The 113299-nt window shown below is 70.8% G+C and carries 101 protein-coding genes and 3 pseudogenes (1 of these 104 cut by a window edge); 52 read left to right on the top strand and 52 right to left on the bottom strand.

Annotated elements, in window-relative coordinates; genetic code table 11:
• The 3 genes in view from ACFWWR_RS09670 to ACFWWR_RS09660 are tightly spaced (at most 54 nt apart) and all read left to right on the top strand, a layout consistent with a single transcriptional unit that may run on beyond the window.
• A protein-coding gene (locus ACFWWR_RS09670; protein ID WP_383871457.1) for a cytidylyltransferase domain-containing protein crosses the window boundary here: on the top strand, nucleotides 1–190 show its end. It extends 1055 nt beyond the left edge of the window; 190 of the gene's 1245 nt are visible here — the last part of the coding sequence; its start codon lies beyond the left edge, outside the window; it ends in the stop codon at nucleotides 188–190.
• Between the two features lie 14 nt (nucleotides 191–204).
• Nucleotides 205–1143 carry an N-acetylneuraminate synthase family protein gene (locus ACFWWR_RS09665; protein ID WP_383871460.1) on the top strand — a complete coding sequence of 313 codons (939 nt, stop codon included), beginning with the start codon at nucleotides 205–207 and terminating at the stop codon, nucleotides 1141–1143.
• 54 nt (nucleotides 1144–1197) lie between these two features.
• Nucleotides 1198–2262 carry a hypothetical protein gene (locus ACFWWR_RS09660; protein WP_383871463.1) on the top strand — a complete coding sequence of 355 codons (1065 nt, stop codon included), beginning with the start codon at nucleotides 1198–1200 and terminating at the stop codon, nucleotides 2260–2262.
• Between the two features lie 52 nt (nucleotides 2263–2314).
• On the opposite strand, the gene ACFWWR_RS09655 is transcribed toward ACFWWR_RS09660, so the two are convergent.
• Nucleotides 2315–2974, bottom strand: coding sequence for a class I SAM-dependent DNA methyltransferase (locus ACFWWR_RS09655; protein ID WP_384302688.1), 660 nt, complete (start codon nucleotides 2972–2974; stop codon nucleotides 2315–2317).
• A 266-nt stretch (nucleotides 2975–3240) separates the two neighbouring features.
• Here ACFWWR_RS09655 and ACFWWR_RS09650 point away from each other — a divergent pair, with 266 nt between their 5' ends.
• The 9 genes and pseudogenes from ACFWWR_RS09650 (at nucleotide 3241) to ACFWWR_RS09610 (ending at nucleotide 13900) form a co-directional block, all read left to right on the top strand.
• The gene (locus tag ACFWWR_RS09650; RefSeq protein WP_383871469.1) at nucleotides 3241–4473 is read left to right on the top strand and encodes an amidohydrolase; all 1233 of its coding nucleotides are present in this window, start codon (nucleotides 3241–3243) and stop codon (nucleotides 4471–4473) included.
• 305 nt (nucleotides 4474–4778) lie between these two features.
• Nucleotides 4779–5831 (top strand): BMP family protein, encoded by a 1053-nt coding sequence (locus tag ACFWWR_RS09645; protein ID WP_384302686.1) that lies wholly within the window; start codon nucleotides 4779–4781, stop codon nucleotides 5829–5831.
• Between the two features lie 371 nt (nucleotides 5832–6202).
• Complete coding sequence (locus ACFWWR_RS09640) at nucleotides 6203–7252, top strand: BMP family protein (RefSeq protein WP_383871475.1); 1050 nt, start codon at nucleotides 6203–6205, stop codon at nucleotides 7250–7252.
• Between the two features lie 211 nt (nucleotides 7253–7463).
• Nucleotides 7464–9059 (top strand): ABC transporter ATP-binding protein, encoded by a 1596-nt coding sequence (locus ACFWWR_RS09635; protein WP_383871478.1) that lies wholly within the window; start codon nucleotides 7464–7466, stop codon nucleotides 9057–9059.
• Nucleotides 9059–10186, top strand: coding sequence for an ABC transporter permease (locus ACFWWR_RS09630; protein WP_383871480.1), 1128 nt, complete (start codon nucleotides 9059–9061; stop codon nucleotides 10184–10186). Before ACFWWR_RS09635 ends, ACFWWR_RS09630 begins: the two co-directional genes overlap by 1 nt.
• A complete protein-coding gene (locus ACFWWR_RS09625; RefSeq protein ID WP_383871483.1) occupies nucleotides 10183–11448 on the top strand; it encodes an ABC transporter permease in 1266 nt (421 codons plus the stop codon). The genes ACFWWR_RS09630 and ACFWWR_RS09625 overlap by 4 nt, the downstream gene beginning before the upstream one ends.
• On the top strand, nucleotides 11445–11837 hold the full coding sequence (locus ACFWWR_RS09620) for a cytidine deaminase (RefSeq protein WP_383871485.1): 393 nt from the start codon (nucleotides 11445–11447) through the stop codon (nucleotides 11835–11837). The genes ACFWWR_RS09625 and ACFWWR_RS09620 overlap by 4 nt, the downstream gene beginning before the upstream one ends.
• 94 nt (nucleotides 11838–11931) lie before the next feature.
• A complete protein-coding gene (locus tag ACFWWR_RS09615) occupies nucleotides 11932–13209 on the top strand; it encodes a thymidine phosphorylase (RefSeq protein WP_383871573.1) in 1278 nt (425 codons plus the stop codon).
• A gap of 97 nt (nucleotides 13210–13306) precedes the next feature.
• A pseudogene (locus ACFWWR_RS09610) lies at nucleotides 13307–13900 on the top strand (Uma2 family endonuclease).
• A 6-nt stretch (nucleotides 13901–13906) separates the two neighbouring features.
• Here the strand turns inward: ACFWWR_RS09610 and ACFWWR_RS09605 are convergent.
• Nucleotides 13907–14827 (bottom strand): AEC family transporter, encoded by a 921-nt coding sequence (locus tag ACFWWR_RS09605; protein WP_383871490.1) that lies wholly within the window; start codon nucleotides 14825–14827, stop codon nucleotides 13907–13909.
• 141 nt (nucleotides 14828–14968) lie between these two features.
• On the opposite strand from ACFWWR_RS09605, the gene ACFWWR_RS09600 reads away from it, so the two are divergent.
• Entirely contained in the window at nucleotides 14969–15355 is a 387-nt protein-coding gene (locus ACFWWR_RS09600; protein WP_384302684.1) for an STAS domain-containing protein, read from the top strand.
• Here the strand turns inward: ACFWWR_RS09600 and ACFWWR_RS09595 are convergent.
• Complete coding sequence (locus ACFWWR_RS09595) at nucleotides 15239–16249, bottom strand: sigma-70 family RNA polymerase sigma factor (protein ID WP_383871496.1); 1011 nt, start codon at nucleotides 16247–16249, stop codon at nucleotides 15239–15241. The genes ACFWWR_RS09600 and ACFWWR_RS09595 overlap by 117 nt on opposite strands.
• 219 nt (nucleotides 16250–16468) lie before the next feature.
• Nucleotides 16469–17746, bottom strand: a complete 1278-nt coding sequence (locus ACFWWR_RS09590) for an MFS transporter (RefSeq protein WP_383871499.1) — start codon at nucleotides 17744–17746, stop codon at nucleotides 16469–16471.
• Nucleotides 17747–17809: 63 nt separating this feature from the next.
• Between ACFWWR_RS09590 and ACFWWR_RS09585 the strand changes: the two genes are divergently transcribed.
• Nucleotides 17810–18763 carry a LysR family transcriptional regulator gene (locus ACFWWR_RS09585; protein WP_383871501.1) on the top strand — a complete coding sequence of 318 codons (954 nt, stop codon included), beginning with the start codon at nucleotides 17810–17812 and terminating at the stop codon, nucleotides 18761–18763.
• A gap of 83 nt (nucleotides 18764–18846) precedes the next feature.
• Here the strand turns inward: ACFWWR_RS09585 and ACFWWR_RS09580 are convergent, their stop codons facing one another.
• Complete coding sequence (locus ACFWWR_RS09580) at nucleotides 18847–19608, bottom strand: prolyl oligopeptidase family serine peptidase (RefSeq protein ID WP_383871504.1); 762 nt, start codon at nucleotides 19606–19608, stop codon at nucleotides 18847–18849.
• A 113-nt stretch (nucleotides 19609–19721) separates the two neighbouring features.
• Between ACFWWR_RS09580 and ACFWWR_RS09575 the strand changes: the two genes are divergently transcribed.
• Complete coding sequence (locus ACFWWR_RS09575) at nucleotides 19722–20846, top strand: adenosine deaminase (protein WP_383871507.1); 1125 nt, start codon at nucleotides 19722–19724, stop codon at nucleotides 20844–20846.
• Between the two features lie 175 nt (nucleotides 20847–21021).
• On the top strand, nucleotides 21022–21369 hold the full coding sequence (locus tag ACFWWR_RS09570; protein WP_384302682.1) for an ATP-binding protein: 348 nt from the start codon (nucleotides 21022–21024) through the stop codon (nucleotides 21367–21369).
• A 79-nt stretch (nucleotides 21370–21448) separates the two neighbouring features.
• Here the strand turns inward: ACFWWR_RS09570 and ACFWWR_RS09565 are convergent, their stop codons facing one another.
• The 5 genes from ACFWWR_RS09565 to afsQ1 all read right to left on the bottom strand — a co-directional run bounded on the left by ACFWWR_RS09565 (nucleotide 21449) and on the right by afsQ1 (nucleotide 25212).
• Nucleotides 21449–21652, bottom strand: coding sequence for a PspC domain-containing protein (locus ACFWWR_RS09565; protein WP_383871516.1), 204 nt, complete (start codon nucleotides 21650–21652; stop codon nucleotides 21449–21451).
• 93 nt (nucleotides 21653–21745) lie between these two features.
• Entirely contained in the window at nucleotides 21746–22297 is a 552-nt protein-coding gene (locus ACFWWR_RS09560) for a VanZ family protein (RefSeq protein WP_384302680.1), read from the bottom strand.
• Between the two features lie 82 nt (nucleotides 22298–22379).
• Complete coding sequence (locus ACFWWR_RS09555; RefSeq protein WP_383871522.1) at nucleotides 22380–22982, bottom strand: hypothetical protein; 603 nt, start codon at nucleotides 22980–22982, stop codon at nucleotides 22380–22382.
• On the bottom strand, nucleotides 22982–24538 hold the full coding sequence (locus ACFWWR_RS09550; RefSeq protein ID WP_383871524.1) for an ATP-binding protein: 1557 nt from the start codon (nucleotides 24536–24538) through the stop codon (nucleotides 22982–22984). The genes ACFWWR_RS09555 and ACFWWR_RS09550 overlap by 1 nt, the downstream gene beginning before the upstream one ends.
• Entirely contained in the window at nucleotides 24535–25212 is a 678-nt protein-coding gene (afsQ1, locus tag ACFWWR_RS09545) for a two-component system response regulator AfsQ1 (RefSeq protein WP_383871526.1), read from the bottom strand. The genes ACFWWR_RS09550 and afsQ1 overlap by 4 nt, the downstream gene beginning before the upstream one ends.
• 254 nt (nucleotides 25213–25466) lie before the next feature.
• Here afsQ1 and ACFWWR_RS09540 point away from each other — a divergent pair, with 254 nt between their 5' ends.
• Nucleotides 25467–26210, top strand: a complete 744-nt coding sequence (locus ACFWWR_RS09540) for a SigE family RNA polymerase sigma factor (protein WP_383871529.1) — start codon at nucleotides 25467–25469, stop codon at nucleotides 26208–26210.
• 186 nt (nucleotides 26211–26396) lie between these two features.
• Here the strand turns inward: ACFWWR_RS09540 and ACFWWR_RS09535 are convergent, their stop codons facing one another.
• Complete coding sequence (locus ACFWWR_RS09535; RefSeq protein WP_384302678.1) at nucleotides 26397–27038, bottom strand: uridine kinase; 642 nt, start codon at nucleotides 27036–27038, stop codon at nucleotides 26397–26399.
• 128 nt (nucleotides 27039–27166) lie between these two features.
• On the opposite strand from ACFWWR_RS09535, the gene ACFWWR_RS09530 reads away from it, so the two are divergent.
• Entirely contained in the window at nucleotides 27167–27571 is a 405-nt protein-coding gene (locus ACFWWR_RS09530) for a hypothetical protein (RefSeq protein WP_383871535.1), read from the top strand.
• A 66-nt stretch (nucleotides 27572–27637) separates the two neighbouring features.
• Here ACFWWR_RS09530 and ACFWWR_RS09525 read toward each other — a convergent pair whose 3' ends face one another.
• The 3 genes from ACFWWR_RS09525 to deoC are packed head-to-tail and all read right to left on the bottom strand — an operon-like array spanning nucleotide 27638 to nucleotide 30928.
• Nucleotides 27638–28534, bottom strand: coding sequence for an aldehyde dehydrogenase family protein (locus tag ACFWWR_RS09525; RefSeq protein ID WP_383871538.1), 897 nt, complete (start codon nucleotides 28532–28534; stop codon nucleotides 27638–27640).
• Complete coding sequence (locus ACFWWR_RS09520; RefSeq protein WP_383871541.1) at nucleotides 28527–29963, bottom strand: aldehyde dehydrogenase family protein; 1437 nt, start codon at nucleotides 29961–29963, stop codon at nucleotides 28527–28529. Before ACFWWR_RS09520 ends, ACFWWR_RS09525 begins: the two co-directional genes overlap by 8 nt.
• A 5-nt stretch (nucleotides 29964–29968) precedes the next feature.
• Complete coding sequence (deoC, locus tag ACFWWR_RS09515) at nucleotides 29969–30928, bottom strand: deoxyribose-phosphate aldolase (RefSeq protein ID WP_383871543.1); 960 nt, start codon at nucleotides 30926–30928, stop codon at nucleotides 29969–29971.
• A gap of 146 nt (nucleotides 30929–31074) precedes the next feature.
• On the opposite strand from deoC, the gene ACFWWR_RS09510 reads away from it, so the two are divergent.
• Nucleotides 31075–31767 (top strand): PH domain-containing protein, encoded by a 693-nt coding sequence (locus ACFWWR_RS09510; RefSeq protein ID WP_383871546.1) that lies wholly within the window; start codon nucleotides 31075–31077, stop codon nucleotides 31765–31767.
• 254 nt (nucleotides 31768–32021) lie between these two features.
• Here the strand turns inward: ACFWWR_RS09510 and ACFWWR_RS09505 are convergent, their stop codons facing one another.
• The 3 genes from ACFWWR_RS09505 to ACFWWR_RS09495 all read right to left on the bottom strand — a co-directional run bounded on the left by ACFWWR_RS09505 (nucleotide 32022) and on the right by ACFWWR_RS09495 (nucleotide 35500).
• Complete coding sequence (locus tag ACFWWR_RS09505) at nucleotides 32022–33653, bottom strand: phospho-sugar mutase (protein ID WP_383871549.1); 1632 nt, start codon at nucleotides 33651–33653, stop codon at nucleotides 32022–32024.
• A 446-nt stretch (nucleotides 33654–34099) separates the two neighbouring features.
• Nucleotides 34100–34936 carry a purine-nucleoside phosphorylase gene (locus ACFWWR_RS09500; protein WP_383871552.1) on the bottom strand — a complete coding sequence of 279 codons (837 nt, stop codon included), beginning with the start codon at nucleotides 34934–34936 and terminating at the stop codon, nucleotides 34100–34102.
• Nucleotides 34937–35062: 126 nt separating this feature from the next.
• A complete protein-coding gene (locus tag ACFWWR_RS09495) occupies nucleotides 35063–35500 on the bottom strand; it encodes a gamma-glutamylcyclotransferase (RefSeq protein WP_383871554.1) in 438 nt (145 codons plus the stop codon).
• A gap of 106 nt (nucleotides 35501–35606) precedes the next feature.
• On the opposite strand from ACFWWR_RS09495, the gene ACFWWR_RS09490 reads away from it, so the two are divergent.
• Together ACFWWR_RS09490 and ACFWWR_RS09485 are read left to right on the top strand one after the other, a co-directional pair.
• Entirely contained in the window at nucleotides 35607–37055 is a 1449-nt protein-coding gene (locus ACFWWR_RS09490; protein ID WP_383871557.1) for an NAD(P)H-quinone dehydrogenase, read from the top strand.
• Nucleotides 37056–37221: 166 nt separating this feature from the next.
• Nucleotides 37222–38184, top strand: a complete 963-nt coding sequence (locus ACFWWR_RS09485) for a DeoR/GlpR family DNA-binding transcription regulator (protein ID WP_383871559.1) — start codon at nucleotides 37222–37224, stop codon at nucleotides 38182–38184.
• Between the two features lie 435 nt (nucleotides 38185–38619).
• Here the strand turns inward: ACFWWR_RS09485 and ACFWWR_RS09480 are convergent, their stop codons facing one another.
• Nucleotides 38620–40392, bottom strand: a complete 1773-nt coding sequence (locus tag ACFWWR_RS09480) for an acetyl/propionyl/methylcrotonyl-CoA carboxylase subunit alpha (protein WP_384302676.1) — start codon at nucleotides 40390–40392, stop codon at nucleotides 38620–38622.
• A 382-nt stretch (nucleotides 40393–40774) separates the two neighbouring features.
• Between ACFWWR_RS09480 and ACFWWR_RS09475 the strand changes: the two genes are divergently transcribed.
• Nucleotides 40775–41263 (top strand): hypothetical protein, encoded by a 489-nt coding sequence (locus ACFWWR_RS09475; protein ID WP_384302674.1) that lies wholly within the window; start codon nucleotides 40775–40777, stop codon nucleotides 41261–41263.
• Nucleotides 41264–41276: 13 nt separating this feature from the next.
• On the opposite strand, the gene ACFWWR_RS09470 is transcribed toward ACFWWR_RS09475, so the two are convergent.
• Nucleotides 41277–41897 (bottom strand): Maf family protein, encoded by a 621-nt coding sequence (locus ACFWWR_RS09470; RefSeq protein ID WP_383857806.1) that lies wholly within the window; start codon nucleotides 41895–41897, stop codon nucleotides 41277–41279.
• Nucleotides 41898–41931: 34 nt separating this feature from the next.
• Nucleotides 41932–42060 carry a morphogenic membrane protein MmpB gene (mmpB, locus tag ACFWWR_RS09465; protein ID WP_383857808.1) on the bottom strand — a complete coding sequence of 43 codons (129 nt, stop codon included), beginning with the start codon at nucleotides 42058–42060 and terminating at the stop codon, nucleotides 41932–41934.
• Nucleotides 42061–42189: 129 nt separating this feature from the next.
• Between mmpB and ACFWWR_RS09460 the strand changes: the two genes are divergently transcribed.
• The gene (locus ACFWWR_RS09460) at nucleotides 42190–43314 is read left to right on the top strand and encodes an SGNH/GDSL hydrolase family protein (protein ID WP_384302672.1); all 1125 of its coding nucleotides are present in this window, start codon (nucleotides 42190–42192) and stop codon (nucleotides 43312–43314) included.
• A 54-nt stretch (nucleotides 43315–43368) separates the two neighbouring features.
• Here ACFWWR_RS09460 and ACFWWR_RS09455 read toward each other — a convergent pair whose 3' ends face one another.
• Complete coding sequence (locus ACFWWR_RS09455) at nucleotides 43369–43578, bottom strand: acyl-CoA carboxylase epsilon subunit (RefSeq protein WP_217241341.1); 210 nt, start codon at nucleotides 43576–43578, stop codon at nucleotides 43369–43371.
• Nucleotides 43579–43586: 8 nt separating this feature from the next.
• Complete coding sequence (locus tag ACFWWR_RS09450; RefSeq protein WP_383857815.1) at nucleotides 43587–45197, bottom strand: acyl-CoA carboxylase subunit beta; 1611 nt, start codon at nucleotides 45195–45197, stop codon at nucleotides 43587–43589.
• Between the two features lie 109 nt (nucleotides 45198–45306).
• Between ACFWWR_RS09450 and ACFWWR_RS09445 the strand changes: the two genes are divergently transcribed.
• Together ACFWWR_RS09445 and ACFWWR_RS09440 are read left to right on the top strand one after the other, a co-directional pair.
• Complete coding sequence (locus tag ACFWWR_RS09445; protein WP_383857817.1) at nucleotides 45307–46167, top strand: biotin--[acetyl-CoA-carboxylase] ligase; 861 nt, start codon at nucleotides 45307–45309, stop codon at nucleotides 46165–46167.
• 214 nt (nucleotides 46168–46381) lie between these two features.
• Nucleotides 46382–47542 carry an adenylate/guanylate cyclase domain-containing protein gene (locus tag ACFWWR_RS09440; protein ID WP_383857819.1) on the top strand — a complete coding sequence of 387 codons (1161 nt, stop codon included), beginning with the start codon at nucleotides 46382–46384 and terminating at the stop codon, nucleotides 47540–47542.
• A 6-nt stretch (nucleotides 47543–47548) separates the two neighbouring features.
• Here ACFWWR_RS09440 and ACFWWR_RS09435 read toward each other — a convergent pair whose 3' ends face one another.
• Nucleotides 47549–48205: a hypothetical protein gene (locus tag ACFWWR_RS09435; protein WP_384302670.1), complete on the bottom strand. Its 657-nt coding sequence runs from the start codon at nucleotides 48203–48205 to the stop codon at nucleotides 47549–47551.
• 210 nt (nucleotides 48206–48415) lie between these two features.
• On the opposite strand from ACFWWR_RS09435, the gene ACFWWR_RS09430 reads away from it, so the two are divergent.
• The 3 genes from ACFWWR_RS09430 to hutH all read left to right on the top strand — a co-directional run bounded on the left by ACFWWR_RS09430 (nucleotide 48416) and on the right by hutH (nucleotide 52399).
• Nucleotides 48416–49216: an enoyl-CoA hydratase/isomerase family protein gene (locus tag ACFWWR_RS09430; protein WP_383857823.1), complete on the top strand. Its 801-nt coding sequence runs from the start codon at nucleotides 48416–48418 to the stop codon at nucleotides 49214–49216.
• A gap of 413 nt (nucleotides 49217–49629) precedes the next feature.
• Nucleotides 49630–50778: a diguanylate cyclase domain-containing protein gene (locus ACFWWR_RS09425; protein ID WP_383857826.1), complete on the top strand. Its 1149-nt coding sequence runs from the start codon at nucleotides 49630–49632 to the stop codon at nucleotides 50776–50778.
• A gap of 82 nt (nucleotides 50779–50860) precedes the next feature.
• On the top strand, nucleotides 50861–52399 hold the full coding sequence (gene hutH / locus ACFWWR_RS09420) for a histidine ammonia-lyase (RefSeq protein ID WP_384302757.1): 1539 nt from the start codon (nucleotides 50861–50863) through the stop codon (nucleotides 52397–52399).
• Between the two features lie 56 nt (nucleotides 52400–52455).
• Here hutH and ACFWWR_RS09415 read toward each other — a convergent pair whose 3' ends face one another.
• Nucleotides 52456–53232 (bottom strand): hypothetical protein, encoded by a 777-nt coding sequence (locus ACFWWR_RS09415; RefSeq protein WP_384302668.1) that lies wholly within the window; start codon nucleotides 53230–53232, stop codon nucleotides 52456–52458.
• A 42-nt stretch (nucleotides 53233–53274) separates the two neighbouring features.
• Nucleotides 53275–53592, bottom strand: coding sequence for an LAETG motif-containing sortase-dependent surface protein (locus ACFWWR_RS09410; RefSeq protein ID WP_383857832.1), 318 nt, complete (start codon nucleotides 53590–53592; stop codon nucleotides 53275–53277).
• A gap of 109 nt (nucleotides 53593–53701) precedes the next feature.
• On the opposite strand from ACFWWR_RS09410, the gene ACFWWR_RS09405 reads away from it, so the two are divergent.
• The 7 genes from ACFWWR_RS09405 (at nucleotide 53702) to ACFWWR_RS09375 (ending at nucleotide 63035) form a co-directional block, all read left to right on the top strand.
• The gene (locus ACFWWR_RS09405) at nucleotides 53702–54124 is read left to right on the top strand and encodes a hypothetical protein (protein ID WP_384302666.1); all 423 of its coding nucleotides are present in this window, start codon (nucleotides 53702–53704) and stop codon (nucleotides 54122–54124) included.
• Between the two features lie 219 nt (nucleotides 54125–54343).
• Nucleotides 54344–55597: an Ig-like domain-containing protein gene (locus ACFWWR_RS09400; RefSeq protein ID WP_383857838.1), complete on the top strand. Its 1254-nt coding sequence runs from the start codon at nucleotides 54344–54346 to the stop codon at nucleotides 55595–55597.
• 136 nt (nucleotides 55598–55733) lie between these two features.
• Nucleotides 55734–57200, top strand: a complete 1467-nt coding sequence (locus ACFWWR_RS09395) for an ABC transporter permease (protein ID WP_383857841.1) — start codon at nucleotides 55734–55736, stop codon at nucleotides 57198–57200.
• 227 nt (nucleotides 57201–57427) lie between these two features.
• On the top strand, nucleotides 57428–58111 hold the full coding sequence (locus tag ACFWWR_RS09390) for an ABC transporter ATP-binding protein (RefSeq protein WP_383857844.1): 684 nt from the start codon (nucleotides 57428–57430) through the stop codon (nucleotides 58109–58111).
• Nucleotides 58112–58397: 286 nt separating this feature from the next.
• Complete coding sequence (locus ACFWWR_RS09385) at nucleotides 58398–61634, top strand: S8 family serine peptidase (protein WP_384302664.1); 3237 nt, start codon at nucleotides 58398–58400, stop codon at nucleotides 61632–61634.
• Between the two features lie 80 nt (nucleotides 61635–61714).
• Nucleotides 61715–62485, top strand: coding sequence for a group II truncated hemoglobin (locus ACFWWR_RS09380; protein WP_384302662.1), 771 nt, complete (start codon nucleotides 61715–61717; stop codon nucleotides 62483–62485).
• 37 nt (nucleotides 62486–62522) lie between these two features.
• Nucleotides 62523–63035 carry a hypothetical protein gene (locus ACFWWR_RS09375; protein WP_383857852.1) on the top strand — a complete coding sequence of 171 codons (513 nt, stop codon included), beginning with the start codon at nucleotides 62523–62525 and terminating at the stop codon, nucleotides 63033–63035.
• A 39-nt stretch (nucleotides 63036–63074) separates the two neighbouring features.
• Here the strand turns inward: ACFWWR_RS09375 and ACFWWR_RS09370 are convergent, their stop codons facing one another.
• Entirely contained in the window at nucleotides 63075–64007 is a 933-nt protein-coding gene (locus ACFWWR_RS09370) for a helix-turn-helix transcriptional regulator (RefSeq protein ID WP_383857855.1), read from the bottom strand.
• 171 nt (nucleotides 64008–64178) lie between these two features.
• Here ACFWWR_RS09370 and ACFWWR_RS09365 point away from each other — a divergent pair, with 171 nt between their 5' ends.
• Complete coding sequence (locus ACFWWR_RS09365) at nucleotides 64179–65219, top strand: NAD(P)-dependent alcohol dehydrogenase (protein ID WP_383857858.1); 1041 nt, start codon at nucleotides 64179–64181, stop codon at nucleotides 65217–65219.
• 37 nt (nucleotides 65220–65256) lie between these two features.
• On the opposite strand, the gene ACFWWR_RS09360 is transcribed toward ACFWWR_RS09365, so the two are convergent.
• From ACFWWR_RS09360 to ACFWWR_RS09350, 3 genes are all read right to left on the bottom strand, one after another.
• Nucleotides 65257–66309, bottom strand: coding sequence for a FecCD family ABC transporter permease (locus ACFWWR_RS09360; RefSeq protein ID WP_384302660.1), 1053 nt, complete (start codon nucleotides 66307–66309; stop codon nucleotides 65257–65259).
• 167 nt (nucleotides 66310–66476) lie between these two features.
• The gene (locus ACFWWR_RS09355) at nucleotides 66477–67466 is read right to left on the bottom strand and encodes a FecCD family ABC transporter permease (RefSeq protein WP_384302658.1); all 990 of its coding nucleotides are present in this window, start codon (nucleotides 67464–67466) and stop codon (nucleotides 66477–66479) included.
• Nucleotides 67463–68521, bottom strand: coding sequence for an iron-siderophore ABC transporter substrate-binding protein (locus tag ACFWWR_RS09350; protein WP_384302755.1), 1059 nt, complete (start codon nucleotides 68519–68521; stop codon nucleotides 67463–67465). Before ACFWWR_RS09350 ends, ACFWWR_RS09355 begins: the two co-directional genes overlap by 4 nt.
• Nucleotides 68522–68674: 153 nt before the next feature.
• Between ACFWWR_RS09350 and ACFWWR_RS09345 the strand changes: the two genes are divergently transcribed.
• Nucleotides 68675–69058 (top strand): VOC family protein, encoded by a 384-nt coding sequence (locus tag ACFWWR_RS09345; protein ID WP_383857864.1) that lies wholly within the window; start codon nucleotides 68675–68677, stop codon nucleotides 69056–69058.
• A gap of 203 nt (nucleotides 69059–69261) precedes the next feature.
• Here the strand turns inward: ACFWWR_RS09345 and ACFWWR_RS09340 are convergent, their stop codons facing one another.
• Nucleotides 69262–70368, bottom strand: a complete 1107-nt coding sequence (locus tag ACFWWR_RS09340) for a serine hydrolase domain-containing protein (protein WP_383857867.1) — start codon at nucleotides 70366–70368, stop codon at nucleotides 69262–69264.
• A gap of 336 nt (nucleotides 70369–70704) precedes the next feature.
• On the opposite strand from ACFWWR_RS09340, the pseudogene ACFWWR_RS09335 reads away from it, so the two are divergent.
• A pseudogene (locus ACFWWR_RS09335) lies at nucleotides 70705–71963 on the top strand (RNA-guided endonuclease InsQ/TnpB family protein).
• Between the two features lie 56 nt (nucleotides 71964–72019).
• Here ACFWWR_RS09335 and ACFWWR_RS09330 read toward each other — a convergent pair.
• Nucleotides 72020–72706, bottom strand: a complete 687-nt coding sequence (locus tag ACFWWR_RS09330) for a DUF4389 domain-containing protein (protein WP_383857873.1) — start codon at nucleotides 72704–72706, stop codon at nucleotides 72020–72022.
• A 383-nt stretch (nucleotides 72707–73089) separates the two neighbouring features.
• Between ACFWWR_RS09330 and msrA the strand changes: the two genes are divergently transcribed.
• Nucleotides 73090–73602, top strand: coding sequence for a peptide-methionine (S)-S-oxide reductase MsrA (gene msrA / locus ACFWWR_RS09325; RefSeq protein ID WP_383857876.1), 513 nt, complete (start codon nucleotides 73090–73092; stop codon nucleotides 73600–73602).
• Between the two features lie 108 nt (nucleotides 73603–73710).
• Here the strand turns inward: msrA and ACFWWR_RS09320 are convergent, their stop codons facing one another.
• Entirely contained in the window at nucleotides 73711–74829 is a 1119-nt protein-coding gene (locus ACFWWR_RS09320) for a hypothetical protein (RefSeq protein ID WP_384302656.1), read from the bottom strand.
• 86 nt (nucleotides 74830–74915) lie between these two features.
• Between ACFWWR_RS09320 and ACFWWR_RS09315 the strand changes: the two genes are divergently transcribed.
• Complete coding sequence (locus ACFWWR_RS09315; protein ID WP_384302654.1) at nucleotides 74916–76070, top strand: cystathionine gamma-synthase; 1155 nt, start codon at nucleotides 74916–74918, stop codon at nucleotides 76068–76070.
• 68 nt (nucleotides 76071–76138) lie between these two features.
• Here ACFWWR_RS09315 and ACFWWR_RS09310 read toward each other — a convergent pair whose 3' ends face one another.
• The 3 genes from ACFWWR_RS09310 to ACFWWR_RS09300 all read right to left on the bottom strand — a co-directional run bounded on the left by ACFWWR_RS09310 (nucleotide 76139) and on the right by ACFWWR_RS09300 (nucleotide 77620).
• Complete coding sequence (locus tag ACFWWR_RS09310; protein WP_383857884.1) at nucleotides 76139–76387, bottom strand: hypothetical protein; 249 nt, start codon at nucleotides 76385–76387, stop codon at nucleotides 76139–76141.
• A gap of 25 nt (nucleotides 76388–76412) precedes the next feature.
• Nucleotides 76413–76916 (bottom strand): sigma factor-like helix-turn-helix DNA-binding protein, encoded by a 504-nt coding sequence (locus ACFWWR_RS09305; RefSeq protein WP_383857887.1) that lies wholly within the window; start codon nucleotides 76914–76916, stop codon nucleotides 76413–76415.
• A gap of 197 nt (nucleotides 76917–77113) precedes the next feature.
• Nucleotides 77114–77620: a MarR family winged helix-turn-helix transcriptional regulator gene (locus ACFWWR_RS09300; RefSeq protein ID WP_383858442.1), complete on the bottom strand. Its 507-nt coding sequence runs from the start codon at nucleotides 77618–77620 to the stop codon at nucleotides 77114–77116.
• Nucleotides 77621–77782: 162 nt separating this feature from the next.
• Here ACFWWR_RS09300 and ilvA point away from each other — a divergent pair, with 162 nt between their 5' ends.
• From ilvA to ACFWWR_RS09285, 3 genes are all read left to right on the top strand, one after another.
• Nucleotides 77783–79012, top strand: coding sequence for a threonine ammonia-lyase (ilvA, locus tag ACFWWR_RS09295; RefSeq protein ID WP_384302652.1), 1230 nt, complete (start codon nucleotides 77783–77785; stop codon nucleotides 79010–79012).
• Nucleotides 79013–79139: 127 nt separating this feature from the next.
• On the top strand, nucleotides 79140–80189 hold the full coding sequence (locus tag ACFWWR_RS09290) for an ATP-binding cassette domain-containing protein (RefSeq protein WP_383857893.1): 1050 nt from the start codon (nucleotides 79140–79142) through the stop codon (nucleotides 80187–80189).
• On the top strand, nucleotides 80186–81031 hold the full coding sequence (locus ACFWWR_RS09285) for an ABC transporter permease (RefSeq protein WP_383857895.1): 846 nt from the start codon (nucleotides 80186–80188) through the stop codon (nucleotides 81029–81031). The genes ACFWWR_RS09290 and ACFWWR_RS09285 overlap by 4 nt, the downstream gene beginning before the upstream one ends.
• 79 nt (nucleotides 81032–81110) lie before the next feature.
• Here ACFWWR_RS09285 and greA read toward each other — a convergent pair whose 3' ends face one another.
• Together greA and ACFWWR_RS09275 are read right to left on the bottom strand one after the other, a co-directional pair.
• Nucleotides 81111–81611, bottom strand: coding sequence for a transcription elongation factor GreA (greA, locus tag ACFWWR_RS09280; RefSeq protein WP_383857898.1), 501 nt, complete (start codon nucleotides 81609–81611; stop codon nucleotides 81111–81113).
• 167 nt (nucleotides 81612–81778) lie between these two features.
• On the bottom strand, nucleotides 81779–82177 hold the full coding sequence (locus tag ACFWWR_RS09275; protein WP_383857901.1) for a DUF4307 domain-containing protein: 399 nt from the start codon (nucleotides 82175–82177) through the stop codon (nucleotides 81779–81781).
• Between the two features lie 123 nt (nucleotides 82178–82300).
• Between ACFWWR_RS09275 and mca the strand changes: the two genes are divergently transcribed.
• Complete coding sequence (mca, locus tag ACFWWR_RS09270) at nucleotides 82301–83182, top strand: mycothiol conjugate amidase Mca (RefSeq protein ID WP_383857904.1); 882 nt, start codon at nucleotides 82301–82303, stop codon at nucleotides 83180–83182.
• Nucleotides 83175–83435: a hypothetical protein gene (locus ACFWWR_RS09265; protein ID WP_383857907.1), complete on the top strand. Its 261-nt coding sequence runs from the start codon at nucleotides 83175–83177 to the stop codon at nucleotides 83433–83435. Before mca ends, ACFWWR_RS09265 begins: the two co-directional genes overlap by 8 nt.
• 24 nt (nucleotides 83436–83459) lie before the next feature.
• On the opposite strand, the gene ACFWWR_RS09260 is transcribed toward ACFWWR_RS09265, so the two are convergent.
• Genes ACFWWR_RS09260 through ACFWWR_RS09245 form a run of 4 tightly spaced genes read right to left on the bottom strand, consistent with a single transcriptional unit; the run spans nucleotide 83460 to nucleotide 91429 of the window.
• Nucleotides 83460–84443, bottom strand: a complete 984-nt coding sequence (locus tag ACFWWR_RS09260; protein ID WP_384302650.1) for a hypothetical protein — start codon at nucleotides 84441–84443, stop codon at nucleotides 83460–83462.
• Nucleotides 84440–85738, bottom strand: coding sequence for a CHAT domain-containing protein (locus ACFWWR_RS09255; protein ID WP_384302648.1), 1299 nt, complete (start codon nucleotides 85736–85738; stop codon nucleotides 84440–84442). The genes ACFWWR_RS09260 and ACFWWR_RS09255 overlap by 4 nt, the downstream gene beginning before the upstream one ends.
• A 4-nt stretch (nucleotides 85739–85742) precedes the next feature.
• Entirely contained in the window at nucleotides 85743–88196 is a 2454-nt protein-coding gene (locus ACFWWR_RS09250) for an AAA family ATPase (RefSeq protein WP_384302646.1), read from the bottom strand.
• A 32-nt stretch (nucleotides 88197–88228) separates the two neighbouring features.
• Nucleotides 88229–91429, bottom strand: a complete 3201-nt coding sequence (locus ACFWWR_RS09245; RefSeq protein WP_384302644.1) for a tetratricopeptide repeat protein — start codon at nucleotides 91427–91429, stop codon at nucleotides 88229–88231.
• Nucleotides 91430–91703: 274 nt separating this feature from the next.
• Between ACFWWR_RS09245 and ACFWWR_RS09240 the strand changes: the two genes are divergently transcribed.
• The 5 genes from ACFWWR_RS09240 to ACFWWR_RS09220 all read left to right on the top strand — a co-directional run bounded on the left by ACFWWR_RS09240 (nucleotide 91704) and on the right by ACFWWR_RS09220 (nucleotide 100459).
• On the top strand, nucleotides 91704–93734 hold the full coding sequence (locus tag ACFWWR_RS09240) for a thioredoxin domain-containing protein (protein WP_383857921.1): 2031 nt from the start codon (nucleotides 91704–91706) through the stop codon (nucleotides 93732–93734).
• 201 nt (nucleotides 93735–93935) lie between these two features.
• A complete protein-coding gene (locus ACFWWR_RS09235) occupies nucleotides 93936–95204 on the top strand; it encodes a glycosyltransferase (protein WP_383857924.1) in 1269 nt (422 codons plus the stop codon).
• The gene (locus ACFWWR_RS09230; protein ID WP_384302642.1) at nucleotides 95201–96859 is read left to right on the top strand and encodes an ArnT family glycosyltransferase; all 1659 of its coding nucleotides are present in this window, start codon (nucleotides 95201–95203) and stop codon (nucleotides 96857–96859) included. The genes ACFWWR_RS09235 and ACFWWR_RS09230 overlap by 4 nt, the downstream gene beginning before the upstream one ends.
• Nucleotides 96856–98070, top strand: coding sequence for a glycosyltransferase (locus ACFWWR_RS09225; RefSeq protein WP_383857930.1), 1215 nt, complete (start codon nucleotides 96856–96858; stop codon nucleotides 98068–98070). The genes ACFWWR_RS09230 and ACFWWR_RS09225 overlap by 4 nt, the downstream gene beginning before the upstream one ends.
• The gene (locus ACFWWR_RS09220) at nucleotides 98054–100459 is read left to right on the top strand and encodes a galactose oxidase-like domain-containing protein (RefSeq protein ID WP_383857932.1); all 2406 of its coding nucleotides are present in this window, start codon (nucleotides 98054–98056) and stop codon (nucleotides 100457–100459) included. Before ACFWWR_RS09225 ends, ACFWWR_RS09220 begins: the two co-directional genes overlap by 17 nt.
• Here the strand turns inward: ACFWWR_RS09220 and ACFWWR_RS09215 are convergent.
• The 5 genes and pseudogenes from ACFWWR_RS09215 to ACFWWR_RS09195 all read right to left on the bottom strand — a co-directional run bounded on the left by ACFWWR_RS09215 (nucleotide 100456) and on the right by ACFWWR_RS09195 (nucleotide 103319).
• Nucleotides 100456–101190 carry a Mut7-C RNAse domain-containing protein gene (locus ACFWWR_RS09215; RefSeq protein ID WP_384302640.1) on the bottom strand — a complete coding sequence of 245 codons (735 nt, stop codon included), beginning with the start codon at nucleotides 101188–101190 and terminating at the stop codon, nucleotides 100456–100458. The genes ACFWWR_RS09220 and ACFWWR_RS09215 overlap by 4 nt on opposite strands.
• Nucleotides 101191–101202: 12 nt before the next feature.
• Nucleotides 101203–101505 (bottom strand): type II toxin-antitoxin system RelE/ParE family toxin, encoded by a 303-nt coding sequence (locus ACFWWR_RS09210; protein ID WP_383857938.1) that lies wholly within the window; start codon nucleotides 101503–101505, stop codon nucleotides 101203–101205.
• A gap of 5 nt (nucleotides 101506–101510) precedes the next feature.
• Nucleotides 101511–101768: pseudogene (locus ACFWWR_RS09205) on the bottom strand (type II toxin-antitoxin system Phd/YefM family antitoxin).
• A gap of 64 nt (nucleotides 101769–101832) precedes the next feature.
• Complete coding sequence (locus ACFWWR_RS09200; RefSeq protein WP_383857940.1) at nucleotides 101833–102453, bottom strand: TetR/AcrR family transcriptional regulator; 621 nt, start codon at nucleotides 102451–102453, stop codon at nucleotides 101833–101835.
• A 152-nt stretch (nucleotides 102454–102605) separates the two neighbouring features.
• Nucleotides 102606–103319, bottom strand: coding sequence for a hemolysin III family protein (locus ACFWWR_RS09195; RefSeq protein WP_383857943.1), 714 nt, complete (start codon nucleotides 103317–103319; stop codon nucleotides 102606–102608).
• A 355-nt stretch (nucleotides 103320–103674) separates the two neighbouring features.
• On the opposite strand from ACFWWR_RS09195, the gene ACFWWR_RS09190 reads away from it, so the two are divergent.
• Nucleotides 103675–105498, top strand: a complete 1824-nt coding sequence (locus ACFWWR_RS09190) for a phosphoenolpyruvate carboxykinase (GTP) (protein ID WP_383857945.1) — start codon at nucleotides 103675–103677, stop codon at nucleotides 105496–105498.
• 190 nt (nucleotides 105499–105688) lie between these two features.
• Here ACFWWR_RS09190 and ACFWWR_RS09185 read toward each other — a convergent pair whose 3' ends face one another.
• The 6 genes from ACFWWR_RS09185 to ACFWWR_RS09160 all read right to left on the bottom strand — a co-directional run bounded on the left by ACFWWR_RS09185 (nucleotide 105689) and on the right by ACFWWR_RS09160 (nucleotide 112309).
• Entirely contained in the window at nucleotides 105689–106291 is a 603-nt protein-coding gene (locus tag ACFWWR_RS09185) for a hypothetical protein (protein ID WP_384302638.1), read from the bottom strand.
• Nucleotides 106278–107807 (bottom strand): substrate-binding domain-containing protein, encoded by a 1530-nt coding sequence (locus ACFWWR_RS09180; RefSeq protein ID WP_384302636.1) that lies wholly within the window; start codon nucleotides 107805–107807, stop codon nucleotides 106278–106280. The genes ACFWWR_RS09185 and ACFWWR_RS09180 overlap by 14 nt, the downstream gene beginning before the upstream one ends.
• Nucleotides 107804–108973, bottom strand: a complete 1170-nt coding sequence (locus tag ACFWWR_RS09175) for a toxic anion resistance protein (protein ID WP_384302634.1) — start codon at nucleotides 108971–108973, stop codon at nucleotides 107804–107806. Before ACFWWR_RS09175 ends, ACFWWR_RS09180 begins: the two co-directional genes overlap by 4 nt.
• Complete coding sequence (locus tag ACFWWR_RS09170) at nucleotides 108970–110058, bottom strand: substrate-binding domain-containing protein (protein WP_384302632.1); 1089 nt, start codon at nucleotides 110056–110058, stop codon at nucleotides 108970–108972. Before ACFWWR_RS09170 ends, ACFWWR_RS09175 begins: the two co-directional genes overlap by 4 nt.
• 539 nt (nucleotides 110059–110597) lie before the next feature.
• Nucleotides 110598–111020, bottom strand: coding sequence for a hypothetical protein (locus ACFWWR_RS09165; protein ID WP_383857958.1), 423 nt, complete (start codon nucleotides 111018–111020; stop codon nucleotides 110598–110600).
• A gap of 77 nt (nucleotides 111021–111097) precedes the next feature.
• Nucleotides 111098–112309, bottom strand: a complete 1212-nt coding sequence (locus tag ACFWWR_RS09160; RefSeq protein ID WP_383857960.1) for a pyridoxal phosphate-dependent aminotransferase — start codon at nucleotides 112307–112309, stop codon at nucleotides 111098–111100.
• Nucleotides 112310–112435: 126 nt separating this feature from the next.
• Here ACFWWR_RS09160 and ACFWWR_RS09155 point away from each other — a divergent pair, with 126 nt between their 5' ends.
• Nucleotides 112436–113179, top strand: coding sequence for a hypothetical protein (locus tag ACFWWR_RS09155; protein WP_384302630.1), 744 nt, complete (start codon nucleotides 112436–112438; stop codon nucleotides 113177–113179).
• Nucleotides 113180–113299: the final 120 nt, after the last annotated feature.

Below are 113299 nucleotides of genomic sequence, written 5' to 3'. Positions count from 1 at the left end.
CTACGTCGGCAACGACGTCAACGACCTCCCGTGCTTCGCCCTCGTCGGCTGGCCCGTGGCGGTCGCGAGCGCCCACGACGTGGTGCGCGGCGCCGCACGCGCGGTCACCACCGTCCCCGGTGGCGACGGCGCGATCCGAGAGATCGCCAGCTGGATCCTCGGCCCTTCTCTCGACTCCCTCAACAGTTAAGGAACGTTCCTGCCATGAGCACCAACTCCCGTCTGCGCACGTTCGGTTCGAAGACCGCCGGCCCGGGGCACCCCGTCTACATCACCGGCGAGATCGGCATCAACCACAACGGCGAGCTGGAGAACGCCTTCAAGCTCATCGACGCGGCCGCCGAAGCCGGCTGCGACGCGGTCAAGTTCCAGAAGCGCACCCCCGAGATCTGCACCCCGCGCGACCAGTGGGACATCGAGCGCGACACCCCCTGGGGCCGGATGACGTACATCGACTACCGCCACCGCGTGGAGTTCGGCGAGGACGAGTACCGCCAGATCGACGAGTACTGCAAGACCAAGAACATCGACTGGTTCGCCTCCCCGTGGGACAACGAGGCCGTCGCCTTCCTGGAGAAGTTCGACGTCCCCGCCCACAAGGTGGCCTCCGCCTCCCTGACCGACGACGAGCTGCTGCGCGAGCTCCGCGCCACCGGCCGCACCGTCATCCTCTCCACCGGCATGTCCACCCCGAAGCAGATCCGGCACGCGGTCGAGGTCCTCGGCTCGGACAACATCCTGCTGTGCCACGCCACCTCGACCTACCCGGCGAAGGCCGAGGAGCTCAACCTCCGGGTGATCAACACCCTGGAGAAGGAGTACCCGAACGTCCCGATCGGCTACTCCGGCCACGAGACCGGCCTGCAGACCACCCTCGCCGCCGTCGCCCTCGGCGCCGCCTTCGTCGAGCGCCACATCACCCTCGACCGCGCGATGTGGGGCTCCGACCAGGCCGCCTCCGTCGAGCCGCAGGGCCTCACCCGCCTCGTCCGCGACATCCGCACCATCGAGGCCTCGCTCGGCGACGGCGTCAAGAAGGTCTACGAGTCCGAGCTCGGCCCGATGAAGAAGCTGCGCCGCGTCAGCGGTGTCGTCGCCGAGGCGGAGATCGCGGCGGCGGCGGGCGAGCCGGTCGCGGTCTGAGCCCTCGCTCCCACACCCCCACAGGATCAGTTACGACGGGACGGTCGTACGTAGATGAGCCGCCGCGCCGGGTCCGCCGGCCCCCGCACTCTCGCCTTCGTGGAGAGTCCGGTACAGCTGCTGAACGTGCTGGAGTGGGCGCACGAGCATGCGCCCGGCGCGGGGTTCACCCTCGTCGTACTGTCGCCGATCGATCCCATGACCCGCGGCCAGTTGCGCCGCATGTCGGAGCTCGCCCGCGAGGAGGGCCACAAGGTCCGCTGGGAGGAGGCGCGGGGCGGTCCCATGGCCCCGTTCCAGACCATAGGCGGCCTGACCGGAATGCTCCGCCGGGCCGACCGGGTCGTCCTGGGCGACCCCTTCTCGCGCTATGTGCAACTGCTGCTGACGATCACCGGTGCCCGCGACCTGGTCGTGGTCGACGACGGCACGGCCACGATGGAGTTCGTCGCCCAGCTGGCCGGCGGCGAACGCCTGGTCCGCTGGCACCGCAAGGGCGGCCGGCCCGGCCCCCGTGACCTGGTCTTCGCGCCGGTGTCGTCCGTGGCCAGGCGCCGGCTGACGCCGAGCGGGAACCGGACGGTGGAGATCTTCTCCTCCATGCCGATGGAGGAGACCCCGGCCGGCGTCACGGTCACCGCGAACGCCTTCGCCTGGACCCGCTCCCGCTTCGGCCCGCCCCGCATCACCAAGGGCGCCGACCTGGTCGGCACCTCGCTGGTGGAGACGGGAGTCGTCGACGCCGACCGCTACCTGGAGGCCGTCCGCGCCCTGGCCAAGGCGCACGGTGCGACCCGCTACTTCGCCCACCGCCGCGAGAGCACCGAGAAACTCCACCGCCTGGCCGTGGAGACGAAGCTGGAGATCGTCCGCCCCGACCTCCCCCTCGAACTGATCGCCCGACGGGGCCCGGTCGGCCGTACGATCCTCAGCTTCCCCTCGACCGTCGTCCACACCCTCCCGCTCGCCCTGGTCGGCACGGACGTACGCGTCGCGGTCTGTGACATCGACCCCGAATGGCTCACCCAGAACGCCTCACCACGCGCCCAGGGCTTCCTCTCCGGCGTGACGGGCTCCGCCCGGGACGTGACCCGGCTCTCGGCGGTCACCGCGGTCTGAGAACCCGCCTCACGCGGCTTGCCCGCCGACCCGCCTGCCCCGCCGGCCGGCCCTACGCGGGCTTCCTCGCCAGCAGGAACGCGCGAGGCCGCGTCTCGTCCTCGTACGGCTCACGCAGCACCCGGACCTGGAGGCGCAGGCCCGCCTCGGTGAGGTGGCCGGCGACCGTCTGCGGTGTACGCCAGTAGTGGTCGAGCGAGATCTCCTGACCGAACCGCTCCGCCAGGTGCAGCCGCCCTTCCTCGTCCCCGGACTGGAAGGCGAGCAGCACGTGCCCGCCGGGCACCAGGACGCGGTGGAACTCGGCGAACGCCGTCGGCAGGTCCTCGTCGGGCACGTGGATGATCGAGTACAGGGCGACGATCCCGCCCAGCGTCCCGTCCGGCAGATCCAGGGACGTGAGGGATCCCACATGGAAGCGCAGACCGGGGTGGGCACGGCGGGCCAGTTCCACCATCCGGGGTGAGATGTCGACGCCGAAGACCGGCAGCCCGAGCGCGCGCAGCCGGGCGGTGACGTACCCGGGGCCGCTGCCGAGATCGGCGACGGGAGCCGACCCGCTGTCACGCACCAACTCGGCGAAGGCGGCGACCTGTGCGCGGTCCACGGGTCTGCCGGCGAGGCCGTCGGCGTGGCGCTCGCTGTAGACGTCGGCGATCTTGTCGTACGACGTCCGGGTGGCCCGCAGGTGGTCCAGCGTCTCGGCATTCACGCTGCCGCACCCTACTGACCCGGCGTCCCGGCCGTGAGCCGCTTCACCAGTCCGACAGGTGAACAGACCGGCCTCTTTGGGGCGAGGCGTGGTATCCGTGGAGGAGAGGTGGGTGCGATTCACATCCACTCGGCCGGAAAGTCCGGCGAGTGTACCCATCGCGAACGGTACATATACGTCCGGCGATCAGATTTTCTTCCCTCTCATGGTTGATCTTTTGTTGATCGAGGGTCGGTCGAGCGCCCGGGCGTCCTACCCTTCAGAGGGTGAAGCAATTGACGTCCCTAGAGTCCGAGGCCGATTCCGCCGGGGAAGCGCTGCTTCCCGGTGTGCTGCCCGAGGCGCTCCGTGCCGAACTCGTCGCCTTCCGCCGAGACCTGCACATGCACCCCGAGCTCGGCAACCAGGAGTTCCGCACCACGGCGGCGATCAAGGAACGGCTCGAGAAGGCCGGCCTCAAGCCGCGCGTGCTCGCCGTCGGCACCGGGCTCGTCTGTGACATCGGCGAGTGGGACGGGGGCCGCCCCATGCTCGCCCTGCGCGCCGACATCGACGGCCTGCCCATCCCGGACACCAAGACCGAGTGCTCGTACCGCTCCACCGTGCCGGACCGCGCGCACGCCTGCGGTCACGACGTGCACACCACCGTGGTGCTGGGTGCCGGGCTCGTCCTCGCCGACCTGCACCGGCAGGGGCGGCTGCCCAGACCCGTACGGCTGGTCTTCCAGCCCGCGGAGGAGGTACTGCCCGGCGGTGCCGCCGACGCCATCGACTGCGGGGTGCTCGAAGGGGTCGGGCGGATGCTCGCCGTGCACTGCGACCCCCGGGTCGACGCCGGGCGGATCGGGCTGCGGCAGGGCGCCATCACCTCGGCCTGCGACCGGCTGGAGATCGCCCTCGACGGGCCCGGCGGCCACACCGCGCGGCCCCACCTGACGACCGACCTCGTCACCGCCGCCGCCCGCGTCGTCACCGACGTGCCGGCCCTCGTCGCCCGCCGCGTCGACACCCGCGCCGGACTCGCCGTCACCTGGGGCCGGATCGAGTCGGGCCACGCCCCGAACGTGATCCCGCAGCACGCCGAGCTCTCCGGAACCGTACGGTGCCTGGACATCGACGCCTGGCGGCAGGCGCCCGACATCGTGGTCGCCGCGATCGACGAGGTCGCCAACCTGCACCGCGCCAAGTCGGAGATCAACTACGTGCGTGGCGTGCCGCCGGTCGTCAACGACCCCGTCGTCACCGAACTGGTCCGGGACGCCATGATCGCCCGCCGGGGCGTCGACTCCGTCGAGAGCACCGAGCAGAGCCTGGGCGGCGAGGACTTCTCCTGGTACCTCCAGCACGTCCCCGGCGCCATGGCCCGCCTGGGCGTCCGCACCCCCGGCGAACGCGCCGTACGCGATCTCCATCAGGGCGACTTCGACGCCGACGAGTCGGCGATCACGGTGGGCGTGGAACTGTTCACCGCCGCCGCCCTCATGGACGCCGGTTTCTAGCCCGTTCCCCGAAAGCCCCCGTTCAGGTTGCGGCCCGGGCGGGGCGGAGGGAATCTGGGGGCGCATGGCGTTCCACAAGTGCGTCATCACACTGGAGACACCCGGAGGTACGGAGAGTCACGGGACCTGAGGGTGCGGTGTCCCATGGCATCCCATTCGATCCGGTGGTTCACAGGGACGTAACCGGCCATCGGCACGAATGGATAACGGCCACACGAAACCCCGTTCCCAGGAGTGTCTACGCGCGTTACTCTGCGCCGAACTCAGCACCCACTGCGGGGCTTTGGAGAATGGGGAACTTCGAGATGCGTCGGATATCCAAACTGACCCGTGTCGCGGTGGGGGTCGCGTCGCTCGCGCTCGCCGCATCCGCCTGTGGCGGTACCAGCACTGACGACAGCGGCAGCGACAGCGAGAGCAAGGGCACGCTGGGCCTCGCCATCGCGTACGACATCGGTGGCAAGGGCGACCAGTCCTTCAACGACGCCGCGTACTCCGGTCTGGAGAAGGCCCAGAAGGAGTTCGGCTACAAGACGGCCGACGTCGAGCCCACCGAGGGCGAGACCGACGCCGACAAGGAACAGCGTCTGTCCTCGCTCGCCAAGCAGGGCTACAACCCGATCATCGGCGTCGGCTTCGCCTACACCCCCGCGATGGAGGCCGTGGCCGCGAAGTACCCGAAGACCACCTTCGGCATCGTGGACTCCGTGGTCGAGGGCAAGAACGTGGCGTCCCTCGTCTTCGCCGAGAACGAGGCCTCGTACCTGGCCGGCGTCGCCGCCGCCAAGGCCACCAAGACGAACATCGTCGGTTTCGTGGGCGGTGTCGACGTCCCGCTGATCCACAAGTTCGAGGCCGGCTACAAGCAGGGCGTCACGGACACCAACTCCAAGGTCAAGGTCATCTCGCAGTACCTGACGCAGACCGCGGAGGAGGGCGGCTTCTCCAGCCCCGACAAGGGCAAGGCCGCCGCCGAGGGCCAGATCGAGAAGAAGGCCGACGTCCTCTACGCGGCCGCCGGTCTCTCCGGCCAAGGCGTGATCGAGGCCGCCGCCAAGGCGAAGGTCTGGGCGATCGGCGTCGACTCCGACCAGTACAACCAGGCCGCGCTGGCGTCGTACAAGGGCTCCATCCTGACCTCCGCGCTCAAGGACGTCGGCGGTTCGGTGTACGCCCTGGCCAAGTCCGTCGAGGACGGCAAGCCGCTGACCGGCATCCAGACCTTCGACCTGAAGGTGAACGGCGTCGGCCTGGCCGAGAGCAACCCGGAGTTCGCGAAGGTCGCGGGCCTCTCCGCCGCGGTGGCCAAGGCCAAGGAAGAGATCATCGACGGCACCATCAAGGTCAAGACCGAGTAGTTCCGCGCGGTTCCGTCCGGACGGGCGCGAACGCGGTCGAATCGGTATGAAGCGGGCGGGGACTCCTGAGTCCCCGCCCGCTTCGGCGTGTCGTGCGCGGGTCACTCACCGCCACCCTCCCTTTGCGGTCGGCAATCCTTTGAGTCAAGGGTGAGTTGTGTTGGGCACGGCCGGATAACAAGGTGGACAGAAGGGGTTTTCAGGCAGGTCTACGCGCGTTAATCTGCGGCGAAGCCAGCGCCGAAGCCGAACCGTCCCCGGCGCTGAGCGACCCCGGGGAAGTGCGAGCACGCCTCAGCGCCGCCCGCACCGAACGACGCGGGAACGCACCCGCGCTTCTCCGGACCCGCTACACGACAGGAGCACCACACATGCGCCGGATTTCCCGGATCACGGTCGCAGGCGCAGCGACCGCCTCTCTGGCCCTCGCCCTCTCCGCCTGCGGCGGCACCTCGACCTCGAGCTCGTCCTCGGACTCGAAGGGCGACAAGGGTCTGGCCATCGCGTACGACGTCGGCGGCAAGGGCGACCAGTCCTTCAACGACGCGGCGTACGCGGGCCTGGAAGAGGCGAAGAAGGAGTTCTCCTACGCGACGGCCGACCTCGAGCCCACCGAGGGCGAGACCGACACCGACAAGCAGCAGCGTCTGGAGTCGCTGGCCAAGCAGGGGTACGACCCGGTCATCGGCATCGGGTACGCGTACGCGCCGGCCGTCAAGGAGGCCGCGGCCAAGTTCCCGGACACCACCTTCGGCATCGTGGACGACTCCACGGTCCAGGCGGACAACGTGGCGGACCTGGTCTTCTCCGAGGAGGAGGCCTCCTACCTCGCCGGTGTCGCCGCGGCCAAGAGCACCAAGACGAACGTGGTCGGCTTCGTGGGCGGCGTGGACATCCCGCTGATCCACAAGTTCCAGGCGGGCTTCGAGCAGGGCGTCAAGGACACCGACTCCAAGGTCAAGGTCCTCTCGCAGTACCTGACGCAGACGGCCGAGGAGGGTGGCTTCTCCAGCCCGGACAAGGGCAAGACGGCCGCCGAGGGCCAGATCGAGAAGAAGGCCGACGTCGTCTACGCGGCCGCCGGTCTGTCCGGTCAGGGCGTGATCGAGGCCGCCGCCGCCAACAAGATCTGGGCGGTCGGCGTCGACTCCGACCAGTACAAGCAGGAAGCCCTCGCGAAGTACAAGGACTCCATCCTCACCTCGGCGATGAAGGACGTCGCCAAGGCGGTGTACAACCTCGCGAAGTCGGTCGAGGACGGCAAGCCCGAGACCGGTATCGTCAGGGGCGATCTGAAGACCGGCGAGGTCGGCCTGTCGAACTCCAACCCGAAGTTCGCGGACAACACCGAGCTGCAGGACGCCATCAAGACGGCCAAGGAGAAGATCATCAGCGGCGAGATCAAGGTCAAGAGCAGCTGACTGAGCAATACCCTGAGCAGCGTGTAACCGCGGGGTTACGTCCGCTCAACGGGGTACGGGGAGGCTGTCTCCTCGTACCCCGTTGTCACGGGCGCCGGGCCCCTTTTCGATGCCGTAGGGGCGCTACGCGCGTAGACGACCCCCGTCCCCAGGAGAGTGCGCCATCAACGCGTCCAGCAGCCCTCCGGCCGGAGCGGCGGTCAACGGTCAAGTGACCGCCGTCGAACTGGCCGGGATCACCAAGCGTTTCCCGGGCGTCGTGGCCAACCACGACATCCACCTCACCGTCCGCAAGGGCACCGTCCACGCCCTCGTCGGCGAGAACGGCGCCGGCAAGTCGACGCTGATGAAGATCCTCTACGGCATGCAGAAGCCGGACGAGGGCACCATCGCGATCGACGGTGAGCAGGTCACCTTCTCCTCCCCGGCCGACGCCATCGTCCGCGGCATCGGCATGGTCCACCAGCACTTCATGCTGGCCGACAACCTCACGGTGCTCGAGAACGTGGTGCTGGGCAGCGAGAAGCTCTACGGCATCGGCGCCAAGGCCCGCCGCAAGATCAAGGAGATCTCCGAGCGCTACGGCCTCGGCGTGCGCCCCGACGTCCTCGTCGAGGAACTCGGCGTCGCCGCCCGCCAGCGCGTGGAGATCCTCAAGGTCCTCTACCGAGGCGCCCGCACGCTGATCCTGGACGAGCCGACGGCCGTGCTCGTGCCGCAGGAGGTGGACGCGCTCTTCGACAACCTCCGCGAACTCAGGGCCGAGGGCCTGTCGGTCATCTTCATCTCCCACAAGCTGGGCGAGGTCCTCTCCGTCGCCGACGAGATCACCGTCATCCGCCGCGGCACGACCGTCGGCACCGCGGTCCCCGCCGAGACCACCCCGCGTCAGCTCGCCGAGATGATGGTGGGCAGCGAGCTGCCCACCCCCGAGACCGCCGAGTCCACGGTCACCGACCGCCCGGTCATCACCGTCGACAAGCTGCGCCTGGAGGCGTTCGGCGGCAAGGCCCTCCTCGACGACATCAGCTTCACCATCCACGCGGGCGAGATCCTGGGCATCGCCGGCGTCGAGGGCAACGGCCAGACCGAGCTGGTCGACGCGCTCATCGGCCTCAAGAGCGCCGACTCCGGCACGATCACACTGATCGACGAGGAGATGACCGGCTGGCCCACCCGCAAGCGCCGCGAGCAGGGCATCGGCTACATCCCCGAGGACCGCCACCGTCACGGCCTGCTCCTGGAGGCTCCCCTCTGGGAGAACCGCATCCTCGGCCACGTCACCGAGAAGCCCAACGCCAAGGGCGTCTGGCTGGACCCCAAAGGGGCCCAGGAGGACACCCGCCGGATCGTCGCCGACTACGACGTCCGCACCCCCGGAATCGACGTCACCGCCGCCTCCCTGTCCGGCGGCAACCAGCAGAAGCTGATCGTCGGCCGTGAGATGAGCAGCAAGCCGCGCTTCCTCATCGCCGCCCACCCCACCCGGGGTGTGGACGTCGGCGCGCAGGCCGCGATCTGGGACCACATCCGCGAGGCCCGCCGCGAGGGCCTGGCCGTCCTGCTGATCTCCGCCGACCTCGACGAGCTGATCGGCCTGTCCGACACCCTTCGCGTGATCTACAACGGCAAGCTGGTCGCCGACGCCGACCCGGCCACCATCACCCCGGAGGAGCTCGGCTCGGCCATGACCGGTGCCGTCACCGGGCACCTCGAACACGAAGAGACTCCCGAGACCCCGGCAGACACCCCCGAGACTCCCGAGATCCGCAAGTCTCCCGAGTCTCCGGAAGACGAGGCCCGCTGATGAAGAAGTTCGACAAGGAGCGCGTGCTCCTCGCGGTGGCCGGACCGGTCATCGCGCTCGCCGTGGCCTTCGTGCTGAGCGCGATCGTGCTGGTCGCCTCCGGCAAGAACCCGGTCGAGCCCTTCTCGATCATGTTCGAGCAGGCCTCGTTCTCCGACGTCCAGGTCCGCATCATCAACCAGGCGTCGATGTACTACATCGCGGCGCTCGCGGTGGCCATCGGCTTCCGGATGAATCTGTTCAACATCGGCGTCGACGGCCAGTACCAGCTCGCCGCGATGATGGCCGCGATCGTCGGCGCCCACGCGAACCTGCCGGCGGTCCTGCAGATCCCGCTGCTGCTCCTCACCGCGATCCTCACCGGCGCCTTCTGGTCCGGCATCGCGGGTGTCCTCAAGGTCACCCGCGGGGTCAGCGAGGTCGTCGCGACGATCATGCTCAACGCGATCGCGGTCTCCGTGATCGCCTACCTGTGGCTTCCGAACGTCTTCGGCGTCAAGGTCGGCAACAACAACACCACCGGCGAGATGCACGAGTCGGGCTGGGTGCCCGGCATCGACATGGGCGCGGCCGGCGAGATCTACGGCCTGGTGGTCCTCGCCGCTCTGCTCGGCGTCGGCTACTGGGTCGTCCTCAACCGCACCCGCTTCGGCTTCGACCTGCGCGCCTCCGGCGCCTCGGAGTCCGCGGCGGCGGCCAGCGGCGTCGACCCCAAGCGGATGGTCCTCACCGCGATGCTGCTCTCCGGCGGTCTCGCCGGTCTCGCGGGCCTGCCGATCCTGCTCGGCGACTCGCACACCTACAACCTCAACTTCCCCACCGGCATCGGCTTCCTGGGCATCGGCATCGCCCTGCTCGGCCGTAACAACCCCACCGGTATCGCCTTCGCCGCCCTGCTGTGGGCCTGGCTCGACAAGGCCTCGCCCGAGCTGGACTTCCACGACTACGACAAGGAGATCGCGGTCATCATGCAGGGCCTGATCGTGCTCTCGGTCGTCGTCTCGTACGAGGCCGTACGCGAGTGGGGTCTGCGCCGCCAGCAGCGCCGGGTCGGCGCCGAGCTGGCCGCCGGACACGTCCTCGGCGCCAACGACAACAACGCCAAGAAGGAGGTGGCCGGCCGATGACCACCGTGACCGACCTCAACCAGCCCACGCTGCAGCCCACGGCGCCGACAGGGCGCCGGATGTCGTGGCCCGTCCTGCTGCTGGTCATCGCCGGGGCCCTGGCGCTGACGTCGATCGTCCGCATCATCACCGGCGCCGACGGCATCACCAACGTCAGCCAGATGTCCACCGCGCTCCAGCTCGCCGTCCCGATCGGCCTCGCCGGCCTCGGCGGTCTGTGGGCCGAGCGCGCGGGCGTCGTCAACATCGGCCTCGAGGGCATGATGATCCTCGGCACCTGGTTCGGTGCCTGGGCCGGCTTCCAGTGGGGCCCGTGGACGGGTGTCCTGGTCGGCATCCTCGGCGGCGCGATCGGCGGCCTGCTGCACGCGATCGTCACCGTCTCCTTCAACGTCAACCACATCGTCTCCGGTGTGGCCATCAACATCCTCGCCCTCGGCGCCACCCGCTACCTCGCCCCCCTCGCCTTCGAGGGCCACACGGGCGGTTCGGCCAAGCAGTCCCCGCCGGTGGACTCCCTCGGCAACTTCACGGTGCCCGGCCTGTCGGACGCGCTGATCGACCTGAACGCCAAGGGCTGGTTCTTCGTCTCGGACGTCGCCGGTCTGCTCGGCGGTCTGATCACCAACGTGTCCTGGCTGACCCTGATCGCCGTCGCCCTGATCCCCGGCACCTGGTGGATCCTGTGGCGCACCGCGTTCGGTCTGCGGCTGCGGTCCTGCGGCGAGAACCCGGTCGCGGCCGAGTCGCTCGGCGTGAACGTCTACAAGTACAAGTACCTGGCCGTGATCATCTCCGGCGGTCTGGCCGGCCTCGGCGGTGCCTTCCTCTCCATCGTCGCCAACCCCTTCTACCTGGAGGGCCAGACCAGCGGCCGCGGTTACATCGGCCTCGCCGCGATGATCTTCGGCAACTGGATGCCGGGCGGACTCGCCATCGGCGCCGGCCTGTTCGGCTACACCGACAGCCTCAACCTGCGCGGCGGCTCCGACAACGTCCACGCGCTGCTGCTGCTCGGCGCGCTGCTGCTGATCATCGGCTCCATCTGGCTGGCGTTCCGGAAGAAGTACACCCCCTCCGCGATCACCCTGCTCATCGGCGGCCTGGTGCTCACCTGGTACCTGGGCACCAACGAGGTCCCGAACCAGGTCGTCTCCGCCACGCCGTACGTCATCACGCTCGTCGTCCTCGCCCTGTCGGCCCAGCGCCTCAGGATGCCGAAGGCGGACGGCATGCCGTACCGGAAGGGACAGGGCAAGTGACCGACGTCGACTGGGACGAGCTGCGGGCGGTGGCCCGGGACGCCATGTCACGGGCGTACGCCCCGTACTCCGGCTACCCGGTCGGCGTGGCGGCCCTGGTCGACGACGGCCGTACGGTCTCCGGCTGCAACGTCGAGAACGCCTCGTACGGCCTCGGCCTGTGCGCCGAGTGCGGACTCGTCTCGGAGCTGCACAACACCGGCGGCGGTCGCCTCACGCACTTCACCTGCGTCGACGGCCACGGCGAGATCCTCGTCCCGTGCGGCCGCTGCCGGCAGCTGCTGTACGAGTTCGGCGGCCCCGACCTGCTGCTGGAGACCCCGGCGGGCATCCTGCCGCTGTCGCAGATGCTGCCGCAGGCCTTCGGGCCGGGGCATCTCACCAGGTAACTCCCCGTGCGGCCCCCGCGAGTTGCCGGCTTCGGCCACTCGGGGGGCCGCGCAGTTTCTGAATGCTTTTCGGAAGGAAGGCCAAGCCATGGCCATGGACGCCATCTCCGTCATCCGCACCAAGCGGGAGCGCGGTGAGCTCAGCGACCAGCAGATCGACTGGGTCATCGACGCGTACACCCGCGGGGAGGTCGCCGACGAGCAGATGTCCGCGCTCGCGATGGCCATCCTGCTCAACGGCATGAACCGCCGCGAGATAGCCCGCTGGACGGCCGCCATGATCGCCTCGGGCGAGCGCATGGACTTCTCCTCCCTGTCCCGGCCGACGGCGGACAAGCACTCGACGGGCGGCGTCGGCGACAAGATCACCCTGCCGCTCGCCCCGCTGGTCGCGGCCTGCGGCGCTGCGGTCCCGCAGCTGTCAGGCCGCGGCCTCGGCCACACCGGCGGCACCCTGGACAAGCTGGAGTCGATCCCCGGCTGGCGGGCGCTGCTCTCCAACGAGGAGATGCTGTCCGTCCTGGACGGCACCGGCGCGGTGATCTGCGCGGCCGGCGACGGCCTGGCCCCGGCGGACAAGAAGCTGTACGCCCTGCGTGACGTGACCGGCACGGTGGAGGCGATCCCGCTGATCGCCTCCTCGATCATGTCGAAGAAGATCGCCGAGGGCACCGGATCCCTGGTCCTGGACGTGAAGGTGGGCACCGGCGCCTTCATGAAGACCATCGAGGACGCGCGCGAACTCGCCTCCACGATGGTGGGCCTGGGCACGGACCACGGCGTGAAGACGGTCGCGCTGCTCACGGACATGTCCACGCCCCTGGGCCTGACGGCGGGCAACGCGCTGGAGGTCCGGGAGTCGGTGGAGGTCCTGGCGGGCGGAGGCCCGGCGGACGTCGTCGAACTGACCATCGCCCTGGCCCGCGAGATGCTCGACGCGGCCGGCGTGAAGGACGCGGACCCGGCGAAGGCCCTTGCCGACGGCTCGGCCATGGACGTCTGGCGCCGCATGATCGCGGCCCAGGGCGGCGACCCGGACGCGGAGCTGCCGGTGGCGCGCGAGCAGCACGTGATCAAGGCCCCGTCCTCGGGCGTCCTGACCCGCCTCGACGCCTACGACATCGGCGTCGCCGCCTGGCGCCTGGGCGCCGGCCGCGCCCGCAAGGAGGACCCGGTGCAGGCGGGCGCGGGCGTGGAGATGCACGCCAAGCCCGGCGACACCGTGACGGAGGGCCAGCCCCTGCTGACCCTGCACACGGACACGCCCGAGCGCTTCGAGTACGCGCTCCAGGCGGTGGACGGTTCATACGACGTCGGGGCGGCGGGGACGACGTTCTCGGCGTCGCCGGTGGTGCTGGAACGTATCGCTTGACCTGGACTTTCCTCGTTCGGGTGAACGGGACCGGTGGACCCCCGCCGGTCCCGTTCGGCATCCTGGGATCGGTGACGCACCGATTGGAGACACCGCCATGAGCGCACTCACCGTCGACCACTCGACGGCCAGCGGCCACGAGTGGGAAGAACTCGTCCGGATCTGGCAGGAGACGGACGCACCCGAGGGCTGCAAGGTGGAGATCATCGAGGGGATCGTCACCGTGGCACCACCGTCGCCCAACGCGCACAACGACATCGCGGACCTCGTGCAGCGTAGCCTGTACGAGGTGATCCCGAAAGACTGGGGCATCTACCAGACGTTGGGCACAGCCGTGCCGTCCCGCATTGGGCTGTAGATTCCGGACCTTGCTGTGGCGCCGAGGCAGGTGCTGCGCGCTGAGAAGGGCTGTTACATCCCCGCTGACGCGGCGGAACTTGTCGTCGAGATCACCTCCAAGTCCTACGCGAGCAACGACCGGATCAAGAAGGCGGCGGGGTACGCACAGGCAGGCGTTCCTCTCTACCTCCTCATCGACAATTGGGCCCCCGGAGGCCCAACGATCACGCTGTACGGCGAAGCTCACGGTGATATCTATCGCGTCCTGCGGGCGGGCAAGTTCGGTGCCTCCATCCCCTTGCCGAAGCCCTTCGACCTCGACCTCGACACCAGCGACTTTCCCCATAGTTGATGCCGGTCACCCCAACAACGCCGCCACCGCCACCAACACCGGCACCGACAGCACCGTCGACACCAGGATCGAGTCCCGCGCCAGTCGCTCGCCCACCCGGTAACTGGACGCGTAGGTGAAGAGGTTCTGCGCGGCCGGAAGGGCCGAGGTCACCACCACGTCGAGCAGCGCGGCACCGCGCAGCCCGAACACGCCCACCGCCAGCGCCCAGGCCACCACCGGCTGCCCCACCGTCTTCAGCACCACCGACAGCAGCACGAGGTGGCGGTCCGGGCCCCGGCCCGGCATCGTGCTGCCGCACAGGGAGATGCCGAAGGCGAGCAGGACCGCGGGGACGGACATGTTGCCGATCAGGGTGACCGGATCCATGACGGCTGCCGGGATCCGTATCCTGCTCGCCGACACCAGGACGCCGGCCAGCGAACCCACCGCGATCGGATTGCGCAACGGCGTGAGCATCCGCTGCCACAGCGGCCGTCGCCCGCCCCTGCCCGACAGGTCCAGGACCGTCAGCGCGACCGGCGTCAGGAGGAGGAGCTGGAACAGCAGGACCGGTGCCACCAGGGAGGCGTCGCCGAGCACGTACACGGCGATCGGGATGCCGAGGTTGCCCGAGTTGACGTAGCCGGAGCACAGGGCGCCGATCGTCGTACGGCCGACGCCCCAGCCGCGTACGGCACCCACCGCGACGAAGACGCCCGCTACGGCCGCCGTGCTCAGCGCGGTCACGACCAGGCGGCTGGAGAAGATCAGCGACAGGTCCGTGCGGGCCAGCGTGGTGAACAGCAGGGCCGGTGTGGCCACGTGGAACGCGAGCTTGGTCAGGACATCACGGCCGTGTTCGCCGAGGTGACCGCCCCGCCCGATCGCATAGCCGACGCCGATGACGACGGCGATGACCGCGAAGCCGGTCAGCACCCCCTGCACGGAGCCTGCTCGGAGGTGAGGAAGGCGTGCGGTCTCCGGGGCGGCGCCGATATGTGGGGCATACAGGCAACCCTCCGGGGAAGGAGGGCGGCGGGTCAATGTGATCCCGATCGGCGGACAGCGGGGAAGTCGCCGGCCGCGATGAGTTACGCCCGCCCCGCCGGTCTACCGCTCGTGGACGCCATGACACCCGCAGTACTCGTGCTGACCGGCCCCGTCACCAGGGACGAGGTGACCGGGCTGTGCGACGAGGTACGGTCGCTGCTGGAGGCCAGTGGTGCCAAGGCCGTGGTGTGCGACGTCGGAGGGCTCGGGCCGCCGGGGCTCGGCACCGTCGACCTGCTGGCGCGGCTGGAGCTCGCCGCCCGGCGGGCCGGGGGCCGGATCAGGCTGCGGGACCCCGACCCCGGGCTACACGCCCTCCTCGACCTGGTCGGCCTCCGCTTCGAGACGGAGGGGCAGCCCGAACAGCGGGAACCAGCGCTGCGTGTCGAGGAAGCAGTGGAACCCGGTGATCCGGCCCTCTGAGATCTCGAGGACCTGAACCGCCCACGGGGTGAAGCCACCCTTCTCCGGGTCCGGCTTGTACTGGGCGAATCCCGGCAGGCCGTTGACCTGGACCGGAACCAGACGCGAGCCCGCGCAGGGGGCGCCGAGCGTCGTCATGAAGCCGGTGATGTCCGACGGGCCGGTCAGCCACAGGTCGAACGGCGGCATCGTCATGACGGCGTCCTCGTGCAACAGGGCCGTCAGAGCCGTCATGTCATAGCCCTCGAACGCCGCCACATAGCGGTCCAGGAGCTTTTGCTGCTCGTCGTCCAGCGGGTCGGACAGGGCCGCGTCCGCGCCGCGCTGCTCCCGCTCGGCGAGCGTCGCCCGGGCCCGCTGCAGTGCGCTGTTGACCGAGGCGACGGAGGTGTCGAGCAGCTCGGCGACCTCGCTCGCCTTCCACGCCAGCACCTCGCGCAGGATCAGCACCGCGCGCTGCTTGGCCGGGAGCTGCTGGAGAGCGGCCATGAAGGCGAGCCGGACGGACTCCTTGGCGATGGCCGCCTCCGCCGGGTCTTCGGTCGTCGGCAGAACGCGTGCGTCCGGCATCGGCTCCAGCCAGGTGTTGTCCGGGCGGGGGGACAGGGCGGCCTGGGCGAGGGGGGTGGACTCGGTGAGATCCATCGGCCTCGCGCGCTTGTTGCCGGCCGTCAGCATGTCCAGGCACACGTTCGTCGCGATGCGGTACAACCAGGAACGGAGGCTGGAGCGGCCCTCGAACTTCTCGTAGCTCCGCCAGGCCCGGACCATCGTGTCCTGCACGGCGTCCTCGGCCTCGAAGGAGGAGCCGAGCATGCGATAGCAGTACCCCGTCAGCTCGGTCCGGTGTTTCTCGAGCCTGACGTCAAGATCCGTCGTCACCGTGTCACTCATGGTCCACCCACCCCTGTGGCGTTCCTGTCGCGCGCCTTTGCGCCCAGCACTTCGGAAGCTACCGCAGGGGACTGACAATGGCCTGGCGAGTGAGGAAAGGCGCAGGTGAGGCCCCGGGTCACTTCTCGTCCGACCGAGTCGGGTGGTGGGTGGGCGAAGCCGGGGTCCAGGGGGCGGAGCCCCTGGTACGGCGGGGCGGAGCCCCTGGTACGGCCCCGGTCAGTGAACCGGCACCGGCTCCCGCCGCGCAGCGACCCGCGCCGCCCGCGACCCGAACACCGTGATCGTCACGACGCCGAGCACCGCCAGCAGACCGACGCCCACCGTCCCGGCCCAGCCGCCCGCGTGGAAGGCGACCGCACCGACCGTACTGCCCGCGCTGGAGCCGACGTAGTAGGACGACTGGTAGAGGGCCGAGGCCTGTGCCCGCCCCTTCGTCGCAGTCTTGCTGACCGCCGACGACGCGACCGCGTGCCCCGCGAAGAAGCCCGCCGTGATCAGCACCAGGCCCAGCAGGACCAGCGGAAGGACGTCGGCCAGGGACAGCACCAGACCCGTGGTCGTCGTACCGCCCGCCGCGTACAGCGCGCCCCGGCGGCCGAGGCGCCCGACCAGCCGCCCGGCCGTGGACGCCGACACCGTGCCCACCAGGTAGACCAGGAAGATCGACCCGATGATGCCCTGGGGCAGACCGAAGGGCGCCGCGGTCAGCCGGTACCCGATCACCGTGTAGACGCCGCCGAACACCGTCATGAACAGCGCGCCGATCGCGTACAGCCGACGCAGCAGCGGGTCGGACAGGTGATCACGAACGGTACGGGCCAGCACCCGCGGCCGCAGGGAGCCGGGCACGAAGTTCTTCGGCGCCGGCAGCAGCAGCCGGAAGGCCACCGCGCAGCCGACCGCGATCACGCCGATCACGCCGACCGCGACCCGCCAGCCCCACTCCTGCGCGACCCAGCCGGTGATGACCCGGCCGCTCATCCCGCCGACGCTGTTGCCCGCGACGAACAGGCCGATCGCGGTGACCAGCGCCTTGGGCGTGACCTCCTCCGCGAGGTAGGCCGTCGCCGAGGCCGGGAGGCCTGCCAGCGCCGCGCCCTGCACCGCCCGCAGCACGACCAGCGCGGTCAGCGAGGGCGCGAAGGGGACCAGGAGGCCGACGGTCACCGCGACCGCCAGCGAGGCCGTCATCACCGTACGACGGCCGAACCGTTCCGACAGAGCGCTCATCGGCAGGACGAACAGCGCCAGTCCGCCGGTCGCGGCCGCCACCGTCCAGCTCGCCTCGCTCGCCGCCACCCCGAAGTCGCCGGAGATCAGCGGCAGCAGGGCCTGGGTGGAGTAGAGGAGGGCGAAGGTCGCGACACCGGCGAGGAAGAGGGCGAAACTCATCCGGCGGTAACCGGGGCCGCCCGGGGCGACACGGGAATCGGCGACAGGGACGGAGGGTGCGGCGCCCACGATGGTGGACGCCCCGGTACTGGCGGGAGACATGCCTCGAAACTACGTACGCTCTTGGTCATCCGTCCAATGCATGGAATCGGCATAATCGTTCCCATGGAGCATCAGCAGAGGTCACAGCCGCGCCTGTCACCGTCCAGTGACACAGAAGACATGGTGATGTTGCTGGCCCCGCGCCTCGCGTACTTCGCCGGCGTCGCCCGCACCGAGCACGTCACCCGCGCCGCCCAGGAGATGCAGGTCCCGCAGTCCACCCTGTCGCGGGCCATGGTCCGGCTCGAACAGGATTTGGGCGTCGACCTGTTCGCCCGCCGCGGCCGCACGGTCTCGCTCACCCCCGCCGGACGCACCTTCCTCGGCTCCGTCGAGCGTGCCCTCGCCGAGATCGAGCGCGCCGCCGACGAGGTCCGCGCCGACGCCGACCCGGCCACCGGCAAGGTCGCCTTCGGCTTCCTGCACACCATGGGCGCCGAGACCGTGCCGGGCCTGCTGCAGGCCTTCCGCGCCGACCATCCCCGCGTCCGCTTCAGCCTCGTCCAGAACTACGGCGAGGCGATGATCGAGCGGCTGCGCGCGGGCGAGCTGGACCTGTGCCTCACGTCTCCCGTCCCGGACGCCCCCGACCTCGTCGCCCGCCGCCTCGACGAGCAGAAGCTCCGCCTGGTCGTCCCGGCCGACCACTCCCTCGCCGGCCGTCGGCGCATCCGCCTCGCCGAGGCGGCCGACGAAACCTTCGTCACCCTCGAACCCGGCTACGGCCTGCGCCGCATCACCGACGACCTCTGCCAGGAGGCCGGCTTCAAGCCCCGGGTCGCCTTCGAGGGCGAGGAGGCGGAAACGCTACGGGGCCTGGTGGCAGCCGGTCTCGGGGTGGCCCTGCTGCCACCGCCCGTCTTCCCCCGGCCGGGCGTGGTGGAACTGACGGTCACCGCCCCGAGGGCAGCAAGAGAAATCGGCGTGGCCTGGCTCGACGGCCACCCGGACACGCCCCCGGTCGCAGCCTTCAAGAAATTCCTGCTCTCGAAGCGAGGCAGCCTGCTGCCGACCTGAGGAGCGCGAGGCTGCGTCGATATGCGCTCCGCCGCGTGGGCGCGACCAGCCCCCGCGAACCCGCACACCCCCCGAACCGAGCCTCAACGGCGAAGAGACCGCCCGAAGCCGGAGGCGAGCGGCATCCGCAACCCCAACGGCGGCGGCGCCGCCAACGCATCCCGGACCGGTCGCGACAGCGCCCGCCCGAACAGCATCCCCATCACGAAGTCCTCGGTCAGGGCGTGGACTTCGTCCCGGTGCTGATGCAACCCGTGTCCGTCGGAGTGCACTTCGAAGCGGCACACGTCCCGGTTGGCCTTCTTCGCCCGTGCCGCCAGCCGGAACGACAGCTCCGGATCCGTACGTTCGTCGTTCGTGCCGTGCACGATCAGCACCCGGCGTCCCACGAGCTGCTTCACCGGTTCGGGTGGAGCGGCCATGTCCTCCTCGGGCAGCCAAGGGGCGAGCGCCACCACGGAGTTGACGGCCTCGTGCCCGCTCGCGTGCAGTGCCGCGCGCCCGCCCATGTCGACGCCGACGAGGCAGACGGAGACGTCGCCGTAGCGCCGTACGATCTCCTCGATCGCCCAGGACGTGTCGCGCGCCGGATGGGCCTCGCTGCCGTTCCAGCCGCGATAGCGGTAGTGGACGACATGCGTGACCAGGCCGTCGTCGCGGCCCGTACGTGCCAGTCGACGGCCCAACGCGCGTACGGACGCGGTCGCCAACAGGGGAGACGGTCTGCGGCCGGAGACCTCGTCGCCGCCGGGGAGCAGCAGTACCACCCCGCTCACCGCCGTCGGCTCCGGTCCCAGTGCCCGCCCGAGCCGGGCCGTGCGAACCGGCGTCGCTTGCTGTGCCATGACAGAACAGTGTCAGAAGCGCGGGTGTACGCCACTAGTACGTGCGGTCACCGTTACGTATCGACGATTTCGTACAAGGCGCCATCTACGCGCGTAGGCGTTAGAGTGCGGAAATGACGAGCCAGACTGCCCCGAAGGGAACCACCCCGAGCTCGGACCAGATCCGCCGGGCGCCCAAGGTTCTGCTGCACGACCACCTCGACGGCGGGCTGCGCCCCGGCACGATCGTCGACCTCGCCCGGGAGGCCGGGTACTCCCACCTCCCCGAGACCGACCCTGACAAGCTCGGCATCTGGTTCCGGGAAGCCGCCGACTCCGGTTCCCTGGAGCGCTATTTGGAGACCTTCTCGCACACCGTCGGCGTGATGCAGACCCGGGACGCGCTCGTCCGGGTCGCCGCCGAGTGTGCCGAGGACCTCGCCGAGGACGGGGTCGTGTACGCGGAGGTGCGGTACGCCCCCGAGCAGCACCTCGCCGCCGGCCTGAGCCTCGAAGAGGTCGTCGAGGCCGTCAACGAGGGCTTCCGGGAAGGCGAACGCCGCGCCCGTGCGAACGGCCACCGCATCCGCGTCGGCGCCCTGCTCACCGCCATGCGGCACGCGGCCCGTGCCCTGGAGATCGCCGAGCTCGCCAACCGGTACCGCGACCTGGGCGTGGTCGGCTTCGACATCGCCGGCGCCGAGGCCGGGTTCCCGCCCACCCGGCACCTCGACGCGTTCGAGTACCTCAAGCGCGAGAACAACCACTTCACCATCCACGCCGGCGAGGCCTTCGGGCTGCCGTCCATCTGGCAGGCCCTGCAGTGGTGCGGCGCCGACCGGCTCGGCCACGGCGTGCGCATCATCGACGACATCCAGGTCCTCGAGGACGGCTCGGTGCAGCTCGGGCGGCTCGCCTCCTACGTGCGGGACAAGCGGATCCCACTGGAGCTGTGCCCCAGCTCCAACCTCCAGACCGGGGCCGCGGCCTCGTACGCCGAGCACCCCATCGGGCTGCTGCGCCGGCTGCACTTCCGGGCGACGGTGAACACGGACAACCGCCTGATGTCCGGCACCAGCATGAGCCGGGAATTCGAGCACCTTGTCGAGGCGTTCGGTTACACACTCGAAGACATGCAGTGGTTCTCCGTCAATGCGATGAAATCAGCGTTCATTCCTTTCGATGAACGACTCGCGATGATCAATGACGTGGTGAAGCCCGGATATGCCGAGCTGAAGTCCGAATGGTTGTTCCAGTAAACCGCCTCCACCAGCGGTTCTGTGGGTGCGCAGGGCTGATCCGGGGAAATCCGGAAACCCGGAATGCGGGCGGACTTTCACCGTCCGTCCGCATTTCGATGTTTGCGGCGAATGGCTTGGCGTGTTTACGGTCGTGGGCCGCTCACATCCTCATCCCATTCAAGGACGCGTTTTCATGAAGCAGTCTGCTGCCAAGACCCTCGGTGTCGCCGCTCTCGGTGCCGCCTTCGCCGCCGCCGGTGCGGGCGCGGCGAACGCCGCCCCCGCAGTCCCGGACGCCACCCAGGCGCTGGGCGGCGTCACCCAGACGCTGCCGGCGGAGAGCGTCACCAAGTCGCTGCCGGGAGCCGGTGAGGCGCTCTCCCAGGCGCAGCCGGCGCTCAGCACGAGCAAGGCCCCCGCGCGGAAGGTGCGCGCCGACGGCTCGACCGCACCGGTCACCGGTCTGCTCGGCGGCCTGCCGGTCGCCGGCAAGGGACTGCCCACGAAGGGCCTCCCGGTGAACGGGATCCCGCTCGGCTGATCCGCACCGCCTCCGAACGCGCCGGTGGGGCGCACCCTTGGACACGGGGTGCGCCCCACCGGCGTACGTGCGTACGCGATCACCAGGCCGTGCGCGCGGCCTTGTCCTCCGACGGGAACAGGATCCACAGCGCGATGTAGAGCAGGAACTGCGGGCCGGGCAGCAGGCACGAGACCAGGAAGATCACGCGCATCGTGGTGGCGGAGGTGCCGAAGCGCTGCGCCAGCGCGGCACACACTCCGCCGATCATGCGGCCGTTGGTGGGGCGGGCGAGGCGGGACATGTCGGCTCCTTCGTGAGCGTCTGTCGGAGGCGGCCCCGGTGGCCGCCCCATCTGACATCCACGGTACGGAGACGAAGAGGGCAAAGCATCGCTCTACGGTGCGATCCCGACCCTGGGAATCGTCGGGGTCCGACCCTGAGGAGCGTCCTCCTGGCGGACGGCGTGGCGATGTACGCGCTCGGTCCTGCGGCGGAGCCACGCACGGGCCGCGGGCACGAGCGCCGCGTGGGTGAGGGCCACGCCCGCCGTGTTCAGGAGCAGCGAGTCGATGTCGACGACCTGGCCGGGCACCGCGGTCTGGAGCAGTTCGATGCCCAGCGAGATCAGGGCGCCGGCGGCCATCGTCCGGAGCAGGGAGGCGAGCGGGGAGACCGTGAGCCGGCCGTGCGCCATCGGGAGCAGGACGCCCAGCGGGGCCAGCAGCGCGAGCCCCTCGGCGATGCGCCGGGCGCCCTCCTGCCAGCCGAGCGCCGCATCCGCCCGGATGCCGGCCAGCGGACGCAGGTTGGGCGGCATCACCCAGGGGACGTCCAGCGGGCGCAGCGTGAACCAGGCGACGAACACGAGGTGTGCGACGAGGAGGACACCTCCCGCCACACGGATGCGAATCGCGGCACTGCCGCCGATGGAGCCTTGACGCTGCACGCCCCCCTAGACGCGGCCTCCGGCACGATCGGTTCCGGGACACCCAGAGGTACGTGCATGAGGCTTGCGCCACACCCGTACGTCAGCCGCCCGTCACCTCGCCCGACGGCGGCTCCTTGCTGCCCGGGCGGGAGCGGACCTCGTCGGTGCACTCGTAGCGGCGCAGAGGCCCGCTGTCGGGGCCGCCGAGGATGACGGAGCCGTCGCCCTCCGCGGCCGCCGAGTCGGAGAAGGTGCAGACAAGCTGGGCCAGGGAGTAGGAGGTCAGGTCGCCGGGCGGGGTGCTCAGGCGCAGGGCGTCCCCCGGATCCTTGGGGCGCGGTCCGCTCACCGTCATGCCGCCGCGCACGTCGGTGGTGTACCCGGCCTCCTTCTCCGCGGCCGACGGCGTCGCGGCGAGCTCGTCCAGCAGCCCCTGAGCGACCAGCACCCGCCGCCCGGAGTCGGCCGTACCGTCCGGCACGCGCACGGTCCGGTCGACGGCCACCAGTGACGAACCGCACAGCAGGAACACCTGCACCGGCAGCCCGCGCGAGGCCTGCGTGGAGACGTCCGGCTCGGACAGGGAGCAGCGCACCCGGGAGGGCGCCGGGCCGAAGTCGGTCGGCACCTCGGTGGCCCGGATGCCGCATCCGGCGAGCAGCAGGGCGAGCGCGGGGAGCGCCAGCAGACGTCGTACGTTCATCAGGCGTCCTCCGGGCCCTTCTCACCTTCGTCGGCCTCCTCCGTGAGCGGGTACGAGTCCCGCGGCAGCCGCAGCGTGAACACCGCGCCGCCCTCGGCGGAGTTGGCGGCCGTGATCTCGCCGCCGTGGATGTGGGCGTTCTCCAGGGCGATGGACAGGCCCAGGCCGCTGCCCTCGGAGCGCGGCCGGGAGGCGCTGGCTTTGTAGAACCGGTCGAAGACGTGTGGAAGGACGTCCTCGGGGATGCCCGGCCCGTGGTCCCGCACCTCGATGACGACCTCCTCGTCGGCCGCCCGCACTGCGACCCGCACCGGCGACCCGCCGTGCTTGAGCGCGTTGCCGACGAGGTTCGCCAGGATCACGTCCAGGCGGCGCGGGTCGAGACGGGCGTGGATGCCGCGCTCGGCGTCCAGCTCCACCGCGTCCAGCCAGGCCCGCGCGTCGATGCAGGCGGTGATCTGGTCGACGACGTCCACGTCGTCGACGACCAGCCGCGCGGTACCGGCGTCGAAGCGGGTGACCTCCATGAGGTTCTCGACGAGGTCGTTGAGCCGCCGCGTCTCGCTGACCACGAGCCGTACCGCCGGATCGACCATGGGATCGATGCCGCCCGACTCCAGCTCCTCCTCCAGCACCTCCGTGACGGCGGTGATGGCGGTCAGCGGCGTCCGCAGCTCGTGCGACATGTCCGCCACGAACCGCCGGGACGCGTCCTCCCGCGCGGCCATGTCGTCCACCCGTTTCTCCAGCGCCGCGGCCGCGTTGTTGAACGTCCGCGAAAGATCGGCCAGTTCGTCGGTTCCCGACACCCGCAACCGGGTGTCCAGCTTGCCCTCGCCGAGCCGGCGCGCGGCGACCCCGAGCCGCTGCACCGGCTTCAGTACGGTCGTGGCGGCGGCCTGCGCGAGCAGCGCGGAGCCGATCAGCGCCAGACCGGTGGCGATCCCGAGCGACCAGGCAAGGGAGTTGAGGTCCTTGGCCTCCGGCTCCAGCGACTTGAGCATGTAGCCGGTCGGCCCGCCGCCGATCACCTTCGTACCGGCCACCAGATAGGGGGTGCCGTCACTGACTATCCGCTGCCAGTACAGGTGGTACGCGTACTTGTTGGTCGAGTTGACCTTCTGCTCCCTGTTCACCGCCTCGCGCAGGGAGGCGGGCACGTCCTGGAGCGAGAAGCCGTTCAGCGCGCCGGAGTTGCCGTACACCGTCGTGCCGCTCTCGTCCTGGGCGACCAGCAGCACGCTGAAGCGCTGGCTGCTGTTCGCCATCTGCCCCGCGGTGTGCTGCAGTTCGTCCTGGGTGGGGGTCTGGGGCAGCGAGCCCGCGCGGTTCAGCATCTCCTGCTCGAAGTCGCGCAGCACCGCGTCCTGGGTACGCGTGAGCACCGCCTCCCGGTTGAGCCAGTAGGCGATGCCGGACGCGGACACGGCGGCGGTCAGCGCCACCAGACCGAACACGACGACCAGCCGCAGGCGCAGGCTGGTGAACCGCAGCCGTGTCCAGGTTCCCTTGCGAGCCGCGGCCCAGCCGCGGGTCCCCCCTTGTGCTTCGGTCACTGAGGAGTGTCCAGCCGATATCCCACGCCACGCACGGTACGGATCAGCGTCGGGGACGAGGGCACGTCCTCGACCTTGGCGCGCAGCCGCTGCACACAGGCGTCCACCAGCCGCGAGTCGCCGAGGTAGTCGTGCTCCCACACCAGGCGCAGCAACTGCTGCCGCGACAGGGCCTGCCCGGGCCGCCGGCTCAGTTCGAGCAGCAGCCTGAGCTCGGTCGGGGTGAGCTGGAGGTCCTCGCCGTTCTTGGTCACGGTCATGGCCGCGCGGTCGATGACCAGCGAACCGAACGTGGCCGCGTCGTTCGCCTCCCGCTCGCCGCGCCGCAGCACGGCCCGGATCCGGGCGTCGAGGACGCGCCCCTGCACAGGCTTGACGACATAGTCGTCGGCACCGGACTCCAGTCCGACCACCACGTCGATGTCGTCACTGCGCGCGGTCAGCAGAATGATCGGCAACTGGTCCGTGCGCCGGATGCGACGGCACACCTCGAATCCGTCGATGCCGGGCAGCATCACGTCCAGCACGATCAGATCGGGCCGCTGCTCACGCAGCAGCTGCAGGCCGTCCTCGCCGGTGGCAGCGGTGGCAACCCGGTGTCCCTGGCGCGTCAGGGACAGCTCCAGGGCCGTACGGATGGCGTCGTCGTCCTCGATCAGCAACAGGGAAGGCACGGGGGTCATTCTGACCCATGGGGGGCCGGGGCTGCGACACCTGATTTTCTCCGGCCTGAACCTGTATTTCCACGCGCCGGTAGCGCTCTTGTCTGTGGGGGGACTGTGCCACGCCCGGGAGCGGCATCCGAGGGGGGCCCTGTGACAGGTCTGTGACAGTCGGCGGACAAGGCCATGAAGTGGTCCGGGCAAGCTTCTCGGCACAGGCAAGGAAGCAAGGCGAAACACCGGAAGTCCACGACGGGGGGCGCGAGATGAACACGCTGCACGGCAACAGCACGAGCGCAGTGATCACGCGTCTGCACGACGTGAACGGGGGCCGGGGTTCCGAGAAGTCCGGTGCCGTGAGCGGGCGGGGGTGCGCTCGCGGCACCGGGCGTCAGCACACCGGGTACATGACGGTGGTTGACGGCTTCACGGGGGAAGCACACGGGGGAAGCGCGTACAGGGAGGACACGGGGGAGCGTCGTTCGCTGTCGGAGGCGGAGTTCACCGCCTACGTCCAGGAGCGCCGCGCCTCCCTGTACGCAACCGCCTATCACCTCACCGGCGACCGCTTCGAGGCCGAGGACCTGCTGCAGAGCGCGCTGTTCTCGACGTACCGGGCGTGGGACCGGATCAGTGACAAGGCCGCGGTCGGGGGCTACCTCCGCCGCACCATGACCAACCTGCACATCAGCGCGTGGCGCCGCCGCAAGCTGAACGAGTACCCGACCGAGGAACTGCCGGAGACGCCCGGCGACACGGACGCGATGCGCGGCACGGAACTGCGCGCGGTCCTGTGGCAGGCGCTCGCCCGGCTGCCGGAACTCCAGCGCACCATGCTGGTCCTTCGCTACTACGAGGGCCGCACGGACCCGGAGATCGCCGAGATCCTCGACATCAGTGTCGGCACGGTGAAGTCCAGCATCTGGCGGTCGCTCCGCCGGCTGCGTGAGGACGAGGTCCTCAGCTTCGGCCGTGACGAGGAAAGCGCCTTCGGGGAGCTCGTCGCCTGAAGGTCGGGGGGGAAGCAAGTAACGGGGGAGTAGTAACCGGGGAGGGGCCGCGGGGGTCACGGGGGACCAACGCGGGTCATGGGGGCCTTGGGGGGAAAGCACGGGGGAGCACCAAGGGAGCGGGACTGGAGGGCCGGGGGGTCCGTCCAGTCCCGTTTTCGCGTGTACGGCGGTCGAGGGACGCGATCAGCCCTGCGAGGCCGAGGTCGCGGCCGGGCGGCGGCCCGCCGCGGCCGCGGCCAGGCGGCCCAGGGCCTCGTCCTTGTCGCAGGCGTGGGCGCCGAGAGCCGTCTGACGGGCGACGATGGAGCGTTCGGAGCGCATCAGGCGCCAGCCGCGGCGGAGGAGGAAGGGCACGGACTTACGGCCCTCCCGCAGGTCGCGCAGGAAGCGGCGGCGGAACGTCCGGAGCGGGCCGCGGCTCAGGCACAGGGCGTCGGCGAGGACGCCGAGTTCCCGGCAGCGGGTGACGATCTCGGCGGCGAAGATGCCCTCCGCGATGAACAGCGGAGTGCGGCCCACCTCGACCGACTCCTCGCCGGTGCGGGCGCTCAGCGAGATGTCGTAGACGGGGATCTTTGTTCGGCCCGTGCGGCACAGATCCACGATCGAGGCGATCGCCGTGTCCGCGTCCCACGAGTCCGGGTGGTCCCAGTCGATGTCGGAGCTCCCCACCACCAGCGGCAGCGTCGGGTCGTCGCCCTCCTTGTAGAAGTCGTCGAGCCGCAGGACCGGCAGGCCGGAGCGGGCGGCGAGGAGGGACTTGCCGGAGCCGGAGGGGCCGCAGAGCAGCACGACTCGGGTCGGTATGGAGGGATGGGAGCTCACGGGACACCAGTGTGAGGCATCCGACGGCCCCCCTACGAGCCCGCGGGTCCGCTTTGAAGTGCGCGTCACACGTCAACTACCCTTCGTGTCGACCTCATTACCCTGTGCTGTAGAAGGTGGCAGAAACGATGGCCCGACACGTATCCCCCCACACCCCCACCGCCCGGCGCGCCCTGGTCGCCCTCGCGACCGCAGGTGTGGCCCTGGGAGCAGGCGCGGCGACGGCCTCCGCTGCCACCGGGCCGGTCGCCGACGTGACGCGCTCCCGCCCCGCCTCGCTGGGCAACGTCGACCCGCAGGCCGGCCTGCAGGCCCTGACCGGCAGCGTCGGACATGCCACCGGTCCGGTCGCCGGCCTCAAGCCCAACCCGCTCGCGGGCTCCGGCGTCGACCCCACCGACAACGGCGTCGGCACCCAGCTGGCCGACTTCAAGCCGGTGAACTCACAGGCGCTGACCAGGCCGGTCGCGCAGGCGCAGTCCATCGGCAGCATGCCGGTGGTCGGGCAGGCGGGGCTGCCGGCCAACGGCTGAGCGCGGCAGAGAGCCGCGTCTCCCCCGGACGGAGGGGAGGCGCGGCTCTCCGGTCTTCGGCGGCTGTCAGTACGCGGAGCCGGACGCGCCCAGCGAACCCGTCGGGTGCCAGACCGTCTTCGTCTCCAGGAACGCCGTCATGCGGTCGATGCCGGGCGTCCGCGAATAATCCACAGGCTGTGGACGGAGAACGCGCTTCAGGTTGTCCGCCGCCGCGATCTCCAGTTCCTTCGCCAGTTCGTCGTCGGCGCCGGTCAGATCGATCGCGTTGACGTCCTGGTGCGCCGCGAGGGGCGCCGCGATCTCCGCCGTACGGCCGGAGAGGACGTTGACGACCCCGCCGGGCAGGTCGGAGGTGGCGAGGACCTCGCCCAGGGACAGGGCCGGGAGCGGGGACTTCTCGCTCGCGATCACGATCGCGGTGTTGCCGGTCGCGATCACCGGGGCGAGGACCGAGACCAGGCCCAGGAAGGACGACTCCTGAGGGGCGAGGACCGCGACCACGCCCGTCGGCTCGGGGGACGACAGGTTGAAGTACGGGCCCGCCACCGGGTTGGCTCCGCCGACCACCTGGGCGATCTTGTCGGTCCAGCCGGCGTACCAGACCCAGCGGTCGATCGTCGCCTCCACCTGCTCGGCGGCCTTCGACTTCGACAGGCCCTCGGCGTCGGCGACCTCGTGGACGAACTGTCCCCTGCGGCCCTCCAGCATCTCCGCGACGCGGTAGAGGATCTGGCCGCGGTTGTACGCGGTGGCCCCGGACCAGGCGCCGAACGCCTTACGGGCGGCCACGACCGCGTCACGGGCGTCCTTGCGGGAGGAGAGCGGCGCGTTGGCCAGCCACTTGCCCTTCGAGTCAGTCACCTCGTACACCCGGCCGCTCTCGGAACGCGGAAACTTCCCGCCGACGTACAACTTGTAGGTCTTGAACACGCTCAGGCGTTCGTTGCTGCGGTCAGACATCGAGGTACGCCTCCAGGCCGTGGCGACCGCCCTCGCGGCCGAAGCCCGACTCCTTGTAACCGCCGAACGGCGAGGTCGGGTCGAACTTGTTGAACGTGTTGGACCAGACGACGCCCGCGCGGAGCTTGTTCGCCACCGCCAGGATGCGGGAGCCCTTCTCCGTCCAGATGCCCGCCGACAGGCCGTACTGGCTGTTGTTGGCCTTGGCGACGGCCTCGTCCGGGGTGCGGAAGCTGAGGACGGACAGCACCGGGCCGAAGATCTCGTCGCGGGCGATGGTGTGCGCCTGGGTGACGTTCGTGAAGAGCGTCGGGGCGAACCAGTAGCCGGAGGAGGGCAGTTCGCAGGCCGGAGACCAGCGCTCGGCGCCCTCCGCCTCGCCCTGCTCGGTGAGGGTGGTGATCCGGGCCAGCTGCTCGGCGGAGTTGATCGCGCCGATGTCCGTGTTCTTGTCCAGCGGGTCGCCGAGGCGGAGGGTGGAGAGCCTGCGCTTGAGGGAGTCCAGCAGCTCGTCCTGGATCGACTCCTGGACCAGCAGCCGGGAGCCGGCGCAGCAGACCTGGCCCTGGTTGAAGAAGATGCCGCTCACGATGCCCTCGACGGCCTGGTCGATCGGGGCGTCGTCGAAGACGATGTTGGCGCCCTTGCCGCCGAGTTCGAGGGTGACCTTCTTCTTCGTGCCCGCCACCTGGCGGGCGATGGCCTTGCCGACCGCCGTGGAGCCGGTGAAGGCCACCTTGTTCACGTCGGGGTGCTCGACGAGGGCCGCGCCCGTCTCGCCGTAGCCCGGGAGGATGTTGACGACACCCCTGGGGAGGCCGGCCTGGCGGCAGATGTCCGCGAAGAACAGCGCGCTGAGCGGAGTCGTCTCGGCCGGCTTCAGGACGACCGTGTTGCCGGTCGCCAGCGCCGGGGCGATCTTCCACGCCAGCATCAGGAGCGGGAAGTTCCAGGGGATGACCTGGCCGGCCACGCCGAGCGGGCGCGGGTTCGCGCCGAAGCCCGCGTGGTCGAGCTTGTCGGCCCAGCCCGCGTAGTAGAAGAAGTGCGCGGCGACCAGGGGAAGGTCGGCGTCGCGGGTCTCCTTGATCGGCTTGCCGTTGTCCAGCGTCTCCAGGACGGCCAGTTCGCGGCTGCGTTCCTGGATGATGCGGGCGATGCGGAACAGGTACTTCGCGCGCTCGGAACCCGGCAGCGCCGACCACTTCCCGAAGGCCTTGCGGGCGGCCCGCACCGCGCGGTCGACGTCCTCGGAGCCCGCCTGGGCGATCTCGGAGAGGACCTCCTCGGTCGACGGGGAGACGGTCTTGAAGACCTTGCCGTCGGCGGCCTCGGTGAACTCGCCGTCGATGAACAGGCCGTAGGAGGGCGCGATGTCGACGACGGAGCGGGACTCCGGTGCGGGTGCGTACTCGAATGCGGATGCCATGGTGATCAGTCCACCGTCACGTAGTCGGGGCCGGAGTAACGGCCGGTGGCCAGTTTCTGACGCTGCATCAGCAGGTCGTTCAGGAGCGAGGAGGCGCCGAAGCGGAACCAGTGGTTGTCCAGCCAGTCCTCGCCCGCGGTCTCGTTGACCAGTACGAGAAACTTGATGGCGTCTTTGGAGGTGCGGATCCCGCCGGCCGGCTTCACGCCGACCTGTACCCCGGTCTGGGCGCGGAAGTCGCGGACCGCCTCCAGCATGAGGAGGGTGTTCGCGGGAGTCGCGTTGACGGCGACCTTGCCGGTGGACGTCTTGATGAAGTCGGCTCCGGCGAGCATGCCGAGCCAGCTGGCGCGGCGGATGTTGTCGTACGTCGACAGCTCGCCCGTCTCGAAGATGACCTTGAGGCGGGCGGCGCCCGCGCAGGCCTCCCGCACGGCGACGATCTCGTCGAACACCTTCGTGTAGTTGCCCGCGAGGAACGCCCCGCGGTCGATGACCATGTCGACCTCGTCGGCGCCCGCGGCGACGGCCTCGCGGACGTCCGCCAGTTTCACGGAGAGCGCGGCGCGGCCCGCCGGGAAGGCGGTGGCGACAGAGGCGACCTTCACCGAGGAGCCGGCGACGGCCTCCTTGGCCGTGGCCACCATGTCCGGGTAGACGCAGACGGCCGCGGTGGCGGGGGTCGTGCGGTCGGTCGGGTCGGGGCGGACCGCCTTGGCGCCGAGCGCCCGGACCTTGCCCGGGGTGTCCGCGCCTTCCAGCGTCGTCAGGTCGACCATCGAGATGGCGAGGTCGATGGCGTACGCCTTCGCGGTCGTCTTGATGGAACGGGTGCCGAGCGAGGCGGCGCGCGCCTCCAGGCCGACCGCGTCCACGCCGGGCAACCCGTGGAGGAAGCGGCGCAGCGTGCTGTCGGACGCGGTGACGTCGGCGAGAGCGTGTGCAGCGGATGCAGTGGTGGGCATGGTCACAAGCCGAGCATATCTACGCGCGTAGCGGCTGTACACCCCGGCAGACATATCAGGTGCTCGTCCGGTACTCGTCCCGTACTCGTCCGGTACGGCGGCACCGCGTACGGGCGTCGCCGGGGGCTTCGGGCAGAATCGGGACCATGACGACCCCGGAGCCCCAGTCACCAGCGCCGCAGCCCTCGGCGCCCCAGTCGCCGGACCGCATCTATCGGTCGCCCGCGGGCATGGCCGGCGGTTTCCTGCTGCTCGGCATCACCGGCTGGCTCGGCATCGACGCGATCGTCACCGGCGAGGACCGCACGCCGTGGCTGGCACTCGCCGCGCTGATCCTCGTGGTGCCGCTGGTGGTGGCCTTCACCCTGCGCCCCGCCGTGTTCGCGAACGAGGAACGGCTGCGCATCCGCAACCCCTTCCGCCTGATCGTGCTGCCGTGGTCCCAGGTCGCGTCGCTGCGCTCCGGCTACTCGAACGAGGCCGTTGCCTCGTCCGGCAAGAAGTTCCAGCTCTGGGCCGTTCCCGTGTCCCTGCGGGGCCGCAAGAAGGCGGCTCGACGGGAGGCCCGACGCGGGGCGGAGGACGACGGGCGCGGCGGCGCGTTCGGCGGCCTGACCGGGCTCTCCGGGGGGATGCGGGGTGGTGGCCGGACGGCGGTACCGGACGGGCCCGCCCGCGCGGAGACCGACCGGGTCATGGACGAGCTGCGCGAAATGCGGGAGGCCCAGGAAAAGGCGGAGGCGGCCCAGGGCGAGGTGACCGTGCGGTGGGCGTACGAGATCGTGGGTCCGGCGGCGGCCGGGGCGGTGCTGCTGGCCATCCTGATCGCGGTGGGCTGAGGGGGCTCTCAGGCCGGGGTGGCTGAGTCTCGGGGCGCGCGTTCCGGGGCGGTGGGGTCGGGTCCGGGACGGCGGTCGAGGACACGGCGGCGGCTCCGGGCCGGCTCGGCGGGGTGCTCCACCGGTCCACCGATTCCCGCGGGGTGGGGCGAGGCGAGGAGCCCGCGTCAACCTGTTTGGTGAAGTCACCCGATGGGATGCCCCGGTTTCCTCGGGGGCACCCCATCCATGGGCTCGGATCTGTCGCCTACGGCTCAGATGCCGGCCGCCGTCGACAGATCCCGCTTGATCGTCGCCAGCAGGTCCGTCGCCTTCGCACGGGCCGCCGGGAGATCGGCGTGCGCGGCGACCGGGACGACGACCTCCAGGTAGCACTTCAGCTTCGGCTCCGTGCCGCTGGGGCGGACGATGACCCGGGCGCCGTCGAGCGTGTAGCGCAGTCCGTCGGTGGGCGGGAGCGTCTCCGTGCCCCGGGTGAGGTCCTCGGCCCGGCTGATCGGCAGGCCGGCGAGCCGGGTCGGAGGCTGTTCGCGCAGGCGCCGCATCGCGTCGGCGATGACCGACAGGTCCTCCACACGGACCGCGAGCTGGCCGGTGGCGTGCAGGCCGTGCTCGACCGCGATGTCGTCGAGGAGGTCGAGGAGGCTGCGGTTCTCCTCTTTCAGCGTCGACGCGAGTTCCGTGATCAGAAGGGCGGCCGTGATGCCGTCCTTGTCCCGTACGCCGTCCGGGTCCACGCAGTAGCCGAGGGCCTCCTCGTAGCCGTAGCGCAGGCCCTCGACGCGGGCGATCCACTTGAAGCCGGTGAGGGTCTCCTCGTACGGCAGGTCCGCCTTCTCGGCGATACGGCCGAGGAGGGAGGAGGAGACGATCGACTCCGCGAAGGTGCCGCGGGCTCCGCGGGCCACCAGGTGGGTCGCGAGGAGGGCGCCGACCTCGTCGCCGCTGAGCATCCGCCAGTCGCCGCCGTCCTTCACGGCCACCGCGCAGCGGTCGGCGTCCGGGTCGTTGGCGATGATCAGGTCGGGGTCGGTCTCGCGGGCCTTCGCGAAGGCGAGGTCCATCGCGCCGGGCTCTTCCGGGTTGGGGAAGGCGACCGTCGGGAAGTCCGGGTCGGGGTCGGCCTGTTCGGCGACCAGGGCGGGCCGCGGGAAGCCGGCGCGGGCGAAGGCCGCGAGGAGGGTTTCCGTGCCGACGCCGTGCATCGCCGTGTAGACCGTGCGGGCCGTGCGGGGGGAGTCGGGGGCGAGGACGGCGTCCGTGCGGGCGAGGTAGGCGTCGAGGACGGCGTCGTCGAGGGTCTCCCAGCCGGTGGTGGGGCGGGGGACGGTGCCGAGGGACGTGACGGCGGCGATCTCGGCCGCGATCTCGGCGTCGGCCGGGGGCACGATCTGGGAGCCGTCGCCGAGGTACACCTTGTAGCCGTTGTCGCGCGGCGGGTTGTGGCTGGCGGTGACCTCCACGCCGGCGACCGCGCCGAGGTGCCTTATGGCGTACGCCAGGACGGGGGTGGGGAGGGGCCGGGGGAGGACGGCTGCGCGCAGGCCCGCTCCCGTCATCACGGCGGCCGTGTCCTGGGCGAAGTCGGCGGACTTGTGACGGGCGTCGTAGCCGATGACGACGAGGCCGTCGCCCTGGCCCTTCGCCTTGAGGTACGCGGCGAGGCCGGCGGCCGCGCGGATGACCACGGCTCGGTTCATGCGCAGCGGGCCGGCGCCGAGTTCGCCTCGCAGGCCCGCGGTGCCGAACTGGAGGGTGCCGCTGAAGCGTGCGGTGAGCTCGGTGACGTCCTTGGCGTCGATCAGTTCGGCGAGTTCCTCACGGGTCTCCGCGTCGGGGTCCTCGGCCAGCCATGCCTTGGCCTGTGCGATGACATCGGCGTGCACTTGGGTCGACCTCTCGTTTCGGTTCGTTGGTGGCCGGGGGGTCCGCGGGACGGGTTCCTCGCCCCCGCCGCCCCTACCCGTCCCGATCCCCGGGGGCTGCGCCCCCGGACCCCCGTCGGCCCTGAACGGGCCTCGTCCTCAAACGCCGGACAGGCTGATCGGGGTGCGGGTGGTGGGTGGGCGGAGCCCCTCCCGTCCCGTCCCCGGGGGCTGCGCCCCGGACCCCCGTCGGTCCTGAACAGGCCTCGTCCTCAAACGCCGGACAGGCTGATCGGGGTGCGGGTGGTGGGTGGGCGGAGCCCCTCTCGTCCCGTCCTCAGGGGCTGCGCCCCCGGACCCCCGTCGGCCCTGAACGGGCCTCGTCCTCGTCTCCCCCAGAGGGGGGACCCCCAGACGGGCTGAGAGGGGTACGGGTAGTGGGTGGGCGGAGCCCCCTGGTGCGGTCTCTACAGGCGGCCCAGCACCTGCGCCAGCAGGGAGCCCATCCGCGTCGCCGAGTCGCGGCCCGCCTGGAGGACCTCCTCGTGGTTCAGCGGCTCGCCCGTCATGCCGGCCGCGAGGTTCGTCACCAGGGAGATGCCCAGGACCTCCGCACCCGCCTCGCGCGCAGCGATGGCCTCCAGCACGGTCGACATGCCCACCAGGTCCGCTCCGATGACGCGGGCCATGCGGATCTCCGCGGGCGTCTCGTAGTGCGGGCCGGGGAACTGGGCGTAGACGCCCTCCTCCAGCGTGGGGTCGATCTCCTTGCACAGGGCGCGCAGGCGCGGGGAGTAGAGGTCGGTGAGGTCGACGAAGTTGGCGCCGACGATGGGGGAGGTGGCCGTCAGGTTGATGTGGTCGCTGATCAGGACCGGCTGGCCGGGGCGCATGCCCGCGCGCAGACCGCCGCAGCCGTTGGTGAGGACGATCGTCTTGCAGCCGGCGGCGACGGCCGTACGGACGCCGTGCGCGACGGCGGCGACCCCGCGGCCCTCGTAGAAGTGGGTGCGGCCCAAGAAGACCAGGGCCCGCTTCGCACCGATCTTGTACGAGCGGACTGTGCCGCCGTGGCCCTCCACCGCCGGCGGCGGGAAGCCGGGCAGGTCGGTGACCCGGAGCTCGGCGTCGGGGGCGCCGAGGGCGTCCACCGCCGGCGCCCAGCCGGAGCCCATCACAAGGGCGACGTCGTGGGTCTCGGCGCCGGTCAGTTCGCGCAGGCGCGCGGCGGCGGCGTCGGCGGCGACCCTCGGATCGTGAGGGGTGGCGCCCTGGATGTCGTCCGGAAGGAGAGATGCGTTCACGCGATGAGGGTAGCCGGTCAGGGCCTACGCGCGTAGATGAGAGAGCTCACGGGATGGGGATCGTTGTCTTGTCGTTTCCAACGAGAAAGGCGCTCCCCGGGCCGACGAGACAGCGCGCCGGCGGCCTCAGCAGGGGTGCTTGCGGAGCTCCATCACATAGTCGTGCGGCGCACCCGCGGACTCCGCCGCGTCCGCGATCTCGCCCAGGTAGCGGGCCGAGGGCAGGCCGCCCTCGTAGCCGTTGAGGACGTACACCCAGGCCGCTTCCTGGCCCTCCAGGGTGTGCACGCGGACGCGCATCCGCCGGTAGATGTCGAGGCCGACGCCCTCCCAGCGGTCCATCGAGTCCTCGTCCAGCGGCGCGAGGTCGTACAGCGCGACGAAGACCTGGGCGCCCGGCGCCTCCACGATCGTGGCGAGCGCCCCCTCCCAGCCCATGTGCTCGCCGCCGAAGGTCAGCCGCCACCCGTTCAGCCAGCCCGTCGCGCGCAGCGGCGAGTGCGGGGCGCGGCGGGTCATGAGCCGCGCGTCGAGGTTGCCGGCGTACCCGGCGTAGAGCGACATGCGTCGAGGGTACGGCAGCCGTTTCGCGGGTCTCTCCCGTCACGGACGTAACGCTTGGGCCTCCCTCTCGCCCCCGGGGCGGTGGCACGGCGGCGCGTGCGGGACAATGGAGTACGTGACTCGGATCGTGATCATCGGTGGCGGACCCGGCGGATACGAGGCGGCCCTGGTGGCCGCCCAGCTCGGCGCGGAGGTGACCGTCGTCGATTGCGACGGCCTGGGCGGGGCGTCGGTGCTCACCGACTGCGTCCCGTCGAAGACTCTTATCGCCACGGCCGAGGTGATGACCACCTTCGATTCGTCGTACGAAGAGCTGGGGATCATCGTCGCCGACGACACCCCGCCCATGGAGCAGGCCGCCCGGGTGGTGGGGGTCGACCTGGGGAAGGTCAACCGGCGTGTGAAGCGGCTCGCCCTGGCGCAGTCGCACGACATCACCGCCTCCGTGACGCGGGCCGGCGCCCGGGTGCTGCGCGGGCGCGGGCGCCTCGAGGGCATGCAGGCCCTCGACGGCTCGCGGAAGGTCGTCGTGCGTGCCGTCGACGGCACCGAGGAGACCCTCGTCGCGGACGCGGTGCTCATCGCCACCGGCGGTCACCCGCGTGAACTGGAGGACGCCCAGCCCGACGGCGAGCGCATCCTCAACTGGACCCAGGTCTACGACCTCGACGAACTCCCCGACGAGCTCATCGTGGTCGGCTCCGGTGTCACCGGTGCCGAGTTCGCCGGCGCCTACCAGGCGCTCGGCTCCAAGGTCACCCTCGTCTCCTCCCGCGACCGGGTGCTGCCCGGCGAGGACTCGGACGCGGCCGCCGTACTGGAAGAGGTCTTCCGGCGCCGCGGCATGAACGTCCTGGCCCGCTCCCGCGCCCAGTCCGCCAAGCGGGTCGGCGACCGCGTCGAGGTCACCCTCGCCGACGGCCGGGTCATCACCGGCTCGCACTGCCTGATGGCCGTCGGCGCCATCCCGAACTCCGCGGGCATGGGCCTGGAGGAGGCCGGGGTCAAGCTCCGCGAGTCCGGGCACATCTGGACCGACAAGGTCTCCCGGACCACCGCCCCCGGCGTGTATGCCGCCGGTGACGTGACCGGCGTCTTCGCCCTCGCCTCCGTCGCGGCGATGCAGGGACGTATCGCCATGTACCACTTCCTCGGCGACGCCGTGGCCCCGCTGAACCTGAAGACGGTCTCCTCGAACGTGTTCACCGACCCCGAGATCGCCACCGTCGGCTACAGCCAGTCCGACGTCGACTCCGGCAAGATCGACGCCCGGGCCGTGAAGCTGCCGCTGCTGCGCAACCCGCGCGCGAAGATGCAGGGCATCCGGGACGGCTTCGTCAAGATCTTCTGCCGTCCGGGTACCGGCATCGTCGTCGGCGGAGTCGTGGTCGCGCCCCGCGCCTCGGAACTGATCCACCCCATTTCGATCGCCGTCGACAACAATCTGACGGTCGAACAGATCGCGAACGCGTTCACCGTCTACCCCTCCCTTTCAGGGTCGATCGCCGAGGTCGCGCGGCAGTTGCACACGCGTAAGGCTGGCGACGAGGGCTGACGGCCGAAAGCGATTCCTCGCTGGTCACGGGGAGTTGTCGCGCATGCGGGCGGCATAGGCGTCAGGACTAGGCCCTATACCACTCCACGTCCTTGCGTGAGAACAACTTCTGTAATTCGGCGCAAACTGCTGAAACCAGGCGGTCGTTGGGGTTACTGTCAGTTTCGTGTTCGCTGCAGAACGTCGCCAATTGATCCTCGAAATGGTGCGAGCGAACGGGGCCGTGTCGCTCCGTGAGCTCGCCCGCGTCGTCCAGACCTCCGAAGTGACCGTACGGCGGGACGTGCGCGCACTGGAGGCAGAAGGACTCCTCGACCGCCGACACGGCGGTGCGGTATTGCCGGGCGGGTTCACGCGAGAATCCGGCTTTCCGCAGAAATCCCATCTCGCGACCGCCGAGAAGACGGCCATCGCCGATCTCGCCGCGAGCTTCGTCGAAGAGGGCGAGGCCATCGTGGTCGGGGCGGGAACCACCACCCAGGAGCTGGCCCGCCGGCTCGCCCGGGTGCCCGGGCTGACCGTCGTCACCAATTCCCTGCTGGTGGCACAGGCGTTGGCCCATGCCAACCGCGTGGAGGTCGTGATGACCGGCGGGACGCTCCGCGGTTCCAACTACGCCCTCGTCGGCAGCGGTGCCGAACAGTCCCTCCAGGGGCTCAGGGTGTCGCGGGCCTTCCTCTCCGGGAGCGGGCTGACCGCCGAGCGCGGGCTGTCCACGTCCAACATGCTCTCCGCGTCCGTCGACCGGGCGCTGGTGCAGGCCGCCGCCGAGGTCGTGGTCCTCGCCGACCACACCAAGCTCGGCACCGACACCATGTTCCAGACCGTGCCGACGGATCTCATCACCCGCCTCGTGACGGACGAGCCGCCCGGCCACGACGACCGGGCGGGCACCGAACTCCAGGCCCTCGCCGACCAGGGGGTGCAGATCGCCGTCACCGGGGCGTCGGAGCACCCCGGGGGTGATCAGGTCCCGGCGCGCCGGCAACAGCGCCGGGACGTGCCCCTGCCGGGCCCACGCCGCGGTCAGGTCCCGGGCGGCACCCCGGGACTGCGCTCCGCCACGGCCCTGGGCGAGCAGACGCCGGGCACCGAACGGACGCGGGTCGCCGACCTCCGCCGCCGCTGAGGAGGCGGGGGTCCCGAGAGACCCGTGACGGGCTGATGGGCTCCGGTTTCCCTCCGACGGGGGACTGCCCGGCACGGGGTGGGGCCGTGTTGACGACCGGAGCCACCGATACAACCTCGGCTTCCGCCCCTTCGGCATGCGCCGGCAGATCATCGCCAACGCCGCCGGCCACGCGCTCAACCGCGGCCTTCGCATGAGATGGCCGTCGCCTTCGGCGCCGCGCGCCTCGTCGTCGCCCGCCATGGCACCTGCTGGGTGCGGGCGCAACAGACCGCCTAGCAGACCGGCGAAGCAGACCGGCGAAGCGGACCGGCGAAGCGGACCGGCGAAGCGGACCGACGGCGGATCGGGGAAAGACGAGGCGCCCGGCGGACTGATCGTTCCAGTCCGCCGGGCGCCTCGGGGTGTCGTACGGGGTGTCGTACGGGGAAGGCGTCAGTCCTTGATCTCGCAGATCGCCGCGCCGGACGTGATCGACGCGCCCACGTCGGCGGACAGGCCCTTGACGGTGCCGGCCTTGTGCGCGTTCAGCGGCTGCTCCATCTTCATCGCTTCGAGGACGACGATCAGGTCGCCCTCCTGGACCTCCTGGCCCTCCTCGACAGCGACCTTGACGATCGTGCCCTGCATCGGGGAGGCGAGGGTGTCGCCGGAGGCGGCAGGCCCGGACTTCTTGGCCGCGCGGCGCTTGGGCTTGGCGCCCGCCGCGAGGCCGGTGCGGGCCAGGGACATGCCGAGCGAGATCGGGAGGGAGACCTCCAGGCGCTTGCCGCCGACCTCGACGACGACCGTCTCGCGGCCGGCTTCCTCGTCGACGTCGGTGTCCGCGGGGGCGGCGAAGGGCTTGATCTCGTTGACGAACTCGGTCTCGATCCAGCGGGTGTGGACCGTGAACGGATCGGCCGAGCCGGTGAGCTCGGGGGCGAACGCCGGGTCCTTGACGACCGCGCGGTGGAACGGGATGGCGGTGGCCATGCCCTCGACCTGGAACTCCTCCAGGGCTCGGGCGGCCCGCTGGAGGGCCTGCTCGCGGGTGGCGCCGGTGACGATCAGCTTGGCCAGCAGGGAGTCCCAGGCCGGGCCGATGACCGAGCCGGACTCGACGCCGGCGTCCAGGCGGACGCCCGGGCCGGACGGCGTGGCGAAGGTGGTGACGGTGCCGGGGGCCGGGAGGAAGCCGCGCCCCGGGTCCTCGCCGTTGATGCGGAACTCGAAGGAGTGGCCGCGCAGCTCGGGGTCGCCGTAGCCGAGTTCCTCGCCGTCGGCGATGCGGAACATCTCGCGGACGAGGTCGATGCCGGAGACCTCCTCGGTGACCGGGTGCTCCACCTGGAGACGGGTGTTGACCTCCAGGAAGGAGATCGTGCCGTCGACGCCGACCAGGAACTCCACCGTGCCGGCGCCGACGTACCCGGCCTCCTTGAGGATGGCCTTGGAGGAGGCGTACAGCTCGGCGACCTGCGCCTCGGAGAGGAAGGGCGCCGGGGCCTCCTCGACCAGCTTCTGGTGGCGGCGCTGGAGGGAGCAGTCACGCGTGGAGACGACGACCACGTTGCCGTGCTGGTCGGCCAGGCACTGGGTCTCGACGTGCCGGGGCTTGTCGAGGTAGCGCTCGACGAAGCACTCGCCCCGGCCGAAGGCGGCGACGGCCTCGCGGACCGCCGAGTCGTACAGCTCCGGTACCTCTTCGAGGGTCCGGGCGACCTTCAGACCGCGACCACCACCGCCGAAGGCGGCCTTGATCGCGATGGGCAGGCCGTGCTCCCGGGCGAAGGTGACGACCTCCTCGGCACCGCTCACCGGGTCCGGCGTGCCGGCCACCAGCGGGGCGCCGGCGCGCTGGGCGATGTGCCGGGCGGCCACCTTGTCGCCGAGGTCGCGGATGGCCTGCGGCGGCGGGCCGATCCAGATCAGCCCCGCGTCGCCGACCGCCTGGGCGAAGTCGGCGTTCTCGGAGAGAAATCCGTAGCCGGGATGGATGGCGTCGGCGCCGGACTCGCGCGCGGCGTTCAACACCTTCTCGATGTCGAGGTAGCTGGTCGCGGGAGTGTCACCGCCCAGAGCGAACGCCTCATCCGCGGCGCGGACATGCAGAGCGTCCCGGTCCGGGTCGGCGTAGACGGCCACGCTCGCGATACCGGCATCCCGGCAGGCCCGGGCCACGCGGACAGCGATTTCGCCACGGTTGGCGATGAGCACCTTGCGCACGATTGAGGCTCCCTCCTTGAAACAAGCCGAGTTTAGGGACTGCCGACACGACACTTCGACCCGTCCCCACTGGTGAGCTTGCCCACACGGAGCGTGATGCGAGGCCAGCTCGACTGCGAAATCCCTTGTCGCACCTGCGTACGCAGGACTCCTGTCGAAACCCTAGCCCTCCTTTGTGGTCAAGGTCTCTATGAGAGCGTGCCGCGGGCCACAGGGTTTCTTTGTGGAGTCCCTACGAATGGCCCAATGATTCTTTGCCCGTGGCGGAACTCTTGTCCGTCGGTGTACCCGTGAGTAGCGTTCAGGATGTCCCGAACGTACTTGGGGTAACAGCAGCCTTGCTCGAGTGGCACTCGAAAAGCTCGGAAGTGGGTGGGGACCGGTGGTGCGCAGACCGGTGGCGTGGATCGTGGCGGTCGTGCTCTTCGTCGAGGCGCTCGGGGTCGTCGCGCTGAACTGGCTCCTCGGGACCGTCGTCGACAATCAGCAGATGTCCCTGGCCGGTCTCGACCCGGACGTGATGTCCACGTCGTCGAAGGTCAGCGGCTTCCTCTTCGGTCTCTACTTCGTCCTGTGCGGCCTGGTCGCGCTCCTGGTCGCCCTCCGCGACCGCCCGCCGGCCGGCCTCGGGCGTGTCCTGCTGGTCAGCGCGGCCGTGGTGCACGGGCTGCTGGGCGCGTTCGCGTGGGGCCTGATGGGCTGGCACGCGTTCCTCTTCATGATGCTGGTGCTCGCGCTCATCGTGCTGCTGCTGATGACGTACGACGTTCAGGGCCGGCCCGAGCCCGAGCCCGCCGACGCGACGCCGGACGGCCCCAAGGGCGGCGACGGCTCGCCGCTCGCCCCTCCGCCCACGCCCAGCACCCCCTGACCGCCGCTCCCGGTCACTTCTCCCCGGGAGTCCACAACTCGGTGATGCCGACGCCCAGTTCGGCCAGCAGCCGCCGCAGGAGGGGCAGGCTGATGCCGATCACGTTGCCGTGGTCGCCGTCGATGCCGTCGATGAACGGGGCCGAGCGGCCGTCGAGGGTGAACGCCCCGGCGACGTAGAGGGGCTCGCCCGAGGCGACGTACGAGGCGATCTCCTCGTCGGTCGGGTCGCCGAAGTGGACGACGGTGGAGGCGACGCCGGAGGTGTAGCGCCCGGTGGCGGTGTCGTGGACGCAGTGGCCCGTCTGGAGCGTGCCGGCCCGTCCGCGCATCGCCTTCCAGCGGGCGGTGGCCTCCTCGGCGTCGGCCGGCTTGCCGAGGGCCTCGCCGTCCAGGTCGAGCACCGAGTCGCAGCCGATCACCAGGGCGCCCTTGACCTGGGGCTTCGCCGCCACCACGGACGCCTTGGCCTCGGCGAGGGCGAGCGCCAGTTCGGCGGGGGTCGGCGCGCTGACGGCGTCCTCGTCGACGCCGCTCACGATCACCTCGGGGTCGAGTCCGGCCTGGCGCAGCAGGCCGAGCCGGGCGGGGGACTGGGAGGCGAGGACGAGTCGGCGGCGCGGCTGATCAGTCATACGGCCAGAATATCGGCGGCCCGCCCCGGGGCTCTCACCTCACCCCGAGCACGATCATCGCCAGCACCATGGCCAGCGCGATGAGAACGCCCAGCCGCCGAAGCATGTCCTGCGTGTCGCGCAGTTCCTTCGGCGGCTCGTTGTCGGGGTCGGACCACAGCATGGTGTCCAGCGTGCGGGGGCTGCGCGGAGGGCGCCTGAGTACGCGTACTCAACTTCGGCCCCCTCGACAAACGGGTCTGCTGTTCCGTTAATCTAAAGGAACTTCAGTCCCGTTTGGAAGGGTTGCGCCATGTTCACAGCTGCCTGGACCGCTTCACCCCAGCCGCCCGCCGAGGGCTTCACCCCCAACTGGTCCCGGGAGGGTTTCTGGCGCCAGTCCGTCCGTCAGGCCGTGCGGCTCACCGCGGGCGGCGGCAGGCTCCGGATCCGGCTGTCGAACGCCTACGGCACGTCTGCGCTGCGGGTGGCCGGCGCCACGGTCGGCCGTACGGTCGCCGAGGCCGCGGTGGACTCACTGACGCGGCTGACCTTCCACGGGGCGTACGACGTGAGGCTCCAGGCGCGCGGGCACGCCCTCAGTGACGCCGCCGAACTCGCGGTGGCGCCCGGGGAGTCGGTGGCGGTCACCCTGTACTTCGACACCACGACCGGGCCGGCGACCTTCCACGCCCAGGCCTTCACGACCAGCTACCGGGGAGAGGGGGACCTGCTCGCGGACGCGGGCGGGGACGGGTTCGACGCGACGAGCGAGTCCTGGTACTTCCTGTCCGCGGTCGAGGTCGACGCCGGCCGCACCGACGGCATAGCCCTCTTCGGTGACTCGATCACCGACGGCTTCGGATCGACGCCCGGAACCGACCGCCGCTGGTCGGACGCGCTGGCGGGGCGTACGGGGCGGCCGGTACTGAACGCCGGGATCGGCGGGAACCTGCTGCTCAACGACTCCGCGTGGTACGGGGAGAAGGGCGTCCACCGGCTGCGGCGCGATGTGCTGGAGCTTGCGGGGGTGGACACGCTGGCCGTGCTGATCGGGCTGAACGACATCGGGTTCAGCGAGACCGACGAGCAGCCGACGTACCGGCCGGCGCCGGTGGTGGAGGCGGAGGAAGTCGTCGCCGGCCACCGGGAGCTGATCCGGCAGGGGAAGAGGCGAGGGCTTCGGGTGATCGGCTGCACCCTGCTGCCGTTCGGGGGGTCGGACCACTGGGGCGAGCACGCGGCCAAGGTCAGCCACGAGGTCGACGAGTGGATCCGGTGCGCGGGGGAGTACGACGCGGTGGCGGATCTGCGGCGTGCCCTGGCCGATCCGGCGGATCCGGACCGGCTGCGGCCGGCGTACGACTTCGGCGATCACCTGCACCCCAATGACGAGGGGTACGCGGTGATGGCCGAAGTCGTCGCGCGTTGTCTGTAGCCGCGGGTGCGTGGGGCCGGTCGCGCAGTGCCCGGCGCCCCTGAGGGCGTTTCCTCACCCCGGCCAGTAGGTGCGGCTCCAAGCCGTCGGGCCCGGCTCCGGAAGCCGGTGTGCCGCGATGCGCGACGGGTCCGACCAGGCATCCCGTGGGGTGGGCGCGCCGGGCGGGGCTTCCGCCGCCGCCGCGGCGCGGGCGCGGACCACCGCCAGAGCGGCGGCCAGCTCCTCGGGGGTGGGATTGCCCCGTACGACCTTGATCGTCATGGCGGCTCCTAGAGGGGGATGTTGCCGTGCTTCTTCGGGGGCAGGGATTCCCGCTTCGTGCGCAGCTGACGCAGGCCGCGTACGACGTGCCGGCGGGTGTCGGACGGCATGATCACGGAGTCGATGTAGCCGCGCTCGGCCGCGATGTAGGGGTTGAGGAGGGCGTCCTCGTACTCCTGGATGAGCCGGGCCCGGGTCGCCTCCAGGTCTCCGGCGGCCTCCGCCTCGGCGATGGTCCGGCGGTGCAGGATGTTGACCGCGCCCTGGGCGCCCATCACGGCGATCTGGGCGGTCGGCCAGGCGAGGTTGAGGTCCGCCCCGAGGTGCTTGGAGCCCATGACGTCGTAGGCGCCGCCGAAGGCCTTCCGCGTGATCACCGTGATCAGCGGGACCGTCGCCTCCGCGTACGCGTAGATCAGCTTGGCGCCGCGGCGGATGATGCCGTCGTGCTCCTGGTCGACGCCGGGCAGGAAGCCCGGGACGTCCACGAAGGTGATCACCGGGACGTTGAAGGCGTCGCAGGTGCGCACGAAGCGGGCGGCCTTCTCGCTGGCCTTGATGTCGAGGCAGCCGGCGTACTGCATCGGCTGGTTGGCGACGATGCCGACGGGGCGGCCCTCGACGCGGCCGAAGCCGGTGAGGATGTTCGGGGCGAACAGCGGCTGCGTCTCGAAGAACTCGGCGTCGTCCAGGACGTGTTCGATCACCGTGTGCATGTCGTACGGCTGGTTCGCGCTGTCCGGCACGATCGTGTCCAGCTCGCGGTCCTCGTCGGTGACGGCCAGGTCCGCCTCCTCGGGGAAGGCCGGGGCCTCGCTGAGGTTGTTGGACGGCAGGTACGACAGCAGCTGCTTGACGTACTCGATGGCGTCCTTCTCGTCCCCGGCCATGTGATGCGCGACACCCGAGGCGGAGTTGTGGGTGCGGGCGCCGCCCAGCTCCTCCATGCCGACGTCCTCGCCGGTGACCGTCTTGATGACGTCCGGGCCGGTGATGAACATGTGCGAGGTCTGGTCGACCATGACGGTGAAGTCGGTGATCGCGGGCGAGTAGACCGCGCCCCCCGCGCACGGGCCGACCACCAGGCTGATCTGCGGGATCACACCGGAGGCGTGGGTGTTGCGGCGGAAGATCTCGCCGTACGCGCCGAGGGAGGCGACGCCTTCCTGGATGCGGGCGCCACCGGAGTCGTTGATCCCGATGACCGGGCAGCCCGTCTTCAGCGCGAAGTCCATCACCTTGACGATCTTCTGACCGTAGACCTCGCCCAGCGCACCGCCGAAAACGGTGAAGTCCTGGGAGAACACGGCGACGGGGCGGCCGTCGACGGTTCCGTAACCGGTGACCACGCCGTCGCCGTAGGGGCGGTTCTTGTCCAGGCCGAAGTTGGTGGAGCGGTGCCGGGCGAACTCGTCGAGCTCCACGAAGGAGTCCTCGTCGAGCAGGAGCTCGATCCGCTCCCGTGCCGTCAACTTGCCCTTGGCGTGCTGCTTTTCGACGGCGCGTGCGGAGCCGGCGTGCGTCGCTTCCTCGATGCGTCGCTGGAGGTCCGCGAGCTTGCCCGCGGTGGTGTGAATGTCGATCCCTGGGATCTCGTGACGCTCTTCCGGCTCGGACATCGGGATGCGGCTCCCTGCCTGCTCAAAAGGGGGGACGGTTACTCATCCGTAGAGTAGTGCGTGCCCAGGAAACAGCAGTGCGGTGTTTACCACACCTAGGGTGGCTTGCATGACGCCGCGAGATGCCTCAGACGACAGCCGTTGGTCCGACCTGGACCGCCCGCCGCTCAACGGTGCCGCCTTGCGCAGAGCACTGGTGCGGGAGGACGGTCTGTGGACCGGCGTCGAGGTCGTACAGCGCACCGGATCGACCAACCACGACCTGGTGGCGCTGGCCGACTCCGGCAAGGCGGCCGAGGGCGCGGTCCTCGTGGCCGAGGAGCAGACCGCCGGGCGGGGCCGCCTCGACCGGCAGTGGACCGCACCGGCCCGTTCGGGCCTCTTCTTCTCCGTCCTGCTGCGGCCGACCGAGGTCCCGGTGGCCCGCTGGGGCTGGCTGCCGCTGCTCACCGGTGTCGCGGTGGCGACGGGGCTGTCGCGGGTGGCGGGCGTCGACACGGCACTCAAGTGGCCGAACGACCTGCTGGTGACCGTGGCGGGAGAGGAACGCAAGGCCGGCGGCATCCTCGCCGAGCGGGCCGGGGACGACGGGGTGGTCGTCGGCGTCGGCATCAACGTCACTCTCCGCGCGGACGAGCTGCCGGTGCCGCAGGCCGGGTCGCTGGCGCTGGCCGGGGCGGTGAGCACGGACCGGGATCCGCTGCTGCGGGGCGTGCTGCGGTCCCTGGAGGACTGGTACGGGCGCTGGCGGGCGGCCGGGGGCGACCCGACGGCGAGCGGGCTGCAGGAGACGTATGCGGCGGGGTGCGCCACGCTCGGGCGGACGGTGCGGGCGGAGCTGCCGGGGGATCGGTCGGTGGTCGGCGAGGCGGTGGCGGTGGACGGCGACGGGCGGCTGGTGATCGCCACGGAAGAGGGCGTGCAGGAGCCGGTGGGAGCGGGAGACATCGTGCACTTGCGACCCGCGTGAGCTGTACCCGGCCGGGTGCTCGGGGCCGTGTCGATGTGCGGCTCGGCCGCGTGGGCGAGGCCGGCCGCGCACGACCCGCGGGAACCCCCTGACACGAACCACCCACTCTCTCCCCGGCTCCGCCTGGCGGAGCGAAGGAGTGAGCTACCGCACACCTGCCGTAAAGTGAAGGCCGGTCGAGAACTGACCGCGGCAGATCGGAAGGGCAGCAGGCGTGACCGTCGACGACACGGGCTCCGGCGCGGACGCGGACGGCCGGGCGGACCCTCCACCACTCTCGGCTTCGCTCGAGCAGGGGGACCCCCAAGCCGCCGAGTCCGGCGATGACCCGCTCGCCCTGCGCATCGAACAGCTCATCCTGGGCGCCGAGCGGCGCTACACCCCCTTCCAGGCGGCCCGCAGCGCGGGCGTCTCGGTGGAGCTGGCCACCCGCTTCTGGCGGGCCATGGGCTTCGCCGACATCGGGCAGGCCAAGGCGCTCACGGAGGCCGACGTGCTCGCGCTGCGCCGGCTCTCCGGTCTCGTGGAGGCGGGGCTGCTGAGCGAGGCGATGGCCGTGCAGGTGGCGCGCTCCACGGGGCAGACCACCGCCCGGTTGGCGGAGTGGCAGATCGACTCGTTCCTGGAGGGGCTGACCGAGCCGCCCGAGCCCGGTATGACCCGTACCGAGGTGACGTATCCGATCATCGAGCTGCTCCTGCCCGAGCTGGAGGAGTTCCTCGTCTACGTCTGGCGCCGCCAGCTCGCCGCCTCGGCGGGCCGGGTCGTCCAGACGGCCGACGACGAGGAGATGGTCGACCGGCGCCTCGCCGTCGGCTTCGCCGACCTCGTCGGGTTCACGCGGCTGACCCGCCGTATGGAGGAGGAGGAACTCGGCGAACTCGTCGAGGCCTTCGAGACCACGGCCGCCGACCTGGTCGCCGCGCGTGGCGGGCGGCTGGTCAAGACGCTCGGCGACGAGGTGCTGTACGCGGCGGACGACGCCGGCGTCGCCGCCGAGATCGCGCTCCGGCTCATCGAGACCATGGCGAACGACGAGACCATGCCGGAGCTGCGCGTCGGCATCGCCTTCGGCACGGTCGCCACCCGTATGGGCGATGTTTTCGGTACGACGGTGAACCTCGCCTCCCGGCTGACGTCGATAGCCCCGCGCGACGCCGTCCTCGTCGACAGTGCCTTCGCCGAGGAGCTGATCCGCACCGGCGACGCGCCGGCCTCCGAGGCGGAGGCGGCCGAGGCCGCGGCGGCCGCCGAGAAGGAGGGCGAGGAGCCGCCGACGTACCGCTTCGCCCTGCAGCCGATGTGGCAGCGGCCGGTGCGCGGACTCGGCGTGGTCGAACCGTGGCTGCTGACCCGGCGGATGGGGCAGCCGTAGTCCCTCTCAGCCGAGCCGGGCGGCCGGCGTGTCCACACACACGGCGATGACCGGCACGCACAGGCCGGGCTGGTCCGGGCGGTCCGGCTGGTCCGGCTGCGGGGCCGGGGGCGTCGTGGCCCTGCTCGGCGTGGGTGTCGGGGCGGGCTGCGGGGGTGTACCGGTGGACGTGGAGGGCCGGGGTGCGGTGGTGGGAGCTGCCGTGCGGGTCGGGTCCGGCGCCTCCGGGATCGTCGTGGACGCAGGCCGGGAGGACTCCACCGCCGAGCTGGGGGCGAGGGACACTCCCGGCGTGGGCAGCGCGCTCGGACCGCCCATCACGGTGGTCGCCGTCGGGCTCGCCCCGGGGACGACGGCCGCGACGGTGGCGGCGGCGTTGGTCGCCCGGTCCGCGCCGGCCTCCTGGTCCACGCGGGGCTCGGCCTCCGTGGTGGCGAGTTCGTCCACGCCCGCATCGGGGGTCAGCCGTACGAGGCTCAGCGCACCCGCCACCAGGGCCAGGCCGCCCGCCGCGAGCAGCACCTTGCGGGGCCGGGGGCGGCGGTGCCGGCCGCGGGGACTCCAGGGCCGGGTTCCGGTGCCGTACGACTCCGGCAGTACGGTCGCCGCGTCCTCCGCGCCGCCTCTCCCCGTCTTCGCCGCCGGCGTGCCCGTCGTCGTCATCGTGACCCCTCCCCGTGCGCCCGCGCCCCCTGCGCGCTGTGGCGGACGCACGTTATGCGCTCCCTTGGGCGGTGCGGCGCGAGTTGGGCGTGATGTCACTCGAACGGGGTGTCGGGCGGGGAGGCGGGAACCGGTCGGCCCTTTCCCGTGCGGGGCTCGCCTGCGATGATCGGAGCACGGATGTTAACCGTCGTTAACCGGGAGGGTGTCATGGGCGAGGAGCAGTTCGGGGAGTTCGTGCGGGTACGGCGGCACGCGGACGGGCATGTCGCGGAGCTGGCCCTGGACCGGCCCAAGGCCATGAACGCGGTCTCGACGGAGATGGCCCGCTCGCTCGCCGGTGCCTGTGCGGCGCTGGGCGCGGACCGTGACGTACGCGTGGTCGTGCTGACCTCGACCCATGAGCGGGCCTTCTGCGTCGGGGCCGACCTGAAGGAGCGGAACTCCTTCAGCGACGCGGATCTGCTGCGGCAGCGGCCGGTGGCACGCGGCGCGTACACCGGCGTCCTGGAACTGCCGGTACCGACGATCGCGGCCGTGCACGGGTTCGCCCTGGGCGGCGGCTTCGAGCTGGCGCTCGCCTGCGACCTGATCGTCGCGGACCGCACGGCTGTGGTGGGGCTGCCGGAGGTGTCGGTCGGCGTGATCCCCGGAGGCGGCGGCACGCAGCTGCTGCCGCGGCGGGTGGGGGCGGCCCGCGCGGCCGAGCTGATCTTCACGGCCCGGCGGGTGGAGGCCGAGGAAGCGGCCTCCCTTGGGCTCGTCGATGTGCTGGCGGGGGAGGGGCAGGACCGCGAAGAGGCCCTGGCGCTGGCGTCCCGCATCGCGGGGAACTCGCCGGTGGGGCTGCGGGCGGCGAAGAAGGCGTTGCGGCTCGGGCAGGGGCTGGATCTGCGGGCCGGCCTGGAGGTCGAGGACGCGGCGTGGCGGGCGGTGGCGTTCTCGGGGGACCGGGCGGAGGGGGTGGCGGCGTTCAACGAGAAGCGGCGTCCTTCTTGGCCGGGGGAGTAGAGGCACCGCGCCTCGCCCTGGGTCCCAGGGGGTGCTGCGCCCTGGAACCCCGGCCCGGGCTCACCCACCACCCGGTCCGGTCGGACAAGGGTGGCCCTCGCCCGGTGGTGCACCTCTCGACGGCATGGTTCGGGGGTCCGGGGACGGAGCTCTCAGGGGGCGCCCGCGCCGGTGCCGGGTTGGTCATCGCCCACGGTCACCGAAACCGGTCACCGGCCTCCGTCCGTCGAACCGGGTCACGGGCCTCCGTCCGTCGAACCGGTCACCGGCCTCCGTCCGTCGAACCGGGTCACGGGCCTCCGTCCGTCGAACCGGTCACGGGCCTCCGTCCGCCGACCCCGTCCGCCGAACCCCGGTCACCCCACCGCCGCATACAACGCCCGGTTCGCCCCAAAACTGCCTAGCCTGGAGTGATGGGTGAGGACAGTCGGCTCGCGGGCGTCGTCGCGTTGGCTCAGGGCATGGCCGCCGCGCACAGCTCGCGGGAGGTGTGGTGGGCTGCCGCGAGCGGGGCGTACCGGGCGCTCGGGGGCAGTTTCGCCGCGTTGTCCGTGTGGGAGCGGGAGCTCGGCCGGCTGCGGGTGCTGGTGAACGTGGGGGAGCGGGCCGAGGACGAGGAGGAGTTCCCGGACGCCGAGGCCTACCCGGTGCACCAGTTCGCCGAGATCACCGAGTTCCTGCACGAGCGGTGGGCCGGGGGCGGTGAGCCCAACGCCTGGGTGGAGACCGCGGAAGGCCCCGCCGCCGGGCGCCGCCCCGGTTACGTCCATCGGCGGGTCGCCGCCCTGCGCCGCCGCGGCCGCGGCTGCTGCGTCGTCGCGCCGATCGTGCTGCACGGCCGGGCCTGGGGCGAGCTGTATGTCGCCCGTCCTGTCCGCGCCCCCGTCTTCGACCGCGAGGACGCCGATTTCGCCACCGTCCTGGCCTCCGTCGTCGCCGCGGGCATCGCCCAGACCGAGCGGCTGGAGGAGGTGCGGCGGCTGGCGTTCACCGACGCGCTGACCGGCCTGGCCAACCGCAGGGCCGTCGACTCCCGCCTGGACGAGGCCGTCGAGCGGCACCGCAGGGACGGGGCGGTCGTCAGTCTCGTCGTCTGCGACATCAACGGGCTCAAGCGCGTCAACGACACCCGCGGGCACGCCGTCGGCGACCGCCTCCTCGAACGCTTCGGCTCGGTTCTCTCCCTCTGCGGTGCCATGCTCCCCGGCGCGCTCGCCGCCCGCCTGGGCGGGGACGAGTTCTGCCTGCTCGCGGTCGGACCGGCCGCCGACGAGGTCGTCAAGGCGGCCGACGAGCTGTGCCGCCGGGCGGCCGAGCTGGAGCTCGGGGAGGGGGTCGCCTGCGGGGTCGCCTCCACCGAGGACCCCATCGGGCCGGTGCACTCCGCCCGCCGACTGTTCCGGCTCGCCGACGCCGCCCAGTACCAGGCCAAGGCCGAGCGCTCCACCCGTCCGGTCGTGGCCGGGCGTGCGGGCCCCGACGATCCCGTCGTACGACTGGCCGACGAGCCCGCCGGTGAGCAGCCGACCGCCGAGCGGCGCCGCTTCCGAGGGCGTCGCTGAAGTGTGACCCATCGGTAAGGGGCGAACCCAGCCCCCACTGGTGACATCTGAGAATTCACTGCGTACGCTCCTGAATATGGATATGCACACTGTGGTGGTGGGGACTTCCGGGGTCACCGCGTCCGACGTCCTCGCCGTGGCGCGCGCCGGCGCCCGGGTCGAGCTCTCCGACGAGGCGGTCGCGGCCCTCGCCGCCGCCCGCGGCATCGTGGACGCGCTGGCGGCCAAGCCCGACCCCGTCTACGGCGTGAGCACCGGCTTCGGCGCCCTGGCGACCCGGCACATCAGCCCGGAGCTGCGGGCCCAGCTGCAACGCAACATCGTCCGCTCGCACGCCGCCGGCATGGGCCCGCGGGTCGAGCGTGAGGTCGTACGGGCCCTGATGTTCCTGCGCCTCAAGACCATCTGCTCGGGACACACGGGCGTACGCCCCGAGGTCGCGCAGACCATGGCCGACGTCCTGAACTCCGGCATCACCCCGGTCGTCCACGAGTACGGCTCCCTCGGCTGCTCAGGCGACCTGGCCCCGCTGTCCCACTGCGCCCTCACACTCATGGGCGAGGGCGACGCCGAGGGCCCGGACGGCGTCGTACGCCCCGCCGGTGAACTCCTCGCCGAGCACGGCATCGCACCCGTCGAACTGCGCGAGAAGGAGGGCCTCGCCCTCCTCAACGGCACCGACGGCATGCTCGGCATGCTGGTCATGGCCCTCGCCGACCTGGACACCCTCTACAAGTCCGCCGACATCACCGCCGCCCTCTCCCTGGAGGGCCTGCTCGGCACCGACAAGGTCCTCGCCCCCGAACTGCACGCCATCCGCCCGCACCCGGGGCAGGGCGCCAGCGCCGCCAACATGCTGGCCGTGCTGAAGGGTTCGGAACTCACCGGCCACCACCAGGACGACGCGCCCCGCGTCCAGGACGCCTATTCGGTGCGCTGCGCCCCGCAGGTCGCGGGAGCGGGCCGCGACACCATGGCGCACGCCCGCCTCGTCGCCGAGCGCGAACTGGCCTCCGCCGTCGACAATCCCGTCGTCCTGCCCGACGGACGTGTCGAGTCCAACGGCAACTTCCACGGCGCCCCGGTCGCCTACGTCCTCGACTTCCTGGCCATCGCCGCCGCCGACCTCGCCTCCATCGCCGAGCGCCGCACCGACCGGCTGCTCGACAAGAACCGCAGCCACGGCCTGCCGCCGTTCCTGGCCGACGACCCGGGCGTCGACTCCGGGCTGATGATCGCCCAGTACACGCAGGCGGCGCTGGTCAGCGAGATGAAGCGGCTCGCCGTACCGGCGTCCGCGGACTCGATCCCGTCCTCCGCGATGCAGGAGGACCACGTCTCCATGGGCTGGTCGGCCGCCCGGAAGCTGCGCACGGCCGTCGACAACCTCACCCGGGTCGTCGCCATCGAGCTGTACGCCGCCACCCGCGCCGTCGAGCTGCGTGAGGGCCTGAGCCCGGCGCCGGCGTCGCGGGCGGTCATCGACGCCGCACGGGCCGCGGGAGTCGCAGGTCCTGGTCCGGACCGCTTCCTGGCGCCCGACCTCGCCGCGGCGGACGCCTTCGTGCGCGCCGGGCACCTGGTGGCGGCGGCGGAGACGGTCACCGGGCCGCTGCGGTAGAAGGCGCGGGACAGCACGGGGCCCCGCCGGTCCGCCGACCGACGGGGCCCGGGTGGTCACTTGAGTTTGGCGCCCTGCGCGTCGATCACGGCGGCCGGGATGTCGTAGGCCTTGCCGGTCGTGAGCGCGGCGAAGTTCACCGAGTAGTACGTGGCGATGGTGCTGCCGTGCCGCACCACCTCGGTGTGGAAGGTGCCCGACTCGCCCTCCGCCCCGGAGTCCACGGCGAACGCCACCGACTCGTCACCGGCGCCCGAGGCCTTCTCGGAGGTGATCTTGGTGATCTTCGTGTCCGTGCCGTCGGCGGTGAAACCGAACCCGCCGGAGCAGGCCGTGACCCCGTCGGAGACGGCCTTGAAGGCCTTCTCCGCGCCGTCGCCCTCGTACGAGGAGAGACCCACGTAGGTCGCGGTGAGGTTGAAGGCCTCGGCGAAGTCGCCCGCGGAGGCGGTGTCCGTCGGGGCGTCCTCGGTGACGGTGTTGCTCGCGCTCGCGTCCGTGTCGCCCGGCGGCAGCGCGGCCATGGCGTAGGCGACGGGCTCGCACTCGGCCTTGTCGATGTTCTTCAGCACGCTCTTGGACTTCGGCAGCGTGTCGTCGCCGGAGGTGACCTTGTACCCCTTGATCTCGCCCTGCGCGAGCAGCAACTTCTCCAGCTCCGCCGCGCTGTACGCCTTCGCGGCCGTGGTCGGCGACGAGGACGACGAGGACCCGGAGTCGGCGGAACCCTTGGAGTCGTCCGACGTGTCGTCGGAGCAGCCCGTGATGAGGGCGAGCGACAGCACGCTCACGGTAACCGTGGCGCCTATGCGCGCGCCCGATGATCTCTTCATGAGCGGACTATGAAGGTTTCCCCAAGAACGCGTCAAGTCGGTTTAAAAGCCCAGGCGTTCCCGACGCACCGAATAGACCACGAACCCGGCGCCCAGCGCCAGGCAGAGGGTCCCGCCGGCGACGTACGGCGTGGTGTCGAAGCTGCCGGTGTCGGCGAGCCGGGTGGCGTCACCGGTCGTGCTGCTGGTGTCCGTGGCCATGGCCCGTGCCTGGGTCGTGACCTGCGACGTCGGGGGCGCCGAGGGCTCCGTTCTGGCCGGCTGGTCCCCCGTCGCGTTGGCGGAGGGGACGAACCACAGGGCGCCCAGAAGGGTCCCCGCGGCGGTGGCGGTCAGCAACGAACGTCGAGCGGGTGACACGGAATATCGATCCCCTTGTGGCGCTGGCGAATTGGCCGTGTGGGGCGATGTTAGTGAAAGGTGCGGGTCACGGGAAAGTCACGGGAGAAATGAGCCTTACGCTCCGGGCATGAACACTCCTGAGACATCACGTTTTGTACGGCTTCGCGTCGATCTGATTCTCGAGGTCGACGACGCCGGAGCCGTCACCGAGGCCGCGCTGGAGCGGATCGCGGACGACCCCGACCTGCCGGCCGACGAACGGGCACACGCCGAGAGCGCTGTGACGGAGGACACCGCGGAGGCTCTCGCGTATCTCGTCGACCCGTTCGACCTGGTCAGCGAGATCCCGGGGGTCGAACTCGCCCAGGCATCCTGGTCCAGCGAGCGGATCGACCATGATCCGGATTCGCCCGACTGGGGCCTGGACGAGGATGATGTCGACGAAGAAGACGACGACGGCGACGACGGCGACGACGCGTTCGACGACGACAGCGAGGCCGGGGACGACCTCGAAGTCGAGGACGACCAGGAGAACGAGCGGGTCGGCTGACGTTCCTTGGGGAAATCGTGACCCCGGGCGGCAACCGCTGTTCGGGGTTTCGTCGTCTCATGGGGCGCACGCACCGACCACCACACCACCCGCCTCCGGGAACGTGGTGTGCCCCACACCTGCAATGAATGTGGAACGGGACGAACCGGTCGTAGCGTTGAAGTTCTTGACGGGGACTCTCGGGCTTTTGGGGATTCGGCAACGATGGAGAAGCGTGTGATGACCAACAGTAGGCGGCGCAGGGGCCTGACGGTCGCGTCCGCACTGCTCGGCGGTGTGCTGGTGCTCTCGGCGTGTTCCAGTGGCGGCGGCGACGCCTCCGGGAGCGACGGCGGCAAGGACACCTCACAGGCCAAGGTCGACGAGGCCGCGGCCGAGAAGACCTCCGAGGCCCAGATCAAGATCACGCCCAAGGACGGTTCGGACAACGCCTCCATCAACAACTCCGCAGCCGTCACCGTGAGCAAGGGGACGCTCACCGACGTGGCGATGACGACCGCGGACGGCACCGCGGTCAGCGGTGAGATATCCGCGGACAAGCTGAGCTGGAAGCCCAGCGTCCAGCTGGAGCGGTCCACCACCTACAAGCTGACGGCGGAGGCGAAGGACTCGGACGGGCGCGTCGCCCACGAGAACGCCTCGTTCACCACGGTCTCCCCGACCAACAGCTTCATCGGCAACTTCACGCCGGACGACGGCACCACCGTCGGTGTCGGGATGCCCGTGTCGATCAACTTCGACAAGGCGATCACCAACAAGGCGGCCGTCCAGAAGGGCATCACCGTCTCCTCCACCAGCGGCCAGGAAGTCGTCTGCCACTGGTTCAACGCCAACCGCATGGACTGCCGGCCCGACGACTACTGGCAGGAGAACTCCACCGTCACGCTGAAGCTCGCGCTGGACGGTGTCGAGGGTGCGAACGGTGTCTACGGCGTCCAGCAGAAGACGGTGACCTTCAAGATCGGCCGCAACCAGGTCACGTACGTCGACGCCAAGACCAAGCAGATGAAGATCACGCAGGACGGCAAGACCGTCAAGACCATCCCGATCTCGGCCGGTGCGCCCGACAACAAGACGTACGAGGGCCAGATGGTGATCTCCGAGAAGTTCAAGGAGACCCGGATGAACGGCGCGACGGTCGGCTTCACCGACGACGACGGCAAGGGCGAGTACGACATCAAGGACGTGCCGCACGCCATGCGTCTCACCACGTCCGGCACCTTCGTGCACGGCAACTACTGGGGCGCCAAGTCCATCTTCGGCAGTGTGAACACCAGTCACGGCTGCGTGGGCCTGTCGGACGCGAAGGGCGCCGACGACCCGAACACGCCGGGCGCGTGGTTCTACAACAACTCGATCATCGGTGACGTCGTGGTCGTCCAGAACACCGGCGACAAGACGGTCTCGCCGGACAACGGTCTGAACGGCTGGAACATGAGCTGGGCCGACTGGAAGGCCGGTTCGGAGGTCTGACCGACCCGGAGTTCACAGCTTTCCGATGCCGCCCCCCAGGGGCGGCATCGGTGTTTCCGGGGCCAGGCACAGCCTTCTCATGCTTCTCTTATGCCAGCCCCATCCCTTCATCACGCGCCGTACCTACTTTGCGGCCATGTTCTTCACCTACCTGAGGCGCGAGCTGCGCCGCCGCAGAAAAGCGGCCCTCGTCGTCGCCTCCGGACTCGCGCTGGGTATCGCGCTGGTCATCGTGGTCAACTCCGTGTCCTCCGGCATGGGCAAGGCCCAGGACAAGGTCCTCCAGTCCCTCTACGGCCTGGGCACGGACATGACCGTCACCAAGGCGGCCCAGCCGCAGGCCAGTGCCTCCGACCGGCCACGCTTCCGGTTCGACGCCCAGGACAACGACTCCGGGGCGGAGCAGAGCACCGACCGCGTCCTGGTGCAGGGCTTCGAGACCCTCTCCACCGCGACCGTCACCAAGGTCGGCCAGCAGACCGGCGTCTCGGGAGCGGTGGGCGGCCTCAGCCTCCAAGTCATCAAGGTCAGCGGCGAGTTCACCCGCGGGCAGTTCCAGCAGAACGGCGAGGGCGGCGACCGGCAGGGCACCCCCGGCGGCCAGGGCGGCGGAACGGGCCAGCCGCAGGGCGAAGTCCGGGGCGGCGGCGCCAACTTCGACGTCAACAACTACTCGGTCTACGGCACCGACGTCACCGAGCCGGCCCTCGGCCCGCTGACCTCCTCGAAGATCACCAGCGGTCGTACGTTCACGTCGTCGGAGACCGACGCCAAGGTGGCCGTCGTCGACTCGGCGTACGCCAAGGAGAAGAAGCTCAAGGTCGGCAGCACCGTCACCATCAAGAGCGTCAAGTACAAGGTGATCGGCGTCGCCACGGCCGACAGCGGTGACGCGGCGGCCAACGTCTACATCCCGCTGACGCAGGCGCAGACGCTCAGCGACTCGAAGGACAAGGTCACGACGGTCTACGTCCGGGCGACCGACTCCCAGAAGATCGACAGCGTCAAGTCGGCCATCCAGAAGAACGTCTCGGGTACGACGGTGACGACCTCCGCGGACCTCGCGGACACGGTGTCCGGATCCCTCTCCACGGCCTCCTCCCTCGCCACCAGCGTCGGCAAGTGGCTGTCGATCGCGGTGCTCATCGCCGCGTTCCTGGTCGCCGGTCTGCTGACCTCCTCGGCCGTCTCGCGCCGGGTGCGCGAGTTCGGCACGCTGAAGGCGCTGGGCTGGAAGTCGGGGCGGGTGACCCGGCAGGTCGTCGGCGAGGCGATGGTCAACGGCCTGGTCGGCGGTGCGCTGGGCATCGCGCTGGGGCTGGCGGGCGCGTACGTCGTCACGGCCGTCAGCCCGACGCTGCAGGCGCAGTTGGGCGGCGGTGGGGGCGGTGGCGGCTTCGGTGGCGGTCCCGGAGGTGGCTTCGGTGGGGGTCGGCAGGCCGCGGCTCGGACGCTCGACGTCACGCTCACCGCGCCGGTCAGTCCGACGACCATCGGCGTCGCGGTGGGGCTCGCAGTGGCGGGTGGGCTGATCGCGGGCGCGTTCGGCGGCTGGCGGGCTTCTCGGCTGCGGCCGGCTGATGCGCTTCGGCGCGTCGAGTAGCCGACGTCGGCTGGGGCTCAGGGTGGGTGCGCTTGCCTGCGCCGACGGGGTGCCGCTGCGCCCACCCTCCCCCACTCTCGACTTCGCTCGAGCGGGGGGACCCCCATCGCCCCAGCGGCACGACTGCCCGCAGCTACGCACGCCTGCGGGGTGCCGTCGCCCCTGGCACGGCTGCCCGCAGCTACGCGGAATCGACAACTCCCTCACCCACCCCAGGAGCACCCACCATGTACGAACTCAAAGGCGTCACCAAGCGCTACAGCCGAGGCAAGGAAACCGTCGACGCACTCGACGGTGTGGATCTCACGATCGCCGACGGCGACCGCTTGGTCATCCAAGGCCCCACCGGCGGCGGCAAGTCCACGCTGCTCCAGATGCTCGGCGGCCTCGACCGGCCGACGTCCGGTGAAGTCGTGCTCGACGGCACGGACATGGCCAAGCTGTCCGAGGCCCGGCTCACCAAAGTGCGCAGCGAGAACATCGGCTTCGTCTTCCAGAGCTTCAACCTGATCCCGACGCTCACCGCGCAGGAGAACGTCGAGACCGCCCTCGTCCCGCTCGGTGTGAAGGGGAAGGAGCGGCGCGAACGGGCCGCCGAGGCACTGAAGTCGGTCGGGCTCGGCGAGCGGCTCGGGCATCTGCCGGGCGAGATGTCCGGCGGCCAGCAACAGCGCGTCGCCATCGCCCGCGCCCTGGTCAAGCAGCCGAAGGTACTGCTGGCCGACGAACCCACCGGAAATCTCGACGAGTCGATGCGCGACGAGATCATGGACGTGCTCGAGACCATGTGGAAGGAGCTCGGGCTGACTTTCATCATGGTCACCCACGACTCCGCGATCGCGAAGAAGGCCCCGCGTCTTGCCACCATCCGCAAGGGGAAGATCACGGTGAAGGAGAACGCCGTCTCGTAACGGCGAACCGCGGCGGCGAAATTCGGAAATGGCCGGAGACATTCGCTTACCCGACGATCGTGTAACAGAGCCTTCCTGCCAGGTGCCTGTCTATTGAGGTGCCTGATCACCCCCCGGCATACTGCGAGTTCCGGGGGGTGCACGGGTATGCGTGCGAGACCTCCCCCGGCCGGGTGAACGGGGAATTCACCCGGTACTTCTGCAAGGGGGAAACTTGCGCAGACAAGTGAAAAGAGCATGCGCGGCCACGATAGCCACGGCAGCGGCCGTCGCTCTGGCGGCGGGCATGACCAGCCCGGCGTCGGCGAAGCCCGAGCAGCGCTCGACCGGCGCTGCCCAGCTCACGTCCCACCACCGCATCACCCTGATCACGGGTGACCGCGTCTCCGTCGACACCAAGGGCCGCGTCGTGGGCCTGGAGCGGGCGAAGGGGCGGGAGCACATACCCGTCCAGATCCGCAAGGCCGACGGACACACCCTCGTGATTCCGGCCGACGCGGCCCGACTGGTCGCCACCGGCAAACTCGACCAGCGGCTCTTCGACATCACCGAGCTCAACAAGTCGGCGACCCGCACCTCCCAGAAGAACGGCCTGAAGGTCATCGTCGGCTACAAGGGAGCCGCGGCCGCCACCAAGAGCGAGGTCCGCGACGCGGGCACTCTGCGGCAGACCCTCAAGACCCTGAACGCCGATGCGGTGCAGACCCCGCACGAAGACGCGCCGGACCTGTGGGACGCGGTCACCAACGGCGACAAGACCGCCTCCGGCATCGCGCACGTCTGGCTCGACGGCGTCCGCAAGGCCAGCCTCGACAAGTCCGTGCCGCAGATCGGCGCCCCCAAGGCGTGGTCGGCCGGCTACGACGGCAAGGGCGTCAAGATCGCCGTCCTGGACACGGGTGTCGACGCGACCCACCCGGACCTCAAGGACCAGGTGATCGAGGCCAAGAACTTCTCGACGTCCACCGACAACAAGGACCACGTCGGGCACGGCACGCACGTTGCGTCCATCGCGGCGGGCACCGGCGCCAAGTCCGGCGGCAAGCTCAAGGGTGTGGCGCCCGGCGCCGACATCATCAGCGGCAAGGTCCTCGACGACACCGGCTCCGGCGACGACTCCGGCATCCTCGCCGGCATGGAGTGGGCGGCCGCGGAGGGCGCCGACGTCGTCAACCTCAGCCTCGGCGGCATGGACACCCCCGAGGTCGACCCGCTGGAGGCGGCGGTCAACAAGCTGTCCGCCGACAAGGGCATCCTCTTCGCGATCGCGGCCGGCAACTCCGGTCCGGAGTCGGTCGGTTCGCCGGGCAGCGCGGACGCCGCGCTCACCGTCGGCGCCGTCGACGACAAGGACAAGCTCGCCGACTTCTCCTCCACCGGCCCGCGGACCGGCGACGGCGCGATCAAGCCGGACGTCACCGCCCCGGGCGTGGACATCACGGCCGCGTCCGCCAAGGGCAGCGCCATCGAGCAGGAGGTCGGCGAGAAGCCGGCCGGCTACCTGTCCATCTCCGGCACGTCGATGGCGACCCCGCACGTGGCCGGTGCCGCCGCGATCCTCAAGCAGCAGCACCCGGACTGGACGTACGCCGAGCTGAAGGGCGCGCTGACCGCCTCCACCAAGGGCGGCAAGTACACCCCGTTCCAGCAGGGTTCGGGCCGTATCCAGGTCGACAAGGCCATCAAGCAGACCGTCATCGCCGAACCGGTGTCGGTGAGCTTCGGCACGCAGCAGTGGCCGCACACCGACGACAAGCCGGACACCAAGCCGCTGACGTACCGCAACCTCGGCACCAAGGACGTCACGCTCACCCTGTCCGCGACCGCCACCAACCCCAAGGGCCAGGCCGCTCCCGCGGGCTTCTTCAAGCTCGCCGCGGCCAAGGTGACCGTCCCGGCCGGCGGCACGGCGTCCGTGGACGTCACCGTCAACACCAAGCTGGGCGGCACACTCGACGGCGCGTACTCCGCGTACGTGACGGCGACCGGCGGCGGCCAGAGCGTCCGTACGGCCGCTGCCGTCAACCGTGAGGTCCAGTCGTACGACGTCACCGTCAAGCACCTCGGCCGGGACGGGCAGCCGACCGACGGCTACAACACCCTGCTCCTCGGCTACTCGGGCCTGGGCAACGGCCGGGGCTACCAGGTCCCGGTGACCGCCTCCGGCACCACGACCATGCGGGTGCCCAAGGGCGCGTACCTGCTGGACGCCTGGATCGCGAAGGACTTCGTGAACCTGGAGGGCGGCCTCGACTGGCTGGTCCAGCCGAAGCTGAACGTCACCAAGGACACCTCGGTGACGATCGACGCGCGCAAGACCAAGTCGGCCGACATCACGGTGCCCGACGCGCAGGCCAAGCAGACCGGCGCGATGAGCAACTACTTCTACGCGCCGGCGGGCATCGGCATCGGCGTCGGCCTCAAGTCCTTCGCCGACCTGCGGATGGCCCACATGGGTCCGGAGGCCGCCACCGGTCTCACCCAGACCTGGAACGGCCAGTGGACCAAGGGCGCGAGCGCCGAGTACGACGTGGCCACCACCGCCAAGGTCAAGAAGATCCAGGGCGACAAGGTCCGGCACTTCAAGGCGAGCGAACTCGCCACGGTGAAGAACAACCTCGGTGCCGCCGCCTCCGGCAAGTCCGGCGGGCTCGTCACCTGGGGTCTCTTCCCCGAGGACGTGGTCATCGGTCTCCCGGTGGAGCAGAAGCTGCCGGGTGCGCGCACGCTGTACCTCTCGACGGCCGACAAGATCCAGTGGACCTTCGACTTCGAGCAGTACGCCGGCAAGGACGCGGACGGCTTCCCGGTCATCGACGCGTTCTACACGCTGGGCGCCCCGCAGACCTTCAAGGCGGGCAAGAAGTACACGAAGACCTTCAACACCGCGGTCTTCGGCCCGCACCTGAACGCGGACTACGGGCTCTTCCGCGAGGGCAACGGCATCTACGGAATGGTGCCGCTGTTCGCCGACGGGGCCGGGCACGCCGGTTCGTCGGACTTCACCTCGGTCGCCACCTCGCTGTACCGCAACGGCACCAAGGTCGGCACCAGCGCCGACCCGCTGTTCGGCGAGACGGTGTTCAAGGTCCCGGCCGGTGACGCCCAGTACAAGCTGACCACCTCGGTCAAGCGGAGCGTCAAGGTCGCGGCCGCCTCCACCCGGATCGACGCGAGCTGGACCTTCCGCTCGAAGAAGCCGACCGGCGACGTGGCCAAGCTGCCGGCCTCCATGGCCCGCTTCAACGCCAAGACGGGCCTGGACAGCAAGGTCGCGGCGGGCAAGACGGTGTCGATCCCGGTCACCGTCGAGGGCGCGGCCAAGGGCTCCAACCTGAAGTCGCTCGCGGTGTACGTGTCGTACGACTACGGCAAGACCTGGAAGAAGGTCACCGTGAAGAACGGCAAGATCACCGTGAAGAACCCGGCGAAGGACAAGGCCATCTCCTTCCACGCCAAGATCGCCGACAAGAAGGGCAACAAGTCGACGATCTCGATCTACAACGCGTACTACGGGAAGTAGGACGCGGGCTGATTGAGCGCTGAGCGAAAGGCCTGCCGGAGGTGAAGCCTCCGGCAGGCCTCTCGTGTTTGTGTGGGCGCATGACTGCACAGACCGTCGAGTACATCCGGTACCGCATTCCCGAAGAGCAGTCGGCGGAGTTCCTGTCCGCCTACACCAAGGCCGCCGCCCTGCTGGCCGCGGCGCCCCAGTGCGTCGACTTCGAACTGGACCGCTGCGAGGAGGACTTCGAGCACTACATCCTGCGCATCACCTGGACCTCGACCGAGGACCACCTCGAAGGCTTCCGGAAGTCGGAGCTGTTCGAGGACTTCCTCGCCGAGATCCGGCCGTTCGTCCCGTCCATAGAGGAGATGCGGCACTACAAGCCGACCACGGTCCGCGGCACGGGCTCCGCCGTCCCCACGCTGTACACGTGGGCGGGCGGCGCGGAGGCCTTCGCCCGGCTGACGGCGGTCTTCTACGAGAAGGTCCTCGCGGACGAGCTCCTCGCGCCCGTCTTCGCGGGCCTCGACCCCGAGCACGCCCAGCACGTCGCCCTCTGGCTCGCCGAGGTGTTCGGCGGCCCGCCCGCCTACTCCGAGACCCAGGGCGGGCACGGGCACATGGTCGCCAAGCACATGGGCCGGGGCATCACCGAGCCACAGCGCCGCCGCTGGGTGAACCTGATCCAGGACGCGGCGGACGAGGCGGACCTGCCGACGGACGCCGAGTTCCGCTCGGCGTTCCTCGCGTACGTCGAGTGGGGCACACGACTGGCCGTGTACTTCTCGGGCCCCGACGCGAAGCCACCGGCGGAACAGCCGGTCCCGCGGTGGACGTGGGGGGCGGCGCCGCCGTACCAGGGCTGACGGGGAGCAGGCGTCGGCCTTTGCATAGCATCCCGTCATGACCGACGCCCTCGCCACCACCGTCACCGCCGTCGTCGGCGTTCTCGGCACCCTCTTCGCGCCCGTCCTCAGCCACCGGCTCACCGAACGGCAGCGTGCCGAACAGACCGAACGGGAGGAGAGGCGGCGGGCGTTCGAGGAGCGGCGGGATGCCTACACCGCCATGAACCGGGCCTCCCGGCAGTTCCACACACTGCTGAAGGACGCCCTGCACCGGCTGCGCGACGACGTCTACGGCGACCAGGAGCGCGAGCAGCTGGAGGAGGCCCGCCGCGACTACCGAGACCGGTACGCCGAGGCACAGATGGTGGTGCCGGAGCGGATCCTGGATGCCTCGCGGTCCGTCAACGAGGTGCTCGCGGGCATGGACGCCGTCGCCAAGCGCCTCGACCGGGGCCGGGCCCGGGAGGGGGAGAGCGCACAGCAGGCGCTGCTGGACCTGAAGGCGGCCGAGCCCCGGCTGAGCGCCATGCGGCGGGTCATGCGGGAGGATCTGGGCGTGCGGGAGTGACCTTGCCGCAACGTCGTCCGCGGCTGCTGAACGGCCGGGTCAGAGCGGGGGCGTCGACGACTGCGTACCCGCCCGCGTCGCGTCCGTGCCCCAGCTCGCCAGCAGGCGCAGGGCTTCGGCCGACGGGGAGCCCGGTTCGGCGTGGTAGGTGATCAGGGACTGCTCCTGGTCGTCGACCAGCCGGAACGACTCGAAGGAGAGTTCGAGGTGGCCGACGAGCGGGTGGTGCATCCGCTTGACGCCATGGCTCTTCTCCTTGACGTCGTGGGTGGCCCACAGCCGCCTGAACTCCTCGCTCTTCACCGAGAGCTCGCCCACCAGCGCGGACAGCTGCGGGTCGTCCGGGTGACAGCCCGCGTCCATGCGCAGATAGCTGACGATGTCGGTGGCCTTCTGCTCCCACTCGACGAACAGCTCGCGGTAGTCCGGCTTCAGGAACGTCATCCGGGCCCAGTTCCGCTCCTGCGGCGGCAGCTGCGCCCAGTCCCCGAAGACCGCCGCGGCCATCCGGTTCCAGACGAGGATGTCGGAGCGCCGGCCCACGATGTACGCGGGAATGCCGTCCATCGTGTCGACCAGCTGCCGCAGCGCTCCCCGCACCTGCTGGGTGCGGCCGGTCTGCTTCTTCTTGTGCTGCTTGGGCTTCGCCAGGTGCGTGAGGTGGGCGTGCTCGGCGTCGGTCAGCCTGAGCGCGCGGGCGATGGCGTCCAGTACCTCCGCCGACACGTTGCGCCCGTTGCCCTGCTCCAGGCGCGTGTAGTAGGCCACCGACACCCCGGCCAGCTGCGCCAGCTCCTCCCGGCGCAGTCCCGGCACCCGGCGGTGCCGCCCGAAGTCCGGCAGCCCCACGTCCTCCGGCTTCAGCCGGGCCCGCCGGGTGCGCAGGAACTCGCTGAGCTCGGCTCGCTGGTCCAGCGACCTGCCGGCCTCGGGGGAGGAGCGGTCCTGCACGGGGTCGGGCTGTTCGTCCATGCCTCCAGTATTCACGGTCGTACGCACACCAGCCTGACCCCGCCAGTGGTAGGACCAGCGAACGTAGGCAGAGTTGTGGCCTGGGTGAACGCCGACTTGTGGGGCACCCTGGAGGCCGTGCCCGGCCGGAAGGCAGCCGGGCACGGAACCCTTTGCTAGGAGAACCTCGGCATGACCACTGTTGCTGCGTACGCCGCCCCCGCCGCCAAGGCTCCCTTGGAGCGCACCACCATCGAGCGTCGCGCGGTCCGCGAGTTCGATGTGCTGATCGACATCAAGTTCGCCGGCATCTGCCACTCCGACATCCACCAGGTCCGTGAGGGCTGGGGCGAGGCGATCTTCCCGATGGTCCCGGGCCACGAGATCGCGGGCGTCGTCACCGAGGTCGGTTCCGGCGTCACCAAGTTCAAGGTCGGCGACCGGGTGGGCGTCGGCTGCCTGGTCGACTCCTGCCGTGAGTGCGACAACTGCAAGGCCGGCCTGGAGCAGCACTGCACCGGCGGCTCGGTCGGCACGTACAACGCCATCGGCAAGGACGGCGAGCCCACCTACGGCGGCTACTCCACCCACGTCGTCGTCGACGAGAACTTCACCGTCCGCATCCCCGACGGCCTGGCCCTGGACGTCGCCGCGCCGCTCCTGTGCGCGGGCATCACCACGTACTCCCCGCTCAAGCAGTGGGGCGCGGGCCCCGGCAAGAAGGTCGCCGTGATCGGCCTCGGTGGCCTCGGTCACATGGGCGTCAAGATCGCGCACGCGCTCGGCGCCGAGGTCACGGTCCTCTCGCAGTCCCTGCGCAAGAAGGACGACGGCCTGAAGCTGGGCGCCGACCACTACCACGCGACCAGCGACCCGAAGACGTTCGAGGAGCTCGCCGGCTCCTTCGACCTCATCGTCTCCACGGTGTCGGCCCCGCTGGACTTCGGCGCCTACCTCAGCCTGCTGAAGACGGGCGGCGCCCTGGTGAACGTGGGCGCCCCGGAGGAGCCCGTCGCCCTGAACCTGTTCTCCCTCATCGGCGGCAACAAGACCCTCGCCGGTTCGATGATCGGCGGCATCGCCGAGACCCAGGAGATGCTGGACTTCTGCGCCGAGCACGGCATCGGCGCGGAGATAGAGCTGATCGGCGCCTCCGAGATCAACGAGGCGTACGAGCGGGTGCAGGCGAGCGATGTGCGGTACCGGTTCGTGATCGACACGGCGACGATCTGAGCGTCGGCCGACGGGCCCCGGTCACACACCGGGGCCCTCAGCGGCGGGCCGTACGACGGCCCAGCAGCCACAGCAGATACGGCCCCCCGACCAGCGAGGTGAGCGCGCCGACCGGGATCTCCAGCGGGGGGAGCAGCGTGCGGGCCGCGAGGTCGGCGGCTACGAGCACGAACGCGCCGGTCAGCGCCGAGCACAGCAGCGGGAGTTGAGGCGTCCGGGTGATACGGCGGGCCAGCTGGGGCGCGGTCAGCGCGACGAACCCGATCGGTCCCGCGGCACCGGTCGCCGTCGCGGCGAGGACGACCCCCAGCACGGTCAGGCCGAGGCGGGCCCGGTCCACCCGGACACCGAGCCCGGCCGCCGTGTCCGGGTCGAGCCCGAGCGGCCGCACGGCCCGGCCCGCCCACACCAGCGCGGGCAGACACAGCAGGAGGACGACGGCCAGGGGCCCCGCCTGCTCCCAGCCCCGCCCGTTCAGGCTGCCGGTCAGCCACAGCTTGACCTGCTCGGCGGCCTCCAGCTCGCTGTCGGTGAGATACAGCTGGACGATCGCGGACAACGCGACCCCGATCCCCACACCGGTCAGCACGAACCGACTCGGCTGCATGCCGCGCCGCCACGCCAGTACGTAGACGAGGGCGGCGGCGCCGAGCCCGCCCGCCACGGTCACCGCCGGCACCGCGCCGGGCGAGCCGACCGTGCCGGTCGCCAGGGCGAGCACGGTCGCGGCGGCGGCCCCGTGCCCCACGCCGATCACGTCCGGGCTGGCGAGGGGGTTACGGGTGACCGTCTGCACCAGCGCCCCCGCGAGGCCCAGAGCGGCCCCCACAAGCGCCCCCAGCACGATCCGCGGAACCCGCAGCTCGCCGACGACCAGGTCGTACGGCCCCCCTCCGGTGCGCAGGGTGTGCCAGACCTCGGCGGGGGAGACGTACGTCTGGCCCAGACAGGCCGAGGCGAGCATGACGGTGGCGAGGAGGACGAGCAGGGTCACGGCGGCCGAGGCGGAGCGGCGGTGAAGGAGGACGGAGACGCGAGGGTGGGGCCGGAGCACCGCCATCCCGCGGGCAGTCGTGCTGAACCCGGCCATGCCGCGGGCAGTCGTGCTGAACCCGGCCGTGCCGCGGGCAGTCGTGCCCGACCCGGCCATCCCGCGGGCAGTCGTGCCGCTGGGGCGGCACGGGTGGGCGCGGGCGGCGCCCCGCAAGCGCCGGGCTGCGCGACCCGGCCCCGCCCAGGACCAGCGCCGGGTCCCGTTCACGCCACGGCTCCCTTACGCCGTACCAGCACCACCAGCACCGGCACCCCCACCAACGCGGTCATCACCCCGGCCGGCACCTCCGCGGGCGCCCGTACCACCCGCCCCGCCACATCCGCGCCCAGCAGCAGCGCCGCCCCCAGCAGCGCGGACAGCGGCAGTACCGCGCGATGTCCCCCGGAGACCAGCCGCCGGGCCAGGTGCGGCACCGCGAGCCCGACGAAGGCGATCGGACCGGCCGCGGCCACCGCGGCGGCCGTCAGCAGGGTCGCCCCCAGCGCCGCCGCGCCCCGCACCAACTGAACCCGATGCCCCAGCGCCCGTGCCGTCTCCTCGCCCAGGGCCAGCGCGTCCAGCCCTCGCGCACACGCCAGCACCAGGACCGCACCGGCCACCAGGAACGGCAGCATGCGGACGACCGTGTCCGCGTCCCGCCCGCTCAGCGCGCCCACCTGCCAGAACCGGAACTGGTCGAGCGTGGCGGAGCTGGAGGTGAGGACGACGGTCGTGGCACCGGCGGTCATCGCGGACAACGCCGTGCCCGCCAGCGCCAGCTTCACCGGCGACGCCCCCTCCCGTCCGCGCGCCGCGACGGCGTACACCAGACACGCGGCGACGACGGCACCGGCGAAGGCGTACCAGACGTATCCGCCGAAGCCGTTCGCCAGCCCGAAACCGATCGCGAGGACGACCCCGGCCGCGGCCCCCTGGCTCAGCCCGAGGATCCCGGGATCGGCGAGCGGATTGCGGGTCACGGCCTGGAGCGCGGCGCCGGCGACGCCGAGCGCGGCGCCCGCGGTCAGCCCGACCTCGGTGCGCGGCACCCGCAGCGACCGTACGACCAGGGCGTCCGGCGAGCCTCCGCCGTGCAGCAGGGCGTCGAACACGGCCGACAGCGGAACGGCGCGGGTGCCGACGGCGAGGCTGAGCATGCCGACGGCGGCCACCGCGAGGACGGCCGCCGGCCAGGCGAGGTGTCGGGGGCTCACTTGCCGATGTGCTCGGCGAGCTGTCGTATCACCAAAGACGCGGCGGTCGGACCGGCGTTGAGGTACCAGGGGTCGTCGTCGACCTTCACGGCATGCCCCGCCTCGACGGCCTTCATGGACTTCCACAGGGGCCCGGCGACCACGCTCGTGGCGTCGGTCTTGTCGGCGTCACCCTGGACGGAGTAGAAGATCCAGTCACCGTCCGCGGTATCGATGCTCTCCGGGCCGATGTCCTCGGAAATCGCGGTGAACCGCTGCGACTCGGGCCGCGACAGCCCCATGTCGACGGCGATGGACCCGGTGAAGGACGAGACGCCGAACATACGGGTGCGGTCGGGTGTGAACCGCACCATGGAGACGGTGGGATCGCCGAGGTCCGCGCCCTTGCTGGCGGCGTCGGCGGCGATGCCGTCCAGCAGGTCCTGCGCCGCCTCGCCCTTGCCGACGGCCTCGCCGACGAGGAGCAGGTCGCGCTTCCAGTTGATGCCGTTGCCGGCGGTGATCACGGTGGGCGCGATCTTCGACAGCTTGGGGTAGAGGTCGCCGAGCGAGTCGTTGGCGAGGATCAGGTCCGGCTCGGCGGCGGCGAGGGACTCCAGGTTGGGTGCCTGCCGGGTGCCCGCGTCGGTCATGTCGGCGAGCCGCGCCTTGTCCTTCGGGAAGGCGTCGGCGAGGTACTCGGGCACGAGCCCGGCGTTGTCGGCGCGGGTGGTGGCCGTGGGCACGATCCCCAGGGACAGCAGGTCGTCGAGCTGACCGGTGCTGAGGACGGCGATCTTCTTCGGCTCGGCCTCGATGGTCGCCTTGCCCTGGAAGTGGGTGACGGTCCGCGGGAATGTCCCGTCGGTGTCCGTGTCGGCGCCCATGCCGTCGGCGAGGGCGCTCGGCGCGGCGGACGGCCCCTCGGAGGCCCCCGCCGAGGCGCCCATCACCGGATTGCGCGCCCCGTCCGCCTTCTCCGCGCTCCCGTCACCGCCGTCCGAGGACGAGCAGCCGGCGAGCAGCCCTCCGACGACGGTCGCGGCCAGGACGGCCTTCACTGCTGCTGCACGCACGACGACTCCGACGATGTACTGGTTCACCGGAGTCCTGGCACCGTTGCACTCGTTCAGCGATAAACCGGTTTACTAAGGCAAGGCTTACCTTAACCGGTCCCGGAGTATGGTCGGTACGAAGGAGGCCCGCACTCGGCGCGAGGAGGCCGCACGATGACCGTCCAGCTGAACCACACCATCGTCGCCGCACACGACAAGAGCACGTCGGCCCGGTTCCTCGCCGACATCCTGGGCCTGGAGGTGAGCCCGCCGTACGGCCCCTTCATCCCCGTCGAGATCCCCAACGGCGTGACCCTCGACTACATCGACACCCCCGGCTCGATCACCCCCCAGCACTACGCCTTCCTCGTCTCCGAGGACGACTTCGACACGATCTTCACCCGCGTCCGGGACGCCGGTCTGACCTACTGGGCAGACCCGTTCCACAGCCGGGTGCGGGAGATCAACCACAACGACGGGGGCCGGGGCACGTACTTCGACGATCCGAACGGGCACAACCTGGAGATACTCACGCGGCCGTACGGCAGCGGGAGCTGAGCATCACAGCTGACCAGACCAGACCAGACCAGACCAGACCAGACCAGACCAGACCAGACCAGACCAGACCAGACCAGACCAGGCCCAACGGCCCGCCGGCCCCGGTGCCACGCGAGGCCGATGACGCGCTGTGATCACCAGGCGCATGACACGCCGTGATCAGTCGGATCGGGGCCTTCGTCCGGATCGGGACCTTCGGTCGGTCATGACCGCAGACCCATGAGGCCGTCGTAGGCGGACATGACGATCTCCAACCCCCGCTGGTCCTGCGCGGGTTCGCGCATCTGATTCGTCACGTACGCCACCGCCATGCGCCCCTCGGGTTCGATCATCACCAGTGAGCCGCCCCAGCCGCCCCACCCGTAGGTGTTGCCGAACAACCCGTAGCCCAGGCCGTAGCGCGCCGGCATACCCAGGATCCGGTCATCACCGCTGAACTGCTCCACCCACGCCCGCTCACAGCCCGCCTGCGACAGCAGCCGCACGCCCCGCGCCGCTCCTTGGCAGGCCATCACGGACTGCACGAGGGCGACCGAGCGGGCGTTGCCGAAGCCGCTCGCCGCGGGGATCTGGGCCCGGCGCCAGGCCACGCTGTTGCCGTCGCGGACCCGGATGCGGGTCCCGGCGGTCGGGTGCGCGTCGCCGGCGGGTGCGCTCGCCGTGTAGTCCTCGTCCCGGGAAGGGGGCGGGACCGTGAGGGCCACGCGGTGGTCGTGCTCGGCGGGCAGGCCCATGTGGAAGTCCGCGCCCAGCGGTCCGGCCACCTCCTCGGCGAAGTACTCGCCGACGCTCCGGCCGGTGATTCGGCGTACGACCTCGCCCACCAGGAATCCCTGGGTGATCGAGTGGTACCCGGCCGCGGTGCCCGGCTCCCACCGAGGCGCCTGCCCGGCCAGCCGTGCCGTGGCGGACGGCCAGTCGTAGAGCTCGTCGACCGTCCCCTCCCAGTCGGGCAGGCCCGCGGTGTGCGCGAGCAGGTGCCGCACCAGCACCTTCTCCTTGCCCGCCGCGGCGAACTCCGGCCAGTACCGGGCGACCGGTGCGTCCGGATCGAGCTCGCCACGGTCGGCCAGGAGCAGCGCACACAGCGCCGTCATCGTCTTCGTGACGGACCAGACGTTGACGATCGTGTCCCGCTCCCACGGAACCGTGCGGTCCGCGTCGGCGAACCCGCCCCAGACGTCCACCACCGGCTCACCGTCCACGAAGACCGCCACCGAGGCGCCCACGTCTCCCTCGTCCAGCAAAGCGGCCAGTGCGCTGGGGACCGCGGTGAACAGATCATCGTAGGAGCCCTGAATGTCGGCCATACGCGATATCTAGCCCCCATCGGGCGGTCAGAGGCAACCGAGATTCCCTCGACGGCTGAGCGCAGGGCTACCGGGATTCATTCGCAGTGCATCGGCCTTCAGGCCGGTGGTGAAGCGAATCTGTCATTGTGCCGCGGAGCGTCACGGATGCTGTCCTGCGGAGCAGGAGAGCGCAGGCGTCATCACGGCCGACGCGGAGCGTCAGGGGGCCCGATCCGGCGAAGCCGGGCAACGCCTCCCTCGTTCGGCCCGTTCCGCTCCTCCCGCTGCAAGGGAGTACCGACCGTTCATACGTTCCCTCTGGTGGCGGGTGGCGCTCGTTCATACGATCACCGCGTGCAGCTTCGGTACGCCTTCAGGCTGTACCCGGAACCTGGCCAACGCGCGGCGCTGGCCAGGGCGTTCGGGTGCGCCCGCGTCGTGTACAACGATGCCGTGCGCGCCCGCGAGGACGCCCGCAGGGCGGGCGAAGCGTTCCCCGCGGCGGGTGTGCTGTCCCAGAAGCTGATCACCCAGGCCAAGCAGACACCCGAGCGGTCCTGGCTGGGCGAGGTCTCCGCGGTCGTCCTCCAGCAGTCCCTGCGCGATGCGGAGGCCGCCTACAAGAACTTCTTCGCCTCCCTCAGGGGCGAGCGCAGGGGCGCGAAGAGCGGTGCGCCCCGCTTCAAGTCCCGCAAGGACAGCCGTCAGTCGATCCGCTTCACCGCCAATGCCCGCTGGTCGATCACTGGTTCCGGGAGGCTGAACCTCCCGAAGGTCGGCGCGGTGAAGGTGAAGTGGTCACGCATCCTTCCCGCCGCGCCCTCCTCGGTCACCGTGATCAAGGACGCGTCCGGACGGTACTTCGCCTCATTCGTCGTCGACACCGACCCGGCCGTCGACACCGACCCGGCCGTCGACACCGACCCGGCCGCCGACGCCGCCCGGATGCCCGGCACCGACCAGAGGGTCGGCATCGACCTGGGCCTGACCCACTTCGCCGTCCTCTCGGACGGCACGAAGATCGACTCCCCGCGGTTCCTGCGCCGGGCGGAGAAGAAGCTGAAGAAGGCCCAGCGGGAGCTGTCCCGCAAGCAGAAGGGATCCAGGAACCGGGAGAAGGCCCGCCTCAAGGTCGCCCGCGCCCACGCGAAGGTGGCCGACGCGCGCCGGGAGTTCCACCACCAGCTCTCCACTCGGCTGATCCGCGACAACCAAGCGATCGGTGTGGAGGACCTGGCGGTCAAAGGACTGGCGCGCACCAGGCTGGCGAAGAGTGTGCATGACGCGGGCTGGGCGCAGTTCGTGCACATGCTGGAGTACAAAGCGATCAGATACGGGCGCACCTTGGTGAAGACGGCCGGTTCGAGCCGACCAGTCAGGTGTGTTCGGCGTGTGGAGCCAAGGACGGCCCCGTGCCCCTGCACATCCGGGAATGGACCTGTGCCGCCTGCGGTGCGGTCCACGACCGGGACCACAATGCCGCGAAGAACGTGAAAACGGCCGCCGGACTGGCGGTGACAGCCTGTGGAGCGCAGGTCAGACCAGGACTCGTCCCGGCACAGCGCGACGAAGCAGGAAGCCATGGATTCCCGTCCGAACCCCGTGCCGCGTAGCGGCACAGCAACGGACGAGAAGGCCAGAATCCTCAGGCTTCAGCCCGAGGAGCAAGTCAAGTGTCCTTGCTCGCCGAGGTCTTGGTCAGCGGGGAGTCCTGCGCGCCCATGTCGAGACGGAACGGCGGATACTGATCGGTCATCAGGGCGGCGTAGACGGTGACCCGCGCGACCCAGCGGGCCAGGCCCAGCAGGAAGTCGAAGAGGTGAACCGGATAACGGGCGGTCACCGCCAGGATGATCACGGCGACCAGGGAGAGAAAGGGAATCAAGCCACCGCCGTGCCAGCCGCTTCCTCCTTCCCAGGCCCAGCCCCACTCACCGACGAAGATCCCGACGACGATGTACTGCGGGATCACCAGCAGCCACCACTTCACCAGGACCAGGCCCCGGGAGAGGCGCTCGGGATAGGCGACGTCGAAATGCGCTGGATAGTCGGGCACGTCCGCGAGGGTGAACGGCGGGTAACGGTCGGTGCCGAGTGCGGTGTGGGCGTAGTAGCTGACACGCCAGTTCCAGCGCATCACGCCGACACTAAAGTCGAAGAGGGACCGTGGGTATCGGCCGGTGAACAGGATGGCGAAGAACGCGATGACGGTCACGAAGACGAACGCGATCCACAGGAAGAACAGCACGACGTAGTGCGGGATGGCGAGGAGCCACTTCACCAGCCACAGCCATCGGGACAGCCGGGGATCGAGAAACGCTTCGAGACGCACAGGTGACGCGGCGACCGGGATCATGCGGCGCAACTCCCTTCGAGCCTCCCCCCCCCCAGCCTGGCGCCCGTCCGTCCGTCAGCTCCCCCGCACGGGTAGGTGACCAGGTGTTTTCCGGATCATGAATCCAGGCTCGCACGCGGGGCGGAAGGCCGCGACCGGGGCTGGGCGCGCCTGCAAGGCACGACGCGGGACGACGACGATCAAAGGGTCACGTGGTGCCAGGAGGGAGGAGACCGGCCTCGACGAGTGCTCGCGGGGCCGGTGATCGGCGACCGCAGGGCCCATCGGACGGGGCGCGGAATCGCCTGGGACCCTCGCGCGTTGAGGGGGATGGGCCGGGATGCCGGTGGTGTGTGAGCCGAGCAGCCCGAGCGACCGAGCTGACAGATATTGGAGGGGCCGTAATGGCTGTGCAGACGCAGAGGGCCGTGCTGGCGGGCGGATGCTTCTGGGGGATGGAGGAGCTGATCCGCCGACTTCCGGGCGTGACGGCGACCCGGGTCGGATACACCGGCGGTGACGTGCCGAACGCGACGTACCGTAACCACGGCACGCACGCGGAGGCCATCGAGATCCTTTTCGACCCTGAGGAGACCGACTACCGCGCGATCCTGGAGTTCTTCTTCCAGATCCACGACCCGAGCACCAAGAACCGCCAGGGCAACGACATCGGCCTCAGCTACCGCTCGGCGATCTACTACGTGGACGACGAGCAGAAGCGGATCGCCGAGGACACGATCGCGGACGTGGACGCCTCCGGACTCTGGCCGGGCAAGGTCGTCACCGAGGTGGAGCCGGTCGGCCCCTTCTGGGAGGCCGAGCCCGAGCACCAGGACTACCTGCAGCGTTACCCGAACGGCTACACCTGCCACTTCCCGCGCCCGGGATGGCGGCTGCCCACCCGCACGGAGGGCTGACCGCGAGGCGGCCCGCTCCTAGGCAGACGGTTTCCTGGCGGGCCGCTCGTGGCAGCAGCCACCCGCCACCCCGGCCGTCGTCAGCCACTCGCCATCCCGGCCGTCGTCTCAGTTCGGCAGCGTGGCCGGGCTGCCGCCGTTGGCCTCGTAGCCCGCGACCGCCAGAGCGCGGTAGACCGCGAACTCCGCGGCCGGGTCGGGGGACAGGGTCCAGGGGAGGGCGCCGACGTGGCCGTCGACGTGGAGGAGCTGGCTCATCGCCTCCGCCCAGCGCTCGGCGCGGACCAGGAAGAAGACCAGCAGGTGGCGGACGTGCGCCAGCATCGGGTCGTCGGCGCGGGCGGAGTGCACGGCGTACAGCGCGCCGTGCATCGCCTTCGTCACGGTCTCGCTCTGGTAGAAGCCGCTGACCAGGTTCACCTCGGGGAGGTGCTCGAAGACCGCGAAGAGGGGCATGGCCGCCAGGAGGGAACCCCGCGGAGCTCTCGCCGCCGCCGCTTCCGCGAAGCCGTACGCCTGCTCGCGCGAGCCGTGCCATTTCTCGCACCAGTAGTGCAGGGCGGCCAGATGCGCCCCCATGTGGTTCGGGGCGCGGTCCAGGATCTTCAGCCAGAGCTGCTCGAACTCCGGCTGGGAGTACGCCAGTCCACGCGCCACCGAGAGCTCGACGATGTACGGGATCGGGTCGCCGGGGGCCAGCAGAGCCGCGTCGCCGACCGCGGCCCTGGCCTCCTCCATGATGATCCGGAACTCGTCCGTGCCCGGCGTCGACGTCCGCCACGCCTGCTGGACCAAGAACTCCGCGTGCACCGCCGCGCCGCCCGCGTCCTTAGGCGCCTCGGCCCGCCACACCCGCAGCCACTGCCCGCCCGGCGTCTCGGCCACCCCGCCGGGCCGCTGCCGCAGCTCCAGCGAGGCGGCGCCCGCGAAGGCCTGCACGCGCTGCCACCGCAGCTCGCTCTCCGCCTCCGTGCCGGCGAGGAGCTGGGCCGCCGCCCGGTGGTCCTGGGTGCGCTGCACCAGGTCCAGGACGTCCACCAGGTCCTGGTCGGGGCCGGGCATCCGGACGTCCAGCTCCTCCTGCAGCGCGAAGCCGTAGTTCGCCGGGTCCGCGGCGTCCGGGTGGCCCGGCGGGACCTGCTCGATCATGCCGCGCCGGCGCCGCATGACGGGAAGCAGCACGAAGCCGAGCATGACCAGCGCCATCAGGACCCACAGAATTTCCATGTCTCAAGGGTTCCAGACGCCTCGGACAATTGGCCAACCCGGTCGGCGCCTGTGGAAATCTCCGGAGCGCATTACGCTCGGTGCCCATGAGCGACAGGCACATCAGTCAGCACTTCGAGACCCTCGCGATCCACGCGGGCAACACCGCGGATCCCCTCACCGGCGCGGTCGTCCCGCCGATCTACCAGGTCTCGACCTACAAGCAGGACGGCGTCGGCGGTCTGCGCGGCGGCTACGAGTACAGCCGCAGCGCCAACCCGACCAGGACGGCCCTGGAGGAGAACCTCGCGGCCCTGGAGGGCGGCCGCCGCGGCCTCGCGTTCGCGTCCGGACTGGCGGCCGAGGACTGCCTGTTGCGTACGCTGCTCAGCCCCGGCGACCACGTGGTCATCCCCAACGACGCGTACGGCGGTACGTTCCGCCTCTTCGCGAAGGTCGTCTCCCGGTGGGGCGTGGAGTGGTCGGTGGCCGACACCAGCGACCCGTCCGCGGTACGGGCCGCCATCACCCCGAAGACCAAGGCGGTGTGGGTGGAGACCCCCTCCAACCCGCTGCTCGGCATCACCGACATCGCCGCCGTCGCCCAGGTCGCCCGGGACGCGGGCGCGCGGCTGGTCGTCGACAACACCTTCGCCACGCCGTACCTGCAGCAGCCGCTGTCCCTCGGCGCGGACGTCGTGGTGCACTCGCTGACCAAGTACATGGGCGGCCACTCGGACGTCGTCGGCGGCGCCCTGATCGTCAGCGACCCGGAGCTGGGCGAGGAGCTGGCGTACCACCAGAACGCGATGGGCGCGGTCGCCGGGCCCTTCGACTCGTGGCTGGTGCTGCGCGGCACGAAGACGCTGTCGGTGCGCATGGACCGGCACAGCGAGAACGCCACCAAGGTGGCCGACATGCTGACCCGCCACGCGCGCGTGACGAACGTCCTGTACCCGGGTCTGCCCGAGCACCCCGGTCACGAGGTCGCCGTCAAGCAGATGCGGGCGTTCGGCGGCATGGTCTCGTTCCAGGTCGCGGGCGGCGAGGAGGCGGCGGTCGAGGTCTGCAACCGCGCCAAGGTGTTCACGCTCGGCGAGTCCCTGGGCGGCGTCGAGTCGCTCATCGAGCACCCCGGACGCATGACGCACGCGTCCACGGCCGGCTCGGCCCTGGAGGTGCCCGCCGACCTCGTACGCCTGTCCGTGGGCATCGAGAACGCCGAGGATCTTCTGGAGGACCTCCAGCAAGCCCTCGGCTAGGCATCCGGCCCTCGGCCGGCGGTCGGCGGCGGCGCTCCTGGGCCGCGCGCACCGAGTGCCTGCCGGGGTCACCAGTCCGTGAGCGGTGGAGTCGTGTCCGACGGCGGCTCCACCCACGGCTGGGCCATCAGCGCCCACACCACGAAGGCGACGGTCGCGGCGACGAGCAGCAGCCACAGCAGGCTCCGGGCGGCTTTCCTGCGGCGCAGCATGCGGCCGCCCCGTCGCACGACCTCTCCGTACAGCTCCGGGGGCACGGACGGCCCGGACCGCTCCATGATCCGCCGTACGGCGGCCTCCCGCTCGGGCCGGTTCACGCCCGCCTCCGGCTGCCGGGCCGCCTCATGACGGCGCCACCCTCGGCCCGGCCACCGACGGCGCCGGGCCCCTGGGCGGGTGCAGCATGGTCGCCGTGGCCCGGTCGCAGAGGGTGCGGACGCGTTCCACGGGGAGGCCGAGAAGCGCCGCCGCCTGTTCCTCGGCGACGCCCTCGTACAACCTGAGGACGAGGATCAGGCGTTCCTGCGGAGCGAGCCCGGCCAGGGCGCCGGCGGGGTGGCGGCGGGCCGGGACGAGGCCGCCGTAGTGGTGCCACGCCCCGCGCGCGAAGCGGGTGGCCAGGTACTGGCGGGTCCGGTCGTACGGGTCCTCGCCGCGCAGCCGGTCCCAGCACGCGTACGTGTGCGCCAGAGCCAGCGTCAGCAGGCGTCGTGCGCGCGGGTTGTCGTGCGGCTCCTCCGCCGTGAGGAGCGTGGCGGCATGCAGCAGCCGCCCGGCCGCGCCCGCGACGAACGCCTCGAACTCGCGGGCCCGGCGGGCGCCCTGGGCCGCTTGCCGTTGCCGCACCGCACCTCCCGCCTGAGGGCGATCCTGAGAGAAGGGGTCCGGCCCCGTACGGGATGCGCAACCGTGTACGACGGGGACCCGGTCTCATATGAGGCCAGGCGCGGCCCGTTGGTCAAGAGCCGCGCAGGGCGGAGAGCCGTGCAGGGCGGAGAGCCGTGCAGGGCCGAGAGCTGCGTGCCGGTGCGGGGAGCCGGCCGTCAGGAAGCGGACGGCGCGTCGGCCCCCGGTACGTCCTGGGCCGCCATCCGGGTGGAGAGGGCGGTGTTGAAGCGCGTGAGGAGCGTGCAGAACGCCTCGCGCTCCTCAGGTGCCCAGTCGTGTGTCAGCTCGGCCATCAACTGACGCCGCGACGAGCGCACTTCCTCGAGGCGGGACAGCCCGCGTGGGGACAGCTGGAGCACCACCGCCCGCCCGTCCTCGGGGTGCGAGGTCCGCTTGACGAGCCCGGTGTCGACGAGCGGAGCGACCTGACGGGTGACCGTCGAGGAGTCGATCCCCATGCTCGCGGCGAGCGCCTTGACGCCCATCGGGCCTTCCTTGTCGAGCCGGTTCAGCAGCAGGTACGCGGCGCGGTCCATGGAGTTGCGCACCTGCCCCACCCCGCCGAGCCGGGTCTGTTCGGCACGTCGGGCGAACACCGCCACCTCGTGCTGCAGCGTGTCGAGGAGACCGCTGTCACCGACGGTCGTCATGTCCATCGACATTTCAGGTGTTGTGGGCATGGCCGGAGGCTCACTTCGTGAAGGGGTGCTGGATTGGGGGACAGGGTACGCGGCCCGGGGGCGGGCCGTACCGGGGCTGCGTAAACCGGTCTCGGAGGTTGGTCACAGAGGTGGCCCGCGCGTGTGAACTGCGAGACTTGAGTCATGAACTACCGCGAGGTCCCCTCCGTGCCGCCGGTGACGCTCGATGACGTGCGCGGTGCCCAGAAGATGCTCTCGGGCGTGGCGAGGGTGACCGCGATGGAGGGCAGCCGGCACCTGACCCGGCTGGTCGGCGCGCCGGTCCACTTCAAGTGCGAGAACCTCCAGCGGACGGGATCGTTCAAGCTGCGTGGCGCGTACGTCCGGATCGCCGGACTGCTTCCCGAGGAGCGGGCCGCCGGTGTCGTCGCGGCCAGCGCGGGCAACCACGCGCAGGGCGTGGCGCTGGCGTCGTCGCTGCTCGGCGTGCGTTCCACGGTGTTCATGCCGAAGGGCGCCCCACTGCCGAAGATCAGCGCCACCCGCCACTACGGCGCCGAGGTGCGCCTGCACGGGCAGGTGGTCGACGAGACGCTGGCCGCCGCGCAGGAGTACGCGGAGGCGACCGGCGCGGTGTTCATCCACCCGTTCGACCACCCTGACATCATCGCAGGCCAGGGCACGGTCGGCCTGGAGATTCTGGAGCAGTGCCCCGAGGTGCGCACGATCGTCGTGGGCATCGGCGGCGGAGGGCTGGCGGCCGGTATCGCGGTCGCGGTGAAGACGCTCAGGCCGGACGTGCGGATCGTGGGCGTCCAGGCGGCGGGCGCGGCCGCGTACCCGCCCTCGCTGGCGGCCGGGCGGCCGGTGGTGATCGAGAACCCGGCGACGATGGCCGACGGCATCAAGGTCGGGCGGCCCGGCGACGTGCCGTTCGGGATCATCGGCGAGCTGGTGGACGAGGTGCGCACGGTGACGGAGGACGAGCTGTCCACCGGGCTGCTGTTGTGCCTGGAGCGGGCCAAGCTGGTCGTCGAGCCGGCCGGGGCGAGCCCGGTCGCCGCGCTGCTGAGCGACCCCGGCTCCTTCGAGGGGCCTGTCGTGGCGGTGCTGTCCGGCGGTAACGTCGATCCGCTGCTGATGCAGCGCGTGCTGACCCACGGATTGGCCGCGCAGGGCCGCTACCTGGCCGTACGCCTCCGGCTGACGGACCGGCCCGGCGCCCTCGCGACGCTTCTGGGGGTGTTGTCAGTGGTGGACGCTAACGTCCTCGATGTGGGCCACGTACGGACCGATCCACGGCTCGGGCTCACGGAGGCGGAGGTCGAGCTGCACCTGGAGACGAAGGGGCCGGTGCACTGCGCCGAGGTCGGCCAGGCCCTGCGCGACGCGGGCTATACGGTCATCGGCTGAGGTCAGGCGCCTCTTTGTCACCCGATCGGGTAAGTGCATTGAGAGACGCGATACATCGCGTTATGGTGTGTCTCGTGCCACCTGTACCCAGCTTTATCGAAGAATCCCCGACGACGTGGAGACTTATATGCCAGGCGCCATCTATGCCGAAGGCCTGGTCAAGACCTTCGGTGACGTAAGGGCTCTGGACGGCGTCGACCTCGATGTCCCCGAGGGCACCGTGCTGGGCCTGCTCGGGCCGAACGGCGCGGGCAAGACGACCACCGTCCGCTGTCTGACGACGCTGCTGCGCCCCGACAGCGGCAGGGCCGTCGTCGCCGGCCTCGACGTGCTGAAGCAGCCCAACGAGGTGCGGCGCTCCATCGGCCTGTCCGGCCAGTTCGCCGCGGTCGACGAATACCTGACCGGCCGCGAGAACATCCAGATGGTCGGCCAGCTCTACCAGATGAAGGCCAAGGCGGCCAAGGCCCGGGCCGAGGAGCTGCTGGAGCAGTTCAATCTGGCGGACGCGGCCGACCGCCCCGCGAAGACCTACTCCGGCGGCATGCGCCGCCGCCTCGACCTGGCCGCGGCGCTCGTCGTGTCCCCGCCCGTGATGTTCATGGACGAGCCGACGACCGGCCTCGACCCGCGCAACCGCCAGCAGCTGTGGGAGGTCATCAAACAGCTGGTCTCCGGCGGTACGACCCTGCTGCTGACCACCCAGTACCTGGAAGAGGCCGACCACCTCGCCCACGACATCGCCGTGGTCGACCACGGGCGTGTCATCGCCCGCGGCACCTCCGACGAGCTCAAGGCCCGCACCGGCGGCGAGCGCGTCGAGGTCGTGGTGCACGAGCGGGAGCACATCCCGACCGCCCGCGAGGTGCTGGGAGGCTTCGGCAAGGGCGACACCACGGTCGAGGAGCACACCCGCAAGCTCACCGTGCCCGTCACCGGCGGCGCGAAGCTCCTCGCCGAGGTCATCCGCGAACTGGACGCCCGCGGCATCGAGATAGACGACATCGGCCTGCGCCGCCCGACCCTGGACGACGTCTTCCTCTCCCTGACCGGCCACGTGGCCGAGGTCGAGGACGAGGAGAACGGCACGGGCACCAAGGACGCCAGGAACACCAAAGACGCCCAAGACGCCCAAGACGCCAAAGACCGTCGGCACAAGAAGGAGACCGCCAAGTGAGTGCCGTCACCGACGCCGTGCGGATCACGGCGCCCACCAACCCCGTCACCCAGTCGATCCGCGACTCGCTGGTCGTCGCCAAACGCAACCTGATCAGGATGTCCCGCATCCCGGAGATGGTCATCTTCGGACTCATCCAGCCGATCATGTTCGTGGTGCTGTTCAGCTACGTCTTCGGCGGATCGATGAACATCGGCGGCACCACCGACCCCGGCGTCTACCGCGAGTTCCTGATGGCGGGCATCTTCGCCCAGACGGTCACCTTCGCCACCGCGGGCGCCGGAGCGGGCATCGCCGACGACATGCACAAGGGGCTCATCGACCGTTTCCGCTCGCTGCCCATGGCGCGCGGCGCGGTGCTGACCGGACGGACGCTCGCCGACCTGGTGCAGACCGCGCTCACCCTGTTCGTGCTGGCCGTCGTCGCCCTGCTGGTCGGCTGGCGCACCCACACCAGCGTGGGTGAGGTGCTCGGCGCCTTCGGGCTGCTGCTCCTCACGGGATACGCGTTCACCTGGATCGGCGCGGTGATCGGTCTGTCCGTGCGGACACCGGAAGCGGCCACCTCGGGCGGACTGATCTGGCTCTTCCCGGTGACGTTCGTCTCGAACGCGTTCGTGGACTCCAGCCAGATGACGCCCTGGCTGCAACACGTCGCCGACTGGAACCCCTTCAGCGCCACCGTCCAGGCCTGCCGCGAGCTGTTCGGCAACCCGGGGGTCTCGACCTCGGACGCCTGGCCGATGCAGCACCCCGTGTGGGCCTCGATGATCTACTCGGTCCTGATCATCGCCCTGTTCAGAACGCTGGCGGTGCGTAAGTACCGCTCCGCGACGGCCTGAGAGGGCATCACGACGGCATGACGACGCCCCCGGCGTCAGCGGACGCCGGGGGCTCGCCAAGGACGTGCGGGGGGCCGGGTCAGCCGCTGTAGGGCTCGGCCTTGAGGATGGTCACCGAGGCCTTCTTGCCGTTCGGCAGTTCGTACTGCGCGTCCTCGCCGACCTTGTGGCCGATCACGCCGGAGCCCAGCGGGGACTGCGGGGAGTACGTCTCGACGTCGGCGCTGGCGTACTCGCGCGAGGCCAGCAGGAAGGTCATCGTGTCGTCCTCGTCACCGTCGAAGGCGATCGTCACGACCATGCCGGGCGCCACCGCACCGTCGGCGGAGGCCGGGGCCTCACCGACCTTGGCGTTGTCCAGGAGCTGGGTCAGCTGGCGGACTCGGAGCTCCTGCTTGCCCTGCTCCTCCTTGGCCGCGTGGTACCCGCCGTTCTCGCGCAGGTCGCCCTCCTCGCGCGCGGCCGCGATCTTGGCGGCGATCTCCGTGCGCGCAGGACCAGACAGGTACTCCAGCTCGGCCTTGAGCTGGTTGTACGCCTCCTGGGTAAGCCAGGTGACGTTCTCGCTGGTCTGGGTCACAGGTGCTCCTCGTAGGTACTGGGAATACAAAGCATCGCCCTACCCAGAAGGATGTTCCTTCACGGATGGGCGAAACCACGAGCCTAACAATTCAGCGGCCCAAGGGGGAGGACATAAGCCTCAGAATCCCGTCAGCGCAGGTCAGGGCCTACGGGTCGCGGGATACCTCAGTCGGCGTGGCAGCCGAGCAGCTCGGCCGTGGTGCCCGGTGCCGTGGTGCGCAGCGTGAGGGCCTTGTCGATGCGGGTGGCGTCCCCGTCGAAGTGGAAGTCGGCCCGGCCCACCTCGGCGCCGCTCTCCGCCTGGGAGCGCAGGGTGCAGTAGCCGCTCGCCCCGGAGTCCTTGCGGACCTCCAGGTGGATCCGCACCGCGTTCTTCCCCGGTTCGAAGGTGATCACCTCGGCGCTGATCTTGTTCTGGCCGACGTAGTGGTACGCGAAGTACCCCACCAGGGCGAGGAGCAGAGCGGCGAGGACGGCGCCGGTGATCTTGAGCTTGTGGTCGGCACGCTCGTCCGAGGAGCGGCCGTAGCGGCCCTCGGGCAGTCGCGTGCTCGCCGTGCTCATGATCGTCCCTCTCGGCAGGGCCTCCGAAGCGGGGGACCCGGAATTATTGGCCCCCCGATTCGGTCACTATAGAAGCGCCGATCGCACCCGTTCACACCGGGCGCCGACTACGAGGATTGAGTCTTGACTGACCAGCTGCGACTGATGGCCGTGCACGCCCACCCCGACGACGAGTCGAGCAAGGGCGCGGCCACCATGGCGAAGTACGTGTCCGAGGGGGTGGACGTGCTGGTGGTGACCTGCACGGGCGGGGAGCGCGGTTCCATCCTCAACCCCAAGCTGCAGGGCGACAAGTACATCGAGGAGCACATCCACGAGGTACGCAAGAAGGAGATGGACGAGGCCCGCGAGATCCTCGGCGTCGGGCAGGAGTGGCTCGGTTTCGTCGACTCCGGCCTGCCCGAGGGCGACCCGCTGCCGCCGCTGCCCGAGGGCTGCTTCGCCCTGGAGGACGTCGACAGGGCGGCCGGCGAGCTGGTGAAGCAGATCCGCTCGTTCCGTCCGCAGGTCATCACGACGTACGACGAGAACGGCGGCTACCCGCACCCCGACCACATCATGACCCACAAGATCTCGATGGTGGCGTTCGAGGGCGCGGCGGACACCGCGAAGTACCCGGAGGACGAGTTCGGACCGGCGTACCAGCCGCTGAAGCTCTACTACAACCAGGGCTTCAACCGCCCGCGCACCGAGGCGCTGCACCAGGCGATGCTGGACCGGGGCCTGGAGTCGCCGTACGGGGAGTGGCTCAAGCGCTGGGACGAGTTCGAGCGCACCGAGCGCACGCTGACCACGCACGTCCCGTGTGCCGAGTTCTACGAGATCCGCGACAAGGCCCTGATCGCGCACGCCACGCAGATCGACCCCGACGGCGGCTGGTTCCGGGTGCCGATGGAGGTCCAGAAGGAGGTCTGGCCGACGGAGGAGTACGAGCTGGCGAAGTCCCTCGTCGATACCTCCCTCCCCGAGGACGACCTCTTTGCGGGCATCCGCGACAATGCCTGACATGAGCGCAAGCGCAAGCCTGGCAATGACGCACCTCGCGACCCTCGCCAAGGAGGTCGACGAGGACAAGGTCACCCCCGGCGTCCTCGGCTTCATCGTCTTCGCGGCGATGGCCCTGGCCGTGTGGGCCCTGATGAAGTCGATGAGCAAGCACATGGGCAAGGTCGACTTCAAGGAGACCTCGGACCCGAAGGCGGAGTCCGCGGACGCCTCCGCCCCGGCCTCGGCCGAGCCCGGGGCGAAGCAGGGCTGACGGCCGCCCACCGGTTTTTGTCCCTCACCGGCAGTGGTCGGCCAGGGACAGCAGCAGGTGGGCGGACTCCGGCCGCAGATGATCCGAGTGGGCGCCCGCGGGGCCGCGCCCGCGCACGAAGACGTCGCTCGCGTCGACACTGACGAAGCGGTGATCGAGCGCGGCGAGCGGGTAGGGCTCACCGGGCGGCAGCATCCGGATCGCGGAGACCGGGGCCGGTGCGGTGCCGATACCGGCGTACCCGATGCCCGCCCGTTTCTCCGCCCGCAGATGCCAGAAGCCGGTGGCGCGGTCGTGCTGCGAGTACGTCGCGACGACCGGTCCGCGCAGCGGGGCTTCGGCGAGCGCGGTGAAGGTCGCGGCGAAGGCGTCGCGGGGCGCGGCCATCTGGAACAGCAGCAGGGAGTCGACCGTGAAGGGCCGTCCCGGCGGCCCCGGCGTGCTCCAGCCCAGGGTGAGCGGCTCCTCCTCCGCCGCCCACTGCACGGCTTCGCACAGGAACCGGCAGCCGAAGGAGTGCCCGATCAGGTGCAGGTACTGGCCGTCGCGGTTGGCCAGGACGGGCGGTGCGGCCGGGTCCGCGCGGTGGGCGTCCAGATATCCGAGCAGCCGGCCGATGACGCGGGCGGCGTGCCCGTCGGTGCTCATGGCGTGGGCCCGGTCCCGGATCTGCCGATAGCCGCCGAGGGTGGGCAGCGAGCGGGAGGGCCAGCGGACGAGGACGGTCCAGGGGCGCCACGGTGTGAGGCGCGGGTATCGGGTGTCGTCGCGCTGTGCCGCGGTCAGTGCCAGCAGCCGATGTACGGCCGTGAGTGCCGAATCCGGCGAGGTCTGCCAGCCGTGGACGTAGACGAGCAGGTCGGTGGCCCAGCGGGGCGGGGCGAGTTCCTCGGCGAAGTGGTCGTCGAGACGGTGGGCCGGGACCGGGCGCGGGCCGGACGGGGTGTCTTCGAGGAGCCGGCCGTCCGGGCCGAGGTCCACGACGCGTACGTCCGGGAGCGGGTTCACGCGGGTGTCCCGGCGGGCTCGGCCCGTTCCAGACGGGCGTCCATGCCGCAGTGCAGGGCGTAGGCGAAGCCCAGGGGGTTGTGCAGCTCGTCGGCGAAGTGGCGGGCGACGGCATGGGCGGTCGCCCCGGCGGTCTCGTCGCCGGTGAGGTAGCGGGTGAGGAACTCCAGGGCGTACTCGGCCGCGAAGACCTGCGGCATCTCTATCTGCGGGCCCAGAATGCCGCGGGCGCCGGTCTCGATGAGGGCGCGGCCGAGGTAGGCGAGGTCGGCGTTGCCGGACAGGCCGGCGTAGCAGGCGTTCAGGAGGACGAACGGCTGGAACGGGACGCAGGAGTCACGGGGCGGGCGGTGGGCCTGCACGGTGTAGGCGTCGATGGGGCGCTGGTCGGTCAACCGCACCACGAGGTAGGGCGGTTCGGGGTCGGCGGTCTGGAACCGGCCGTGACACCAGAAGTACATCAGCTGCTCGTCGAGGCCGGTGTCCGCGAGGGCCTGCTCCAGCTGGGTCCGGGTGGTGCGCTCGGTCAGGGTGGCGCCGCGGGCCAGGGCCGCGGCCACCTCGTCGGCCCGGGTTCTGCCGCGCGGGTCGATGCCGGTGTCGTGGTTGAGGCTCACGGTGGGCCGGGCGGGCGGCGGTTGCTCGTGGTCCTCCTCGATCCCCGCGTAGTAGCCGCCGGTGTGCTCGATGCGGTGCCGGTGCCCGAGGAAGCGGCGGAACATCCCGGCGAGCCCCGGCTCGTCCGTCGCGTCGGGCGGCAGGCACAGCATCGGCCACGGGACGAAGAAGTCGGAGTCGAAGCGGACCCGCAGCGGCTGTTCGGAGCGCAGTGCCTTGATCAGGAACTCGCGGAACCGCTTGACGTTGTCGCCGCCTCCGCCGAGCAGGATGTCGAAGAGCAGCTGGGTGCCGTAGGTGGTGAGCTGCGACACCGCGGCGCCGAGTTCGTCCTGCGGCTCGCCCGTGAGGTCGGTGAGCGTGGCGTACGGGTACGCCGGGCGGCCGGGGGCGGGTACGCCCGGCTCGGCCGGCGGCTGCACGGCGACGAACTCGTCCTTCCACACCTGGCGCAGGTGGGCCGTCGCCGCGCGCACCTGTCGCGGGCTCGCCTCCAGGAAGGTCTTGTGCTCCGAGCGGAGGGTGGTGAGGGCCGGGCCGTGCATCCGGGCCAGGACGCGGTCCTCGCCGTACACGTCGAAGCCGACCACCAGGTCGGGCGGCGTGGCGCGGGACGGCAGCCGGGTGAAGCCGAGGCTCGGGTCCTGGACGACACGGACGGGGAGTTCACGGGCCACGTTGTCAGGCCCTCCGGGCGGGTTCGGGGTGCGGGGCGGCGAGGGGTGCGGTGGTGCCGGTGACGTCGATGTCGGTCTCCACCTGTTGCAGAACCGTGTGGGACGTCGCGTCCTCGATGGTGAAGCGGATGCGGTGGCGGCCCGCGGTGTGAGGGGTGAAGAGGAAGAGGACGGTGCCGTCGACCGGGAGGGAGTGGGGCGGGTCGATGTCGGCGCGGGTGAGGGGGGTGGCCCGCGCCGTCAGCCGGGGGAGGAGGGTGTCCCGCCCGTCCGTGCCGTCCGGGCGGGACGTGGGCTCGACGCGCAGGCTGATGCGGGCCGTCGTGTCGGGTGCGGGGGCGTCGTCGAGAAGGGCGAGGCGGATCAGGGCGGCGGCGGTCGGCGCGCCGTCGATCGGGTCGCCGGGCTCGGGGATCAGGTGGCGGATGACGTGGGGAATGCGGAGCCGCGGTGCACGCCAGTCGATGCTGTCGAGGTCCTGGCCCGGATAACACCGGGAGAGCGCCCGGATCGCCCGTGTGCCCGTGACGGAGTCGGGGCCGTACCGTGCGGCGGTCACCCACAGCTCGCCCGCGATGTCGCCGATCGCCTCGAACTGCGTCCCTGCCCTGATGAGCAATGCGTTGTCCGGAGACCGGGCGAAGTCGCTCCGGACCGAGATCTGCAGCCAGGTCCAGGCCAGGCCGATGCGGCAGTCGGCTTCGATGAAGGCTCCCATGGCGTCGACCAGAGAGGAGCCCTTCACCGGCATGCTGTGGTGCCGGGCCCATCCGGCCCCCAAGCGGTCCGGCAGCCTCTGGAAGAGGCGCCCTGCCCGCTCCAGGGTCTCCGCCGTCCCCTCGTGCCGTGCGTCCGCGTACCCCACCCCCAGCAGCAGCGTCGCCCAAGCCTCCCCCCGCACGTCTCCGTGCTGCCGATGGGCCGAGGGCGTCGCCTCCAGCTCCCGCAGGACGTCCGGCTGGGGACCGTTCTGCAGCAGCGCGACCCGGCACAGCTCGGTGTCCGCCCACGCCGCCCCGACCACGTCACCGACGTCCTGGAAGGTGTGCCATGCCGCGTCGAGCCGTTTGCGCGCCTCCTCCAGATCACCGCGCGTCAGCCGCAGCCGCCCGTAGTGGAAGACGGCCCAGGCCTCGCCGCGCCGGTCACCGTGGACCTGGTGAGTCTCGATCGCGAGCCGCAGGAGGCGGCCGACGTCGGGCAGCAGGCCGCGGTCGATGCGGATCGCCGCGCGGGTGTGCAGGGCCCAGCCGTCCGGGACGTCGACGTCGGGAAGGGTGTCGAGAATGCCTTCGGCCTTGCGGAGAAAGCCCATGTGGTGGCGGCAGACGGCGAGTTCGCGGATGGCGTCCGGGGTGTCGATCCCCGTCAGAGCCGCGGCCGCGGCCGCGGGCTGTCCGGCCTGACGGGCGGCGGCGGCCAGCGGGACGGTCAGCGTGCCCCACTCGCCGGTCGCGTGCCCGAGCCCGGCCTTCAGCATCAGCAGCGGGATCAGGGCGCCTTCGGTGGCCAACTGCTGCGCCAACCAGCCCACGAAGGTGCGGGAGTTCGTCGCGCCGGAGCGCACCAGGCGCAGCGCGAGGTCGACGCAGGGTTCCGCCCTGTCGGCCAGTGTTCGGGGCTCGTCCAGCAGGGACCGGGCCAGGGCGTGATCCAACCGCCGGGACCACGCGCGGAGCTCGTCGGATCCCCGCTCGCCGGTGAGCCGCTCGCGTACCGCCGGGCGCAGCTCGTACCAGCCGGGGCGGGGCTGGTGCAGGAAGCCGTGCCGTTGAAGTCGTTCGATCGCCCCGCGCCGCTCGGGCCGGGTGAGCTCCTCGACCGGCAGCGGAGTGTCCAGCCGGAACTCCCGTCCTTCCCAGGCCGCGAGGGTGTCGAGCAGGGCCGCCTCCTGCCCGGAGAGCAGCGCCCGGCGCTCCGCGACCCCCGGCTGCCGGCCGTCCTCGGGGCCCGGGAGCACCGGGTGCCGCAGCACGTCCGTGTCGTCGTGGACCGAGACGCGGCCGGTACGGGTCGTGGCGATCAGGACGCAGTACGTCCCTTCGAGCAGTCCGGCGAGCGTTCTCAGCAGTTGCTCGCCCAGGGAGCCGAACGGCAGGTCGTCGAGCACGATCACCGCCGGGGCGCCGAGCCGGAGCCAGTCCCGGCAGGCCGTCATGGCCCTTTCGGCGAGGTCGTCGGGTTCGCTCAGAAGCGCCGCACGCAGGACGTCCCGCGGAACGTCCATCGCCAGCAGCACGCGAAGCGCGAGATACTCCGGCCGGTCGGGTCGGCCGCCGAGCGAGAGCCAAAGCGCGGGCCCCTGGCGCGACGTGCCGAGATGGTCCGCCAACTGCCGTGCCAACGTCGACTTCCCGGCCCCCGGAGGCCCGTGGAGCACGACCACCCGCCGGTCATCGTCCAAGGCGCTCGCCAGTCGCAGCACCTCGGCCCGCAGCCCTGCTCGCGACCGGTCCACCCCGCCCCCTCCCCGTCGGCACTCCTACCCGTTCAGGCCCCCGCCCGCACCGCCACCCCCATGACCTCCCGAGCATGCCTCCCCGGCACCATCCCCAACCGCCAAGCCTGCCACCCGGCTTCGAGGTTCACTCCCCGTTCCAGCAGCAGCTGGTACGCCTCCACGTAGTCGTCCAGCTTCTCGTCCCGGACCGGATGGCCCGCCCGCCCCAGTTGTGCAAGCTCCTCCTGTGCCACGGCGGTACCGATCTCCACGCCGCCCGGGGCGGCGTACGGCAGCAACGTGCAGCGCAGGAAACGTGCCCAGTCCTCGCCCCGTCGGTCCCCGTACGAGGTGAACAGGCCCACCGCCTCGTCGCACAGGGCAAGGGCCTGCGGGGTGCGGGCGTTGCCCGCGTCCACGACCGCGAGCTCCAGGCAGGTCCATGCCTCTCCGTGCGCGACGCCGATGCGCTGGAAGTCGGCGCGGGCGTCGACCAGGAGCTGGCGGGCGAAGCCGGAGTTCCGCAACGACCCGGTCTGCGCGGCGCGTTGGTCGCGGGTCGCCCGTGCCGAGTGGTGCCGGGCGCAGGCCAGGCCGTAGACGTCCCGCATCCGCGAGAACATCGTGCGCGAGCGTTCCAGCTCGCGGACCGCGAGGGTCAGGTTGCCGGTCTCCTCGAGGGCCTGGCCCAGGTAGTACACCGTCCAGGCCTCGCCGCGCGCGTCCTCGTTGTCGCGGTGCCGGGACGCCGCCTGGCGCAGGCCGTCGACCGCCGCCGACGCGTCGCCGGCGACCAGGCGGGCGCGGGCCAGCTGGGTCAGGGCCCAGGCCTCGCCGCGGGCGTCGCGGGTGCGGCCGTACAGGTCGAGGGCGGTGCGCAGCTCCTGTTCCGCGCGCGGCACGTCGCCCATGCGCAGGCCGAGCTGGCCGAGCTGGAAGTGGGCCCAGGCCTCGCCGTGCACCGACTCGCCGGCGCGGTGCAGGAGCAGGGACTGGGTCAGCAGCTCCATCGCCTCCGCCAGCCGGGCCCGGTCGCGTTCCACCGCGGCCAGCGCGTGCATCGTCCACGCCCGGTCCGTGGCCAGGTCGGGCGCCGCCTGCAGGTCCAGCGCCTCCCGGAGCTTGGACGCCGCCTCGGTCAGGTTGCCCTGGTGGTGGAGGGTGATGCCGAGCGAGCACAGGGCCCGGGCCGCGCCCGCGTCGTGGTGCGCCTCCATATAGAGGTCCACCACCGACGTCAGCGTGGTGCGCGCCTTGTCCAGCTCGCCCAGCTGCCTCGCCGCGATGCCCGTCCGCCACTGCACCGAGCGGACCAGCAGGCCCTGGTCGACCGCCTGCGCCAACTCGCTGATCTCGCCCAGCCGGTAGAGGTCGCCGCGCAGCAGGCAGTAGTCGCACAGGGCGCCCAGCAGGTTGAGTACGGCCGCCTGGTTGACGCCCTCCGCGTGCCTCAGCGCCGCCGTGATGAAGCTCGACTCGTCGTCGAGCCAGCGCAGCGCCTCGTCGAGGGAGTGGAAGCCGTGCGGGCTGAAGCGGTCCGAGCGGGTCGACATGTTGCCGTCGACCAGGCGCAGCACCGAGTCCGCGAGGTCGGCGTAGTTCACGATCAGGCGTTCTTGTGCGGCTGTACGTTCCGAGGGCTCCTCCTCGTCGAGGAGGCGGGCGTGGGCGAAGGCGCGGACCACGTCGTGGACGCGGTAGCGGCTGCCGCGGACGTGGTCGATGAGGCCCGCCCGGGCCAGCGCGACCAGGTGGCGGCTCGCCTCCGTCTCGTCCGTGGCCAGCAGGGCGGCGGCCGCGGCGGCGCCGAGGGAGGCGCGGCCGGCCAGGGCGAGGCGGCGCAGCAGCCGGCGGGCCGGTTCCGTCTGGTCGGTGTAGCGCAGCCACAGCACTCTCTCGGCGGGTTCGACCGGGCCGTACGCGTCGAGATCCGTGGCGAGTTGGCGGGGTGAGCGCGGGCCGAGCGAGGAGCCGGCGATGCGCAGCGCGAGCGGCAGTCCGCCGCACAGCCGGCTGATGCGCTCGGTGGACTCGGCGTCGTAGGGGCCGGTGCTGTCCTGCGCGGCCGCCGTCAGCAGCTCCTCCGCGCCGGGCCCGTCCAGGGTCTCGACGGGCAGGTGGTGCACCCGGGCGGCGAGGTCGGCGGGCAGATCGAGGGGCTGCCGGGCGGTGACCAGGACCAGGCTGTCGGAGCGCTCGGGGACGAGGGTGCGGACCTGCTCGGGGTCCGAGGCGTCGTCCAGGACGATGGTGACGGGCAGGCCGGTCAGATGCTGGTGGTACAGCTCGCTGAGCCGCTTGACCTGCTGGTCCGCGGAGGAACGCTCACGGAACAGCAGCTGTTCGCGGGGCGCGCCGAGACGGTTCAGCAGGTGCAGCAGCGCGTCGCGGGTCGACAGCGGCGCCTCCTCCGGGCTGGCGCCGCGCAGGTCGACCACGCACGCGCCGCGGAAGTAGTCCTTCAGGTCGTGGGCGGCGCGCACCGCGAGCGTCGTGCGGCCGCTGCCCTGCGCCCCGTGCAGGACGACGACCGTCGGCCGGGTCTCGGTGCTCGCCCGGGCCGCCTGCACCCACTGCCGGATCCGGCCCGTCTCCTGCCGTCGGCCCGCGAACGGGCCCACCGGCTCGGGGAGTTGCCCGAACGACTGCTCCAGCACGTTGCGCCCGCGAGCCGCTGCGCTCTTGTCGGTGCCCTTCAGTCGAGGTCCCGTCTGCTTCGGCCCGGTGGAGGCGTTGCGTACCCGCTGCTGATCGAGGTAGGGGCGGATGCCGCGTACTTCGAGAGCCGTCAGCCACTGCAACCGCAACTGCTCGGGTCCGCCGGGCTGGCCGAGCGCGCCCGCGTGGTGGTGCGCGGCGGGCAGATGCGAACCGGCCACCTTCACGACCGTCGCCGCCGCGCCCACCACCCCCACCGTCATCCCGGCCCCGAGCGCGGTGCTCGCGCCGGTGCCGAGAGCCAGGTCGGCGACGGTGGCCGCGACCGCCGCGACGCCCGCCACCAGCAACGGAGTACCGCCGCCCTCACGCGCGTACCGCTGCCCGAAGGTGAGCTGACCGGCCTCCGACTCCTCCAGGGCGCGCGTGTACGCCTCGTACTCCTCCGCGGCCGTCTGTGCCATCGAGTCCAGCGCGGCGCGGGCCCGGGACAGCAGCACGGTCCCGTCGGTACGGCCGCCCGACCGCCGTACCTCCTCCTCCACGGCCCGTGCCAGCAACCGCTCGGCCTCCGCGCGATGACTGTCCCGCATGTCACGTCCCCCTCCGGCGGCAACGGCTCTTCCTCGTGGTTCTTCGGTGGTTCCTTGGTCAAGTGTGCTGCCGACGGAGCATCGGGGCGAGGGGGCGACGGGCTCCGATCACCTTGCCCGGTGCGCCCGTTGGCGGCGGGCCGCGGACCACGAAGGCCGGATCGCCTGCCCGACGTGATCACCGTGCCCCTCCAGGGACACGGGAAAACTCGGGGTCACTCTCCGGGAGACGCCTGCCGCGTGACGGGCCGGGTACTGCGGCAGGATGGACACCATGCCGAACCGACTGGCCCATGAGACGTCCCCCTACCTCCTCCAGCACGCCGAGAACCCCGTCGACTGGTGGCCGTGGTCGGCCGAGGCCTTCGAGGAGGCCCGGAAACGGAACGTGCCGGTCCTGCTCAGCGTCGGCTACAGCAGCTGCCACTGGTGCCACGTCATGGCGCACGAGTCCTTCGAGGACCAGGCGACCGCCGACTACCTCAACGCCCACTTCGTCAGCGTCAAGGTCGACCGCGAGGAACGCCCCGACGTGGACGCCGTCTACATGGAGGCCGTCCAGGCGGCCACGGGGCAGGGCGGCTGGCCCATGACCGTGTTCCTGACACCGGACGCCGAGCCCTTCTACTTCGGCACCTACTTCCCGCCCGCCCCGCGCCAGGGCATGCCCGCCTTCCAGCAGGTCCTGCAGGGCGTGCACAGCGCCTGGGCCGACCGGCGGGACGAGGTCGCCGAGGTGGCCGGGAAGATCGTGCGGGACCTGGCGGGGCGGGAGATCTCCTACGGCGACAGCCAGGCGCCCGGCGAGGAGCAGCTGGCCGCGGCCCTCCTCGGGCTCACCCGGGAGTACGACGCGCAGCGCGGCGGGTTCGGCGGGGCGCCCAAGTTCCCGCCGTCCATGGCCGTCGAGTTCCTGCTGCGGCATCACGCGCGGACCGGGGCCGAGGGCGCCCTCCAGATGGCCCGGGACACCTGTGACCGCATGGCCCGCGGCGGCATCTACGACCAGCTCGGCGGCGGCTTCGCCCGTTACTCCGTGGACCGGGACTGGATCGTGCCGCACTTCGAGAAGATGCTGTACGACAACGCCCTGCTGTGCCGCGTCTACGCCCACCTGTGGCGGTCCACCGGCTCCGAGCTCGCCCGCCGGGTCGCCCTGGAGACCGCCGACTTCATGGTGCGGGAACTGCGCACGAACGAAGGCGGGTTCTCCTCCGCGCTCGACGCCGACAGCGACGACGGGACCGGGAAGCACGTCGAGGGCGCCTACTACGTGTGGACGCCCGGGCAGCTCCGCGAGGTGCTCGGGGACGAGGACGCCGAGCTCGCCGTCCGGTACTTCGGCGTCACCGAGGAGGGGACCTTCGAGCACGGCTCGTCCGTCCTCCAGCTCCCGCAGCAGGACGAGGTCTTCGACGCCGACCGGATCGCCTCCATCAAGGAACGCCTCCTCCACAAGCGGAACGACCGCCCCGCACCCGGCCGTGACGACAAGGTCGTCGCCGCCTGGAACGGGCTCGCGATCGCCGCGCTCGCCGAGACCGGCGCCTACTTCGACCGTCCCGACCTGATCGAGGCCGCGCTCGGTGCCGCCGACCTCCTGGTCCGGCTGCACCTGGACGAGCAGGCCCGCCTCTCGCGTACCAGCAAGGACGGGCATGTCGGCGCGAACGCCGGGGTGTTGGAGGACTACGCCGATGTGGCGGAGGGCTTCCTCGCGCTGGCCTCCGTGACCGGCGAGGGCGTGTGGCTCGAGTTCGCCGGGTTCCTCCTCGACCACGTCCTCACGCGGTTCGCCGACGACTCCGGCAGCCTCTACGACACCGCCGCCGACGCCGAGAAGCTGATCCGCCGCCCGCAGGACCCCACCGACAACGCCACCCCCTCCGGCTGGACCGCCGCCGCCGGAGCCCTGGTCGGCTACGCCGCCCAGACCGGCTCCGAGCCGCACCGCGCCGCCGCCGAGAAGGCACTCGGCGTCGTCAAGGCGCTCGGCCCGCGCGTCCCCCGCTTCATCGGCTGGGGGCTCGCCGTCGCCGAGGCGCTGCTCGACGGGCCGCGCGAGGTGGCGATCGTCGGCCCGGCCATCGGCGATCCGGGAACAAGGGCCTTGCACCGCACGGCACTTCTGGGCACGGCGCCCGGTGCCGTGGTCGCGGTGGGGACTCCGGGCAGTGACGAGTTCCCGCTGCTCGCCGACCGTCCGCTGAGCAACGGTGAACCGACCGCGTATGTCTGCCGTAACTTCACATGTGACGCTCCGACGACCGATCCGGACCGACTTCGCACGCAACTGAGCGGCTGAAACGGAAGCGGAGGTCTCTCTTTCGCGTGCCAAAATTGAGCATGTGTTCGGATACATCCCGCTACCACCGTCACCGTTCCGAAACACGCTATTTATCGGAAGAGCTCCCGCGCTTCACAGTTCCCCCCTAATCTCTGCACAGTGACGCGACGGATGTGGTCATCCGTCGCGACAGGGGGTTTTGGGATCTGGGGGGATCTGTTGCTTACGTCTGTCTTCATCGCTGCCGTCTCGCTTGCCTTGTTCTGGATGGCGGCGTTCACCTTGTGGTGGCAGATGCACGCGTGGCGTACGCCCGAAGTGCTTGCCTCCACCCGCTTCCACAGACCGGACGGCGGGGAGAGCCTGTCGTTCTCGCTGCTGCTTCCGGCGCGGCACGAGCAGGCCGTGCTCGACCACACCATCCAGCGGCTGCTGGAGTCGAGCCACACCGACTTCGAGATCATCGTGATCGTCGGGCACGACGACCCGGAGACCACGGCCGTCGCCTGCGACGCCGCGGATCGTGACCCGCGCGTGCGGGTCGTCGTCGACACCCATGACAAGAAGAACAAGCCGAAGGCCATGAACACGGCGCTGCCGCACTGCCGCGGCGACGTCGTCGGGGTCTTCGACGCCGAGGACCAGGTCCACCCGGAGCTGCTCGCCCACGTCGACCACGCGTTCCGGACGACCGGCGCGGACGTCGTCCAGGGCGGGGTCCAGCTGATCAACTTCCACTCCAGCTGGTACAGCCTGCGCAACTGCCTGGAGTACTTCTTCTGGTTCCGCTCCCGGCTGCACCTGCACGCGCAGAAAGGGTTCATCCCGCTCGGCGGCAACACCGTCTTCGTGAAGACGGACGTGCTCCGCGAAGCCGACGGCTGGGACCCCGACTGCCTCGCGGAGGACTGCGACCTGGGCGTGCGCCTGTCCAGCGTCGGCAAGAAGGTCGTCGTCGCCTACGACTCCGACATGGTGACCAAGGAGGAGACCCCCGGTTCGCTGATGTCGCTGCTGAAGCAGCGCACCCGCTGGAACCAGGGCTTCCTCCAGGTGTACCGCAAGAAGGACTGGAAGCAACTGCCGGGATTCGGGCAGCGGTTGCTGGCCCGCTACACCCTCATGACGCCCTTCATGCAGGCCTTCACCGGCATCATCATCCCGCTCAACGTGGCCATCGCGCTCTTCCTCGACGTGCCCGTGAGCATCGCGTTCATCACCTTCCTGCCGGCCGTGACCGCCCTGGTCACCTTCGTCTTCGAGCTCGTCGGGCTGCACGACTTCGGCAAGCAGTACGGGCTTCGCGTCCGCTTCGTCCACTACGTCAAGCTCGTCGTGGGCGGCCCCTTCTACCAGGTACTCCTCGCCGGGGCCGCCGTCCGCGCCGTCTGGCGCGAGCAGCGCGGCCGCAACGACTGGGAGTTGACCACTCACGTCGGCGCGCACCTCACCCCGTCCGAAGTGACCCGAGAGGACGTCCCCGCGTGACCTCCACCCTCCCCGCGGTGACCACTCCCAAGGTCCCCGCGCAGCGGCAGCCTGCGCCTGAATCCGGTCCGGCCGGCCGGGCGGCTCCACCGAGCCGCCTGCGTTCCTCCCGCTCCGACCTCCTGCTGTGCGGTCTGCTCCTCGTGGCGATCCTGGTCGTGCAGGGCTGGAACATCGCCGACTACCCGACGCTCAGCGACGACGAGGGCACCTACCTCGCCCAGGCCTGGGCGGTCCAGGAGGGCAAGGGCCTCGCCCACTACACCTACTGGTACGACCACCCGCCGCTCGGCTGGATCCAGTTGGCCCTGCTGACCTGGATACCCTCGATGATCAGCCCCGAGTCGATGACCGTCGGCTCGATGCGCGCGACGATGCTGGTGGTCAGCGGCATCAGCGCGGTGCTGGTCTACGTCCTGGGCCGCCGTCTGTCCCTGCCCCGCTGGGCCGCCGGGCTCGGCATGGTCCTGTTCGGGCTCTCGCCGCTCTCCGTCGTCCTGCAGCGCGAGATCTTCCTCGACAACCTCGCGGTGATGTGGACGCTCGTGGCGTTCACCCTCGCCGCCTCCCCGAGCCGTCACCTCTGGCACCACTTCGGGGCGGGGATCGCGGCCGCCACGGCCGTCCTCACCAAGGAGACGATGCTCGTCATCCTGCCCGCGCTGCTGGTCACCATGTGGCGGCACAGCCATCGCGACACCCGGAAGTTCGCGGTCACGGGCGCCATCACGGCGTGCACCCTGATCGGCTTCTCGTACCCCCTGTTCGCCCTCCTCAAGGGCGAGTTGCTGCCCGGCGGGGGCCACGTCTCCCTGTGGGACGGCGTCAAGTACCAGATGACCAGGCCGGGTTCGGGCTTCATCCTGGACCAGGGCTCCGGTTCCCACGGCGTCTTCCAGTCCTGGCTCTACTACGACCGTGTCCTGCCCCTGGGCGGCCTCGCCGGCGCCCTCCTGCTGCTGGCCACCTGGCGCTGGTCGGTCACCGCCCGCGCCCTGGCCGGACCGGCCCTGACGGTGGCGATCCTCGCCGCGCTGGCCCTGCGCCCCAACGGCTACCTGCCCGCGATGTACGTCATCCAGGCACTGCCCTTCCTCGCCCTCGTCCTCGCCGGAGGCACCGCCTCCGTCGCCCACGCCGTGCTGCGCAGATGGCGTGCCGAGAGGGAGAAACGATTGCTCACCGGCGGGCGGTACGCCCTCGCGGCGGTCCTCGCCGTCGCCGCCGGCGCCTACGTCGTCCCGAAGTGGTACGACGGCGACCGCACCGCCGTCACCGTCGACGCCAACGCCCCCTACCAGGCCGCCTCGAAGTGGCTTGCCACCGAGGTGGAGGACCCCGAGGACACCCGGGTGCTCGTCGACGACGCGATGTGGCTGGACCTGGTGCACGCCGGGTACCGGCCCGGGCTCGGCGTCATCTGGTTCTACAAGGCCGACCTCGACCCGGCGGTCACCAAGACGATGCCGCACGGCTGGAAGGACATCGACTACGTCGTGGCCTCCCCGACGGTCCGGCGTGACGCGGTCGACCTGCCCAACGTCAAGGCGGCCATCCAGCACTCGAAACCGGTCGCCGTCTTCGGCACCGGTGCGGACCGGATCGAGATCCGGCAGATCCAGACCACCGGCACCGCCGCGGGAGGCGTCCGATGACCCAGGAATCCATCGTCCCAGGAGAACTGGGCGATCCGGCCGTACGGGCCGTCGAGGTGCCCGAGCCGGGCGCCGTCACCATTGTCGTGCCGACGTTCAACGAGTCCGCGAACGTACGGCAGTTGCTGCGGCAGATCAGCGAGTCGGTGCCGTCCCGGCTGCCCTGCGAGGTCGTCTTCGTGGACGACTCCACCGACGACACCCCCGAGGTCATCTACGAGGCCGCCAAGGACTGCCCCTTCCCGGTGACCGTCCTGCACCGCGACGAGCCGGTCGGCGGGCTCGGCGGCGCGGTCGTCGAGGGCATGAAGGCGGCCGGGTCGGACTGGATCGTCGTGATGGACGGCGACTGCCAGCATCCGCCGTCCCTGGTGCCGGAGCTGGTCGCCACCGGCGAGCGGGCCAACGCCGGGCTCGTCGTCGCCTCCCGCTACATCAAGGGCGGCAGCCGCGCCGGACTCGCGGGCAGCTACCGGGTCGCCGTCTCGCGCGGGGCGACCTGGCTGACCAAGTCCCTCTTCCCGCGCAAGCTGCACGGCATCAGCGACCCGATGAGCGGGTTCTTCGCCATCCGGCGCAGCGCCGTCACCGCCGACGTGCTCCAGCCCCTCGGCTACAAGATCCTCCTCGAACTCGCCGTGCGCAGCCGTCCGCGCGGGGTGACCGAGGTCCCGTTCGTGTTCCAGGACCGGTTCGCCGGCGAGTCCAAGTCCAGTGCCCAGGAGGGCTTCCGCTTCCTGCGTCACCTGGTCGGTCTGCGCACCGCCTCGCCGGTCGCCCGCATGGTCGGCTTCGGCCTGATCGGCGCGACCGGGTTCGTGCCGAACCTGCTCGGTCTGTGGGTGCTGACCCTGCTCGGCATGCACTACCTGCCGGCGGAGATCCTCGCCAACCAGCTCGGCGTCGCCTGGAACTTCCTGCTCATCGAGCACCTGCTGTTCCGCGACCGCCGCCGGCACCGGCGGCTGTGGGACCGCGTCGGCCGGTTCGCGCTGCTCGCCAACGCGGACCTGGTGCTGCGGATCCCGCTGATCGCGTTGTTCGTCCACCGGTTTGACATGAGCGCGCTGTCCGCGACCGCTCTCGCGCTGGTGACGACCTTCGTCCTGCGCTTCGTGGGGACCGAAGCGCTGGTCTATCTGCCGCGAAGGGCCGCGGGGGCCCTGAAAGCGGTCGTACCGCAAGGAGAGCCGAGTGAACAGACACCGTAGGAGATCCGCCCTCCTGGCCGTGGCAGGCCTTACGGGGGGCCTTCTTCTCACCTCACCCCAGCCAGCCTCCGCCGCCAACCTCATCACGAACCCCGGCTTCGAGACCGCCGGCACCGACGGGATGCCGTACTGCTGGGAGAAGTCCGGCTGGGGCGACAACGACTTCAGCTTCACCACCACCTCCGACGCCCACTCCGGCTCCAAGGCCATGAAGGTCGAGCTGACCCGCCGGGTCAGCGGCGACCGCAAGGCGCTGATCACCGAGTCGGCTCAGTGCGCTCCGGTCGTGACCGCGGGCAAGCAGTACGACCTGGGGCTCTGGTACAAGTCGACCACCCCGGACACGTCCGTCACCCTCTTCCGGCACGACGCGACGGCGGGCTGGCAGTACTGGACCGACCTCAAGACGCTGGAGATGGCGGGCAGTTGGACCCAGGCGTCGGTCCGCACCCCGGAGGTCCCGGCCGGTACGGACCGCATCACCTGGGGCGTCTCGGTCTACGGCACCGGCTCGGTCACCACCGACGACTACACGATGGACCAGGTCGCCGACCCGGTTCCGACCCCGGTGTGCACGGGCACCGCCGAGCAGTGTGCCAACGGGCGGTGGGACGTGCTGCCCACGCAGAACCCGGTGCGTTCCATGCACTCCGTCGTCCTCAACAACGGCAAGGTGCTGCTGATCGCCGGCTCCGGCAACAGCGAGGAGCAGTTCAACGCGGGCACCTTCACCTCCGCGGTGTACAACCCGGCCACCGGCACCTACAAGGTCATCCCCACGCCGAAGGACATGTTCTGCTCCGGACACGTCCAGCTCCAGGACGGCCGCGTCCTCGTGATGAGCGGCAACAAGGCGTACCCGGTGGCGGGCGGGCACGGCTACGAGGGCTACAAGGACTCGTACATCTTCGACCCGGTCACCGAGACGTACAGCAAGACCAACGACATGAACGACGGCCACTGGTATCCGTCGGCGACCGCCCTCGGCAACGGTGACGTCATCTCCTTCGGCGGCCTGAAAGAGGACTCGACCGGCTCGGTGACCGCCGAGTACTGGTCGGACGCCGAGCAGCAGTGGCAGCCGCTGTGGAAGGTCAACCAGACCTGGTCGTACTGGGGTCTGTACCCGTCGATGATCCTGATGCAGGACGGCCGCCTCTTCTACTCGGGCAGCCATGTCTTCGGCAACAACATCCCCGGCACGGGGTCGGCGATCTACGACTACGACGCCAACACCGTCACCCAGATCCCGGGCCTGCAGAACAAGGACGAGCGCGACCAGTCGGCGAGCGTCCTGCTGCCTCCGGCGCAGGACCAGAAGGTCCTCACCCTCGGCGGCGGCAACATCGACTCCAACCCGGACGCCAACCGGCTGACCGACGTCATCGACCTCAAGGCCGCGAACCCGGCGTACGTCGCCGGGCCCCCGCTGCCGCAGGGCACGGTCGACCTCGGCAACGGCAAGGTGGCCCAGACGGGCAACCAGGGCAAGATGTACGTCTCCGCCGTACTGCTGCCCGACGGCAAGGTCCTGGAGACGGGCGGCGCGCTGCACAACCGGGCCGACCCGGTCTTCGAGTCGTCGATCTACGACCCGGCGTCGAACACCTTCGACCCGGTGGCCGCCGACCCGCAGGCGCGCGGCTACCACTCGTCCTCGTTCCTGCTGCCCGACGGCCGGGTGATGTCGACCGGCGACAACCCCGGCAACGGCACCTGGAACCACAACGTGTCGATCTACACCCCGCCCTATCTCCTCAAGGGCACGCGTCCGTCGATCACGTCGGTGATCGACACCGAGTGGAACTACGGCGACACCCAGCGGATCACCGTCGACCGGCCCATCGCCAAGGCCGAGCTGATCCGCCCGGCAGCCGTCACCCACTCCTCGGACCCGAACCAGCGGTTCGTGGACCTGCCCCTGTCGGTGGACGGCAACAACGTCGACCTGAACGTGACGAGCAACCCCAACATGGCGCCGCCCGGCTGGTACATGCTCTTCGCGGTCGACGCCAACGGTGTGCCGTCGGTGGCCAAGTGGGTGCACCTGCAGGGTCCGTCGGCGCTGAGCGCCACCGACGCCTCCGCGCACGTCCACTCCTTCGCCGACTCCCTGGAGGGCACGGTCCAGAAGCCCGGCAAGAAGAAGACCTCGCAGAAGGTCAGCCCCACCGTCTCGGGCTGCGACCCGCACTACGGCTCCATCAACGTCTGCGTGCCGACCGCGTTCCCGGACGAGGTCAAGTCCACGACGGCCGCCCGCTGTGCCTGGCTGAAGACGAACGACTACGGCCGTCTGAAGGTCAACGGCAAGGACGACCCGCTCAGGCTCGACCGGAACAAGGACGGGATCGCCTGCGGAAAGGGTGACGTGAAGAAGAAGAGCTAGCGGTCGCCCGCGAACTCCTCCAGGGCGCGCTCCACGATGGCCTCCAGCTGGTCGTGGTGCGCGCCCTTCCAGTACGCCCGCCCGCACTCCCGGCATTGCGCGAAGACGTCGTACGACTGCTGCGTTCCGCCCTCCAACTGGTCCGCCACCTCCTCCTTGGTGGCCTCCTTCAGGAGGCCGTTGCAGGCGGTGCACCGGGTCCACGGGCGCAGCTCGGGGCGGAAGCGCTCCAGCACGTCCTGGAGTTGGTCCTCGGGGCGGGTGCTGTAGACGAACGCCCCCGCCCACAGCTCGCGGCGGCGCAGCAGGCCCCGGTCCCGGCTGAGCATGACCCGGCGCTCGGCCGCCGAGCGGGCGGCGAGGGCCGGGTCGCCGATGTCCGTCGACTCGTAGGCCGTGTCCACGCCGAGCAGGCGCAGCCGGCGGGCGAGGGTGCCGAGGTGGACGTCGAGGAGGAAGCGGAGGGGAGCGCCGGGGACCTGCTGGGGCCGCTCGACGGCCCGTACCCGGACGGATTCGCCCGCCGCAGGGCTGTGCGAGACGGGTGCCTCGCGGCCGTCCACGACGAGGGAGCCGACCTCGGTCAGCGGCACGCCGAGGGACTCGACGACATGGCCGAGGCTCGAGACGCCGTCGATGACGACCGGGGTGGCGCCGGCCCGCCGTCCGTGCCGGACGAAGAGGGCCAGCTCGGGGGCGAATTCCACATGGATCTCCGCTACTGCGCTCACCGGGTCAGGATGTCATGACCGCGGGACCGCACGAGGAGCGATGCTCACAGGCCGCGGTACACGATGGGCGGTCGCGAGTACCCGTACGACGAGGCGGCCGTCCTCGACGGTGTGGACGACGCGGTAGTCCCCGACCCGCAGGCGCCAGCGGGCGTTGTGTCCTTGGAGCGCCTTGATGTCGCGGGCGGTCGTGTCGTCGGCGTCCATCGCCCGCTGGAGCCCGGTGAGCCGGTGGAGAATGCGCACGGCGTCGGGGCGGGGGATCTTGAGCATGTCCCGCTGGGCGTGCGGCGTGAACCGCGTGACGTACCCCATCGGCATCAGGGGTGGTCGGCGCGGAGGGCGGCGGCCATCTCCTCGAGGGAGACCGACCCGTCGAGCCCTTCGGACTCCGCCTCGTTTGCCAACCGGTTCAGTCACGCGTCCTCGGCCTGCTCCGCGAGCTCACGCAGACGGCGGTACTCCTCGATGTCGAGGACGACGGCCTCTTGCCTGCCCCGGCGCGTAATGATCGTGGGGGTCATATCCCTGTGGGCGCGGTCTACGACATGCGCCAAGTGCCTGCGGACGTCGGCCAGGGGTGCGATCACCGGCTCTCATGTCACCGGTGTGTCAGGTGTACATCTGCACCCCCAGAGGCTTCTACCGGGTGAGGCCGTGTTCGATGACGTCCAGGGCGCGGTCGAGGAGCTCGCGCAGGTCGTCCCGGAAGCCGTTCTCGGCCCAGTACAGGGAGATCTCCGCGAGGCCACCGATCAGGGACATCGTGTAGACCCGCACCTCCAGGTCGGCCTCAGCGCGGCCTGTGCGGGCCGCGACGGCCGAGGCGAGCAGCCTGCCGGTGACCGACATGCTCTCCATCATCCGGGCGCGCACCGCGGGCACCTCGACCATCAGCCGTGACCGCATCCGGGTGACGTCGGGTTCCTCGGCCGCTCCGAGACCGATGGCCTTGCGCATGACGTACCGCAGGGAGTCCGCCCACGGCTCGTCCGCCGGCCGGGCCCGCAGTTCCTCCAGGAGGACCGCGTCGTACTCGTCCGTGAGGACGATGTCCTCCTTCGTGGGGAAGTAACGGAAGACCGTGGACGGCGACACCTCGGCGCGCTCGGCGATCTGCTCGATCGTCGTGGCGTCGTACCCCTGTTCCTGGATCAGCGCGTACGTCGCGTCGCGGATCGCCGTCCTGGTCTTGATCTTCTTCCGCTCGCGAAGTCCCAGCTGGGGACGGTCGGTGGGGGAAGAGGGTGGTGAGGGCGTCATGAGGGTCATTTTCGGGCATCGGCGGCAGCGCCGTCCAAATGAAGGTGGCTCTCACAATCCAGTTACTGTCAATCGTTCCCGTGGATCAAGCCCCCCGGGCAGGCAAAAGCGGCCACGGCTGACGAGCCGTGGCCGCTGTCTTCGGTCGGGGTCTACGTGTGCTGGTACGCCACCATCGAGATCCCGACGTAGTGCGCGATGAACGCGGCCAGGGTCAGCGAGTGGAACACCTCGTGGAAGCCGAACCAGCGCGGTGACGGGTTGGGGCGCTGGATGCCGTAGATCACGCCGCCCGCGCTGTAGAGCAGGCCGCCCACGATCACCAGCACGAGGACGGTGATGCCGCCGCTGCGCATGAAGTCCGGCAGGAAGAAGACGGCCGCCCAGCCCATCGCGATGTAGCAGGGCGTGTAGAGCCAGCGCGGGGCGCCGACCCAGAAGACGCGGAAGATGATGCCCGCCGCGGCCGCCGCCCAGATGCTCCACAGCAGCCACTGGCCCTTGGCGCCCGGCAGGAGCAGCATCGTCAGCGGAGTGTAGGTGCCGGCGATGATCAGGAAGATGTTGGCGTGATCCAGCCGGCGCAGGATCCCGTCCATGCGCGGGCTCCAGTCGCCCCGGTGGTACAGCGCGCTCACGCCGAAGAGCAGGCAGGCCGTCAGGGCGAAGATCCCGCAGGCGAGGCGGCCTCTGGGAGAGTCGGCGAGGGCGGTGAGCACCAGGCCCGCGATGAGTACGGCCGGAAACATGCCCAGGTGCAGCCAACCGCGGAGTTTGGGCTTGACCGGGTGCGGCAGGGAGGTCGCGACGGGACCGCGGCCTGCGGCCGGGGTGTCCGAGGTCGCGTCGGGGACGGACGCAGTCATACGGGGCATCGTACCTACGGAACCGTAAGTTGCGGATCGGTGCGACCCGTTGGTCGACCAAGAGTGGCCATCGTCTCATGAGGTTCGGCGCCCGTACCGCCCGTGGCGCTCCGGCGGGGGACCTTCAAGGGACCTTCAGCTGAATCCCATGTGGACGCAAAGCGCGAATTTTACACGTGGCGATCCTCACTCCGCTCATCTGTACGTCCCTATGGACAGATGGGCGAACTCGTCGGATGATCAAATGAGTGCGGTCGGCACCGGATGAGCGCCAGAGGGAATCGACGCTGCGAAGCATCCGGGTCGCGGCCCCCACGGGGCAACAAAGGACAAAATCCCTCATTTAGGAGCAATCGTGGCGCGCGACATCGCGGCTCCCCCCGTCATCCCCACCACCCACAAGGAACTCGTCTCGTGGGTGAACGAGATCGCAGAACTGACCCAGCCGGACAACGTGGTCTGGTGTGACGGATCCGAGGCCGAGTACGAGCGCCTGTGCGAGGAGCTCGTCGCGAAGGGCACCTTCAAGAAACTCGACCCGATCAAGCGCCCCAACTCGTACTACGCAGCCTCCGACCCGACCGACGTCGCCCGCGTCGAGGACCGGACCTTCATCTGCTCCGAGCAGGAGAAGGACGCCGGCCCCACGAACCACTGGAAGGCCCCCGCCGAGATGCGGGAGATCTTCGCCGGCGAGAAGGGCGTCTTCCGCGGCTCCATGAAGGGCCGGACGATGTACGTCGTCCCGTTCTGCATGGGCCCCCTCGGCTCGGACCTCTCCGCGATCGGCGTAGAGATCACCGACTCCGCCTACGTCGCCGTGTCCATGCGCACCATGACCCGCATGGGCCAGGCGGTCCTGGACGAGCTCGGCACCGACGGCTTCTTCGTGCGTGCCGTGCACACGCTCGGAGCGCCGCTGGCCGAGGGCGAGGCGGACGTGCCCTGGCCGTGCAACTCCACGAAGTACATCTCCCACTTCCCGGAGTCCCGCGAGATCTGGTCCTACGGCTCCGGCTACGGCGGCAACGCCCTGCTCGGCAAGAAGTGCTACGCCCTGCGCATCGCCTCCGTCATGGCCCGCGACGAGGGCTGGCTCGCCGAGCACATGCTGATCCTCAAGCTGACCCCGCCGCAGGGCGAGTCGAAGTACGTCGCCGCCGCCTTCCCGAGCGCCTGCGGCAAGACCAACCTCGCCATGCTGGAGCCCACGGTCTCCGGCTGGACCGTGGAGACCATCGGCGACGACATCGCCTGGATGCGCTTCGGCGAGGACGGCCGTCTGTACGCCATCAACCCCGAGGCCGGCTTCTTCGGCGTCGCGCCCGGCACCGGTGAGCACACCAACGCCAACGCGATGAAGACGCTGTGGGGCAACTCGGTCTTCACCAACGTCGCCCTCACCGACGACAACGACATCTGGTGGGAGGGCATGACGGAGGAGACTCCGGCCCACCTCACCGACTGGAAGGGCAACGACTGGACGCCGGCGTCCGAGACCCCGGCCGCCCACCCGAACGCCCGCTTCACCGTCCCCGCCTCACAGTGCCCGATCATCGCGCCCGAGTGGGAGGACCCCAAGGGCGTGCCGATCTCGGCGATCCTCTTCGGCGGGCGCCGCGCCACCGCCGTACCGCTGGTGACGGAGTCCTTCGACTGGAACCACGGCGTCTTCCTCGGCGCCAACGTGGCCTCCGAGAAGACCGCCGCCGCCGAGGGCAAGGTCGGCGAGCTGCGCCGCGACCCCTTCGCCATGCTGCCGTTCTGCGGCTACAACATGGGCGACTACATGGGCCACTGGGTCGACGTCGCCAAGGGCAAGGACCAGTCGAAGCTCCCGAAGATCTACTACGTCAACTGGTTCCGCAAGAACGACGAGGGCAAGTTCGTCTGGCCCGGCTTCGGCGAGAACTCCCGCGTCCTGAAGTGGATCGTGGAGCGCCTGGAGGGCAAGGCCGAGGGCGTCGAGACCCCGATCGGCATCCTGCCGGCCAAGGGCGCCCTCGACACCAACGGCCTGGACCTGGCCGAGTCGGACCTGGACTTCCTCCTCACCGTCGACAAGGAGGTCTGGCGCGAGGAGGCCGCCCTGGTCCCCGAGCACCTCAACACCTTCGGCGAGCACACACCCAAGGAACTGTGGGATGAGTACCGCGCACTGGTGCAGCGCCTGGGCTGAGCCGGCCCCCAAGACGCCGCGGCCGGCTCGATCGTGCCCTGACCAGCAATATCGTCACGGCCGGCCGCGGTGCAGCACCTTCGCGCAACCCCGTACCGGCGAGGTTCCGCACAACGACGTGTGGGGCCCTGGGCCTGTCGTCGTTCTCCCGTCCGCCCCGACGGAAGAGCGACGGCAGGCCCTCGCCCATTCACCGCGACCGGTCCTCCAGATACCGCGTGTGCGACTCCTGCCGCCGGGCCTCCGTCTCCCGCAGGCCCGCGGCCAGCCGCTCGGCCTCCTCGTGCAGCAGCGTCAACTGCCGCTCCAGATGCCGTTCCGGTGACTCCTGGCCCGGCGCCAGCCGGGTCCACCACCGGGTCCGTACGAACGTGTCGACGGCCTCGGGCACGTCCTGCCGTACGGCCCGCGACAGCGTGTGCACGCCCTCCGGGTCCTGGGCGAGCACCTCGGCGACCCAGCCGGGGTCCAGCAGCGCGGCCAGCAGCTCGGTCAGTTCGGTGAGCCGGCCCGCGGCGGCGGGCGGCAGCTCGACGTCCGCGAGGTAGGACGTGAGCCGGTCGAAGTCGGCCCGCACCTCGTCGAGCTGGGCCGACGGGTCCGGGAAGTCCGGCAGCGGCGGCCGTTCCGGCGGCGCGATCAGGGCCCCGGCGCCGTACAGGCCCACCACGACCACGGGCCAGTACGGGCCCGCGACCCCGGCGAAGGTCAGCGCCAGCCCCGCGAGACCGCAGGCGCTCCCGGTGATGTTCTTGCGGGACTCGAGATACCCGAGCAGGTCATTGGTAGCCACGGATCTCCTCGAAGGCGCCGTCCAGCGAGCCCTGCCGGGCGTCGAAGAGGCGGCCGCCGGTCAGCTCGGCGATGTGTTCCAGTTCGGAGCGGTCGGAGTCGCCGAAGAGGATGGGGAAGACGGGCGTCTCCCGCTGCGCGGCGCCGAGCCCGGCGTAGAAGTCGTCGAACTCCGCCGCCTTCGCGCCCGCCGTGTTCTCGCCGTCCGTCATCAGCACGATGGACGTGAAGGTGTCCCGTCCGGCGTCGAGATGGTCGTACGCCTTCTCCAGCGAGGTGTAGATCGCGGTGTCGCCCTCGGCGGTGAGCGCCTCGGTGTCCGCACGGATGGCGTCGAGACCGGCCTGCGGGCCCGCCGGGTCCACCACATGCGTCCGTACGCTCTTCACCCGCGACCCGAACGGCATCAGCGTGACCTCCTCGCGGTCCCGGAAGTCGCCGGTGAGGTCGGCGAGCGCGTCCTTGAGCCCCGCCAGCCGGTCGCCCTCCATCGACCCCGAGGTGTCGAGGACGTAGACGGTCCTGGACGGGCGGCGCAGCTCGTTCTCGTACGAGTCGAGCAGACCGTCCGCGACGGAACGGCTGCCCGGGAACGGCAGTTCGCGCCGCCGGGTGGGATCGAGGCCCGGCGCGGGCGGCACGGCGGCGACGACCGGGCGGCGGTGCGTGCGCTCGGTGATCTCCCGCTGGATCTCCGGCGTGCGCAGGGCCTCGGTCACCCTGCGGACGTCCTCCCGGGTGGTGGCGTCGGTGGCCGTGAGGGAGGAGAGCGGGTAGTCGGCGGTGACGACGCCGTCGCGGGGGCGGATCACGGTGAGGCCCGGGATGCCCTTGAGGACGGACTCGTAGTTGAGCAGGGCGTCCACGTTCCCGCGCCGCTGGTACGCCGCCGCCAGCCAGCCCGACGACCCCGACGTCAGCCGCTGCCCCTGGAAGAACTCCTTCAGCCGGGGCGTGGCCTTGGTGACGTCGGCGTCCGTGAGCGCGGACTGCGCGCCGGAGAGGGCGGAGGCCACGGAGACCAGCGTGGCGAAGCCGGAGTTGGAGCGCGCCGGGTCGGTCATGCCGTACGACAGCCTGCCGTCCTGGACGGCCTGCTCGACCTCGGCCCACGTGACGTCGTCCGGCTTCCAGCCGAGCGCCCGGACGGTGGCGGGCTTCACGCCCACGGCGACCGGGCTCGACATGACCGGCGTCTCGGACACGACCTTCTTCGCCGCGTCGGGACGCAGGCGCAGGTAGTCGTTGGAGGACAGCCACAGGGCGTCGTACGTCCCGTCCGCCTTGCCCGTCGCCAGCAGTTCCACGGCGTCCAGGGTGCCCATGTAGGTGGGCCGGACCTTGACGCCGGTGTCCTTCTCGACCCGGTCGAGGACCGGGGCCATGTCGGCGATCTCGCTGGAGGCGAGGACGCGGAGGGTGCCGGGTTCGGGGGCACCCGGGTCGTCCTGCTCCTGTGCCGCGGTGCAGCCCGTCAGGAGGGCGAGGGCGAGGAAGGCCGTGAGCCGGCGTCTCATCCGAGCCCTCCTTCCAGGGCGCCCTGCGACCGGCTGCGCTCCAGGTACCCGCTCGCGTGCTGGAGTTCCGAGGTCAGGGACTCCACGGTCGCCGCCATCGCCTCGGTCGCCTGGACCTTGTAGGTGTCGATGGCGTCGAGGGTGCGGTAGATCTGCTGGAAGGCGGTGCGCAGGGTCTCGGCCCCGACGGCCGGGTCCGCGGCGATCCGCTGGATCTCGCCGCTCTGCGTGGCGAGCATCTCCGCGTTGCCCCGGATGAGGTCCTCGGTCGTCCCGCGCAGGGCGTTGACCTGGTCGACGACCTTCTTCTGGTTGTCGAGGGCGGAGGCCAGCATCACGGAGATGCGCAGGGCGGAGACCGTGGTCGTGGCCGCGCGGTCGACGCCCTTGATCAGCTCCTCGTTGTTGCGTCGTACGACGTCCATGGCGAGGTAGCCCTGGGCGCACACCGCGAGCTGGGTGAGCAGGTCCTGGTGCTTCTGCCGCACCGGGAACAGGACGTCGGCGCGCAGCGAGTCGGCCTGCTGCGGGTCTGTCGCCTCGACGCCGGTGATGTGCTGCTCGACGGCCGTGTCCAGGGCCTCGGTCAGCACCACGTACTCCTGGAGCTTGCCCATGGTCTCCCACAGGCGGACCCGCTCGGTCTGCAACGCGGCGTTGTCACGCCTCAGTTCGTCCTGGCCGCCGCGCAGCGAGCCCACGATCTTGTTCAAGGTGCCCTGCGCCGAGGCGTACTTGGCGACGTGGTCGCGCAGTCTGTTGCCACCGGGCAGCCGGGACAGGAACTTCCGCCCCTTGGCGGCGGGCAGGTCCCGCGGGTCCAGGTCCTCCACGACGCGCCGGAGCTCCACCAGCGAGCCCGACACCTGGGACTGGGCGTCCCCGCCCTTGGCGGGCAGATTCCGCACGGTCCGCTCCAGCATGCGGTTGGACTGCGCGGCGGCGCCGCGCATCTCCCCGGCGCCGAGCGCGGTGATCTCACCGACCTTGCCGGCGAACTCGGGGGAGCGGGCGTCGAGCGAGGCCAGGCCCTCGACATACGCGGCGGCCTTCTCGGCCATGTCGGTCCGGACGCTGTCGTCGACGGGGACGAGCCCGCCGGCCTTCTCCCGGGGCACGGGCGTGACGGCCTCGGGCGGGGTGAGGGTGAAGGTGTCGTCGGTCATGTGCCGTCCCCCTGTCCGCTCGCCCGGCGCGCCATCGCGTGCAGCACCTCGGAGGTGGGCACGGGCGCCTGCCGGATCCCGGTCAGCGTCTGGTTGAGGTACTCGGCGTGGGCGCCCGTGGCCTTGGTGAACTCGGCGGTCGTGCCCTGCGGCCGGAACCCGTGCCGGACGGCCAGCTCGCGCAACGCCGGGTCGGCGCTGAGGAGTTCGCCGAGCGCGCGGCCGTTCTCCGTGAGCGGTACGACGGTGTGGTCGCTGTTGGCGGTGGTGTCCGGGTAGAGGACGGTCACGTCGTCGACGCCCCGCCCCTCACCCAGCAGTGCGGCGACCTGCGACTCGTACACCAGCACCAGCGGGTTGCCGGCGCCGCTGACGAAGTCCCGGAAGGCCGCGTCCGTGCTGGACTGCTGGGCTCCCTGCACGCTGACCAGCTTGCGCATCAGGGGCGCGGTGCGGTCGACGTCGGCATCACTCGCGGCCACCTTGCCGCCGGCGGCGGCATAGGAGGCGGCGGCGAGATAGAGGGCGCCGGAGTTGGAGGTCTCGGGGTCGGTGGTGGCGACGTAGAGCGTGCCGGTCAACTCCCCGTACTTCTGTGCTCCCTTGAGCTGCTGCCAGGTCCGGTCGTCCCCGGCTGCGTCGAGGTAGGCGGCCATCTTCAGGGTGCCGCGGTTCCTGTCGAGGGTGGCGAGTCCATTGGCGGCCAGCACCTCGGCGGCGCCGCGATGGGCCACGACGACGAGCGGCGAGTAGAAGGGCCGCGGCAGCGGCTGCCTGACCCTGTACTTCGCGGCGAGCTCGGCGGCGGGCGCCTGGCTGGACGGGAAGGCGAGGTCGTAGCCCTTGAGGTCCAGCCCCTCCATGGCCCAGGACCCGGAGGTCTCGGCCTTGACGGTGTAGCCCTTGGCGGCGAGGACCTTCACCACGTCGGGATCGGCGAAGAACTCCGCCTTCTCCGATCCGATCACTGCGCGCACGGTCTTCGTTGCCGTGCTCCTGTCCCCGGTGTCCCGGCCCGCTACGACGGCTGCCACCACGCCGCCGACCAGCAGGACCGCGAGGACGATTCCTGCGATTCGTCTCACAGGGGGAGAGTGCTCGCGGAACCCAACATTCCCCGGCGGAGCGGGTGAACGGGGGGTGTCGTACCTGTCCCGGTACTGCAGCGCCCCGAAAGGGGCGCGGGGAACGGCGCGACAGGCCACGGACAACGCGCGGCCGCCGACCGCAATGCGCCCTACGGTGATGCCCGGTCAGGGGCGCGGGGAACTGCGCGACAGGCCACGGACAACGCGCGGCCGCCGACCGCAATGCGCCCTTCGGTGATGCCCGGTCAGGGGCGCGGGGAACTGCGCGACAGGCCACGGACGACCCGCGGCCGCCGACCGCAATGCGCCCTTCGGTGATGCCCGGTCAGGGGCGCGGGGAACTGCGCGACAGGCCACGGACGACCCGCGGCCGCTCGACGACAGATCCCCCGCGGCGAGAGGCACCGCATCAGGTCGGCACTTCCCAACCGGCGACAACAACAACCGCCGCCCAAGCCAACGCAGTGCCATGGCACCCGGTCCGCGCGTCGCTGCGGGTGCACGCGGACCGGGGCCGTTTCGGGGAGCCGTACGGCTCAGTGGGGGGCGAGCTCGCGCGGCTCCAGGGCCGCCGCGTGGGCGTCCATCCGCTCGGCGGACAGGATCGCCGCCGCCGTGTCGGCGCGGGACGCGGCCACCACCAGCGCGCGGCCCGCGAGGGCGTGCGCCCGCCGGTGCACGGGCGCGAGGTTCGTGCGGCCGGCGACGCCGGTGAGCGGGGCTCGGGCCGGCGGGCGGCCTCCCCGCAGCCGGGTGACCTGCTCGGCGAGCCGGTCGGCCGCGGTGTCCAGGTCGGCGGACGGCGCGAGCGCGCGCAGCTCGTCCGTGACGGTGAGTAGCGCGGCGAGATGGCCCGCGAGCTGGATGTCCAGCTCCTCCTCACGGGTGCGGTGAGGGAAGTCGGAGGTCGTGCCGGCCATCGTGCTGTGGACCGACTTGGTGCGGATCGGCTCGTACATGGGATGGCCTCCTGTGTTCTCAGGAAACCATCCTAGCTTAGATCCCGTCTAAAGTTGAGTCGACCCAAAAACCGCTGTCACGGCTGGCTGTAACCGTCCAGGAAGTTGCCGATCCGGGTGATCGCCGACCGCAGGTCCGTCACCGTCGGCAGGGTCACCACCCGGAAGTGGTCCGGTTCGGTCCAGTTGAAGCCGGTGCCCTGGACGACCATGATCTTCTCCTGGCGGAGCAGGTCGAGGACCATCTGCCGGTCGTCCTTGATCTTGAAGACCTTGGGGTCGAGGCGCGGGAAGAGGTACAGCGCCCCCTTCGGCTTCACGCAGCTCACCCCCGGGATCTGCGTCAGCAGCTCGTACGCCACGTCCCGCTGCTCGCGCAGCCGCCCGCCCGGCAGTACCAGGTCGTTGATGGTCTGCCGCCCGCTGAGCGCGGCGACGACTCCGTGCTGGCCCGGCATGTTCGCGCACAGGCGCATGTTCGCCAGTATCGTCAGACCCTCGATGTAGGAGTCGGCGTGGGCGCGCGGCCCGGAGATCGACATCCAGCCGACCCGGTACCCGGCGACCCGGTACGCCTTCGACATCCCGTTGAAGGTGAGGGTGAGCAGGTCGGGGGCGACCTTGGCGGTCGGCGTGTGCGTGGCGTCGTCGTACAGGATCTTGTCGTAGATCTCGTCCGAGCAGACCAGCAGGTTGTGGCGGCGCGCGATGTCGGTGAGCCCTCGCAGCATCGCCTCGTCGTACACGGCCCCCGTCGGGTTGTTCGGGTTGATGATGACGATCGCCTTGGTGCGGTCGGTGACCTTGCGCTCCACGTCGGCGAGGTCGGGCATCCAGTCGGCCTGCTCGTCGCACCGGTAGTGCACGGCGGTGCCGCCGGACAGGGAGACGGCCGCGGTCCACAGCGGATAGTCGGGGGTCGGTACGAGGACCTCGTCCCCGTCGTCCAGCAGCCCCTGCATCGCCATCACGATCAGCTCGGAGACGCCGTTGCCGATGTAGACGTGCTCGACGTCGGTCTCGATGCCGAGGGTCTGGTTGTGCATGACGACCGCCCGGCGCGCGGCCAGCAGGCCCTTCGCGTCGCCGTAGCCGTGCGCCGAGGAGACGTTGCGGAGGATGTCCTCCAGGATCTCGGGCGGGCACTCGAAGCCGAACGCGGCCGGGTTTCCGGTGTTCAGCTTGAGGATGCGGTGCCCTGCCGCTTCCAGGCGCATCGCCTCCTCGAGAACCGGGCCCCGGATCTCGTAACAGACGTTGGCGAGCTTGGTCGACTGGATCACCTGCATGTCTGGGAGCTTACGGCCCGGTAACGCTCCCCGCGTCGTGTTTTCCGCCACGTGGGACGCGGCGGTTTGGGTGGGTATCGCCGACGGCTGTCCCACCGGCCCCTTCCGTCCCTACAATGCGCGCCCATGTCCAGGCCACCTCAGTACGAGAACGGCGCCCACGGCACGGGTGCGGTCGGCGAGCCGCCGGAGGTGCCGAACGTGTACCACCCGCAGGCCGCGTCGACGCCCCCGTACGAGGAGTACGTCGACCCGGCCGCCGCACACGGCTGGCAGAACGCCTACGACCAGACGGCCGAACTGCCCCCGGTGGCCGACACCGGTCCGGTGACGGTCGGCCTCCCGGTGACCCGAGCCGAGATGGTGCCGGTCCGCGGTGCCGGCCCGGGGCGGCGGCGGTCGCGGCGCAAGCCGAGCCGGTGGCGGTCACGCCGGATGGTGGTCGCCGCCGGTGCGGCGGGCGCGGTGTCCGCGGCGGCGCTGATCGCCGGGTTCTCGTTCTCGGGGGCCTCCTCGAACGGACCGCAGGGCAAGGAGGGCGGCACGAGGTCGGCGCCGGACGACGCCACCGGGGCGGACGGCTCGCCCTCCTCGGACGGCCCGGCGTCCTCCGGTGCCCCGGACACCTCGGGGCCGGGCGGCCCGGTGTCCGGCGGGACGGACGCCTCGACCGGCGCCTCGACCGGCGCCTCGACGGGCGGCGCGCCGGACGAGGAGAAGTCCGGCGCGCCGTCGGCGGGGTCGTCCACGGATCCGGCCGCCACCTCGTCGCCCACGGCCACCGCCACCTCCTCGGCGCCCACGGACTCCGCTCCGGGCAACTCCGACGGCAAGGGGCGGGGGCCGGGAGGCACGAAAGGGCCCAAGTAGCGGGGAGGTCGGGGAGGTGTTTTCGGCCCCGCCCTCAGGCCGAAAAACCACCCTTGCCACCCCCGCCCCCCCCATGTAAATTAGCCAGGCAAAAAAAACGGGGGGCCGGGAGAAAACCGG

This window comes from Streptomyces sp. NPDC058678 (assembly GCF_042714835.1).
Taxonomy (GTDB): Bacteria; Actinomycetota; Actinomycetes; order Streptomycetales; family Streptomycetaceae; genus Streptomyces.
Note: the sequence above shows the minus strand (reverse complement) of the source record. Positions and strands in the feature narration are given on the sequence as shown.

Excerpts from the sequence above, each read along its gene's own strand:
- ACFWWR_RS09665 (WP_383871460.1), top strand. The coding sequence starts at position 205 with ATGAGCACCAACTCCCGTCTGCGCACGTTCGGTTCGAAGACCGCCGGC.
- ACFWWR_RS09660 (WP_383871463.1), top strand. The coding sequence starts at position 1,198 with ATGAGCCGCCGCGCCGGGTCCGCCGGCCCCCGCACTCTCGCCTTCGTG.
- ACFWWR_RS09645 (WP_384302686.1), top strand. The coding sequence starts at position 4,779 with ATGCGTCGGATATCCAAACTGACCCGTGTCGCGGTGGGGGTCGCGTCG.
- ACFWWR_RS09640 (WP_383871475.1), top strand. The coding sequence starts at position 6,203 with ATGCGCCGGATTTCCCGGATCACGGTCGCAGGCGCAGCGACCGCCTCT.
- ACFWWR_RS09630 (WP_383871480.1), top strand. The coding sequence starts at position 9,059 with ATGAAGAAGTTCGACAAGGAGCGCGTGCTCCTCGCGGTGGCCGGACCG.
- ACFWWR_RS09625 (WP_383871483.1), top strand. The coding sequence starts at position 10,183 with ATGACCACCGTGACCGACCTCAACCAGCCCACGCTGCAGCCCACGGCG.
- ACFWWR_RS09615 (WP_383871573.1), top strand. The coding sequence starts at position 11,932 with ATGGACGCCATCTCCGTCATCCGCACCAAGCGGGAGCGCGGTGAGCTC.
- ACFWWR_RS09600 (WP_384302684.1), top strand. The coding sequence starts at position 14,969 with ATGAGTTACGCCCGCCCCGCCGGTCTACCGCTCGTGGACGCCATGACA.
- ACFWWR_RS09595 (WP_383871496.1), bottom strand. The coding sequence starts at position 16,249 with ATGAGTGACACGGTGACGACGGATCTTGACGTCAGGCTCGAGAAACAC.
- ACFWWR_RS09590 (WP_383871499.1), bottom strand. The coding sequence starts at position 17,746 with ATGTCTCCCGCCAGTACCGGGGCGTCCACCATCGTGGGCGCCGCACCC.
- ACFWWR_RS09585 (WP_383871501.1), top strand. The coding sequence starts at position 17,810 with ATGGAGCATCAGCAGAGGTCACAGCCGCGCCTGTCACCGTCCAGTGAC.
- ACFWWR_RS09580 (WP_383871504.1), bottom strand. The coding sequence starts at position 19,608 with ATGGCACAGCAAGCGACGCCGGTTCGCACGGCCCGGCTCGGGCGGGCA.
- ACFWWR_RS09575 (WP_383871507.1), top strand. The coding sequence starts at position 19,722 with ATGACGAGCCAGACTGCCCCGAAGGGAACCACCCCGAGCTCGGACCAG.
- ACFWWR_RS09570 (WP_384302682.1), top strand. The coding sequence starts at position 21,022 with ATGAAGCAGTCTGCTGCCAAGACCCTCGGTGTCGCCGCTCTCGGTGCC.
- ACFWWR_RS09565 (WP_383871516.1), bottom strand. The coding sequence starts at position 21,652 with ATGTCCCGCCTCGCCCGCCCCACCAACGGCCGCATGATCGGCGGAGTG.
- ACFWWR_RS09555 (WP_383871522.1), bottom strand. The coding sequence starts at position 22,982 with ATGAACGTACGACGTCTGCTGGCGCTCCCCGCGCTCGCCCTGCTGCTC.
- ACFWWR_RS09540 (WP_383871529.1), top strand. The coding sequence starts at position 25,467 with ATGAACACGCTGCACGGCAACAGCACGAGCGCAGTGATCACGCGTCTG.
- ACFWWR_RS09530 (WP_383871535.1), top strand. The coding sequence starts at position 27,167 with ATGGCCCGACACGTATCCCCCCACACCCCCACCGCCCGGCGCGCCCTG.
- ACFWWR_RS09525 (WP_383871538.1), bottom strand. The coding sequence starts at position 28,534 with ATGTCTGACCGCAGCAACGAACGCCTGAGCGTGTTCAAGACCTACAAG.
- ACFWWR_RS09520 (WP_383871541.1), bottom strand. The coding sequence starts at position 29,963 with ATGGCATCCGCATTCGAGTACGCACCCGCACCGGAGTCCCGCTCCGTC.
- deoC (WP_383871543.1), bottom strand. The coding sequence starts at position 30,928 with ATGCCCACCACTGCATCCGCTGCACACGCTCTCGCCGACGTCACCGCG.
- ACFWWR_RS09510 (WP_383871546.1), top strand. The coding sequence starts at position 31,075 with ATGACGACCCCGGAGCCCCAGTCACCAGCGCCGCAGCCCTCGGCGCCC.
- ACFWWR_RS09495 (WP_383871554.1), bottom strand. The coding sequence starts at position 35,500 with ATGTCGCTCTACGCCGGGTACGCCGGCAACCTCGACGCGCGGCTCATG.
- ACFWWR_RS09490 (WP_383871557.1), top strand. The coding sequence starts at position 35,607 with ATGGAGTACGTGACTCGGATCGTGATCATCGGTGGCGGACCCGGCGGA.
- ACFWWR_RS09470 (WP_383857806.1), bottom strand. The coding sequence starts at position 41,897 with ATGACTGATCAGCCGCGCCGCCGACTCGTCCTCGCCTCCCAGTCCCCC.
- mmpB (WP_383857808.1), bottom strand. The coding sequence starts at position 42,060 with ATGCTGTGGTCCGACCCCGACAACGAGCCGCCGAAGGAACTGCGCGAC.
- ACFWWR_RS09460 (WP_384302672.1), top strand. The coding sequence starts at position 42,190 with ATGTTCACAGCTGCCTGGACCGCTTCACCCCAGCCGCCCGCCGAGGGC.
- ACFWWR_RS09455 (WP_217241341.1), bottom strand. The coding sequence starts at position 43,578 with ATGACGATCAAGGTCGTACGGGGCAATCCCACCCCCGAGGAGCTGGCC.
- ACFWWR_RS09450 (WP_383857815.1), bottom strand. The coding sequence starts at position 45,197 with ATGTCCGAGCCGGAAGAGCGTCACGAGATCCCAGGGATCGACATTCAC.
- ACFWWR_RS09445 (WP_383857817.1), top strand. The coding sequence starts at position 45,307 with ATGACGCCGCGAGATGCCTCAGACGACAGCCGTTGGTCCGACCTGGAC.
- ACFWWR_RS09435 (WP_384302670.1), bottom strand. The coding sequence starts at position 48,205 with ATGACGACGACGGGCACGCCGGCGGCGAAGACGGGGAGAGGCGGCGCG.
- ACFWWR_RS09430 (WP_383857823.1), top strand. The coding sequence starts at position 48,416 with ATGGGCGAGGAGCAGTTCGGGGAGTTCGTGCGGGTACGGCGGCACGCG.
- ACFWWR_RS09425 (WP_383857826.1), top strand. The coding sequence starts at position 49,630 with ATGGGTGAGGACAGTCGGCTCGCGGGCGTCGTCGCGTTGGCTCAGGGC.
- hutH (WP_384302757.1), top strand. The coding sequence starts at position 50,861 with ATGCACACTGTGGTGGTGGGGACTTCCGGGGTCACCGCGTCCGACGTC.
- ACFWWR_RS09415 (WP_384302668.1), bottom strand. The coding sequence starts at position 53,232 with ATGAAGAGATCATCGGGCGCGCGCATAGGCGCCACGGTTACCGTGAGC.
- ACFWWR_RS09405 (WP_384302666.1), top strand. The coding sequence starts at position 53,702 with ATGAACACTCCTGAGACATCACGTTTTGTACGGCTTCGCGTCGATCTG.
- ACFWWR_RS09400 (WP_383857838.1), top strand. The coding sequence starts at position 54,344 with ATGACCAACAGTAGGCGGCGCAGGGGCCTGACGGTCGCGTCCGCACTG.
- ACFWWR_RS09395 (WP_383857841.1), top strand. The coding sequence starts at position 55,734 with ATGTTCTTCACCTACCTGAGGCGCGAGCTGCGCCGCCGCAGAAAAGCG.
- ACFWWR_RS09390 (WP_383857844.1), top strand. The coding sequence starts at position 57,428 with ATGTACGAACTCAAAGGCGTCACCAAGCGCTACAGCCGAGGCAAGGAA.
- ACFWWR_RS09385 (WP_384302664.1), top strand. The coding sequence starts at position 58,398 with ATGACCAGCCCGGCGTCGGCGAAGCCCGAGCAGCGCTCGACCGGCGCT.
- ACFWWR_RS09380 (WP_384302662.1), top strand. The coding sequence starts at position 61,715 with ATGACTGCACAGACCGTCGAGTACATCCGGTACCGCATTCCCGAAGAG.
- ACFWWR_RS09375 (WP_383857852.1), top strand. The coding sequence starts at position 62,523 with ATGACCGACGCCCTCGCCACCACCGTCACCGCCGTCGTCGGCGTTCTC.
- ACFWWR_RS09370 (WP_383857855.1), bottom strand. The coding sequence starts at position 64,007 with ATGGACGAACAGCCCGACCCCGTGCAGGACCGCTCCTCCCCCGAGGCC.
- ACFWWR_RS09365 (WP_383857858.1), top strand. The coding sequence starts at position 64,179 with ATGACCACTGTTGCTGCGTACGCCGCCCCCGCCGCCAAGGCTCCCTTG.
- ACFWWR_RS09360 (WP_384302660.1), bottom strand. The coding sequence starts at position 66,309 with ATGGCCGGGTTCAGCACGACTGCCCGCGGGATGGCGGTGCTCCGGCCC.
- ACFWWR_RS09345 (WP_383857864.1), top strand. The coding sequence starts at position 68,675 with ATGACCGTCCAGCTGAACCACACCATCGTCGCCGCACACGACAAGAGC.
- ACFWWR_RS09340 (WP_383857867.1), bottom strand. The coding sequence starts at position 70,368 with ATGGCCGACATTCAGGGCTCCTACGATGATCTGTTCACCGCGGTCCCC.
- ACFWWR_RS09330 (WP_383857873.1), bottom strand. The coding sequence starts at position 72,706 with ATGATCCCGGTCGCCGCGTCACCTGTGCGTCTCGAAGCGTTTCTCGAT.
- msrA (WP_383857876.1), top strand. The coding sequence starts at position 73,090 with ATGGCTGTGCAGACGCAGAGGGCCGTGCTGGCGGGCGGATGCTTCTGG.
- ACFWWR_RS09320 (WP_384302656.1), bottom strand. The coding sequence starts at position 74,829 with ATGGAAATTCTGTGGGTCCTGATGGCGCTGGTCATGCTCGGCTTCGTG.
- ACFWWR_RS09315 (WP_384302654.1), top strand. The coding sequence starts at position 74,916 with ATGAGCGACAGGCACATCAGTCAGCACTTCGAGACCCTCGCGATCCAC.
- ACFWWR_RS09300 (WP_383858442.1), bottom strand. The coding sequence starts at position 77,620 with ATGTCGATGGACATGACGACCGTCGGTGACAGCGGTCTCCTCGACACG.
- ilvA (WP_384302652.1), top strand. The coding sequence starts at position 77,783 with ATGAACTACCGCGAGGTCCCCTCCGTGCCGCCGGTGACGCTCGATGAC.
- ACFWWR_RS09290 (WP_383857893.1), top strand. The coding sequence starts at position 79,140 with ATGCCAGGCGCCATCTATGCCGAAGGCCTGGTCAAGACCTTCGGTGAC.
- ACFWWR_RS09275 (WP_383857901.1), bottom strand. The coding sequence starts at position 82,177 with ATGAGCACGGCGAGCACGCGACTGCCCGAGGGCCGCTACGGCCGCTCC.
- ACFWWR_RS09265 (WP_383857907.1), top strand. The coding sequence starts at position 83,175 with ATGCCTGACATGAGCGCAAGCGCAAGCCTGGCAATGACGCACCTCGCG.
- ACFWWR_RS09245 (WP_384302644.1), bottom strand. The coding sequence starts at position 91,429 with ATGCGGGACAGTCATCGCGCGGAGGCCGAGCGGTTGCTGGCACGGGCC.
- ACFWWR_RS09240 (WP_383857921.1), top strand. The coding sequence starts at position 91,704 with ATGCCGAACCGACTGGCCCATGAGACGTCCCCCTACCTCCTCCAGCAC.
- ACFWWR_RS09225 (WP_383857930.1), top strand. The coding sequence starts at position 96,856 with ATGACCCAGGAATCCATCGTCCCAGGAGAACTGGGCGATCCGGCCGTA.
- ACFWWR_RS09210 (WP_383857938.1), bottom strand. The coding sequence starts at position 101,505 with ATGGGGTACGTCACGCGGTTCACGCCGCACGCCCAGCGGGACATGCTC.
- ACFWWR_RS09200 (WP_383857940.1), bottom strand. The coding sequence starts at position 102,453 with ATGACGCCCTCACCACCCTCTTCCCCCACCGACCGTCCCCAGCTGGGA.
- ACFWWR_RS09195 (WP_383857943.1), bottom strand. The coding sequence starts at position 103,319 with ATGACTGCGTCCGTCCCCGACGCGACCTCGGACACCCCGGCCGCAGGC.
- ACFWWR_RS09180 (WP_384302636.1), bottom strand. The coding sequence starts at position 107,807 with ATGAGACGCCGGCTCACGGCCTTCCTCGCCCTCGCCCTCCTGACGGGC.
- ACFWWR_RS09175 (WP_384302634.1), bottom strand. The coding sequence starts at position 108,973 with ATGACCGACGACACCTTCACCCTCACCCCGCCCGAGGCCGTCACGCCC.
- ACFWWR_RS09165 (WP_383857958.1), bottom strand. The coding sequence starts at position 111,020 with ATGTACGAGCCGATCCGCACCAAGTCGGTCCACAGCACGATGGCCGGC.
- ACFWWR_RS09160 (WP_383857960.1), bottom strand. The coding sequence starts at position 112,309 with ATGCAGGTGATCCAGTCGACCAAGCTCGCCAACGTCTGTTACGAGATC.
- ACFWWR_RS09155 (WP_384302630.1), top strand. The coding sequence starts at position 112,436 with ATGTCCAGGCCACCTCAGTACGAGAACGGCGCCCACGGCACGGGTGCG.